Source organism: Streptomyces sp. 1-11 (genome assembly GCF_007176755.1).
Taxonomy (GTDB): Bacteria; Actinomycetota; Actinomycetes; order Streptomycetales; family Streptomycetaceae; genus Streptomyces.
On record NZ_BJTV01000008.1, the window covers coordinates 223747 to 334802 of the forward strand.

A 111056-nucleotide genomic window follows, 5' to 3' on the forward strand; every position below is an offset into this window, starting at 1 on the left:
GCTCAGACCGTGTTCGTCGAGCATCGTGCGCACGAGATCGCGGTGGAAGGACTCGCCCGAGTGGCTGCCGGCCGCCACGGCCAGCCGCTCACCCGTGAGCCGCAGCCCCGCCCGCAGCATGCCGGCCGCCTGCATCGGCTTGTTGGCGGAGCGCGGGAAGACGGGGGACGTCACGTCGCCGAGCGCCAGTTCCACCGTGCCGTCCGCCGCCAGCAGCACCAGGCTGCCGCGGTGCCGGCCCTCGACGAAACCGGACCGGACGACCTCGGCGAGGACGGGCGCGTCGCGGGTGCCGGCTGCCGCCGGGCAGTCGGTGCCGGTGACGGTCGTGGTCTCGGACATGGGCGGTGACCTCCCGGAGGCGGATCGGGACGGCCCCGGCGGCCGGCCGCCCGGGATCGCCGGGGCCGCCGGCCGGCCGGGCGGGTCGTCCGGCTGGCTTACGCGTCACCGTACCCGCGGGTGATCTCCGCACCGCACCCGGTGGTGCGGTGCGGACAGGCGCCCCACGAGCCCGCCTGCCGCGCGGGCCGGCCTGCCGCGCGGGCCGACCAGGCGCACCGGCTAGCCGTCCGTACGCCGTCCACCCGTCCGTACGCCGTCCACCCGTCCGTACGCCGTCCACCCGTCCGTACGCCGTCCACCCGTCCGTACGCCCTTCACCCGTCCGTACGCGCTTCACCGCCCCGTGTTCCGGGCGCTCCCGCGCGCAGGCCGTCCATGACGAGGTCGAGGAGCCGGGCGGCGCGCGTGCGCCAGTCGTCGTGCGGGTCGAGCTGCCACAGGCCCGCGATGGCCAGCATGAAGTCCTCCGCCGTGATGCCCGGGCGGATCGTGCCCGCCTCCTCGCCGGCGCGCAGCAGCACCTCGGCCGCGGAGGTCACCGGAGTGTGCGTGGGCTTGGCGGGGCTGCCCGGTGCGCCGGTGACCTGGCGGATCGCGTCCGCCAGGCCGGCCTTGGCCATGGCGAACTCGGCGAGCCGGTCCATCCAGGCGCGCAGGGCCTCGTCGGGCGGCCGGTTCCGCAGCAGCTGGGCCGCGCTGCCCGCGACCTGCTCGATCTCGTGCCGGTAGATCTCCAGGACCAGCGCCTCGCGGTTGGGGAAGTTCCGGTAGAACGTGCCCTGTCCGACGCCCGCCTTCTTGGCGATCACGCTCAGCGGGGCGTCGGCGCAGTGCGTCAGCTCCACGAGGGCCACCTCCAGAATGCGCTCGCGGTTGCGCTGCGCGTCCGAGCGCCGGGGTGGTTCGTCCATCGGGGGCACCCGTGTCCTCCTCGCAGGTCCGTGGCCGAACCTCGCCCTTGCTAACCGGACAGCTGTCCGTTACGTTTTCCAGGTAGCGGACAGCTGTCCGGTACGTCCACGATAGCCGGGTCCGCGAACCCGCGGCAGTCCGCGTCCGCCCTTCAGGTCCAAGCGCTCCCCATCCCGCTTCGCCCCCGCGGCAACAGCCCGCACCACGCACTCTCCACCCCGTCCGGCACCCGCTGCCGGGCCACCCCCCCATCTTCCTGGAAATGCGAAAGAAGCTGCTCATGGCCTCATCGACGTCCAGTGTCATCACCTTGAAGATCAACGGCGAGAAGCACACACTGCCCGTCGACCACCGCACCACCCTGCTCGACGCCCTGCGCGAGCGCCTCGATCTCACCGGCACCAAGAAGGGCTGCGACCAGGGTCAGTGCGGCGCCTGCACCGTCCTGGTGGACGGGCGCCGGAGCGTGGCCTGTCTGCAACTGGCCGTGGCGGCCGAGGGCCGCGAGATCACCACCGTCGAGGGACTCGCCGACGGCGACCGTCTGCACCCCGTGCAGCAGGCGTTCCTCGATCTGGACGGGTTCCAGTGCGGTTACTGCACGCCGGGTCAGATCTGCTCGGCGATCGGTGTGCTCCAGGAGCACGCGGCGGGCTGGCCCAGCGCCGTCACCGGCGACATCAGTCCCGAGGCGGGACCGCCACCGCTGACCGCCGACGAGATCCGGGAGCGGATGAGCGGCAACCTGTGCCGCTGCGGCGCCTACGTCTCGATCGTCCGGGCGGTGGCCCAAGCGGCCGGGGCCGGTGCGGACGGCGCCGCTTCCGCCGGCCTCGAGGCGGAGCCGAAGGAGGCCCTGGCATGAGGGAGTTCGCATACCAGCGGGCGTCCGACGTGGCCGGCGCCGTCGCCGTGCTCGGCGCCGATCCCGAGGCGCGTTTCCTGGGCGGCGGCACCAACCTGGTCGACCTGATGAAGACCGGTGTGGAGCGGCCGGCCCGGCTCGTCGACATCCGCGAACTGCCGCTCGACGAGATCGAGTCGACCGCGGACGGCGGCCTGCGCATCGGCGCGACCGTCACCAACGGCGACCTCGCCGCCCACCCCGCGGTCCGGCGCCACTACCCGGTGCTCGCGCAGGCGGTGCTGGCCGGCGCGTCCGGGCAGCTCCGCAACATGGCCACCGTCGGCGGGAACCTGCTGCAGCGCACCCGCTGCGGCTACTTCACCGACGTCACCAAACCCTGCAACAAGCGTGCTCCCGGCAGCGGTTGCCCCGCCATCCAGGGGGAGCACCACAATCACGCCGTCCTGGGGGCGTCCGACCACTGCGTGGCCGTGCACCCCTCGGACATGGGGGTCGCACTCACCGCGCTCGACGCCGTCGTCCACTTCGAGACCGCGGACGGTCCGGGGGAGTCGCCCCTGACCGAGTTCTACCTGCCCGTCGGCGACACCCCGCACCGCGAGACCGCCCTGCCGCCCGGCGCCCTGATCACCGGCGTCACGCTGCCGCCCGCGCCGGTCGCCGCCCACTCCCGCTACCGCAAGGTGCGCGAGCGGGCCTCGTACGCCTTCGCCATCGGCTCGGTCGCCGCCGCGCTCGACGTCCGGGACGGCGTCGTCAGGGACGCCCGCCTGGCCCTCGGCGCGGTCGCCTCCCGCCCCTGGCGGGCCCGCGCAGCCGAACGCGTCCTGAACGGTGCGCCCGCCGGCCCCGAGACCTTCGCCGCCGCCGCCGACGCCGAACTGGCGGCGGCCCGGCCGTTGCCCCACAACGGATACAAGGTGACCCTGATGCGCAACCTCATGGTGGCCGTGCTGACCGAACTCGCCGAGGAGGCCGCCCGATGACCACCGTCACCACCGGCGCCCAGGCGCGGGCGGCCTCCGTCGGCACCGCGCACACCCGCGTGGAGGGCAGGGACAAGGTCACCGGAGCCGCCCGCTACTCGGGGGAGATCCCCTTCGCGGACCTCGCGCACGGCTGGCTGGTGCTCTCCACCGTCGCCCGCGGCCGCGTCCGCGCCCTCGACACCGACGCCGTCCTGGCCATGCCGGGCGTCGTCGCGGTCCTGGACCACCGCAACGCCCCGCGCGTCAAGACCGACTACGTCGGCATGCTGGGCAGGCCGGACCCGACCTGCGCCGTCTTCCAGCACGACCGGGTACCGCACCTGGGCTGGCCGGTGGCCCTCGTCGTCGCCGAGACGTCCGAACAGGCGCGGGAAGCCGCCGAGTCGCTCGTCGTGCACTACGAACAGGAGCCGCACGACATCGACTTCCACGGCGGGCGCCCGGACGCCTACCCGGTGGAGGGCCACATGCCCGCGGTGACCGGGAAGGGTGACCTCGACGCCGAACTGGCCGCGTCCGACCATGTCGTGGACGCCGAGTACACCACCCCCGAAGAGCACCACAACATGATGGAGCCGCACGCGGCGACCGCCCGCTGGGACGGCGGCCGGCTCGAGGTGATCGACTCCAACCAGGGCGCCACCTGGGTCGTCGGCGAGCTGGCCAACCTCTTCTCGCTCGACCCGGCCTCGGTGCGGGTGCGCTCCGAGCACGTCGGCGGCGGCTTCGGCAGCAAGGGCGTGCGCGCCCACCAGGTGGCCGCGGTCATGGCCGCGACCACCCTGCGGCGCCCGGTGCGCGTGGTGCTGACCCGCCGTCAGATGTTCTCGCTGGCCGGCTACCGCAGCCCCACCACGCAGCACGTCAGGCTGGGCGCCGACGCCACTGGGCGGCTGCGCGCCCTGGAGCACACCTCGCTGAACGTCACCTCGACCGTGCACGAGTTCGTCGAGCCGAGCGCGGGCGTGGCGCGGGTGATGTACGACGCCGACGCCCACCACACCGCCAACCGCGTGGTGCGGCTCGACCTGCCGACCCCGACCTGGATGCGCGCCCCGGGCGAGGCGCCGGGCTCGTTCGCGCTGGAGGCGGCGCTGGACGAACTCGCCGAGAAGTGCGGGATCGACCCGATCGAACTGCGGCTGCGCAACGAGCCGGACCGCGGGCCGGTCTCCGGGCTGCCCTTCGCCGGCCGCAACCTGCCCGCCTGCTTCGCCGAGGGCGCCCGCAGGTTCGGCTGGGCCGACCGCGACCCGCGCCCCGGACGGCGCCGGGACGGCCGCTGGCTGCTCGGCACCGGCACCGCGGCGGCCTCCTTCGGCGCCGGCGCCGGGCCGTCCACCGCCACCGCGACCGCCCACCCCGACGGCACCTTCACCGTCCGTATCGCCGCGGCCGACATCGGCACCGGTGCCCGCACCGCGCTCACCCTGGTCGCCGCGGACGCGCTGGACGTCGACACCGGGCGCGTCCAGGTCCGCATCGGCGACAGCGACTTCGGCCCGGCGATGATCGCCGGCGGTTCGATGGGCACCCGCTCCTGGTCCTGGGCGGTCACCAAGGCCGCGGCCGAACTGCGCGAGCGGCTCGCCCTCAGCACCGACATCCCGGCGGAGGGCATCACCGTACGGTCCGACACGACCGCGGCCATCGGCGCCCTCCCGCCCGCCGAACGGCACTCCTTCGGCGCCCAGTTCGCCGAGGTCGCGGTGGACGTCGGCACCGGCGAGGTGCGCGTGCGCCGCATGCTCGGCATCTTCGCCGCGGGCCGGATCGTCAACCCTCTCACCGCGCGCGGCCAGTTCCTGGGCGGCATGATCTGGGGCATCTCCATGGCCCTGCACGAGGAGGCCGTCCGGGACCGCGCCAGCGGGGGTCACGTCGGCCCCGACCTCGCCGGCTACCACGTGGCCACGAACGCCGACGTGCCGCACATCGAGGCCGACTGGATCGAGGACACCGATCCGAACGACCCGGTGGGGATCAAGGGCATCGGCGAGATCGGCATCGTGGGCGCGGCGGCCGCCATCGCCAACGCGGTCTGGCACGCGACCGGCGTACGCCACCGCAGCCTGCCCATCCGGCCCGACCGCGTGCTGACGGCCGCCGGAGGAGCGCCGGATGCTTGACCTGGCGGAGGAACTGGACCGCTGGACGGCGGAGGGCCGGGAGTTCGCCGTGGCCACCGTGGTGGCCGTCGCCGGCAGCGCGCCCCGCGGGCCCGGCGCGGCCCTCGCCGTCGACCGCGCGGGCACCGTCATCGGCTCGGTCTCCGGCGGCTGCGTGGAGGGCGCGGTGTACGACCTGTGCCGGCAGGCGCTGGAGACCGGCGAGAGCGTCCTCGAGCGGTTCGGGTACAGCGACGAGGACGCCTTCGCCGTGGGTCTGACCTGCGGCGGCACCATCGACGTCCTGATCACGCCGGTGAGCGCCGCGGCGCCCGCCCGCCCGGCCCTGGCGTCGGCCCTGGCGACGGCCGCCCGTGGCGAGCCGGCCGCCCTGGCCCGGGTCGTCCGGGGGCCCGTCGAACTCCTCGGCCGCGCCCTGCTGGTACGGCCCGACGGCACGCGTGAGGGCGGTCTGGGGGGTCACCGGGAACTGGACCGCTCGGCGGCGGCCGAGGCCGGGGCGCTGCTGGAGGCGGGGCGCACCGGCACGGTGGAGATCGCCGAGGACGGCTCGCACTGCCCCGGCGGCCTGACCCTGCTGGTGGAGTCGAACGTGCCGCCCCCGCGCATGATCGTCTTCGGCGCGGTGGACTTCGCGGCCGCACTGGTCCGGGCCGGGAAGTTCCTCGGCCACCACGTGACCGTCTGCGACGCCCGGCCCGTCTTCGCCACCCGGGCCCGCTTCCCGGAGGCCGACGAGGTCGTCGTCGACTGGCCCCACCGCTATCTGCGGCGCACCCGGACCGACGCCCGCACGGTGCTGTGCGTCCTCACCCACGACGCGAAGTTCGACGTGCCCCTGCTGAAGGCGGCGCTCGCGCTGCCGGTGGCGTTCGTCGGCGCGCTCGGCTCGCGCCGCACCCACGAGGACCGTGAACGGCGGCTGCGGGAAGAGGGCGTGAGCCCGCGGGAGCTGGCCCGGCTGCGGTCCCCGATCGGCCTCGACCTCGGCGCCCGGACGCCGGAGGAGACGGCCCTGTCGATCGTCGCGGAGATCGTCGCCGTCCGGCGGGGCGGCACGGGCCTTCCCCTGACCGGCACGGACACGCCGATCCACCGCGACCGCGCGGAACACGGAGGGGCCTCGGCGGCCTGAACCGGCGCCCCGGTCCCGCCGGCGCCCCGGTCCCGCCCGGCGCCCCCGTCCCGCCCGGGGGCGCCGCCGGTCCCGGCAGCGCGCCGGGACCACGGCCGCCCTCCGGGCGGGACGGGCGCTCACGCTACGGCAGCTTCACGAACGGGGACAGGAACGACCGGGCGCCGGGTGTGTCGAGGCGGTAGGTGACGTTCGTGGCGTAGCACGGGCCGTCGCCGGTGATGGTCGTGGAGGTCAGGACCCGCTTGCCGCCGAGGACGGCGAAGTTCGGGCCGCCGGAGTCGCCGTAGCAGGCCCCGCCGTTGCCCTGGGGCGCCGTCATGGCGAGGCGGACCCATGCCTTGTTGAGGGCGTCGAAGCTCACCGGCGCCTTCATGCGGACCCCGCCGCCCGGATGGGTCTGGCCGCCGGGCCCCCGCGCCGCCTCCTGTGTGCCGTACCCGGCGACGACCCAGCCGGCGGAGTTCAGTTCCTTCGACGTGAGGCTGTCCAGCTGGTTCGCGCCCGGCAGGGCGGCCGGGGTGAAGGACCAGCGGGAGGCGACCTTCGCTGCGGGCAGCTCGATCACCGCGATGTCGTGCGGGTCGGAGGACGGCCCCGGGTAGCCGGGGTGCGTGTGCGCGACGCCTTCGACGGCGACGGCGTTCGCCTGGGCGGCCGGGTCGCCGTGGTACCGCTTGGCGGCGGCGTCGAGCCCCGCCTGGACGTCCTGGTCGAGCGAGACGTAGAACCTGACCCCGGCCGGCCAGTCGCTGGTGCAGTGCGCCGCGGTCAGGAAGGTGTTCGCGTCGACCATGGTGCCGGAGCACACCCAGTCGGTGCGGTCGGGGGTGGCCGGATCGCCGTCGTCGTCCCAGGTGGCCACCAGGGCGCCGACCTCGGTGCGTTCGGGCGCGGGTGTGGCGTTGTACGAGTTGATCGCGGAGGACGGCAGCGCGGCGGCGAGGACGAGGGCGCAGGTGGCCGCGGTGACGGCGGTGGCGCGTAGGGCGGTCAAGAAGAACCCCTTCACTGGGTCGGGACAGGTGTTCTCCTGTGGGGAGGTAGGGAGCATTGAAGTGGCTCGGACGGCTCGCCACAAGACGGCGCCGTACCCGGGGGGCGCCGTCGGCCGGGCCGCCCCCGCTCGTTGCCGTGACCCGGCAGGCCGGCCGGTGTGCGCGCTGCCGGTGGGAGGACTGGGCGGCGCACGGCGGACGTGCTCGAATACGCCTGCGGAACATCGTGGGCGGGGCGGGGAGGCGGCGTGGGCCGGGGGGAGCACAACGGGCTGCGGGGCGTGTGGTGGCTGCTGATCGCCGTGGTGGCCCTCGGCGGCGGGGTGGCGACGGCCTCCGAGATGGGCTCGGCGCTGCAGCGTGAGCGCGCCTACCGGGCCGCGCCGGTCTGCGCCTCGGTGCCGGTGAGGCCGTCGGCCTGCGTGTGGCGGCAGACGTTCACCGTCCGCACCGCCGACCTGCACCGGGGGAAGCGCAACGAGTCGCCGGAGGCACGTCTTTCGCTGCCCTCCGGCAAACCGTGGCGGGTGACGTTCCGTCAGACCGATCCGGTGGCCTCCGAGTTGGAGCCGGGCGACAGGGTGGTCGGCCTGATCTGGCACGGCCGGGTCGTCGAGGTGCGGGACGCCCGGGGACGGCGGCAGCAGACGTCCGACGGGCCCGTGGGGTGGCCGGAGGACCGCCTCGGCGGCGCGCTCGCCTGCGGCTCGTTCGGCCTGGCCGCGCTCGTCGGGGCGGTGTGGTCCCTGTTCGCGCGGGACGACCGGCGGCATGCCAGAGCCGCGTCCGTGGTGCGGTGGCACGGCGTCGGCATGGCCGTCCTCGCCCTCCCGACGCTGTGGGCGCAGTCGGCCAACGACTGGCCGATGTGGTCGATCCCGGCGATCTGGGGGCCGCTCGCCCTGCTCGTCCTTGCCTCCATGGTGGCCTTCGCCGTCGCGGCCGTCCGCGGCGACCTGGACGACGAGGCGGCCCCGCCGTCCGCCCGCCCGGTTCCCCCGCCGCCCGAGCCGGCGGGCGCGCCGGGCGGGACGCAGGGGCCGGGCGGCGGCCGCCCCTGACCGGCGAAGGGCCGCCGGGCGTCAGCCGCTGTGGACGCCGACCTCGTACAGCGAGTAACCCCACTGCGTTCCGCGCTCCGTGCCGGTGACGCGGACGTAGCGGGCCGGCTCCGGGGTGAAGCGCGCGGTGTCGAGGCCGCCGTCGCCGGCGGTGGTCGACCAGGCGGTACGCCAGTTCACCCCGTCCGTCGAGAGCTCGATCCGGTACGCCCTGCCGTACGCGCGCTCCCAGTCGAGCGTCACCCGTCCGACCGGGTGCGCGGAACCCAGGTCGATCCGCAGCCACTGGCCGTCGCTCCAGTCGCTGGCCCACCGGGTGTCCCGCCTGCCGTCCACCGCCCGGCCCGGCGCGTAGCTGGTGAACGGGTTCCACTCGGACGAACTGGCCGTGGCCGGCGCCCCGTCGGCGAGGTCGACCGCCGCCCGGTGGCGCTCCGCCGCTCCCCAGGTGCCGAGGTATGACTCGGCCCCGCGGAACAGGTCGTTCACGGTGTCCTGGCCGCCCACCCGCCGGATGTCCTCGATCCAGTCGGGCACCAGGCCGTAGTGCGCGGCCCCGTCGGTGTTGAGGTCCCAGGTGCGCTCGCCGGTGGTCTGCCGGTCGACGAGGGAGCCGCCGTCGACGCTGCGGAAGGGGTAGACGACCTTGTCGGGCGCGTCCGCGCCGCGGGGCCCCGGCCAGCCGCCCACGCCGTTCATGTCCGTGCCGAAGCCGTAGCCGACGCCGTACTTCTCCCGCAGTGCCTTCGTGCGGTCCGCCTCGGCGACGAACGCCTGCGAGCCGTTCATGTACTGGGCGACGAAACCGCCGAGGCCGTAGACCCGCTCGGTCCAGTTCATGTCCATCCAGCTGTGCGAGGAGACCACGCCGGGGTACGAGTCCGCCTCCAGGATGTCGAGCGCGCGGCCGGCGGCCTTGACGCCCATGTGGTCGATCTCCAGCAGCATCCCGCGCTTCATCATGCCGCGCACGGCGTACTCGCCGAGGCCGGTGAGGCCGCGGGCGTTGCACTGCGCGTCCGAGTCGTACGCGGGGACGCTCACGCCCGCCGGCAGCTTCGCCTCGGCCCCGGGCGCGGGCGCGGAGCCGATGGGGTTGTCGTGCTGCGGGCCGGCGCACTTCTCGGTCTTCCAGAAGGTGCCGGTCGACAGGAACTGCCCCACGTCGATGGCCGTTCCGAGCGCGCCGGAGTCGAAGCGCACCCCGCACAGCGCGTTGTCGAACTTGTGGCACAGGAACATGCTGCGCACCCCGAGCCCGTACAGCTCGTCCAGGCCCGCGTCGATGTCGTGCCGGTCGCACTGCGGGACGTCAAGGACCTGTTTGCAGCCGAACGGCTCGGAGGTCTCCACGCCCAGGACGACCGCCAGCTTGCCCTGCCGGACCACCTCGCGGGCCTGCGCGCTGTCGGTGACGATCCGGAACCAGCCCTTGCCGGGGCCGCCGTACATCCGGTCGACGTAGGCCTGCAGGTCGTACGTCAGCTTCGCCTGCAGCCGGATGGACGTCATCTCGTCGCAGCCGCGGTCCTTGAAGAAGTACACCGAGCAGATCACGCCGTTGGTGACCAGGTCGTTGACGAGGACCCGCTGGCCGCCGCGCCAGGCGCGCTCCACCCACGCGTAGTAGTTCTGCTGGTGGGTCAGCGAGTCGTGGGCCGGCCAGTCCCTGAACGTCGGCCAGCCGACCGGGTCGTGCCTGCCGTCGCCGCCCTTGGTGATGAAGTCGAAGACGGCGAGCGAGCCGTCGGGGTAGTGCTCGGGGCAGTCCTTGAGGGCGTCGGCGATCCCGGCCTCGGAGAACACCTTGCCGCAGATCAGCCGGCCGCCGAAGGCCTCGTTGGCGAACAGGTGGTCGTGGGCGTCGACGAACCCCCGCACCCGGCCCCGGTCGTCGGTGCCCCGGAACGGCTCGCCGGTGACACCGATCCGCGAGTCCGGGGCGGGCCGTGACACGGGGGTCCACCAGTCGTTCCCGTCCGCCGCCGCACTCGGCGCCGGACCCAGGACGGCCGCCAGCACGAGGAGCAGCACCGACAGGACGCCGGCGGGCCTGCGGTGGCGGTTCGGGCTACTGCGTACGGTCACGGCCCACGTCCCTCGGTCGGCGGGATGGCACGGCGCCTGATTGTCATGTACTACACAAGCTGTCCCGAGGATCGCCACCACGGCCCGGCACGTCAAGACGCGGGCCGCACCCGGCGAGCGCGGCACCCGCCATCCAGCCGGTGCGCGAGCGCGGGCGGGGGCGAATAATCGACCGCATGGGGCGCCGACTCACCGACGTGAGCGCTCCCGCCCGGCTGGCCGCGCCGGGTGAGGGCCTGGGACAGGACGAACTGGCGCTGGCCGCCCGCAACCACGGGCTGCCGCTCGAGGCCATGCGCCACGACCTGACACCGCCGGGCCTGCACTACGTCCTCACCCACTACGACATCCCCCACGTACCCGACGACACCGCCTGGCGGCTGACGCTGGGCGGACGCGTGCGGCACGCCCTCACCCTCTCCGTCGCGGAGCTGCGCGCCCTCCCGGCACTCACCACGCGCGTGACCATGGAGTGCGCCGGGAACGGCAGGGCGCTGCTGTCGCCGAGGCCGGTGAGCCAGCCCTGGCTGCTCGAAGCGGTGGGCACCGCGGAGTGGACAGGGGTGCCCCTGCGCCTCCTCCTCGCCGAGGCCGGGGCCGCGCCCGACGCGGTCGACGTCGTCTTCACCGGCGCCGACCACGGAGTGGAACGCGGCGTCGAACAGGACTACGAACGAGCCCTCCCGCTCGACGTGGCCACCGGCGAGGAGCCCGAGGTCCTGGTGGCCTACGCCATGGACGGCGCACCCCTGCCGCCCCAGCACGGCTGCCCCCTGCGCCTGGTGGTGCCCGGCTGGTACGGCATGGCCCAGGTGAAGTGGCTGCGCGCGATCACCGTCGTCGACCGGCCGTTCACCGGCTTCCAACAGGCAGTCGCCTACCGGATCGGGCAGGGGACCGAGGAGGCGGGACGGCCCGTCACACGGATCGCTCCCCGGGCGCTGCTGATACCGCCCGGCTTCCCCGACTTCATGTCCCGCACCCGCATCGTCGCGCCCGGCCCGGTCCGGCTGGAGGGACGGGCCTGGTCGGGACGGGCACCGGTGACCGGGGTGGAGGTCGGCACGGACGGCGGCCCGAGCCGGCGCCCGGCCGTCCTCGCGCCCGACGACGGACACCGCTGGGCCTGGCGCCGCTGGACCTGCGAGTGGTCCGCCGAGCCCGGCGACCACGTGCTGAGCGTCCGGGCCCACGACGCGGCCGGGAACACCCAGCCACTGGAACAGCCGTGGAACCGGGGCGGCTTCGCCAACAACCTGGTCCAGCGGGTACCGGTGTTCTGCCCGGATCCCGGCGGCACCGCCTGACGGCGCCGCCGCGGCCGGGGCCGTGCCGACGGCCAGGAAGGGTACCCGGACCCGGCCCGGCCACAGGAGGAGAAAGCGCCATGAGCATCATCCCGTTCCCGCCGCACGCGCTGCACGACTACGCGCTGCTGGCCGACGGGGAACGCGGCGCCCTGATCGGGCCGGACGGCGCCGTCAACTGGCTGTGCGCGCCCACCTGGCACGACGACGCCGTCTTCGCCTCCCTCATCGGCGGCGCGGGCGTCTACGCCGTGACCCCGCTCGGCCGCTGGGTGCCCGGCGGCTACTACGAGGAGGGCACCCTGATCTGGCGCAGCCGCTGGATCACCACCGACGGCGTCGTCGAGTGCCGCGAGACCCTCGCCTTCCCCGGCGAGGCCGGCCGCTTGGTGCTGCTGCGGCAGCTGCACGCCGTCGACGGCACCGCCCACGTCCGCCTGGTGCTCGACCCGCGCGCCGACTACGGCCGCGCCCCGCTGTCCACCACCCACCGCGACGACGACGGCGTCTGGCACCTGGGCACCGGCCACCACCGCCTGCGCTGGCAGGGCGCCCCGGCGGCCGTCGTCCGCGCCGGGGGCCTGACCGCCGACCTGGTGCTCGGCCCCGGCGCGAAGCACGACCTGGTCCTGGAGTGCTCCGACGCGCCGCTGCCGCGCACCCCGCCGAAGGCCGAGCAGGCGTGGGCGGCCACCGAACAGGCCTGGCGGCGGTCCGTGCCCGCACTCGGGCACACCGTCGCCACCGGGGACGCCCGGCGCTCCTACGCCCTGCTGCGCGGCCTGACCTGCCACGGCGGCGGCATGGTCGCCGCGGCCACCACCAGCCTGCCCGAACGCGCGGAGGCCGGCCGCAACTACGACTACCGGTTCGTGTGGATCCGCGACCAGAGCTACGCCGGGCAGGCGGCCGCCGCCGCGAACGCCCCGGAACTCCTGGACGCCGCCGTCCGCTTCGTCAGCGAGCGACTGCTCAGCGACGGCCCCGGTCTCGCCCCCGCCTACACCGTGCACGGAACACCCGTACCCGGGCAGCGCGAACTCGACCTGCCCGGCTACCCCGGCGGTTTCAGCCGCGTCGGAAACCACGTCGAGCGGCAGTTCCAGCTCGACTGCTTCGGCGAGGCGCTGCTGCTGTTCGCCGCCGCCGAACGCATGGACCGGCTGGGCCCGGACGGCTGGAAGGCCGCCGAGACCGCGGTACGGGCCGTCGCCGAGCGGCGGCGGGAACCGGACGCGGGCATCTGGGAACTGGACGACCGGCTCTGGACACACAGCCGGCTGAGCTGCGTCGCCGGGCTGCGCGCCCTCGCCGGCGCGGCCCCGCGCCTGCCGCTCGCCGGCACGTGCGCCGACCTCGCCGACAGCCTGCTCACCGAGACCGCGGCCGGCTGTGTGCACCCCGAGGGGCACTGGCAGCGCACCCCCGACGACCCCGCGGTCGACGCGGCCCTGCTGCTGCCCGCCGTGCGCGGCGCGCTGCCCCCGCACGACCCGCGCACCCGCGCCACCCTCGCCGCCTGCCGCGCCCAGCTCACCCAGGACCACTTCATCTACCGGTTCCGGCACGACGACCGGCCCCTGGAGGACGCCGAGGGCGCGTTCCTGCTGTGCGGCTTCCTCATGGCACTGACCGAGCACCAGCAGGGCGACGAGGTCGAGGCGCACCGCTGGTTCGAGCGCAACCGCGGCGCCTGCGGCGCGTCCGGCCTGTACGCGGAGGAGTTCGACATCGCCCAGCGCCAGTTGCGCGGCAACCTCCCGCAGGCCTTCGTGCACGCCCTGCTGCTGGAGACCACCGCCAGGCTCGCGGACGCCCCCTAGTCCCTGGTCCCTGGTCAGTCCCTGGTCCCTGGTCCCTGGTCGGCCATGCGCGGCGCGGGCCCGGCGGGAATCGGCGGACTGGGCCTGCCCGTGCGGGTTCCCGTCAGGACCGGTGCGCGAGGTGGTGGGGTGGCTCGGGCCGGCGCTCGCCGCTGGGCATGACAGGGTGCCGCCCGAGGACGAAGACACCGGTGAGCGCCGCCACCACACCGGCCGCCTGCCAGGCCAGCGCGCCCGGCGTCGTACGCAGCTCGTCGTACAGGAAGCCGATGCCGCAGGCGATGCCGCTCAGCGGCTCGGCGGCGGTCAGCGCGGGCAGCGACAGCCGCAGCGGTCCGGCCTCGAACGCGCTCTGCACCAGCAGCAGCCCCACCACCGCGAGCGACACCACGCCCCAGGGCTGCCAGGAGGTCAGCAGCCCGACGAGCCCCTCGGCCCCGAAGATGCCGCCGCACACCCGGGTGAGCGCGTCCTGCAGTCCGTAGAGCGTGCCGGCCGCCGCGGCCAGCAGGGGTGGCCGGTGCAGCAGCCGCAGCCGCTGGGAGGCGAACACGAGCATCCCGGCGACCCCCAGCACACAGCCGACCACGGCCCAGTGCCGCAACGCGCCGACCTCGCCCTGACCGCTGTGCGGGCGCCCCGCCAGGACGAAGGCCGCGACGCCGCCGCTGAGCGCGAGCGCCCCCAGCCACCCCGACCAGCCCAGCGGCTGGTCGCCCATCCACCGGGCCAGGGCCATCGCGAACAGCAGATTCATGGTGAGCAACGGCTCCACCTGGGCCAGGCTGCCCTGCGTCAGCGCGAGCGCGCCGAGGATCTGGCCCACGATCATGCAGCCCATGCCCGCCAGCCACAGCGGCACCCGCACCAGGTCCAGCAGCAACCGGAAGGACAGCATCAGGGACAGCGGTTCGCGTTCGGCCGCGTGCTGCTGGAGCACGAAGCCGAAGCCCAGCAGACAGGCGGCGGGAAGGCCGAAGAGGTACACCACGGCGTGCCATCCTCCTGCCCGGACCGGGCGAAGCCTCCGGACGGCGGGACCCCGGCCGGGACCGCCCCGCAAAGAGCACCCGCATGGCTCAGCGTCCCGCCGGCCGCCCGTCGGCGCCGGCACATCGAGGCGCCACCCGGCCTCCAGGGTGGTCACCTCACCGGTTCGGCGCGAAGGCGCCCGGCCGCGCGGCGCCGGACGGGCTCTCGCGCCCGCGGGCCGACGCCGGCGCACGTTTGAAAGCCGTGGGCTCCGGCTATCCCTCGATGGTCGCCGGCGCCGCCGGGCGCACGGCGCGCGGGAGCACGGGGACGGGCGGGGCCGGGACGGCGTGCCCGCCGGCGGACCCCGCGGCCGCGCCGGGGACCATCACTCGAGGAGGTTCAGCTTGGGACGCGCCACGGCGGATCCGTACCCCGCCCCGTCCACCCTCCTGCCGGGCACCGCGTCCATGACGGGCGTGGCGCTGGTGACGGGCGCGTCCTCCGGGATCGGCGCGGCGGTGGCGCGGACCCTGGCGGGGGAGCGGTGGACGCTGCTGCTCTCCGGACGCGACCGGGCCCGGCTGGACGCGGTGGCGCGCGAGACGTCCGGCGTCGCGATCCCCTGTGACCTGGCCGGCGCCGACGGAGCCCGGCAACTGGCCGACCGCGCGCTGCGCCGGGCGCCGGGCGTCGATCTCCTCGTCGCCGCGGCCGGCGTGGGCTGGGCCGGGCCGTTCACCTCGATGCCGGGCAGCGAGGTGGACCGCGTGCTCACCGTCGACCTGGCGTCGGTGGTGCACCTGGTCCGCGAGGTGCTGCCGCACATGGTGGCGCGCGGCCGGGGCCGGCTGGTGCTGATCGGCTCCGTCGCGGGCAGCGTCGGGGTGCGCGAGGAAGCGGTGTACTCCGCGGCCAAGGCGGGCCTCGGCACCTTCGCCGACGCGCTGCGCTACGAACTGAGCGGCACCGGCGTAGGGGTGACCCACGTCGTGCCGGGTGTGGTGAGCACCCCGTTCTTCGCCAGGAGAGGGGTGCCCTACTCCCGCCGCCGCCCGCGCCCGGTCCCGCCCGAGCGGGTGGCCGCGGCCGTCGTGGCGGCCGTGCGCGGCGGACGAGACGAGGTGTTCGTGCCCGGCTGGCTGCGCCTCCCGGTCGCGGTGCGCGCCCTGGCCCCCTCACCGTACCGGCGCCTGGCGGCCAGGTTCGGCTGACCACCGGACGGCGGCCTGTCCGGGTCCTGCGAACCACCGGGCCCGGCGACCACCGGGTCCTGCGAACCACCGGGCCCGGCGACCATCGGGCCCGGCGACCATCGGGCCCGGCGACCATCGGGTCCTGCGAACCACCGGGCCCGGCGACCGCCGGGTCCGGCGACCACCGGATTCGGACGTACCTCAAGGGAGACGCGCATGCGGGGCGGTGCCGACCGGGGCAGGCTGCTCACCACGGCCCTCGCCGCACTGCCCGTGCTGGCCGCCGCCGCCCACATCGCCCCGGCCGCCACCTGGCTCCCCGGCCCGCGTCGCGCCTGGCTGCCGTCGCTCGCCGGCACCGGCCGCGCGGACCACGTGGCGCTCACCTTCGACGACGGACCCGATCCTCGCTCCACCCCCGCCTTCCTCGCCACGCTGGACGAGCTGGCGGTCCACGCCACGTTCTTCGTACTGGGCGAGCGGGTGCTGGCCCACCGGCGGCTGAGCCACGAGATCGTCCGGCGCGGTCATGAGCTCGCGGTGCACGGCTGGACGCACGACGGCCCCTGGCGGCCCGCGCCCCTCCGGGAGACCCGGCGGCTGGCCCGGGCCGCGCGCGCCGTGGCGGAAGTGTCCGGTACGAGCCCCGTCTGGTACCGGCCCCCGTACGGCATCCTCACCGGCGACCGGCTGCTGGCCGCGCGCCGCGCCGGGCTGCGCCCGGTCCTGTGGACCGCCTGGGGCCGCGACTGGACGGCCGGCGCCACCGCCGGGTCCGTGACGGCGACCGTGCTGCCGGACCTGCGGGGCGGCGGCACGGTGCTGCTGCACGACTCCGACCGGCACGCCGCCCCGGACTGCTGGCGGGCGGCGCTGGCCGCGCTGCCCCGACTGGTGACCGCCTGCCGCGAGGCAGACCTGACCGTCGGCCCGCTCGGCGAACACGGGGTCGGGTGCCGGGCTGGTTCGGCTCGCATTGGTTGACCGGGCTGGTGGGGGTGAGGTGTCGAGTCGTTCCGGCGGGTCTGCGGGGTCAGTGCGCGTCGGGCTGGGGGTTGGGCGCCGGGTCGTTCGGCTCGCTTTGGTTGATCCGGCTGGTGGGGGTGAGGTGTGGAGCGGCTCCGGCGGGCGTGCGGGGTCGGCGTGCGTCGGGCTGGGGGTCGGGTGCCGGGCTGGTTCGGTTCGCGTCGGTTGACCCGGCGGCCTGGACGTCAGGTGCGGAGACGCTTCGGCTCGCGTGCGGCGTCGTCGCGCGCCCGGCTGTGGCGGTCGGGTGTGGGGCGGGCCCGTACAGTCCGCGCCGGTTGTCCCGCCCCCCCCGGGACGTCACGAGCAGAGACGTTCCAGCGGGCCCACGACGTCGCCCCGCGCCAGGCCGCGGCCGCCGGGTGCCGGAGCGGCCGAGGTGAGGCGGTCAAGGCACCGCAGGAGCTGCCACGGATCGGCGGCGTGCTCGGTCAGGCCGAGTGCCGCCATGCGGTGCACCCCCTCGGCGCCGTGGCCCGGGATCGGCCGGTACCCGACGACCGGCACACCGACGGCCAGCGCCTCCAGCGCCGTCTGCCCGGCCGCGTTGTCGACCAGCGCCGCGCACGCCGAGAGCAGGCCAGGCATGTCGTCCACCCAGGACAGGGCGAGCGTTCCCGGCGCCTTCGACACAAGGCGGCGCAGGCGCTCGTTGCGCCCGCACAGGACGACCGGCAGGTACCCGGCGGAGGCCAGCAGCCGGGCCGTCGCGCCGAGCCGGCTGCCCGCCCCCCACGCTCCGGCCGACAGCAGCACGGGCGGGCGGTCGCCGCCGGCCGCGAGTCGCCGCCGCCAGGACGCCTCACCGGACGGGTGCGGGCGGAACCGTTCCGGCAGCAGTGGACCGCAGGCGGTGGCGGGGCGCCCGAGGCGGTGCCGCACCTCCCCGGCGATCTGCGGGGTGAGGCACAGGTGCAGGTCGTTGCCCTGGTGCAGCCACTGCCGGTGTACGGCGAAGTCGGTGATGACCACCGCGCTGGGCACCGTAAGCCGGCCCCGCGTCCGCAGGCCGCCGGTGAGCTGGGCGGCGAGATGGAAGACCGATACGACCGCGTCGGCGCGCTCGCCCGCCACCTCCGCCCGCAACCGGTCGCCGGCGAGTGCGGCAAGCGGCGCGCTGCCCGGCCGCGGCCCCCCGCCGCCCCGGAAGAAGGCGGCGTAGATGCCCCCGTAGAGGGCGGGCGCGTGCCGGATCGTCGCGCGGTAGAAGCCGCGCAGCCCGGCTCCGGCACGGGCGGGCAGCAGCTCCAGCACGTCCCGGTGCACGGCCTCGTGCCCGGCCGCCCGTAGCCGCCGGGCAAGTTCGCGTGCCACCGCGTCGTGGCCCGAGCCCATGCTCGCGCTGACCACCAGCAGCCGGCTCACGGCAGGCGCCGCACCGGCGCGGCGTCCGGCACCCGTCCGGCCGGGCGGACGGGCGGAGCGGTCCGAGCGAACCGTGGGGCCGGGCGGTCCGGGCTCGGCGGGTGGCACGTACGCGGCATGGTCACCTCGTGGGGGCGGCGGACGGCGGGCACGACGGGTTCCGTGGCACCGGCCGCCAAGGGGTGCCGACCGGCGGCCGCCCGTGGTGGACGGGCGGTATGGACAGGTTTATCACCGCGCACGGCGGATACGTCTTTGTTCGCTTTGCCTATCTTTGTCCATCGATCGACCGAGCGTGCGGTGGCCGCCCGCCGGGTCCGCCCGCGAACGACAGGCAGTCGCATGAACGTGCTCACCGTCATCACGGCGCTGCTGTCGGCGCTGTCCAACGGGGCGGCGTCGGTCCTGCAGCGGCGGGCCGCGGTCGAACCCGACGAGGTCTCCGGCCGCGGCGTCCGCGCGGCGGCGGCCCGCCTGGGGGGACTGCTGCGCCGCCCCTTCTGGTGGGCGGGAGCACTGGCCATGTGCGCTTCCGCGGTCTTCCAGGTGATCGCCCTCGACTCCGGGCAGCTCTCGCTGGTGCAGCCCCTGCTGGCCAGCGAACTGCTGTTCACCCTCCTCATCGGCGCGATCGTGTTCCGCCGCCGGCCCAGGGCCGCCACCTGGGGTTCCTTCGCCGCGCTGGCCGGGGGACTGGCGCTCTTCCTGCTCAGCGCCTCGCCGGCGCCCGGCGGCGACCGGGCCTCCGACTGGGACTGGCTCGCCGTCGGAGGCGGGCTGGCGTGCGGCGTCGCCGTCCTGCTGGCGGTCGCGAGGCGCATGCGCGGCCCGCTGCAGGCCGCCACTCTCGGCTGTGCGACCGCCGCCTGCTTCGCGGTCACGGCGGCGCTGATCAAGGAGGTGACCGCGAGGTTCCCGGAGGGGGCCGTCGCGGTCCTCACCACCTGGCACACCTACGCCGTCGCCGTCACCGGCCTGCTGAGCGTCCTGCTGCTCCAGTGGGCGCTGCGGGCCGGCACCCTGGCCGCCTCCCAGCCGGCCCTGACCCTGGGCGACGCCCTGATCAGCGTCATCCTCGGCGGTTTTCTCTTCGGCGAGAGCATCGCCCTGGGCTGGCGGATCGTGCCCGAGATCGCCGGCATCCTCCTCATGGCGCTGGGCATCATCGGCCTGACCCGTTCGCCCGTGATGTCGACGGACCGGAGCTGGGACGCCGCGGAGCCCGAGTCCACGCGGGCCCGGCGGGACGCCTGACCGGGAGGCGGTGACCGGGAGGCGGTGCCACCCGTCGCTGCGTCGGCCGGCCGGCGGCGGGGCAGCGGACGGGCACTGCGCCGGGCGGGTGATCGGTGACGCGGGGCGACGGTGTCCGGCGGCCCGCCGCGCGACACCACGCGGGCCCCGGGCGGGCCCGGGGCGGGCCCAGGGCGGGTCGGTGGCGGCGGTCCGGGTGGTGGGCCAGGGGCGAGTCGCGGACGGCCGGCGGCGTCGCACGAGAGCCGATTGTCAGTGCCGTCTGATTAATTCCGGTGCAGTGAGATCGACATGGCCCGAAGTGGGTAATCGGTCGTCAGTTCCTGCCGTAGGAGGCCGTTCTTGATGCAGATGATGCTCCCGCGTCACCAGAGATCCCAGGGTGCTCCGCTCGGCCGCGGCGCCGCCGATCTCCTGCGCATCATCGCGGACCCGAGCACCACGGTCTTCCTGACGGTGCACGAGGGAGGCCGCCGCCGGTACGCGTACTGGAAGCCGTTCGACCCGGCCACCGGCAGGGGCGGCGGGTACATGGCGCTGCCGGTGGCCGAGTGCGACGCGCTGCACGCGGCCGGACGCATCGTCCTCGGCGACCCGCTCGTGGACCCGGGCAAGGTCACGTACCGCGTCAGGTCCGCCCCGGCGCGGTCCGTCCGCGGGAACACCGTGCGGCAGATGGCCCGGGCGGCCTGAGACCCGGGCGCGCGGCGCGTCCGCCGGCCCGCCGCTCGCGTCCCGTCCGGGCGTGTGACACGTGCGATGGGCGTGGTTCCCGAGTTCCGCACCGGGTGGTAGACACAGCGGGGTCACAGTTCCTGTCCGCCAGCAGGAAGGTTGCTGCCGCATGTCTGCAACACGCCGTCAGGTCCTGGCCCAGGCACGTGCCGTGGGGGCGGGTATCGCCTTCACCGGGGCCCTGTCCGAGCTCTTCGCGGGCACCGCCGCCGCGCGGAACCTGGGCGACACCGGCTACGGCCCGCTCGTCCCGGACCCCCATGGACTGCTCGACCTGCCGAAAGGTTTCCGCTACACCGTGCTCTCCCGCGAAGGCGAGCGCCTCCGCTCGGGAGAGGGCCCGGTGCCCTCCAACCACGACGGCATGGCCGCGTTCGCCGGTCCCGCGAACCGTACGCACCTCGTCCGCAACCACGAGAACCGGGTGACCGCGAAGATCCCCGTCCCGACGGTCGCCGGGCTCACCTACGACCCGGCGGGCAAGGGCGGCTGTACGGCGCTGACCCTCGACGCCGGACGGCGCGTACTGTCCGAGCGGGTCGCGATCGCCGGCACGGCCGTCAACTGCGCCGGCGGCCGCACCCCCTGGGGCACCTGGCTGACCTGCGAGGAGACCGAGGACCGGGCCGGCACCAACGGCTACACCAAGGACCACGGCTTCATCTTCGAGGTCCACCCCACCGACCCGCACCGCACCGGCGCCGTCCCGCTGACCGCGATGGGCCGCTTCCAGCACGAGGCGATCGCCGTCGACCCGCGCCACGGCGTCGTCTACGAGACCGAGGACGCCTTCGACAAGCCGTTCGGCCTCTTCTACCGCTTCCTGCCCGAGAAGCCGCTGGGCGGCGTGGGCTCGCTGCGGGCGGGTGGCCGGCTCCAGGCGATGCGCGTGCCCGGCGTGCCGGACCTCTCCACCGTCCAGGAGACCGGCGCGCACTTCGACGGCGTCGAGTGGGCCGACGTACCCGACCCGCTGGCCACCGGCACCCCCACCCGGCTGCAGGACTACGGCCCCGGCGGCATCACCCACGCCCAGAAGCTGGAGGGCTGCTACTGGGGAGGGAGCTGCGTGTACTTCGTGTCCTCCTTCGCCCGCGCCGCGAACGGCTCGGCGGCCGACCACTACGGGCAGATCTGGCGCTACGACCCGGCGCGCCGCCGGCTGACCCTGGTCGTCGTGTTCGGCCCGGACACCGATGTGCGGCTCCCCGGCGAGTCCCCGGACAACATCTGCCTGGCCCCCAGCGGCGGCCTGATGGTGTGCGAGGACGGCAACGGCGCCCAGCACGTCTTCGGCGTGACCCGCGCGGGCGAGGTGTACGCGATGGCGCGGAACCGGCAGAACACCGGGACCGCGCAGGAACCCGAGTGGGGTGAGTTCGCCGGGGTCACCTTCGCCCCGGACGGCCGCACGATGTACGTCAACTGCTACACGCCCGGCACCACCTTCGCGGTGACCGGGCCGTGGCGCAGGTAGACAGGTAAAGGGGCGCAACCGCCGTCATGGCGGGGCGGGGCACTCGCCCCGCCATGACGCGGAGGTCAAGGGGCGTCCGGCCGCTACCGTACGACGCGGTGCCTGCGGCCGCCCCGGTGCAGGCGCACGGCCGCGTACACGAGGTCGGCCAGCAGCACGACGGCACCGATGATCAGCAGGTAGAACAGCCCGTGGGCGGCGAACCCGATGATGCCCAGCACGAGGGCCACGAGGATCAGCAGCAGGAACAGGCTCATCGGCTCTCCCGGTGGCTTCGGCCGCTCCGCGGCGGCCGGTTCGACGTGGTGGTCGTGCTGTGCGCGGCGGCCGTCCGAGGACGGTCGCCCTGTGACGGCCGTCCGGGGACGGCCGTCCTGCGGTGCTCGGCCGGTGGCCGCCGTCCGGGGACGGCCCCCGGCGGCGGTCGCTTCACGGCGGCCCCCGGCGACGTTCGTTCAGCGGCGGGCCAGGCGGCGTTCGCCGCCGGCGCCCGGCGCGTAGTCCAGTTCGTAGTGCGCGAAGACCGCCGGCTCGTCCGACGCCGGCAACTCGCCGTCGGTGTCGATGGAGGGAGCCTTCTTCACCGCGTCCTTCGCGAACGCGACCCGCAGGTAGCCCGGTCCGACGGTCGCTCCGGTGAGCGGCACGAAGGCCAGCCGGCGGCGTGTGGGCAGCCCCACGGTCACCGTGGCGAAGGACGGTCTGTCGGTGGCGGTGTCGACGTAGACCGACTCCAGTGTGCCGATCTTGTGCCCGTCGGAGTCGACCACGTCGTGCCCACGCCACTCACGGATGTCGCCAGCCTCGAACATCATGAACCTCCGCAGACCAGGTACCCGCGTTCGGCCGCCTGATGTCCCCGGACGGGCCCGGCGCGCTGAGCGGGTCCGCGCCCTGGTCAGGGGCCGTCCACGAGCCGAACTGGTCCGGTGCGGGCAGAATCGGCCGTGATGGACGAGCACCGGCCACCGCGCACGACGCCCGACGGACACTACGTCGTCATCGGCGGGCGGCGCTGGCGGGCGACCGACCCGTCCCTTCCCGAGGAGGCCGCCGCCCGCCTGAGACGGCACCTCATGGCGGCTCGCCGCGCGGTGCGGTCCGCGACCTCCGAGGGGGACCAGCGGGCCGAACGGTCGGCACGCGCACGCGTGCACCGCGCCAAGGTCGCGCTGGGCGAGCGCGGCGCACCCTGGTGGGAGCAGTCCGGGGCCGAGCGCCGCCGGCGCTGGCAGGACGGACTCGCCCGGCTCGACGCGGACGGGCCGCGATGACCCGCTCAGGACATCAGGCGCTCCCGGTCCCCCATCACCACGACGGGCCGGGCGGCCGGGTCGAGGGTGCGCAGCAGGGTCCGCATGCCGGACTCCGGGATCGTGACGCAGGCGGACGTGCCGTCCCCGTGGTCCAGGTGCAGCCAGATGCCGCCGCCCCGGCCCACGCCCTCGGGCCGGGACCAGTCGTAGGGCGGGGCGCCCACGAGGCGGTTGTAGTTGATGGCGATGACGTAGTCGAAGTCGTGGGCGTGGGCCGCGTCGTCGGTGATCGTGGAGGCGAAGGCGTGGTCGTCGTGCCAGTACGGCAGCCGGCTGCCCGGGTTGCCGAGCGTGCCGCCCGCGTCGGTCAGGCCGAACACGCCCACGGGTGTGCGCTCGTCGTCCATGCGGTGGTCCGCGGTCCAGCCCAGCCTGCCGTTGTGGGCGGGCCAGGCGGCCCGGCGTTCCCATCCCGCGGCCCCCCGCTCGTAAAGCACGAGGAGGCTGTCGGGCGAGTCGCGGCTGTCGCCGTAGACGACCACGACCTGGCTGGAAGAGGCCGGCACCCGCTGCCACATCCGGTCACCGACCTCAGGCGGGCGCGAGCCAACGGACACCGGGGGAGGGGCCGACACGGCGGGATGGTTCCTACCCGGCGCGCCACTCGGGCCCTTCGGCTCGTCGGCGTCGCACGCGTCCGTCGCCGCCAGCAGGAGGCCGCAGGCCAGGGCCGCCCATATGGCGTGCCGCGCCCCACCGCGCCGCGGCCGCCGGGACGTGGACCCCGGGACGGACCCGGTGACTGTGGATTTCCGCATGATCAGGATCTTGGGGCGCGCGTCCCGGGCCCGCATCCAGACCCGGCATCCGGCCTAACCCGGTACGGACGCCGCGGGAACCGGTCCCTCGGGCACTCCCCGTATCGCCGCGCTCACCTGAGGCATTGGGGGTTCACATGTGCAAGTCGACGTGATTGGCCCGGGCTGATCAGGGAACCCGGACCCCGTCGACCGGCCGGTGCCGACCATTCTCACAGGCGCGCCGGCGGCTGTGGTCCATTCGCAGGGGAGAAGCCGTGACACCACGCCTCGGAGCGGAAGAAGAGTTCCATGTACTGGACGTGGAGAGCGGCCGACTCGTGCCACGCGCCGCGGAGCTGATAGGGCGTCTGGGCAGACCGGGCTTCACCACCGAGATGCAGCGTTCGGTGGTGGAGAGCAACAGCGCGGTGCACGACACCCTGGAGGAGCTGTATACCGACCTCGCCTCGGCCCGGTTGCGCCTGGACTCGGCGGCCGCCGGGGCCGGCCTCGCCGTGGTCGCCGCGGGTACCGTGCCGCTGGCCCGGGTCCGCCCCCTGGACGTCACCGCCGACGCCCGCTACCGCCACATGGCCGACGACTACCGCAGGGTCGCCGACGAACAGCTCATCTGCAGCGCGCAGGTCCACGTGGACGTCCCCGACCGGGACACCGCCGTGCGCGCCATGTGCCTGGTGTCGCCCTGGCTGCCGCCGCTGCTCGCCCTGACGGCCAGCTCGCCCTTCTGGCTGGGCTCCGACACTGGGTACGCGAGCTGGCGGACCATGCTGTGGCAGCGGTGGCCGACCGCCGGCCCGGCCGGCTGCCACCGGGACGCCGCCGACTACGACAGGGCCCTGGCGGAACTCATCGGCTCGGGCGTCATCAGCGACGCCGGTATGGTCTACCACGACGTCAGGCCCTCGGCCCACCAGCGCACGCTCGAACTGCGCATCTGCGACGCCTGCCCGCGGACGGAGACCGTGGTGCTGGTCGCGGGCCTCTTCCGGGCCCTGGTCCGCGAGGCCTGCGAGCGCCTGGCCCAAGCGGACGGCCCGCTGTGCGGCGGCCGGCACGACTGGCTGCGGGCCGCCTCCTGGCGGGCCGCGCGATCGGGCCTGGAAGGCCAGCTCGTCGACCCCGCGACCCGGCGCGCGGCGCCGGCCCGCACGGTGCTGACCGGCATGCTGGCCCGGCTGCGCCCGGCGCTCGAGGCGTCCGGCGACTGGAACACCGTGCACGCGCTCCTGGAGGAGGCACTGGCCCACGGGAGCCCCGCGCACCGGCTGCGCCGCGCCGTCCGGGCCGGAGGCCTGCTCGCCGGCGTCGACACGCTGATCGCCGAGACCCGCGGCGAGCGGCCCGGCGGCCGTCCGGCCGAGCGGCCGGCCCGGGCCACCGCGTGGCAGGGCCCCGTCCCGGCGCACGTCCCCGGCCACGACAGCGCCGCCCCGGCCCGGACCGCCTGAGCCGCACGTCCCGCGGCGCCGGGCCCTCGGCTCGCGCGAGCCGGACGGGAGCCACCCGGCCGGCCGGGACGCCCCATCCGTCGATCAAGGAGAGTCACGTCCTCATGCACACCTCGCAGCATCCCCCGGCCCCCGACCACCACAGCCCCGGACGCGCCGCCCGCACGCGCGCGCCCGGGGCCCGGCGCCGGCGCGGCAAACCCGCGCCGCGGCCGGCCCGGTCCGCAGGCAGGGGACGGAGGAGCAGCTGATGTGCGGAATCAGCGGAGAGATACGTCTCGACGGCGAGAAGCCGGACGTCGCGGCGGTGGAGCGGATGACCGACCGGCTCGCCGCCCGCGGCCCCGACGGCCGCGGGGTGTGGTCCCAGGGAGCCGTCGCGCTGGGCCACCGCCGGCTGAAGATCATCGACCTCTCCGACAGCGGCGCCCAGCCCATGACGGACCCGCGCGCCAGGATCGCCGGCGTCTTCAACGGCTGCGTCTACAACTACCGCGAGCTGCGCGACGAACTGCGGGCGCTGGGCCACGATTTCTTCTCCGACTCCGACACCGAGGTCGTGCTCAAGGCCTACCGGCAGTGGGGCGCCGACTGCGTCCGGCACTTCCACGGCATGTTCGCCTTCGCGATCGTCGAGCTGGACAGCGGACGGGTCGTGCTGGGCCGCGACCGGCTCGGCATCAAACCGCTGTACCTGACGCAGACCGCCGACCGGCTGCGGTTCGCCTCCTCGCTGCCCGCCCTCCTCGCGGCCGGCGGCGTGGACACCTCCCTCGACCCGGTGGCCCTGCACCAGTACTTCAGCTGGCACGCCACCGTGACCGCACCGCACACCGTGCTCAACGGCGTACGCAAGCTGCCCCCGGCCACGGTGCGCGTCATCGAGGCCGACGGGACCCAGCACGACCACCGTTACTGGCAGCCGTCCCACACCCGCCGGGCCGAGTTCGCCGCCCTCGGCGCCGAGGATTGGACGGACGCGGTGCTGGACGCGCTGCGCACCGCCGTACGCCGCCGGATGGTGGCCGACGTCCCGGTGGGCGTGCTGCTCTCGGGCGGGCTGGACTCCAGCCTCATCGTCGCCCTGCTCGCCGAGCAGGGACAGCGGGACCTCGCCACCTTCAGCGTCGGCTTCGAGGCCGAGGGCGGCGAGGAGGGCGACGAGTTCCACTACTCCGACCTGGTCGCACGCCACTTCGACACCAGCCACCGCCAGCTCCTGGTGCCGTCCGACCGCATCCCCGGGGCGCTGGAGTCGGCGGTGCTCGCGATGAGCGAGCCGATGATGAGCCACGACGTGGTCGCCTTCCACCTGCTGTCCGAGCAGGTCGCCAAGGAGGTCAAGGTCGTCCAGAGCGGCCAGGGCGCCGACGAGGTGTTCGCGGGCTACCACTGGTACCCGGCGATGTCCGGCGTGCCCCGGCACCAGGCAGCCGAGGCGTACATCGACACCTACTTCGACCGCTCCCACACCGAGCTGGCCCGCATCCTCCAGCCCGGGCTGCTCGCCGGGCGGGACGTCTCCGCCGAGTTCGTGCGCGCCCACATGGCGGCCGAGGGCGCCGAGACCGCGCTGGACGCCGACCTCCGGCTGGACACCCAGGTGATGATGGTCGACGACCCCGTCAAGCGCGTGGACAACATGACGATGGACTGGGGCCTGGAGGCCCGCGTCCCCTTCCTCGACCACGAACTGGTCGAACTGGCCGCCGCCTGCCCGCCCGAGCTGAAGCTCGCCGACGGCGGCAAGGGGATCCTCAAGGCCGCCGGACGCAGAGTCCTCCCGGCGGAGGTCGTCGACCGGCCCAAGGGCTACTTCCCGGTCCCGGCGATCAAGCACATGGCGGGTCCGGTGCTGCAACGGGTCCGCGAGGCCCTCACCGCCCCCGAGGCGAAGGAACGCGGCGTCTTCCGCCAGGAGTTCGTCGCGGAGCTGCTCGACGCACCCAACGCGCACCGCACCAGGCGAGGAGCGAACACACTGTGGCAGGTAGCGCTGCTGGAGATATGGCTGCAGACGCACGGAATCCGCTGACCGCGAAGGACCCGGACGCACGGGAACCGGGGCCGCCGGGCGCCCGCGCCGCCCCGGCGACGGAACCAAACGGCGGTGAGGCGCGACCCGCGGGGACGCTCCCCGCGGATTCCGCGGACCCGGCCGCCCGTCCCGCTCCCGGCGCGGCCGGGGGAGTCACGGCGACGGCGGCCCGTCCGGCGCCCGAACCGGTGCTCCTCGCCGACGCCGCCGCCGCGCACGACGTACCGCAGCGGCTGACCGCGCACGGCTGCTGGTACCCCTCCATGGACCCCGGCGGCCGCAACGTCGCCTTCATCTGCGACCGGACCGGCGTGCCGCAACTGTGGACCGGGCCCGTCGACGGCGAGGAGGCGCGACTGCTGGACGCCGACCCCGACCCGGTCACCGAGGTCTCCTGGTCGCCGGACGGCCGCTGGATCGCGTACACCACGGCCCCCGGCGGCGGTGAGCTCACCCGCGTGCTGTGCGTACGCCCCGACGGCACCGGCCGCCGCCTGCTGGCCGGCGGCGAGCCCGGCGCCTCCGCCTACCTGGGCTGCTGGACGCACGACGGCTCGGCGATCGCGGTGACGCTCACCGAGCCCGCGCCCGCCGGCCGGATCAGGACCGGCGCCGACGGACAGGCGGCGGACCTCCCGGAGCCCGCCCACACCGGCGGCTGGGCGGGGCGGGACGGCCGCGCGGTACTGCTGGGCGGATCACCGCTCGGCGCCCCGCCGGACCGGGACACCACCGTGATCCAGGAGGCCGGCACGGCCCCGTCGCGGGAACCGGGCCCGAGGGTGCTGGCGGCTTATCTCGTGGACCCCGAGGGTGCGACCGCGCCGGTGCTGGTGGCGAGCGAGGCGGGGGCCCCGACCCTGCGCGTCTGCGGGCTGAGCCGGGACGGCAGACTCGCCCTGCTGCGCCGGGGCCCGCGAGGCCGGCGCGAGGCGCTCGTCGTCCGCCGCCGGGACCGCGCCGTCACCTGCACCGTACGGGTGGCCGACGGCGATCCGTGGATCGGCGGCTTCGCCCCCGACGGCCGCACCGTGTGGCTGCGCAGCGACAGCGGCCGTGAATTCGCGGCACTCCTCGCGGTGCGGCTGGGCCCCCGGGGCGGGCGGCTGGCGCAGTGGCCGGTCGCCGCCCGCCCGGACTGCGACCTGGAGCTGCTGAGCCTGCACCGGGACGGGCAGCACGCCGTGCTGTCCTGGAACGTGCGCGGAGTCAGCGAGCTGGAGATCACGAAGCTGCCCGCCGCCGTCCCCGAGACGGACGGCCCGACGGCCCTGCGCGCCGCGGCCGGGCCGCCGGCCGGCGCCGCCCGCGGCCTCCCGCTGCCCCACGAGGTGGTAACCCGGCTCGCGCCCGGCCCCGACCCGGACGGCCCGGTCGTGGCCCTGTCAGGCTCGCGGCGGCGGCCCGGCGTGTGGTGGCTGCCGCACGCCTCAGCCCTGCGCACCCCCTGGTCCTCGCGCGACGAGGACGCCGTGCCCGACGCCGGGCACGCGCCCGTACAGCCCTTTCCCGTCCGTCCCGTCGCCAGGGACGGGCTCGCCCTCGGCGGCTGGTACTACAGGGCGCCGGGCCGCTCCCCGGGCGAGGCGGCGCCCTGCGTCGTGCACCTGCACGGCGGCCCCGAGGAACAGGAGCGCCCCGTGCTGCAGACGCTCTACCACGAACTCCTCGGCCGTGGACTGGACGTCTTCGCGCCCGACGTACGCGGCTCGTCGGGCTACGGCCGCTCGTTCGTGGACGCGGACCTCGGCACCAGGCGGTTCGCCGCGATCGAGGACGTCGCCGCCTGCGCGGCCCACGTCGTCGTCGCCGGCCTTGCCGACCCCCGGCGGCTCGCGGTGATGGGCCGCTCCTACGGCGGCTACCTGACGATGGCGTCCCTCGTCTGGCATCCGGAGCTGTTCCGCACCGGGGTGGCGGTCTGCGGGATGTCCGACCTCACCACGTTCTTCGCGGGCACCGAACCGTGGATCGCCGAGTCGGCCGCCCACAAGTACGGGCACCCCGAACACGACCGTGAACTGCTGCGGTCGCTGTCCCCGATGAGCCGTGTCGACGCCCTGCGCGTACCGGTGCTCGCCGTGCACGGGGAGCACGACACCAACGTGCCGGTGGGCGAGTCACGGCAGTTCGTCCGGGCGGCGCGCGAACGCGGCCTGGAGGCCGAACTTCTGATGCTCCGTCAGGAGGGGCACGACTTCCGCCGTGCCGACAACCGGCGTCTGTTCCGCAGGAGCGCCGCCGACTGGATCCAGCGGCACCTGACGAGCCGGCCCGCCTGACCCGCCGCACCGGCCCGCCTGACCCGCCGCACCGGCCCGTTTGACCGGCCCGCCGGGCGGGCCGGCGCGGCGCCGCCGGCTCACGCGATCGACGGGCCGGACTCCCCCTCGACGCTCCAGCTCACCCCCCGGCCGTCCTCGGCACCCCGGCGGGCTCAGGGGCGGGGTGCGGCGCCCTCGTCGACGGGCAGGGCGACCGGCTCGTCGGCCGGCGGTACGGCAGGGGCCCCGGTGCCGGGTCCCTTGCTCCGGTGGCCGCTTCGCGAGCGTGTGCGGTGCAGCGCCAGCAGCAGCACCGGCATCAGCACGCAGGTGACCCCGGCGCTCTGCCAGAGGAGCGCGTCGAGCCGCCCGGCGGCCAGGTAGGCGCCCGCGGCGACCGCGGCCAGCGCGCACACACCGCGGTCCACGATGCTCTCCACCGACAGCAGCGTGGCCCGCGGGGCGTTCGCCGGGATGGCGTCGTTGACGAGCTTGCGCTGCACCGGGTACACGAACCCGGTGATCGCGGCGAACGCGCACAACAGCGCCACCACGGCCCAGGGCCCGCCGACGGCGGTGCCCGCCAGCGTCCCGGCGAGCGCCACGCTCAGCAGGGACACCCACACCACCGGCGGCACCCGGCGGCCCAGCCACTGGGGACGGGCCGAGGTCACCGCCTCCGCGACCGTCATCGCCGCGAGCACCCCGCCGTGCGCGCCCTCCCCGATGCCGTGCTCCAGGAGCACCGGCTGGAACAGGTTCACCTGGCAGATCCGGGACAGCGTGAAGACGGCCACGCCCTGCACCATGAGCAGGGCCAGCCACGGTGACGACCTGAGGGTGCGCAGCGCCGTCCGGGTGTCGCGCAGGAGACCGCCGTCGCGCCCCGGCCGGGCGCCCGGACGGACGGGGCCGCCCCGGGGCCCGGCCAGCCGTGGCAGGGCGAGGACGCAGCCGAGGGAACCGGCCGCGCTCGCGGCGCTGAGCACGTACGGGGCCTGCGGGGCCAGCGTCATCAGGGGCCCGACCAGCGGCCAGCAGACCACCTTGGCGGCGAGCCCGAGGGCCCGGGCCGTGCCCTCGGCGCGCAGATAGTGTGTTTGCGCCCCCTCGGCCCGCAGCCCGTCGTACAGGTAGGCGCTCGCCGCCCCGGAGGTCAGCGAGCGCCCGGCGGCGATGGCGAGGAAGTGCACCAGGAAGCCCGTGTACGACGGGGACAGGACCGGGGCCAGGTTGGCCGCCGTCATCACCACCGCCCCGGCGCCCAGGCAGTTGCGGGCGCCGATGCGGTCGGCGATGGCCCCGGTCGGTATCTCGAAGAGGCAGAAGGCGATGTAGTAGATGCTCTGGATGCCGAAGATCTGGTCGTCGGACAGACCCGCGTCACGCTGGTATGCGTAGAAGACGGGCATCCACCACAGCAGGTTGAACAGCAGTTGGAAGCCGTTGTTCAGACGGATGACACGCCGCGCGGCCGGACTCGGGGCCGCCGCCGGAGCGGTGGGGCGCGGGGAGCGCATGCCGGGCCTCACCGCGAGTACGGGCGGACCTGGACCAGGCGGAACGCCCCCTCGGCGGTCATGAGCCACTCGATGTCCAGTGCGGCGTCCGGGTCGTCCGCGCCGAAGTGCGACTGCAGCAGCCGCCCGGCCAGGGCCAGCCGGGCCAGCGCGGCGCGGGTCGCGGCCGGCAGGTCCTCGCCCGACGACCCGATGTCGACCGTACGGCCGCCGCCCTCGACGGTGTTGTAGAGGTACTGCTGGGGCAGGACCGTGCCGTCGACCACCCGCTCGGGCGATCCCGGCGCGCAGTTGAGGTACACGTTGCGGAAGTCCTCGCGACGGGTCGGATTGCAGGTCACCAGCACCCCTCCGAGACCGGCCGGCACGTACTCCTGGACGATGACGCCCATGTAGGTGTCGTCCAGCGGGATACCGGCCTGGTGCCGCAGGCGCACACTGCGCGGCGACACCAGCGACGCCCACACCTGACGCACGGCGTCCATGAGCTGGTCCGTGCCGCGCACCGTGGTGACCGAGTCGTAGATGCCGGCGGCGGAGAAGCCCGGCAGGTCCTCGGCGTTGGAGGAGGAGCGCACCACCAGACGGCCCCCGCCGGCCGACAGTGGCGCCACCGACGCGAGGATCGCGCGTTCCACCTCGTCGGGCACCGGCGTGGCGCGCGTCAGCTGCTGGAGGCTGAGCGCGAGCGAGTCGACCACGTCGAACGCCTCCAGTTCGAGCGCCATCTTCAGCTTGCCGATGCCCTGTTGCAGCGCGGGCGACGAGGTGAGGAAGAGATGGTGCAGCCGGAACGGCAGCGCCACGCCCTCCGGCGCGCGGACCGTCTGCGCCACCTGGGCCGCGGCCGCGGCACGCAGCCGCTCCCGCGACGCGCCGGGCTCACCGAGCCGGGCCGCGAGATGGCCGAGCAGATCGGGCCGCGGCGGACGCGGACGCGCGTAGAACGCGGTCAGGTCCGCGGTGCGGCTGTCCAGGACGTGGTGCAGCTCCCCGAGGTTCGCCGCCTTGGTGCCGTAGCTGTCGCGGTCCGCGCCGCGCAGCCGGTGCAGCGCGAGCACCGGAGCGTCCTCGAGCAGCGGCGCCTCAAGACGGATCCGCTGCTGGTGCCAGGCGGGTTTGGTCAACGCCGGTGCGCGCGACAGCCGTTCCACGGTGACGGCGTCCTCCTGGGCGCTGTAGCGCACCCACGCGCCGTCCAGCGCCTCGCGCCGTACGACGTCGTCGAGGTCGCGGACGATCGCGTTGGGGATGCCCCAGCCCGAGGCGAGGACGTTGGTGTGGGAGAGCGGCGTGATGGGGGCCGTGTTGATGATCCCGGCGACGCGCGGCACGTCGTCGGGCGGGCAGGGCATCGCGACGATGTCCGACCAGCCCAGCTCCCGCGCCGCGCCCTCGTACTCCGCCAGGGTGCGGAAGTAGCGCAGCCGGCCCCGCGCCTCGCCCGGGTTGAGACAGGTGCGGGTCCGGTTGCCGAACAGCTCGTGGCTGAGGATCCGCGGCACCCGCGTCTCGCTGACGTGGGACAGCTCGTGCTCCTGCCCGTGGTTGGCGGGCTTCAGCAGCAGCGGCAGGCGCCCGTCCACCCGCCCGCGCACATAGCCGTAGAACTCCTCCAGCAGGGCCCCGTGCATGGTGTCGGCCTCGGTCGTCTCCAGCACCAGGAAGGGCCGCTCGTCGCCGTCGGCCTCCTCGTCGGTGTGCAGGGACAGCACGCCGAGCAGGAAACGGCGTTCGGGGTCCGTGTAGACGGAGGCGTTGAACGCGTCCAGGTCCGCGTCGAGTTCGTCCAGCGTCAGGCCGAGGATCCGGGTCGCGATGTAGTTGACGTGGAAGGGGTGCACCCGGGTGTCGAGCAGGTGCCAGGTGTCCTCCGCGCGGTCCACCACGACCTTCAGGTAGGGGTGCCCGGCCAGCACCCCGGACAGGGCGCGGAACAGCGGCAGCGAGAGATTGGCGCCCACGACCGTCCGTTCGCCGGCCGCGTCCGGTGCACCCGTCGCGTCCAGGGTGAGGGTCATGCCCGCACCCCCTCGCCGATGTGCGTGGGCAGGATGCGCGGCATGGCGTCCACCAGCGCGGTGAGGTCCCGGACCACGGACTGCGGCCGGTCGGCCGACAGCAGGCACAGCCCCGCCATGGTGTTGGCCCCGGCGGCCGGGTCGTAGACCGGCACCGGCGCGCCCTGCGGCAGCGAGTTCTCGTGCACCACGGACAGCGAACTGCCCGCGCCGATCGGGGCGCCGCGCAGCACGGCCGCCGGGTCCCACAGATGACGCCGGGCCCAGGGAGCGCCGTCGCCGTCCACCGCGAGGACCACCAGGGAACCTGCCGCACCCTCGGCGTCCTCGCCGGTCAGCGCCCGCGCGGGCCACTCGGGCGAACGGCCCAGGAGCTGATCGGTGAACAGGCCCACCAGGTCGAGCCCGAAGACCTCCTCGATCTGGGGCACCGTCATCGCGCCGCCGAACCGCGCGGCCGTCTCGATGACCCACATGCGGCCGTCCGCGCCCAGCTTGATCTCCGTGTGCGTCCCGCAGTCCTCCAGCCCCAGGGCCTCGACGGCCTGCCGGGCCAGCTCCACGATCCGGTCCTGGGCGTCGGCGCCGAGCGCGGCCGGGGTGATGCCGGCCCGCTCGGTGAACGGCGCCACCGTCGGCATCCGCCCGCTCACGCACACCGGGCGGAAGACGCCGTCCACGACCACGCCCTCGACGCTGACGTAGTCACCCCAGCCCGAGCCGTCGAACCAGTCGCCGGCGCAGCCGCTGACGATCTCCTCGACGATGAAGTCCTCGCCGGCGCCCGCCACATGGAGCTCAGCGAATCCCAGCCGCGCCGACTCCGTCATCACCGCCCGCGACCGCTGCCAGGCCGCCCGCGCCAGTTCGGGCGCCTCGATGATCTGGTGCGCCGTCGAACCGGCGCTCCAGGCCGCCTTCAACAGCAGGGGATAATTCAACTCGGCTGCGGCGCGGTCCAGTTCGGCGGCGCTGGTGACCGAGCGGAACCTGGGCTGGGGTATCCCGTGGCGCTCCCAGGCGCGGCGCATCAGCCGCTTGTCCCGGGCCAGCGCGGCGGCGGGCCCGGCACCGCGCAGCCCGAGCCGCCGGGACGCCTCGGCGACCGCGACCACCGCGTACTCCGAGAACGTGACGACCGCGTCCGCGCCGACCTCGCGCGCCCGCGCGGCGATCAGCCCGACCAGATCGGAACCGGGCGGGTCGCCGGCCATGACGACCGAGTCGCACAGCCCGGCGGCGTCCGCCGCCACCGCGGCGGGCAGCTCGCTGAGTGCCAGCAGGTGCACCGCGGACCTCGCGGCCACCCGCGTCAGGGCGTGCCCCACCGGGGGACCGCCCTTGGCATGCACGTACAGCACCCTGCTCACGAATACCCAACTCCTCTTGAATCGACGACGACCGAGGCGCGCACCGCGCCGTGTGCCGGCGGCGGGCCCGCGGCCGGGCCGGTACGACCCCGCCGTGCCACCGCCTCCTTCAAGCGAACCAGTCCCAACCCCCTTGCGAGGGGCCGCGATACGCGAACGGCTCAGGCAAATGCCCGACTGCCGGCGGTCTCGACGGTCCTGTGGGCGGCCGGTGGTGTGCTGCTGCCGCGGCCGCCCCCAGGCGCCGCGTCCGGCCGCCCCGCATGTCCGCCGCGCTACGGGATACGCATGAAGTGTTACGCAAAGTAACGTAGTAGACGGTTGAAGGAGTTGGGCCGTGGACGAGGCCGATTTCAAGGCGCTGCTCGAAACCCTTCCGGTGTCCTGGTGGGAGGCCGACGGCGGACTGACAGTCGTCGACAGCGGGGGCGGCGCGTTCGACGACGAGCGCACCGCCCGGCGCTTCCTGGAAGCCCTCTGCGCCGACCGCGGCGGCACGCCGCTCCCCGCCGGCGCCGGCCCGTACCAGGCGTCCTTCGAGGGCCGCACCTTCGACGTGAACTGGCCGGCCCGCGACGACGGCCCGGACCGGCACGGCAGCAGGGGAGTGGCGGTCGAGGTGGGCGGCGGCGCGGAGGGGAACCCGTACGCCTCGTTCGCCGACCTCACCCCGGCCGCGGCCTTCGTGCGCGACGCCGCCGGCCGCTACCTGTGGGCCAACCACGCCTACGCCCACCTGTACGGCACCACGCGCGACGCGCTGATCGGCCGTCACCTCGCCGACGTCGACGAGCCCGAGGACGTCGAACGGTTCCGCGCCCTGGACCGCGAGACCCTGTCCTGCGGCACCCCCGTCCGGCACACCCTCACCTACCGGCGCTCCGACGGCTCACCGGGGCACGCCGCCGGCTACCGCTTCCCGGTCCGCTGGGGCGCCGCGCGCTGCGTGGCCGGCATCTACGTCGACGTCACCGAGCACACCCGGGCGCTGGACCAACGGCACCGCGCCGAGGAGGACTTACGGGCGCTGCGCGACCGCAGCGGCCTGCCCTGCGTACGGCTGTCGGCGGACGGGCTCGTCGAGGAGGCCGGCACCGCGGTCGCCGAACTCCTGCGCGTGCGCCTCTCCGACCTCATCGGCCGGCCCGTGGACACCCTGCTGGCCGACACCCCCGAACGCACCGCCCTGCACCGCCTGTGGCAGGACCTCGTCGGCGGACGGCGCAGAAGCGCGCGCGCCGCCGCCGTACTCGTCGACGCGGACAGCCGGCAGCGCCGGGCCCTGGTCCAGTTGAGCGCGGTCTCCCGCGTCCCGGAGCGGGTGGCCGGCGTGTGGGCCGTCATGACGCACCTCGGCCTGCCGCACGAGGCGCGACCGCCCCTGACCGCGGCCCAGGTGCGCATACTCGCCCTGCTGGCCGCCGGGCGCAGCAACGCGGAGATCGCCGGAGCGCTGCACCTCTCCCGGCAGACCGTGGACTACCACCTGAGCCGGCTGCGCGACCTGCTGGACGCCGCCACCCGCCCGGCGCTGGTGGCCCGCGCCTATGTGCTCGGCATTCTCTCCCCGCAGGCCTGGCCGCCGAGGTCCGTCACGGCGGCGCATCCGCTGAGCCCGGTCTGAGACCGCGCGTCGCCGCTCTTCCCGCATGGCGACGGAGACTCCGTAACGGCCGGGTCCGGGTGCGCCGCAGCGGCCGACGGGCCGCCGTCGGGCAGGGCGCATCCGCGCCGCCGGACAGCGGTGCGCGGTGTACCCCGGCAGGCTCAAGTGCCCACCGGGAATGTGTATTTGGACCCCGCGCGGCCCGCCGTCCCGGGACCGGCGGGCCGACACCTCGATGGGCGCCGACGCGGGGTACTCGGAACCTACGCGCCCGCCGCTGCAAACGGAAGACCCAATTCCTCTTGACCTGGGGCGTGTGGCGCGACACCGGCGGCGACGGGGCGGGTGGGTGGCGGCTTCCTCGAGCCGGGCCGCATCCGCCCCGAGGTGAGCAAGCGCTTGGTAAGGTGCTCGGCGGGTCCACTGGGACAGGGAGGATGCGCCATGCCGTCGTCGCAAGCAGAGGCCTTCTACGAGCGGGAGGCCGCCGACCGGTTCCTGCCCACCGACTACACCCGGGGTCCCTGGGACGCCGGCTCCCAGCACGCCGGCCCGCCGGCCGCGCTGCTCGGGCTCGCCGTGGAGCAGCGCCCCGGCGGCCGGCCCGACATGCGCGTCGCCCGGCTCACCTACGAGATCACCCGGCCCGTGCCCATACGGCCGCTCACCGTCGCCACCCGTGTGCTGCGGGCCGGGCGTGGCGTCGAGCTCGTCGAGGCCTCCCTGACCCCGGACGGCGGGGCGGAGGTGATGCGGGCGACGGCCCTGCTGATGCGGACGGCGCCCGGATCGGTGCCGCAGGTCTCGCCGGGCCCGCAGGTGCCCGGCCCCGCGGCCGTGTCCCCGCGCGCGTTCTTCCCCGTCCCCTGGGACCAGGGTTACCACACCGCCATGGACGTGCGCTTCGCCGCGGGATCCTTCCTGGAGCCCGGCCCGGCCACGGCGTGGATGCGCATGAGGGTGCCCCTGGTGGCGGGCGAGGAGACCGCACCGCTCAGCCGTGTGCTGACGGCCGCCGACTCGGGCAACGGCGTCAGCTCGGCGCTCGACTACCACCGCTACGTCTTCGTCAACGCCGATCTCACCGTGAGCCTGCACCGCCACCCCGAGGGGGAGTGGGTCTGCCTGGACGCGCGGACGATGGTGGACGGCGCCGGCATCGGCCTCGCCGAGTCCGCGCTGCACGACGAGAAGGGCCCGCTGGGCCGCGGCACGCAGAGCCTCTACGTCACCGAGCGGGGCTGACCGGCCGCCCACGGCGACACGGGGCGGAGGGCGGCCGGACGGCGGAGCGGACGGCGGGGGGCCCGTCCCCGCCGGTCGTACCGGATGGGAGGATGCATGGTATGCGCATCCGCCGAAGGAACAATGTGACGGTCACCGGCCCGAGCGACGCGACGACCCTGGTGCTCGCGCACGGGTTCGGCTGCGACCAGAACATGTGGCGCCTGGTCGCGCCGGCGCTGGCGCAGCGGTACCGGGTCGTGCTCTTCGACTACGTCGGCTCCGGCGGCTCCGACCTGTCCGCCTGGAGCGAGGCGCGGTACTCCTCGCTCGACGGCTACGCGCAGGACGTGGTCGACGTCTGCGAGGAGCTGGAACTCGACCGGGCGGTGTTCGTCGGGCACTCGGTCAGCGCCATGGTCGGGGTGCTGGCGGCCCGGGCGGCGCCGGAGCGGATCGGCGCCCTGGTGATGGTGGCGCCCTCACCCCGGTACATCGACGACGAGGGCTACCGCGGCGGCTTCGACGCCGAGGACATCGACGAGCTGCTGGCCTCCCTGGAGTCGAACTACCTGGGCTGGTCGTCCGCCATGGCCCCGGTGATCATGGGCAACCCGGACCGGCCGGAGCTGGGGCAGGAGCTGACCAACAGTTTCTGCGCCACCGACCCCGACATCGCCCGCGTCTTCGCCCGCACCACGTTCCTCTCCGACAGCCGGGACGACCTCAAGACCGTGACCGTGCCCACCCTGGTCCTGGAGTGCGCCGAGGACGTCATCGCACCGCGCGAGGTCGGCGCCTACGTGCACGCGGCGATCCCCTCCTCACGCCTGGTCACCCTCGACGCCACCGGTCACTGCCCGCAGCTCAGCGCCCCCGAGGCCACGACCGCGGCGATCGTCGACTTCCTGGAGGCCCGGCCGTGATGTGCCGTACCGACAGCATGTCCGAGCCGCCCGAGGGCAACCAACGGCGGGGCGGGGATGACGTCGACCCGGCCTTCACCGCCCTGCTCGAGGACAGCGTCGAGGACCTCTACGAATCCGCGCCCTGCGGCTACCTCTCCACCCTGATGGACGGCACGGTCGCCAAGGTCAACGGCACTCTGCTGGACTGGCTGGGACTGCGGCGCGCGGACCTGGTGGGCCGCAGGCGCTTCGCCGACCTGCTGACCGTCGGCGGCAGGATGTACCACGAGACGCACTTCGCGCCGCTGCTGCGCATGCAGGGTGAACTGCGGGGCGTCGCCCTGGAGATGAAGACCGCCGAGGGGCGCCGGATCCCGGTGCTGGTCTCCTCCTCGGTCAAGCACGGCAGTGAGGGCGAGCCCCTGCTGATCCGTACCACCGTCGTCGACGCCTCCGACCGGCGCGCCTACGAGGAGGAGCTGCTGCGCCGCCGCCAGGACGCCGACCGCGCCCGCCAGGAGGCCGAGCGGACGCGCGCCGAGGCCGAGGAGGCCCGGCGGCAGGCCGAGGAGGCCCGGCGGCAGGCCGAGGCCGACCGGGAGCGGCTGGCCGACGCGCTCGCCGTGCTGCAGAAGTCCCTGCTGCCCGACACCCTGCCGGCCGTCCCCGGTCTGGAGACGGCCGTGCACTACCACGCGGCCTCTCCCGACCAGCTCGGCGGCGACTTCTACGACCTGTTCGCCATCGGCGGCGGCCGCTGGGCCTTCTTCCTCGGGGACGTGTGCGGCAAGGGCCCGCAGGCCGCCGCGCTCACCTCGCTGACCCGCTACACCCTGCGCGCCGCCGCCCAGCACGACCCCGAGCCCCGTGCCGCGCTGACCGCCCTGAACACCGCGCTGCACGAGCGGTACACGGCCGGCGGCGACCCCCGCTACTGCACCTGCGTCTTCGGCATACTCGAACCCGGCGGCGACGGGCGCACGACCGTGCGGCTGGCCTCGGGGGGACACCCTCCGGCGCTCGTCATGCGGGCCGACGGCCGTGCCGAGTTCCTGCACACCCCGGGCGGACTGCTCGTCGGCGCCCTGCCCACCGCGCCCTTCACCTCCGCCACGACGACCCTGGCTCCCGGCGACACGCTCCTGCTGTACACCGACGGCCTCACCGAGGCCCGCACCGGTCCCACCCGTCACACCCTGTTCGGTGAGGACGGCCTGCTCGCCTTCGCCGCCGAGCACACGTCGGCGGCGCCCCGGACGCTGATCGCCGCGCTGGCCGAGCTGCTCCGGGGACTCGGCGACGGCCTCGACGACGACACGGCCCTCTTCGCCATCGGTGCCCCCGCCTCGGAAGCCCCATCCTCGGGAGCCCCATCCTCAGAAGTCCCTGCCTCCCAGATCCCCGGCTCCCAGGCCCCCGCCTTCGAAGCCCGGCCCGGCGACCCGGCCCACCCGGCGACGAGGCACCCACGATGACACCACTGAACATCACGCACCGCGATGCCTCCGACGGCCCCGTCCTGCACGTGGCCGGCGAACTGGACCACGCCCAGGCCGCCCTCCTGCGGCGGGAGGTCGAATCCCTCGCCCTGCGGGCGGGCCAGTGCCTGGACCTGGACCTGTCGGACCTGGAGTTCTGCGACTCGACCGGCATCACCGTCCTGCTGGCGGCCCGCCAGTACGCCGGGGCGGCGGAGGCGGGCATCGTCCTGACCGGGGTTCAGCCGCACCTGCTGAGAGTCCTCACGATGGTCGGTCTCGACCGGGTCTTCACGCTCCGCCCGGCTCCGGACTCCCCGTCCGCCGGCACCGCGGCAGGCTGACCACGCCGTCCCGGCGCGGGCCCGGTCCGGGAGGGCGGTCAGCAGCGCGCGGCCCGGCCTGCGTCGCGGTAGCGCGGGGCCAGGGTGGCGCCCGAGCCGGCGCGCAGCGCTCGTTCCGCGTCGGCCAGCAGGGTCACCGCCGAGGCGTCGGACAGGCCGGGCACGCACACCACCTCGTCGCTCTCCAGCGCGGCGAGGGACGCCTCGACCACGTCGGCGGCGGGCATCCCGCCCTCGTCGTGCACCCGGGCTTCTCCTTCGACGGGGGCCTCGCCGGTGCCCAGGTGGAACTCGGTGGCGGTCAGCCCGGGGCAGACGACCTGGACCCGCACCGGGGTGCCGGCGAGTTCGGCGGCGAGGGTCCTGGTGAACGTCACCATGTAGCCCTTGGTGCCCCCGTACACGGCGCGGTGGGGCAGGGGATCGGGTGGCAGGGCGCCGGCGAACGCCAGCAGTGAGGCGACGTTGACGACGGCGCCCCGGCCGCGCGCCAGCATGTGCGGGAGGGCCGCGCGGGTCAGCACCGTCGGCGCCACCACGTTGACGTCGATCACCTTGGCGAGCAGGGCGGCGTCGACCTCGGCGAAGGGCCCGTACCCGTTGATCCCCGCATTGTTGACCAGCAGTGCCACGTCGTCGGCGGCCACTCGCGCCGCGACCCGGGAGAGGTCCGGGGAGTGGGCGAGGTCGGCCGCCATCGGCTCGACGGCGGCCCCGCTCTCCTCGCGCAGCCGCCCCGCCAGCGCGTCCAGCCGATCGGCGCGCCGGGCGACCAGCACCAGGTCCCAGCCCCGTGCGGCCAGCGCGGCCGCGTACTCGGTGCCGATCCCGGACGACGCCCCTGTCACCACGGCACGGCGGGCCGGTCCGTCGTCTGCCATGCGCTGCTCCTTCGCTCAATGACCACTCGATGACCGCCCGGCCCCGCCGTACGGCCCACGAGGACCCGGCGCGCCCGCGGGCCGTACGGCCCAGGGCGCGCCGGGTCCTCGCGGGCGGGCGGGAACACGCTACGGACCGCGGCCCGCGGGGGACCGGTGCCGCGTCAGCGGTGTGTGTAGGGGGCTGTCATGCCGCGGCCGGTCTGGCCGGCCTCGGCCTTGCGGGTCGCGGCGATCGCGGCGAGGGCGAGGAGCGTGGCGATGGCGCCGGCGACGACGTTGTTGACGATGGTCTTGGTCGTGGCGACACTACCGGCGACGACCCAGGGGGCGATGATCGTCCAGATACCCAGGATGCAGGCGCCCCAGGCCATGCTGTGGGTCCGCTCGTAGGCTCGGCCGAAGCCCCCGCTCATGAGCAGGGCGTAGGCGATGCCCACGACGAGATTGGTGACCGCGAGGGTGGACAGGGCGTTGAAGCCGGTGATCCAGGGCGAAGCGGCCATGTAGATGCCGGTGAGGAAGGCGAGGGTGCCAACGGCCTGCCCCTGGGGGGTGCTGGTGGCGCGCTCGGCCATCTCGTGGCGCATTCGCATGTCGACGATGTCGGGGTGCGTCTCCATGGACGGCCCGTGGGAAGTGGTCATTGCCTTCACCTCGGAACGAGTGGCGCTCATTTCGCCCGCCGGGTACCCAGCCACCACGGCGAAACCGGACTTAACGCCCAGCAATGTGTGGTCCATGTCACATCGGCGCCCGGCCGTCTCCTGAACGGAATGGCCGAGACCCCGCCCGTGACCTAATCTAGGTAGACCTACCTACCTAGTTTGGATGGTCATGGGCGAGACCGACATGAGTACGACGACCCGCGGCAGGCGGCGCCCGGCGCGGGAGCGGCTGCTGGAGGCGGCGGCCAGGCGCTTCTACGCCGACGGCGTGGCGGCGACCGGCATCGACACGATCACCGCCGAGGCAGGCGTCGCCAAGATGAGCCTGTACAACAACTTCTCCTCCAAGGCCGAGCTGGTCCGCGCCTACCTCGACGCCCGGCACGAGGAGTGGCTCGGCCTCTACCGGGCGCGGCTGGAGCCGTCCCGAGGGCCCAGGGACGGCGTCCTGGCGGTGTTCGACGCGTACGCGGACCACGCCGCGTACGCGTACGAACGGGGTTTCCGCGGCTGCGGCCTGCTCAACGCCGCCGCCGAGCTGCCCGCCGGGGACGAGGGCCGGGCCGTGGTCCGCGCCCACAAGGAGGAGGTCGAGCGCCTGATCGCCGGGCACCTGGACGAGCTGCTGCCCGGCCGCCCCGAAGAGGCCCGCGCGACGGCCGAGCACCTGTCCTTCCTCCTGGAGGGCGCGATGGCACGCGCCGGCCTCGAAGGGGACGGCGAGCGCCTGCGGCACGCCCGCGCGCTCGCGGCCGGCCTGCTGGACCGGTTGTGAGCGGCGCCGGTCGCGCCCGGTCCGCGGGCACGGGAGCGCTGTGCGTGCTGGCGGCGTCCGTGCTGTGGGGCACGACGGGAACGGCCGCCACCTTCGCGCCGGAAGCCGGCCCACTGGCCATCGGCGCCGTCGCCATGGGGATCGGCGGGCTCCTGCAAGCCCTCGCCGCCGCGCGGCCGACCCTTCGCAGCGTGCCGCGTCTGCGGGCGCAGCGCGGGACGGTGCTGCTCGGCGCCGTCTCGGTGGCCGTCTACCCGCTGGCCTTCTACAGCTCCATGCGCCTGGCCGGGGTCGCCGTGGGCACCGTGGTGTCGATCGGCACCGCGCCACTGGCCTCGGCGGTGATCGAGCGGGTCGCGGACCGGCGCCGCCTCACACGCCGCTGGACGCTCGCCGCCCTCCTCGGCCTGCTCGGCACGGCCTCGCTGTGCGTCGCGGAGACGTCCCACGCCTCCGACGGCGCCGGGCACCGGTCCGTGGCCGGCATGCTGCTCGGAATCGGCCTGGGACTCGTGGCGGCGGCCACGTACGCCCTGTACTCGTGGGCCGCGCATCGGCTGATCACCCGTGGGACACCCCCACGCGCGGCGACGGGCGCGGTGTTCGGACTCGGCGGGCTGCTCCTGGTCCCCGTCCTGCTGGCGACCGGAGCCCCGCTCGTGCACTCCTGGACCGGGGCGGCCGTCGGCCTCTACATGGCGCTGGTCCCGATGTTCACCGGCTACGTCTTGTTCGGCTGGGGGCTCGCGCACGTGCCGGCGAGCACGGCCACCACTCTGTCCCTGCTCGAACCGGCGGTCGCGGCCGTCCTCGCGGTCCTCGTCGTCGGCGAACGGCTCCCCGCGCTCGGCTGGACCGGCATCGCGCTCGTCATCCTGTGCCTCGCCGTCCTCACCGCACCGACACGCGCCGGCGCCGGGAAGCGGGACGCGGTGAGCCGCCCGGAGGAGGCACCCGCGCCGGCGCCGGCGCACACGGCCGGGAGCGGGCCCGGCTGAGGACGGGGGAAGCGCAGGGGCACGCGCCCGGAGGGCACCGCGGGTCGCGCCGCGCCGCCTCTTCCGGCTACGGCGCGAGCGGCTGCGCCCGGGCGACGAGCAGGGCGACGTCGTCGTGGCCGGTCGAGTGCCGCAGCCGCCCCAGGAGCCGGTCGCAGGTCTCCTCCACGGTGCTGCCCGCCTCCGCCAGCAGCCGCAGCAGGGCGTCGAGGCGGTCGTCGATGGGGTCGTCGCGGGTCTCGACCAGGCCGTCGGTGTAGAGGACGAGCTGGTCGCCGGGGCTCAGGGCGATGGTCGTGGTGTCGAAGGGCGCGCCGCCGACCCCCAGCGGCACCCCGGTGGGCAGGTCCAGCAGTTCGGGCGGCCGGCCGGCCCGGACCAGGACCGGGGGCAGGTGACCGGCGGACGCCAGGTGCAGCCGGGTGCGGCGGGGGTCGTAGACGGCGTACAGGCAGGTGGCGATGTAGGGGTCGAGGCCGAGCGTGATCCTGTCGAGGTGGGTCAGGACGCGCGCCGGGTCGAGGTCCAGATCGGCGAGGGTGGAGGTGGCGGTGCGCAGCCGGCCCATGGTGGTGGCCGCGTCGATGCCGCTGCCCATCACATCCCCGACCGTGAGCACGGTGCGTTCGCCGTCCAGCGGGATCACGTCGTACCAGTCGCCGCCCACCTGGCTGAACGCCTGGGCGGGCCGGTAGCGCGCGGCCACCTCCAGGCCGGGATGGCGGGCCGGCAGACGCGGGAGCAGGCTGCGCTGGAGGGTCTCGGCGGCGCTGCGGATGTGCTCGTGCAGGACGGCGTTGTCGATGCTCAGCGCGGCGGTCGCGGCGAGCTCGCAGGCGAGGGCGAGGTCGTCCTCGTCGAACGGCTGGGGGTTGCGGGCGCGGGCCAGGCCCATCACGCCGATGACGTTGTCCCGGGCGATGAGCGGGACGGCCATGTCGGTGTGCACACCGGCCCGGGCGAGCAGGCCGGCCTTGCCGGCGTCGGCGGCGATGCGGCCGTGGCCGCCGCTGCCCACATGGGTGATCAGCAGCGGCCTGCGGGTGCGGACGCAGTGGGCCGCCGGGTGGTCGGCGTGGTACGTGGTGAGGCAGCCGGGCGGGACGATCGCCTCGCCGGCCTCGCTCGGATAGGCCGTCTTGACCGCCATGGCACGGAACTGGGCGGGGCCCTCGTCCAGCTCCGCGCGGCCCGTCTGCAGGACGGAGTCCAGGAGGTCCACCGCGACCATGTCGGCCAGACCGGGCACGACGACGTCGGCCAGTTCCCGTGCCGTCCGCTCCACCTCCAGGGTCGTGCCGATATGGGCCGAACCGTTCGCCATCAGTCGCAGCCGCTGCTGCGCCCGGTCCGCTCGCCGGCCGGCCTCGTAGCGGTCGGTCACGTCCACCACCACGTTGGCGATGCCCAGCACGTGCCCGTGCGTGTCCTCCAGCCGGTACATCGACACCGCCCAGGCGCGGTCGTTGTCCGGGTCGGCCGCGGTGCGGCCCACCACCTGCCGGTCCACGACGGGCACGCCGGTCGCCAGGATCTCCCGCATCGCGGACTCCGCGCCCGAGAACGGCTCGCCGGGCAGGACCTCCCGGAAGGCGCGGCCCACGTGCTCCGCCTCGGGCAGTCCGTGCATCTTGGCCATCGCCGGGTTGACGGCCAGGTAGCGCAGTTCGCTGTCCAGGACGGACAGTCCGACCGGCGCCTGCGAGACCAGCCGGGTGGACAGCGCCACCTTGCGCTCCACCTGCCGCAGCGTGGCCCGGTCGGTGGCCAGGCCCAGGGCGTAGTGGTCGCCCAGATGGTCCGTGAGCCGCATGTTGCGGAACTCCACCATGCGGGTACTGCCGTCCTTGTGCCGGACGGGAAACGCCCCCGCCCAGCCCCGGCCGGACACCATCACCTCGGCGAAGAGGCTGATCGCCGCGTCGCGGTGCTCGGGGTGCAGCAGCAGCGGCGCCGCGTACTGCCCGACCGCCTCCTCCCCGGCGTAGCCGAACAGCTCCTCGGCCTGTGGGCTCCACATGTCGATACGGCCGTCGGCCTCCAGCAGCACCGCCGCGACACCCAGCAGGTCCAGCAACCCGCTCGGCTCGGCGACGGTGCTCTCCACGCGGTCCGCCGCCCACCGCGGGCGCTGCTCGGCTCGGCTCATCGGGCTCGCTCCCTTCCCTCGCCGCGGAGGAACCCCCTACAGCACAGCACGTGCGGAGGCGGCGCGCCGCCTCCGCCGCCCCGCCGGTGGGACGGGCGGCCCGCACCGGCCGCGGGCCGGTCCCCGCCGCCGGCGGAGTGAACGGGGCGTGTCCATCATGCTCACAGCCCGAACAACTTCGCCGCGTTGTCGTGGCAGACCGCCCGCAGCCACTCCCGTCCGAGACCGAGGCGCTCCAGGGCGTGCAACTGGTGCGCGTACGCGTAGGGAATGTTGGGGAAGTCGGAGCCGAGCAGGACGCGGTCGCCGAGCCGGGCGAGCCGGGACAGGGCCCGGGGCGGGAACGGCATGAGCTTCTCGGTGAAGTCGGTGAACACCATCGTCGTGTCCAGCCGCACCTGCTCGTACCGCTCGGCAAGTCCGAGGAAGTCCTCGTACTCGGGCATTCCGAGGTGCGCGACGACCAGCCGCAGCCCCGGATGGCGCGCCAGCACCCGGGCGACCGGCCCGGGACCGGTGTGTTCGCCCGGCGCGGGACCGGAACCGCAGTGGATCACCACCGGGACCCCTGCCTCCGCCAGCGCCGCCCAGGCCGGCCGGAGCAGTTCGTCGGCCGGGTCGTACGCCCCGACCTGCACGTGTGCCTTGAACACGCGGGCGCCCGCGTCGAGGGCCTCACGGACGTAGCTCTCGACGCCGGGCTCGGGGTAGAGGGTGGCGGTGTGCAGGCAGTCCGGGGTGCGGCGGGCGAAGTCGGCCGCCCAGCCGTTCAGCCACCGGGCCATGCCGGGCTTGTGCGGGTAGAGCATCGACGTGAAGGCCCGGACACCGAACCGGCGCAGCAGGGCCGTGCGTTCCTCCTCCGCCTGCCGGTAGGTGATCGGCCACTCGAGGCCGGCGGTCAGCGGTCCCTGTTCGTCGAAGTAGTCCCAGACCTTGTGCAGGACGCGTTCGGGCATGAAGTGCGTGTGGACGTCGATCAGTCCGGGAAGACCGAGCCGGCGCCAGAAACGACGGACCTCCCCGGCCTCCTCGTCGCCGGAGGCCACGTCACCGGCCGGACCTCGCGAACCGGTCGCCCCGGGTGGCATGCGGTGATCATTCATGCCCCCACGATCGGCTCCCGTGGCGTCGCGGGTCCACCCCCCCTGACGGCAGACCGGGACCACGGGACCTCCGCCGCGGGCCTGGTGGAGAACCCGGGATCTCACATCGTGGTACTTGCTTTTCAGAAAGCAAGACGAGTGAGATCGTTTACCTCGCCCGCACAGGTCGCACGGTCTTTCGGCGAGGGGACGCGTGCGTGATCCGGGCCTTCGGCAACCGATCTCCACCTCGCGCGCGAAAGACCGAGCAATGCCCGCACCAGCCACAGGCTCCGCCCAGACACCCGTCAATCCGCGGTCCCGCGTCCTCATCGCCAGTCTCATCGGCACGACGATCGAGTTCTACGACTTCTACGTCTACGCGACCGCCGCCGTCCTGGTCTTCCCCTCCCTCTTCTTCCCGGGCGGCGACCCCACCACGGCCCTGCTGTCGTCGTTCGCGGTGTTCGGCGCCGCGATGGTCGCCCGCCCGATCGGCGCCGTCGTCTTCGGGCACCTCGGCGACCGGCTCGGCCGCAAGCGGACCCTCGTGGTCTCCCTGCTCACGATGGGCCTCGCCACCCTGCTGATCGGCGTGCTCCCCACCTACGCGCAGGCCGGCTGGATCGCCACCGCGCTGCTCGTGCTCATGCGGCTCGCGCAGGGCTTCGCGCTCGGCGGCGAGTGGAGCGGCGCCGCGCTGGTCGCGACCGAGAACGCGCCCCGCGGCAAGCGCGCCCTGTACGGCACCTTTCCGCAGCTGGGAGCCCCGCTCGGCTTCATCATCGGCAACGGCCTCTTCCTGATCATCGGCGCCCTGCTCCCGTCCGCGGCCGGCGGCGACCCCACACAGCCCTCCGACGCCTTCGTCAGCTGGGGCTGGCGCATCCCGTTCCTGTTCTCCGCGGTGATGGTCGCCATCGGCCTGTGGGTGCGGTCGCGGCTCGTCGAGTCCGAGGTGTTCGCCAAGACCCGCGAGGCCGGCAAGGTGCGCAAGCTGCCGCTCGCCACCGTGGTCCGGGGCCACTGGAGGCAGCTGGTCCTCGGCACCTTCTTCATGCTGGCCACGTACGTGCTTTTCTACCTGATGACGACGTTCTCGCTGAGCTACGGCCGCACCCCGAAGGACGCCGCCGTGCCGGGCCTGGGCTACAGCTACACCACGTTCGTACTGATGATGATCTTCGGCGTGCTGTTCTTCGCCGTGTTCACCCTGGTCTCCGGCCCGCTCGCCGACAAGTACGGCCGACGGACCACCCTGCTGTGGGTCACCGCCGCGATCGTGGTCTTCGGGCTGGTCTGGGTGCCGCTGATCGGTCTGGGCACGCTCGGCGTCGTCCTGTGGCTCGTGCTCGGCTTCACGCTGATGGGCATGACGTTCGGCCCGATGGGCGCGCTGCTGCCCGAGCTCTTCCCGACGAGCGTGCGCTACACCGGATCCGGCATCTCGTACAACGTCAGCTCCATCCTCGGGGCGGCCGTCGCCCCGTTCATCGCGGTGGCGCTGTGGAAGGCCGGCGGCGGCTCCCCCTGGCTGGTCGGCGTCTACCTCTCCGCGATGGCGGTGCTGACGCTGGTCGCGCTCTTCCTCGGCGAGGAGACCAGGGACGTCTCCCTCGACGAGGGCGAGGCCGTGTCGGCGGGCGACGGCGCGCGCACCCCGGCGGCCTCCTCCGCCATCGCCCCGTAGCCCGGGACCCTCAGCGCCCGCCGCTCACCCGGCCCACACCCCCCTGGCCCCGGAGCCTCTGCTCCCGCCGCTCACCCGCCCGCACCTCGGCTTTCGGCTCCCGGCTCGCATTACGCCGCCGGGGGCCGTGGCGCGTCCGCCGACGCGGTGGGCGGTGGATTGAGCCACCACCGCGCGGGCAAGCGGACGTCACGGCGGCGGAGCCCGGACGGGCCCCACCGCGTCCGTCGGTTCGACCAGGGAGAGTGGACAGGGGATGACGCGGGAAACGATCGCGGCGCCGGGAGGACCGTCCCGGCCGGCCGGGCGGGACGACGCCCCGACGCCGCCGCTGCGGCCGGGCGGGTACGACCCGGGCGACTACGCCCCGCTCGTCGTGCACAGCGCCGAGGAGGCCGGGGTGTCGGCGCTGCTGCTGATGGGAGTGCTCCACAACGAGGCGTACAAGCCCCACCACCCGCTGCTGGAGCGGCTCTGGCACTGGTGGAAGCCCGAGGCCTCCTTCGGCATCGCCAACATGCACCGGGCGACGTTCGAGGAGGTGCGGCACGCGCACGGCCTGACGGGCCGGTGGGAGGACCTGCGCGACGACCCCGCGTTCGCCGTGCGGGCGGCGGCCCTGCACCTGAAGGACCTCGACCGGCGACTGCCCGAGCGGCACGTACGCCGGTACAGCCGGGACGAACTCCTCGCCCTCGGCTACAACGCCGGTGAGCGCAACATGCGGGCCTTCGCCCGCGGCGTGCCCCCGGGCCCCATGGCCCGGTCCTACCTCCGCCGCCTGCGGGCCAACCGCCGCCGTTCGGCCAGGGCGCTCGCGGCGGTCGCCGGCCCGGACACCCCCGTTTCCCGGGCCGTGACGACACGGCCGGCCAGCGGCGATCGGGCAAATGGGGCATAAAGAGCATCCTGGGTGGGGGTGCGGGTAACGGGATGTGAAAGTCACTCCGACAGGGAGGTGCATCCCATGACGCCGACTCAGGACGTCGTCGAGATGATCCTGGAGGATCACCGGACGATGGAGGACCTGCTCCGCCTGATGCGCAGCACGGAGGCCGATCGCCAGGGCGCGCTGCACGACTTCGCCCACCTGATGATCGCGCACGGTGAGGCCGGGAGAGCCTCGGTGCACCCCGTGCTGGTGTCGTTCGAGGACGCCGGCACCGTCGAGCACGTCGAGGCCGCGCACCGGGAAGCCGTCAAGGTTCTCTTCGCGCTGCTCCACGTGGAACGGATCGGCTCCGCCGAATGGGACTGGAGGCTCCAGCAGTTGGCCTCCGCCACCGCCCGGCACACGGACGCCGAGGAGCGCACCCTGGTCAACCGGGTGCGCGAGAGCCTCAGTCGGCGGTGCCGGGAGGAACTCGGCGCCGGCTTCGCCCGGACGGAGGCCGAGTTGCTGACGGCCCGGTGCGGCAGCGTCGCCAACGTGCACCGCATGGTCCACGACGCCGCACCCGTGTGATGTCCCGCCTGCTTCGTGAACACCCGGCGCCGGGGCCGTCCCGGCCGCCGCGGAGGACAGAGCCACGACAGGAGGCCGTCATGAACTGGACCCTGGACACCTTCCTCACCCAGGTCGCCGAACGCGCGGGCTACGACGGGCCGCGGCAGGGGGCCAGAGCCGTGCGCAACGTGCTGGAGGTCCTCGGCGCCCACCTGGTGGGCGACGACCGCACCGACCTGGCCGCGCTCCTGCCCGGCGGCTGCGGGGCACTGCTGACCGAGAGCGCGCCGGCCAGCGAGCCGCTGACACCGGCGTCGTTCGTCGAGGCCGTGGCCGACCGCAGCAACGAGGACCTCGACGAGGCGAGACGCGAGATCGACGCCGTGCTGCCCACCCTCGCCGAGGTGGCGGACCAGGCGCTGCTGCGCCGTCTGCTCACGCAGTTGCCGCCGGGCCACGCCGGTCTGTTCGGCCGCACCGAACCCGGCTGACCGGGCCGCTCGCCCGCCCGGCGCCGGGTTGCGGAGTGAGGCCGCCGATCAGTCGCCGACGGCCTGGACGATCTCCTGCGGATCCAGACCGGTGAGCTGCGCGATGCGCGGCGCGGGGATGCCGGCGGTCAGGGCGCGGTGGACCAGCGACTGCCAGTCCTGCGTGGTGTCCCGGAAGTTGACCAGCTCGGTCTCCAGGTCCGTCACGGACCTCGGCGCACAGGCGTGCTCCACCCGCAGGGTCTCCTCCTCGCCGAGGGGGACCGGCAGCCGCTCCGCCTCCTCGGGGATGAGCACCTCGGATCCGGCCGGGAGGATCCTGACGTGCTCGGAGGAGGCGGGGAGCCCGTGGGCGTGCAGCCAGCCCTGCACCGCGGGGCTGTCGGCGCACTCCAGCTCACCGACCGCGGACAATGCCGCACCCAGACGCGGATGACGTTCCGGGAGAACGAACAGCAGGGCCTCGTCGGCCATGGTCGGCACCTCTTTCACAACAGCTGGGCAGGGGTCCCATCACTATCCCCTCCCCACTCGCTCTGCCCGCATCGGCACCGCTCACTCACCCCGGAGGATGGCGCACCGTTCGCGTGTACGCATGGTCGACGGTCGCGGCGGGCGGGGCCCGGGGCCCGGGCCGGCTAGTCGCTCCGCACCGTTCGGTCGGCGTCGTCCTGGGCGAGCAGGGACAGCAGCGAGGCCACGGTCAGCCCGATCCCGGCCTCCGCGGGGTGGCGCAGGATCCGGCTGGGGTCGATCCGGTAGGTGTTGCTGCGCCCCTGGCGGGTGTGGGACAGGTATCCGTCCTGCTCCAGGTCGGTGATGATCTTCTGCACGGCGCGTTCGGTCAGCCTGCAGTGGGCGGCGATGTCGCGGATGCGGGCGTTGTGGTCGTCCGCGATGGCGGCCAGTACGCGGGCATGGTTCGTGAGGAACGTCCATCCGCTGTGTGGCTCGGGCACTCCATCCATGCTCCGAGTTTACTGGTTACGGCTTCACGCATCCAAAAACACGTACTTTGTTTCCGGCATCGAGTGGCGTACTTTGGTTGCCGAGCAACGCGTCGAACGGATGACGGAGGGAGCCATGCGCGAGCCGGCCCATCACGGAAAGTCCCTCTTGGCGCGCCCCTCGGCGGGTGCGGGCGCCGGCCGGGACGCGGCGCCGCCGGGCGGCGTGGTCGTCACCTCCGCGGCGAGCGGATGCCGCACCCGCGTCACGGTCCGCGGTGAGCTCGACCTCAACGCCGGCCGGCACCTGCGCCACCGGCTGCACACCGCGCTCGCCGACTCGGCCTGCGGCCTCGACCTGGACCTCAGCAGGCTCGGCTTCTGCGACTGCGCGGGCCTCAGCGTCCTGCTGGACCTGCGGCAGCAGGCCCTGCGCCAGGGCAAGACCGTCACCATCGGCACCGTCGGCCCGGCCGTCGAGCGGCTGCTCGAACTGGTCGGCGCCCGCGGACTGTTCGACGCCCCGCACGTGTGCCGCAGGCCGGCGCCGCGGCCGGGCGCGGGGGACCGCACCCCGGCCGCCGGTCACTCCCCGTCCGGTCCGCTCACCACCGTCAGCAACTGCTCCCGGCCGGCCAGGGCGTCCAGGGAGAGCGTCCGGTAGCCGACCTCGTCGAAGAGCACGGTGATGCGGTCCCCGTCCTCGCTCAGCACGGTGCCCCGGCCCCACCGGGCGTGCCGCACCGGGACCCCGGCCGGATACGAGCCCGCGTTCGCGGGCCGCTCCTCGCGCGCCTCGTCCGCGCCGGCGGCCTCCTGCTCGTCGCACACGTCGCAGTTGCCGCACGCCGTCTCGTACCGCTCGCCGAAGTAGCCGAGGAGGAAGCGCCGCCGGCAGCCGGTCGACTCGGCGTACGCCCGGGCCATGTCCACCCTGGACCGGTCCATCCGCTTGTGCGCCCGCGCGCTGTCCGCGGCCCGCCGCACCGCGCTCGACGGCTTCATGCCCGAGGCCGGCCGGATGGCGCCGGAGCCGTCCGTGACCACCGCGCCGGCCTCCTCCAGCAGGTTCACTGCCGTGGTGACCCGGGCCCGGGACATCCCCACGTCGCGCCGCAGCTCGTCCAGGTCGGGGGGATCGCCGGAACTGTCGTGGACCGCCCGCACGACCTCGTCCACGGACTCCGGCCGCACCGTGCGGCTGCTGAAGAACGCCTGCATCCCGGTGTCCTCGGCCCGGTAGTGCAGTACGGCGAGGGCGGGCCGCCCGTCGCGGCCGCAGCGCCCGATCTCCTGGTAGTAGGCGTCCAGGGAGCCCGGCAGCGAGGCGTGCAGCACGAACCGCACGTTCTCCTTGTCGATCCCCATGCCGAAGGCCGAGGTGGCCACGACGACGTCCGTGTCGCCCGCCAGGAACGCCTCGTGGACGCGCCGGCGCTCGGCGGCGCGCAGGCCCGCGTGGTAGGCCTCGGCGGCGAGCCCGAGGGACGCCAGTTCCGCGGCGTACGACTCGCTGTCCTTCCGCGTCGCCGCGTAGACGATGCCCGGCTTCGCGGCGGCGGCGGCCTCCTCGACGACCACGCGCCGCCGCTCGGCGTCCTCCAGGTGGAGGTGTGCCTCGAGTCTGATGTTGGGGCGGTCGAAACCGGTGACGAGCTGGCGTGGCCGCTCCATGTCCAGCCGCTCGACGATGTCCTGCCGCACCGGGGGCGCGGCGGTCGCGGTCAGCGCGAGCACGGGCGGCCTGCCCAGCCGCCCCACCGCCTGGCCGAGTCGCAGGTAGTCTGGCCGGAAGTCGTGGCCCCAGGACGACACGCACTGGGCCTCGTCCACCACGAAGAGACTGGGGCGCGCCTCGGCCAGCCGCCCCACGACCTCGTCGTTGGCCAGCTGCTCGGGAGACAGGTACACATAGCGCACCGCGCCGTCCCGGACCGCTTCCCACGCGGCCTCGGTCTCCGCCGCGCCGAGGTCGGAGTTCACGGCCACGGCGCCCGGACCGCGCTCGCCACCGGGCAGCCCGGCGATCTGGTCCCGCTGCAGCGCGAGCAGGGGCGAGACGACCACCACCGGCCGGGGCAGCAGCAGCGCGGGAACCTGGTACACGGCGGACTTGCCGGACCCGGTCGGCATGACGACCAGTGCGTCCCGTCCCTCCAGCACCCACCGCATGGCGGTGAGCTGCTCGGGACGCAGTTCGTCCCAGCCGAACACCTCGGCAGCGGTCTCGCGCAGCCGCCGGGTCGCCGACCGTCCGCCTGTCCGTCGTCCGTCCTCGGTCATGTGCGCGATCCATCCATCGGTGATCCACGGGGCGCCGCCGGAACGCGGCGCTGCCCGGGTCACCTGGTGCGTTCCCGGCAAACGCGGTGCGACGGGTGCGAAAGGACCGTCCGTGGTGTGCGGGTCCGGCGCGGGAGGACGGCCGGGGCCGCCTGTGCCGTGGCTCTACGGATGGTCGGGCGGTCGGCCCGCGGACCGGTAGGCGTCCCAGTCGGCGCGTCCGCCGGCACCCAGCACCGTGAGATCGGAGGCCAGCTCGGCGGGGGAGTGGTGCCGCAGTTCGCGGCGGGTGATCCGGGCCACAACAGACGGGAAGAGCGGCCGCAGCGGCTGGCACCAGCGCAGCCACGGCGGCGCGTAGACGGCCCGGGCGCGCCGGGCGATGCCGGAGGCGAGCCAGTCGGCGACCTGGTCGGCGCTGTGGACGCGGCGCGCGAACCGCGGCTGGTTGCGGCGCAGCGCGCTCAGCACGGGGTGGTCGTCGATGCCGGCGACCATGTCGGTGCCGGTCCAGTGCAGGTAGGCGACGCCCACGCCGATGTGATCGGGTTCGACCTCGCCGCGCAGAGCCAGCGCGAACGACTCCGCGCCGGCCTTGGAGGCGCAGTAGGCGCTCATCATCGGCGCGGAGCCGAAGGCGGCCGTGGAGGCGATCTGCAGGAAGTAGCCGCGTGTGCGGGCCAGTTGCGGAAGGAAGGCCCTGGCGGTGTTCGCGGCGCCGACGAGATTGACGTCGACGACCCGCTGCCACAGGTCCGCGGGCGTGTCCGCGAACGGGCCGCCGGCCGCGATGCCGGCGTTGGCCACGACCACGCTCGCCGGGCCAAGTTCCCGCTCCACCAGGCGGGCGGCGCTCTCCAGCGCGGCGCGGTCGGTGACGTCGGCCTCGACGCAGAGGGTCCGGTTCGGCAGGGCGGCGGCCGCCCGGCGCAGGGTCTCGTTCTCGCGTCCGAGCAGGACCACGCTCATGCCCGCCTCGGACAGACGCCGGGCCAGCGCCTCGCCCACCCCACGCGCGGCCCCGGTCACCACCGCGACCCGTCCGCGCAGCGGTGCGCCGGCGCCACGGCGGTGCCCGGCCGTGCCGGAGATCTCACGCACTTGGGGTCCTCGCTCCCGTCGAAGGCGGCTGACGGCGCCCTTCCGGCTCACCTACCCGGTCCGGGCGGTCCGGCCCGCGGTGCCTGGTCCGTTCGGCCGAACGGTGGTCCGTCGGTGGCGCGGGCGGCGGCCCCGGTGCGCGGGTCAACGGCCCGCCACCTCCTTCGGACGCAGGTCCGACCAGGCGCTGTCGGCCAGGCCGGGCTCCAGCAGCACGTCGGCCGCGGTGCACGCCAGAGCCTCGGCGGCGGCGAGCATCGTGGCCCGGCCCCGGGGACCGGCCGCCGCGGCGGCGAACTCGGGGGTGTGGTCCGAGGCGTCGGAGTCCAGGATGGCGACGAACGGATGGATGGCCGGGACCCTCGTGCTGACGTTCCCGATGTCGGACGAACCGAGGTGGACGCCGGGCACCGGATCGCCGACCGTCATGCCGGCCCGCTCCAGATGCCGGGCGAACGCACGGGACAGCACGTCGTTGTTGCGGAAGTGCTCGTAGCGCACGGACGCCTGCCCGACGTCCGTACGCGTATCGGTGGCCAGGGCGATCCCCTCGGCGCACCGGGTCAGCTCGGCGATCAGGGCGTCCAGGTCGTCCCCGGTGGAACCGCGCAGCCCGAAAAGCCCCTCGGCGTACTCGGGCACGATGTTCGTGGGCTTGCCGCCGTCGGTGACGATGCCCTGCACGTGGGAGCCCTCGGGGAGCCTGCGCTGCAGCCCGTCGAGCGCGGTGAACAGGCGGACGAGGGCGGCCAGCGCGTCCCGGCCCTCGGTCGGGTTGCCGGTGGGGTGCGCGGCCCGGCCGTGGAAGGCCACCCGGTACTGGACCTGGGCGGTGAGGGGCGCGGACGACCAGCTGTACACGCCCGGGTGGAACACCAGGGCCGCGTCCACTCCGTCGAAGACGCCCGCCTCCACCTCCCGGACCTTTCCGCCGCCGCCCTCCTCCGCGGGCGTGCCGACCACCAGCAGCGTGCCGTCGACCGGACCCAGTGCCCGGTTCAGCGCCAGTGCCGCGCCGAGCCCGGCACCCGCGATCAGGTTGTGTCCGCAGGCGTGCCCGAGGCCCGGCAGCGCGTCGTACTCCAGCAGCAGCGCGACCCTGGGGCCCGTGCCGGTGCCGGTCGTCGCGGTGAAGGCGGTGGGCATGCCTGCGACACCGCGCTCGACGGTGAAGCCGCCGGCCTCCAGTTCCCCGGTCAGCAGGGCCGCCGAACGGTGTTCCTCGAAGGCGGGCTCCGGATGCGCGTGCAGGTCTAGCGCGATCCGCCAGAGCCGTTCGGCGAGGGCACTGGTCTCCCGTGCGATGGCGGTGTGGACGGTGGCGAGGTCATGTGGCATGCGATGTCCAGGGCCGAGGTGGGACCGACACGAACCGGGCGACCGGCGGGTGTGCCCGGGCCCCGGACCGCGCGGGTACCACGCCCGCTCCCGGCTACGCCCGAGCGGGGCGTCGAGCGCCGGGCGCGTGCCGAGGCCCGCGGCGCGAGGCGCCGGGCGCCACCGCCGGCCGGGTCAGGGCCGCACCAGGCGGCGCAGGGCCAGCCGGGCGAGCGGGGCGTAGGCCGACAGGACCAGCCACGGGCCGTGCATCGTGAGGCTCGTCGTGCTGCCCCGCCCGTGTGCCCGCACGTCGTGACGCAGGCGGAGCCGGGCCGGGCCCAGCCGCACCCGCCAGGTCCAGGTGCGCCGGTCGTGGTCGACGGATTCGACGACGAAAGCGACGCGGAGACCCGCCACCGACTCGACCGTTCCGCGCATGCCGGCGGTCAGCCGGCGATCGGGCGTGTGCACGGCCCTGATCTGCGGGGACCAGGACGGCCAGCGATCGACGCACGCGTAGCGCCGCCAGACCGTGCCGGGAGCGGCCGGGCCGGTGGCGCGCAGGGTCAGGCGTCCCACGACGCACCCGCGGGACACCGTGCCCGGGAGGACGCCCGGGCGCCGCCGGCGCTCACCCGGTCTGGTCCCGCAGGTACTCGGTGAGAGCCTTGCCGGGACGGAACGCGGCCGTTCCGTCGGCGACGTGGAAGCTGCCGAAGCTGCCCAGGGTGACCGTCTCCTGGGCCTTGAGCACCTCGGCGATCGTCCCCGCGTGCTCCACCGTGCCGAAGAGGGTGTCGAGGACCCGTCCCACCTCGTCCGTGCCGAGCTGCTCGCCGGCAGCGCGTTCGGCCTGGCGGCGGGCGGTCATCTCGATGAGCTTGGACTTGTCCATGTGCACGTTCCTCATCGCGTCGCGGTGATGATGCTCAGCGCTTCCACCATCGCGGCACGCCGGACCGACCGCATCTCCCGGCGGGCACCCGAGTGGCCGAAACGGCCTCCACCGGGGCACCGGCCGAGCCGGACGGCGCGGTGCCGCGCCACCCGAACGAGTGGAGGCTCCTGGCGGACGCGGGTGCGCCGCTCGGGCCGGCCCTACGATCCCTGAGGAAGGCTGAGGCAAAGGGGGACCCATGTTTCTGACAAGGCTGGCGGCCGCGGGAGCGGGCGCCGTGCTCGCGGTGAGCCTGAGCGGTACGCCGGCGAACGCCGCGCCGGTGCTGTCCAACTTCGTGAACCAGGCCACGGACCGCCCGTGCCTGGACTTCCGGGCGGACTACGGCCCGTACGTCTTCAACTGCAACGGCACCTCGTACCAGAGGTGGTACTGGAACGACGATGTCGAGTACACCGCATTGCGGCAGCAGGCGACCAGGCTGTGCCTGACGCTGCGCAACGACCAGTTGAGCATGAAGCCCTGCTCCGCCGCCGACGACGCGGCACTGTGGCAGATCGACGAGACCAAGCCCGCGCTGATCAGGAACATGGTCAGCCGCAAGTGCCTCGCCCGGGCGGCGAACGACCGCGTCTCCACCGCGGCCTGCACCGGGGGCCCCTCACAGCGCTGGTCGCTCCGGTTCTCCTGAGCCGGTTCGGGGTGAACGAGGGGGCGGGGCCGGCGAAACTCGCCGGCCCCGCCCCCTCGTCGGCCGGTCAGCCCGGCCAGGTGCCGGTCAGCCGGCGAGTGGCGACCGCGCCCGCACGGTCCACGGCCGCCTTGACGCCCGCGAAGATCGCGCCCTGCAGGGTCGCCGCGAGCAGAACCTCGCTCCAGCCGCGGTCCTCGTCCGTGGCGTCGGGGGCGTCATCGTCGTGACCGGCGACTTTCCACGCCTGTTTGAACAGGCCGCCGGCCAGCATGCCGCTGACGGCGCCCAGGGCGAGACCGACCGGCTTGTAGGCGATCTTGGATGCCTTCACCGCGTCAGCCCTTCCGACGGCACATCAGCCACACCACCGCGACCGCTGAGGCGGCGGCGAGGACCAGGCCGCGGTTGTCCCGCGCCATCCGCGCGCCCTGGGCCGTCCTGGCCCGCACCGGCTCGGGCACCTTCTCCTCCCACACCTGGCCGGCCTGCCCGGCCACCTGCGCGGCCTGCTCCTTGACCGGGTCGGGCAGCTTTTCCTGCACACGCGAGACCGCCTGGGCGGCAGCGGCCCTGGCCTGCCCGGCCTTGAGCGCGGCCCGTTCCTTCAACTCACCCGCCTTGACGGCCGCCTGGTCCTTCACCTCGGCGGCCTTCTCCTTGGTACGGGCCTTGACGTCGGCCTTGGCCGCGAGCGCCTCCACCGTGTCTCCGAGTTCCCGGCGAGTGTGCTCGACCTGCTCGCGCAGCTCCTCGGGGCTCTCGGCGGTCGGCTCGTCATGAGGCGACTGGGTCATCGGTGCGCACTCTCCTTTATCTCGGCCACGTCGGCCTTCACGTTCTCGATCGTCGCCTCGGGCGCGGGCGGCGCGGCCTCGGCGAACTTCTTCTTCCCGGTCAACGCCATCACCCCGGCGACCACCGCGAGGACCACGGTCACGATGAGACCCGCGGCCCACACCGGCAGCGCCACCGCCAGTGCGGCGATCACCGTGCTCACCAGGGCCTGAAGCATCAGGAACCCGACCAGGCCGGCGCCGCCGAACAGCCCGCCGCCCTTGCCGTACTTCTTGCCCTTCTCCTTCATCTCCGCCTGCGCCAGGCGCAGTTCACCGCGCACCAGTTCCGTCAACTGCTGCGAGGCGCGCTGCACCAGCTCGCCCACGGGTTCCTGCCCCGCCGTCTCATGGCCGAGGCCCTGACGCGGCTGCGTACTGGACGACATGGGGATCACCTCCTCCGTACCGACTCCGTCCTGCGGGAAGCGCGCCTCGGCGCCCCCGGTGAACGCGCGGGTACCCCGAACAGACCAGTTCAGGACACCCAATTCGCCCGCTGCCTGCGTACGAGCCACGCGGCGGCCAGCCCGATCACGGCCCCGGCGGCGACGTCACTGGGGTAGTGGGCGCCGCTCTGCACGCGCTCCACCGACACCAGGGCGGCCGGCACCGCGCACAGCACGCCCGCCGCGGGCCACGCCGGCAGCACCGCGGCCGTGAACGCCGTGGCGGCCGCGGTGTGTCCGGAGGGGAACGAGGAGGAGTCGGGCCGGTCCTCCACCTCGTCGTGCGGTATCCATTCCTTCGGCGGCCGGGGCCGGTCCGCCAGTCGCTTGCACAACCCGTTGGCGGCCAACTGCGCCACGCCCAGCGCCACCAGGCCCGCCCCGGCGGCGCGACGCCCGCGCCGGCCTCCCGCCGCGGCCATGACCACCGCCGCGCCACACCACAGCTTGGTGCTCTGCGCGCACTCCTCCACCGCCGACAGCGTCCGGTGCACGCCCGGTGTGGCGCACGCCGCAATCCGCCGGGTCAGACGCCGATCCGTCTCACGCAACCCCGCAAACAGCATCATGAACAGCAGGTATCCCGGGCTCAGCCACTCCATGCGCACGCCGATCCGGGGACCGGTGGCGGACGATGCCGGGATGAGACGGATCCGACACCGGGGTATCCGGCGTCACCTATGACCGACGCGGGTATACGCGCGAAGGACGAACGGGGTGCAGAAGGTGGCCGCGATGGAACCATTGCCGGTGGGCGAGGACGGCACCACGCCGGGGAAGTGGACCGTGCAGACCACGGTCGCCCTGGACGGGGACGGCGCGGACATCGCGCAAGCCCGCCATCTGACCGCGGAGTTCCTCACCCGCGTGCAGACCGAGCACGGGCTGCCCGTCTCGCAGCGCGCCATGGACCTCACCCAACTGGTGGTCAGCGAACTAGTCACCAACGCCCGGAAGTACGCCCCCGGCCCGGTGCTGCTGGACCTGCGCATCACCGGTGACACGGTCGAGGTCATGGTGTGGGACTCCGATCCCGTGCTGCCCATGGCCAAAGCAGCGGACGCCGGCCGGGTGGGCCAGCACGGGCTGGAGATCGTCATGGCCGTCGCCCAGGGCTTCGAAGCGCAGCGGGAGCCGGTCGGCAAACGCGTCACCGCGCGCATCGCCCTGGCCGACGACCCCGGCGGCGCCGTGTCCGGGCGCCCGCCCCAGTAGCCCGGCTTCGGCGACCGGGGCGGGACTCGGGCGCGGCCCGGCGCCGACCGGCCGTCACAGCCAGCCGTTGCGGCGGAAGACCCGGTACAGCAGCCCTGCGCCGAGCACCATCACGGCGAGCGCGCACGGGTAGCCGTAGCGCCAGTCCAGCTCCGGCATGTCGGCGAAGTTCATGCCGTAGATGCCGGCGACCGTGGTGGGAACGGCGAAGACCGCCGCCCACGCGCTGATGCGGCGCATGTCGTCGTTCTGCCAGGTGCCGACCTTCGCGAGATGGGCGTCCAGGACGGAGCCGAGCAGGTCGTCGAGGGCGCGGACTTCGGCGTCGGTGCGGGTGAGGTGGTCGGCGACGTCACGGAAGTACGGCACGACCTGCGCCGGCCAGCCGTCGCGCGGCTTGGTGAAGGGCTGCACGACCGGAACGAGCGGCTGCACCGCGTCGCGGAACTCCACGACTTCGCGTTTGAGCGAGTAGATCTGCTCGGTCAGGTCGTCGCGGGCGGGTGAGAACACGCACCGCTCCAGTTCCGTGAGGTCCGTGCGGACCTGTACGGCGGCCTCGGCGTAGGCGTCGACGATTACATCGGTCACCGCGTGCAGTACGCAGACCGGTCCGAGCCGGGCCATCTGCGGCTGCTCCGCGAGCCGGCGCGCCGCCTCCGCCGTGGGATCGTCCGCACCGTGCCGGACCGTCAGCGCGAAGGACGGGCCGAGGAAGATCATCACCTCGCCGGTCTCCACGTCCGCCGTCCGCTCGACGAACCACAGCGTCTTCAGGGCGACCGCGAGCACGTCGCCGTAGCGCTCCTGCTTCGGCCGCTGCCGGGCCTGCACCGCGTCCTCGATCGCCAGCGGATGGAGCTTCAGGTGCTCGCCGAGCTTCTGCAGCTCCTCCTCGCGGGGTTCGTCCATGCGAATCCAGGCGAACTCGTCCGGCTTCAGTACGGCCAGACGCTCCAGGGCGCCCTCGCGGTCGCCGTCCGCCCGCCGGCAGTCGATGGTCTCGCTCGCACCGGTCTTCTCCTGGTAGATCACGCACTCCATGCCCACACGGGTGCTTCCGCCGGCGCGTTCCATGCCCCGCGACCTCAGGAAATCACCGCCGGAGGCCGGTTTCCGGCGCAAGATCCTGTTGTGGCCGGGGGCCGGAGTCGATCAGGCTCGCGGTCATGAGACCTCTTCGGCACACAGCATGGGGCGCCGTCCTCGCAGCGGCCGCGGTCATCGCGCCGGCCGCGCCCGCGTCCGCGGTCACGACCGACCTCGGCACCCTCCCGGGCGGCACGCAGAGCAGCGCGACCGGCGTCAACAGCGCGGGTCTGACGGTCGGCTGGGCCCGTCTTTCCGCCAACGCCACCTATGCCACACGCTGGAACACACAAGGCGCCATCAGCCGGTTGGCCGCCCCTCAGGGAAGCACCGGGAGCGAGGCTCTCGCCGTCAACGACGCCGGCGTGATCGTCGGCGACGCGACCGGCTCCAGCGGCCAGGAACCGGTGCGCTGGAACGCCGACGGCACGGTCACCCGCCTGGCTGCGCCACCGGGTGGCAAGGGCGGCGTGGCGCAGGCCGTCAGCGGCAACGGATTCGTCGCCGGTCTGACCTACGACGCGACCAGCGGCCTCAGACGGGCCGCGCGCTGGAATCCCGACGGCAGCGCCACGGCCCTGCCCTCGCTCCCCGGCGACAGACAGGCCTGGGCCCTGGGCGTCAACAGCTCCGGGGTGGCCGTCGGCGTCTCCCTCAGCTCCGGCCTCCGGCTGCGTCCGGTGCGGTGGAACCCGGACGGCACGGCGCAGGAACTGCCCGTGCTGCCCGGCGGCACCGCGGGCCGGGCCAACGGCCTCAACGACAACGGTGAGATCGTCGGCATGTCCGGTGTCAGCACCGCGATGGGGCCGAGGCAACTGGTCCCGGTCCGCTGGAAGGCCGACGGCACGGTCAGCGCGCTCCCGGCACTCGGCGGCGACGACGGTGGCGAGGCCACCGCCGTCAGCGGTCTCGGGGTCGTCGTCGGCGAGTCCACCAAGGGCGGACTCAACCCGCGTGCCGTGCGGTGGAGTTCGGACGGCGTCGCGACGGATCTCGGGGTGCCGGCCGGCGGCGGGAACGCGTGCGTTCCGGCCTCGGTCAACGTGAGCGGCACCACCGTCGGGGAGTGCGGCGTCAACGACCCAGCGGACGCCACGCTGTTCCACGCGGTGCGCTGGAACTGACGGCCGGTCGAGGCGCACCGCCCGGGCCGGGCCGACCCGAGCGGAGCACGGCCGCCGATGTCTCGCCGGGCGGTGCACCGGCCGCCGAGGCGGACGGGCCTGGTGTTGAATGTGGCTCCATGGACGGAAGCGGGCGTGCGGCGAGCCGGACGGCGGTACTGGTCTGCCAGGGGCGGGCGGCCGCTGACGGGAGGACGGCCACGGACCGGTTCGCGGATCCGGTCGCGGTCGGGCTGCTGCGCGCCGCGGAGCGCGCGCCCGTGGAGGAGGTACGCGCGAACACGCCACCGGAGGGCCGGCGGGAGCGCCTCGTGTACGAGAGCGTGCGGGCGTGCGCCGAGGTCGTCGTGCCGCGGACGGCCGCCATCGACGCGGCCCTGCGCGCCCACATGACCGGCCAGCTGGTCATCCTCGGCGCCGGCCTGGACACGCGCGCGTGGCGGCTGCCGGACCTCGCGCGCACGGATGTCTGGGAAGTCGACCATCCGGCTTCCCAGCAGGACAAGCGTGCCCGCCTCGCCGAGGCCGCCGCGGCGCTCGCCGGGCCGGCTGAGGACGGCCGGGTACCGGACTCCGGGCTCCCGGCCGTCGCCCGTTCCGTGCGGTTCACGCCGGTCGACCTCGCCGTCGACGACCTCGGCGCCGCGCTGGACGCCGCCGGACACGATCCGTCCGCGCCGACCACCTGGCTGTGGGAGGGGGTCGTCCCGTACCTGACGCGCGCAGAGGTGCGTGCCACGGTGGCCGCGCTCGCCGCCCGGACGGCCGCGGGCAGCTCACTCGTCGTCAACTACCAGGCGCCGTCGGCGAAGGCGGCCGCGGGGCGGCTGCTTGCGCGCGTGCTGGGTGCTTCCGTCACGGCGGGCGAGCCGTGGCGCTCGCTGTGGCGGCCGCGGCCGATGGCCGCGCTGCTCGCGGAGCACGGCCTGCGCGTGGTGTCGGACGACGACCTCCTGACCCTCGCACACGCCCTCGGCGGCCCGGTACGCGGGCGGGCGTCCCTGCGGTCGGGCCGCGTGGCCGTCGCGGAGAGCCGCTGACCGGGCCGCCGTCGCGGGAAGCCGCTGACCGGGCCCTCGGGTCCGACGTGCACGCGCGCGTGCGGGCGGGTCAGACGGCGAGCCCGTCCAGCAGGAGCCGGAGCCCGGCGAGGAACTCCTGGTCGGCGTCCACGTGCCGGGCGGTGCGGGCGGTCGCGCTCATGTGGGGGAAGTCGCCGGCCGGCAGCCGGGTGATCGCCGCGGTTCCCGGTCCGGCCAGCGGGCCGAGGTGTTCGAGCTGGATGGCCCCGATGAGGTAGGCGAGCAGGGCGCGCAGGGCGATCACGCGCCGCTCGCCGTCGATCCCGGCCGCCGTCAGGACGGCGAGCACGGTCTCCGCCCAGCGCAGCACGGCGGGGGAGTGGTGCCGGTGGACCACGGTGAGCGGGACGGCCTCCGGGTGGGCGCTCACGGTGTCGCGCATGCGTCGTGCCATGACCTCGACCTGGTCACGCCATGACGCGCCGGGGTCGGGCGGTCCGGTGTCCACCTCGCCCAGCACGCGTTCGACGACGAGCCGTTCGAGTTCCTCGCGGTCCCGCACGTACCGGTAGAGCCCCATCGTGCTCGTGCCGAGCTCCTGGGAGACGGCGCGCATGGACAGCGAGGCCAGCCCGTCGCGGTCGATGACGGCGAGGGCGGCCGAGGCGATCTGGTGTGCGGTGAGGGAACGCGGTCGTGGCATGACGGTTGACAGCGTACGGCATACGCCTACGCTGGTTGGCGTACGTCGTACGCCTACGGAGAAGAGGCATGCGCATGGTCCGGAGCCCGGGTAAGCCCCAAGTCGTCGTCGAGCGGCGCGAGCTCACCGCCGTCTCGGGCGAGCGGGTCACCCTTCCCGACCCCGATCGGCTGATCCACCTGCAGTTCCGGCGCTTCGCCGGCTGCCCGGTCTGCAACCTGCACCTGCGGACGGTGGTGCTGCGGCACCGGGAGATCGAGGCCGCCGGTGTGCGGGAAGTGGTGGTGTTCCACTCGCCGGCCGAAGAACTGGCGCCGCACGCGTCGGACCTGCCGTTCGCGGTGGTCGCCGACCCGGACCGGCGGCTCTACACGGAGTTCGGCGTGGAGCGGGCGCCGCGCGCGCTGCTGGACCCGCGGGTGTGGCTGCCCATCGTGCGGGCAGTCGTCAGCGGCGCCTGGAACGTCGTGCGCGGACGGGAGCGGCTGCCCTCCACCAGCCCGCACGGCGGCCGGCTCGGGCTCCCGGGCGACTTCCTCATCGCACCCGACGGCCGGGTGCTCGCGTCCAAGTACGGCGAGCACGCCTACGACCAGTGGCCGGTCGACGAACTGCTGCGACTGGCGGCCGGTGCGGACGCCCCGGCGGCCGCCGAGCGGCCGCCGGGGTCCGGCCGCTGACCACGGCGGGGATCACTCGTGGTGCGTGGTCACCGGGGTGCCACCCGCATCTGCTCGGCCCCGGCGGGCGCGTCCGGGCGGCGCAGCGCGAACCAGACGCTCTTGCCGGTGGCCGTCCGCACGCTGCCCCAGGCGTCCGCGAGCAGGTCCAGCAGCTCGGTTCCGCGCCCGCCCTCCGCGTCCGGGCCGGCGGCGTTGCGCACGGGGCCGGCCGGCTCGACGTCCTCCACCTCGCAGAGCAGCCGGGACTCGCCCAGTCGCAGGTTGAGCCTGAGCGGACCGCGCGTGTGCCGCAGGGCGTTGGTGACGAGTTCGCTGACCAGGAGCTCGGCGGTGTCGTCGAGACCGGTCACGGCCCAGTCGGCGAGCTGCGCCGTGACCAGCCGCCGGGCTCGGCGCACCGAGGGCGGTTCCTGTTCGAGGGGCCAGGAGGCGTCCCAGGCGGTGGCGCGTCCGCGGGGTGAGTCCAGCGGACGCACCGGCGCGAGAGCGCGCGACCACAGGGCCCACTGCCGGACGACCCATGCCCTCGTGACGCCGCGCGAGGAGCGGCTCGCGCGGCGAGCGGCCGCGGAGCGGCCGATGGCCAGGACGGCCATGGGGATCAGTCCTTCCGGAAGCAGGGGCCCACCGGTCCGCGCGCTGACGCGCCGGCCGAGCATGTAGCGGTCGCTACACCAAAAATATACATGTAATGGCTGCTACGGTAAAGATAGCTACAAAAGTAGCGTTCCGGGCATATCCGGAACCGCCCCCGCACTCCAGGAGCCGTCATGCCCCGCCCAGCGGATCCGGCGAAGCGACGCGAGCTTCTCGAGCGGGTCCGCGGCTATGTGCTGCGCAACGGTCTCCCGGGTCTCTCCCTGCGTCCCCTGGCCCAGGCGCTGGGCACCAGTGACCGCATGCTCCTCTACTACTTCGGCACCAAGGAGAGGATGCTCGCCGAGGCCCTCGCGGGCTACGAACGCCGCCCCCTCCTGCGCGCCCGCGAACTGCTGGAATCGGCCGGCTCGCCCACCGACCCCCCTGCCCTGCGCCGTTTCCTGGAAGAGGTGTGGCGGCAGTTCACCGCCCCGGACGTCCGTGCCACGCTGCCTCTCTACCTCGAGATCATGAGTGCCGGTCTGAGACACCCCGACCGCTACGGCTCCGTCATGCGCGACGTCGTCACCGGGTGGACCGCCCTGCTGACGTCCGTCTTCGAGGACCTGGGCATGACCGCGGACCGAGCGCGCACCCAGGCCACCCTCCTGGCCGACGCCTCCTTCGGCCTGCTGCTGGTGCCCCTGGCGGACGGGCACTGGGACCGTGCCGAGGAGGCCTTCCACGCCCTCCTCGACAGCCTGGAACCCGGCTGGCACGTGCCACGCGCGGGCGGGTAGGCGCTCATGCCGGGGGAGTGGGCGCGGCGGCCGCGGCGCCGGGTCCGGCCTGCGGGGCGGGCCGGGCTCCGGGTCCGGTCCGCTCGACCGGCGTCGGCCAGCCGTGGCCGAAGGCCGCCTCCACGAAGCACTGGCGGTACGCCTCCTCCGCGCCCCGCCGCAACGCGTCCCGCAGGGCCGCCGGGGCCGGTGCGACGCGCCGGGACCATCCGGCGCCCAGCAGCGACACGGCGAACCCGGTGAGGAAGGCGTCGCCGCAGCCCATCGTGTCGGAGAGGGACCCGGGGGCGGCGGTGCGGGCCGGTGCTACGGCCGTGGTCCGGCCGTCGTGGACGATCGCCCCGTGGAGGCCGCGGGTGGCCAGCGCCAGGCCGGCTCCCCGGCGCACCGCCTCGGCGAGCAGGGCGCGGGTGGCGGCCTCGTCCAGGTGCGAGCACGACAGCAGCGCCAGGTCCACGTGCGGGCAGACCTGGTCGAGATAGGCGGGCGTGCGGAACTCCTCCTCGTCGGAGAAGTCGAAGCTGACCAGCGGACCCGCCCCGGCCAGCCGCGGCAGGCCGGCCTCGGTGCCCGAGTAGACGCTGGAGTGCACCAGGCTGAAGGACGCGGCGTACGCGAGCAGCGAGGGGGTGAGGGGGAGAGGCCGGCGGACGGCTTCGCCGCCGGGCTCGTAGCCGAGGAAGACCCGGTCGCCGTCCCGCACGTGCAAGGTGGACACCGACGTCGCGCCGGGCCGCACGACGCTGTGGTCCGTGCCGACGCCCTGTGCCGCCACGGCCGCGCGCAGCCTGGTGCCGAGGTCGTCGTCGCCGAACACCCCCGCGTAGGCGGCGTCCAGGCCGAGCCGGCGGGCGTAGACGGCGACGTTGACGCAGTTGCCGCCGGGGTAGTCGGTGCCGCGGTCCACGAAGCGGTCGACGGTGTTGTCGCCGAGGCCGAGGACGTTCATCAGGGTCTCCCGAGGCGCGGGCGCGGTGCGCGGGGACACGGCGCCCGCCGAGGGCGCGCCGGTGCCGGGGCACCGGCGCGCGGGGCGGATGGACGAGGGGGAACCGGTCGGAGGGCTCAGTAGTCCATGACGCGGTAGTAGCGGCGCAGGTCGAGCGAGTGGTCGCGGACCCGCTCCAGGTGCTTGCTGACCCGGTCCATCACGGTGTCGAGCACCAGCGGGGCGAGCAGCCCGCGGAACTCCGGGCTGATGCCATCCAGCGGGTAGTCGCGGGTGTCGAAGACGGTGACGTCCTTGGAGACCCGCTTGGCGAACGCCTCGGCCCGGTCGGTCAGCGCCCGGGTCTCGTCCTCACCCTGGAACACGATGACGCTGGTGTCCTCCTCCAGCAGTTCCAGCGAGCCGTGGAAGAACTCCGCGCTGTGCACCCGGGTGGTGCGCAGCCACTGCATCTCCTCGAGGATGCACATGGAGTACAGGTAGGTGAACCCCCACAGGTTCCCGCCGCCGATGAGGAAGTGGTAGTCGGTGTCCTTGTGGGCCTCGGCGAAGTCCGCCGCCACCGGCTCGGCCCGCCGGGCGACGTCCACCAGGACGCGGGGCAGTTCCGCGAGTTCGTCGGCGAGCCGCTCGTAGCCCTCGAACTCGCCCCGGCGGGAGAGCAGCCGGCCCATGAACAGCAGCAGCTGGACGTCGAACGGCCAGGCCTTCGGCTCGGAGATCAGCGCGGTGTCGACGTTCCGGGCGACGGGGGACTCGGGGTGACCGGTGAAGCCGATGGTGTGGGCGCCCCGGGCCCTGCAGTACTCGATGGCCCGGAGACTGTCCTCGGTGGTGCCTGAGACGGAGGTGAAGACGGCGACGGTGCGCTCGCCGAGGCGGGCGTCGCCGGAGACGACGAGCTCGGCGGCGACGGCCGCCCTGACGGGCAGCAGCGACTGGCGCCGGGCGAGGTGCTCGTAGGGCCACATCTGCGCGTACGTGCCGCCGGCGCCCACGAGGAGGACGTTGTCGTAGCCCTCGTCGGCCAGACGGTCGACGGTCTTCTCTATCTCGGGACGCAGCGCCAGCAGGCTCTGCGTCTGGGAGACGAACTCGGCTTCGTTGAACTTGAGCACGGTGATGACTTCCTCAGGGGTTGTTCCGCACCGGCCGGCGTGTGCCGGTGAACCGGTGTTCCAGGGGGCGCGGGGACCGGATCGGGTCAGGCCGCGCGACGCCGGGAGAACAGCACGTTCGCCCCGGCGATGATCAGACCGCCGACGAAGATCAGCGTTCCCATGACGTTGACCTGCGGGGGCACGCCGGTACGGCTGGCGCTGTACACCCACAGCGGGAACGTGACCGTGCGGCCGGCGTTGAAGCTGGTGATGACGTAGTCGTCGACGGACAGGGCGAAGCAGAGCAGGGCGCCCGAGGCCACGCCGGGCAGCAGCATCGGCAGGGTGACCAGCCGGAACGCCGTCCACGGGCCCGCCCCCAGGTCGCGGGCGGCCTCCTCCAGCGTCGGGTCGTGCCCCGCCATGCGGGCCCGCACGGTGATGGCGACGTACGGGATGCAGAAGGCCACGTGCGCGATGACCACCGTCCAGTAGCCGCGGGGCACGCCCAGCACGATGAACAGCGACAGCAGGGCGGCGCCGAGGGCGATCTCGGGGGCCGCGATGGCGGCGAACATCAGCAGGTCCACCGAGCCCCGGCCGCGGAAGCGGTGCCGGCCGAGGGCCAGCCCGATCGGGGTGCCGAGGAGGGTGGCGACCACCGCGACGACCAGGGCGATGGTGAGGCTGTTGACGAGGGCGGAGGTCAGGTTGGGGATGGCGAACAGGTGCCGGTACCAGTCGAGCGTGAAGCCCTGCCAGGTGAAGTTCACCTTGCTGCCGGTGTCGTTGAACCCGAACAGGATCATGACCGCGATCGGCAGCAGCAGCCAGGCCAGCACCAGCACGGTGTACACGGTCAGGGTGGGGCGGCGTCGTGGGCGCCGGACGCGCGGCGCGGCGGGCGAGTCGGCCGTGGGGGCGGCGGTCGTGGTGGTCATCGCGCGGCCGCCTCCAGGACCTCGTCGGTGCCCAGGGCCCGGGCGTAGGTGAACACGGCCAGCAGCAACGCGCCCATGAGGACGAAGGACAGCGCGGAGGCGCCGGGGTAGTCGAGGTTGGTGAAGTACTCGGTCTGGATGATGTTGCCGATCATCGTCGTCGAAGGGCCGCCGAGGATGCCGGCGTTGACGTAGTCGGCACAGGCGGGCACGAACGTCAGCAGCACTCCGGCGAAGACGCCCGGCAGCGACAGCGGCAGCACCACGCGCAGGAAGGTCCCCGCCCGGGAGGCGTACAGGTCGGTGGAGGCCTCGATCACCTTGGGGTCCACCCGTTCCAGCGCCACGTACACGGGCAGCACCATGAACGGCAGGAAGTTGTAGGTCAGGCCGCCGATCACCGCGTAGGGCGTGGCCAGCAGGTGGAAGTCGGCCGGGAGCAGACCGATGTCCTTCAGCGGCCCGAGCAGGACGCCGTGGTCGGCGAGCACCACGTTCCACGACTGGGTGCGGATGACGAACGACACGAAGAACGGCAGCAGGAGCAGGAAGAGGAACACCGACTTGTGCCGGCCGGCCCGGAAGGCGATCCAGTAGGCCACCGGGTAGCCGACGACGGCGCAGGCGGCGGTCGCCGCGACTCCGTAGACCAGGGATCTGACCAGTTGCACGTGGTAGGTGCGGACCACGTCGGCGTAGGTGCCGAAATGGAAGGTCTGGCGGAAGCCGTCGATGAAGTCGCCGGTCTGCAGCGACAGCGACACCATCACGATCACGGGGGTGACGAAGAAGGCCGCCAGCCACAGCCAGCCCGGCAGGATCATCAGATACGGGGCCAGCGCCTGCCCGGGGCGACGGCGCCGCCGCCGGTTCAGGCCTGGTAGATCGGTTCGAACAGCGCGTTCCACTGCTTCTCCTCCTCTTGGTCGAGCACCCGCAGACGGCGCAGCTTCGACTGGTCGGCCTCGGTCGGGAAGACCAGGGGGCTGGTGCTCAGGGCGTCCAGCACGGTGCGCCGCCGGCCGGTCGCGGCGGCCGCGTCGCGGGCGACGACGCGCTGCGCGGCGGGGACGGGGCAGACGAACTGCACGGTCTCGCTGATCCGGGCGGCGACCTCGGGCCGGTAGGCGTAGTCCATGTAGGTCAGCGCGTCGACGGGGTGGGCGGCCGTCGACGGGATGCAGAGGTTGTCGGTCCACAGCAGACCGCCCTCGTCGGGGATGACGAACTCCAGCCGCGAGCCGCTCTGGTTGGCCTGGAAGACGTCGCCCGAGTACACGAGCGAGGCCGCCAGGTCGCCGCGCTGCAGGGAGGACTGGTAGGTCGAGGTCGAGTAGGAGCGGACCATGCCGGCGTCGCGCTGCCTGCGCAGCCAGGCCGCCGCCTTGCGCCAGTCGGCATGGGTGGAGGTCTCCGGGTCCACGCCCACGGCCAGCAGGGCGATGTTGCCCAGCACCGCGTCGTTCCACATGCCGACCCGGCCGCGCAGCCTGGGGTCGAGCAGGTCCTGCCAGCTGGTGATCCTGCGGCCGACCCGGGCCGGGTCGTAGCCGATGCCGGTCATGCCGGACTGCCAGGGGACGGTGTAGACGTTGCCGTGGTCGAACGAGGTGTTCTTGAACGCCGCTCCGCCGTACTTCGCGAAGTTGGGCAGGCGGCTGTGGTCGAGCGGGGCGAGGTAGCCGAGTTCGATGTACTTGCCGAGATAGCTGTCGCCGCCGACGACCATCAGGTCGTAGCCGATGCCCTGACCGGAGGCGAACTCGGGCTGGATCTTGCCGATCAGACCGGCCACCCGCTCGCGGGCCTCGGCCAGCGCCCGGCGGGGCGGGCCGGCGTAGGAGTGGCCGCTGGACGGGTTGCCGAAGAACTCGGTGAGGTACGGCGCCATCGCCTGCGCGACACGCGGGTCGACCGGGGTGGTCGCGTTGTGATCGAGGTAGACGGGCCCGCCGGCCAGACCCGGGTGCGTCGGGGGGCCGCCGCCCGCGCCGGTCACGCGTCCTGGAACGGGTCCGGGAACGGGTCCGGGAACGGGTCCGGCACCACGGTGTCGCCGTCCTCGACGACGGACCGGGCGGCCACGCGGGCGCACAGGGGCAGGGATTCGTCCATGACACGGAGGGTGCCCCTTCTCCGGCGTCGCTCCCGGCACCGCACCGTCCGACTCCTCCGGACGGCCCGCACGGTTCGGCCCGCTGGGGAACCGGGCGCGGTTGACCCGGCTCCGCCGGGGCCCGGGCCGCAACGCCTTCGCGGCGCCCCGGGCGGCTCGCGGTCGGGACCGCGGGCGCGCCCGAGGCGCCGTAGGCACTCGGCGGTGCGGGGACGTCAGCGCCGCGACGCGGGCGCGTCGGCGGGGGCGTGGCGTGCGGCGCTGCGGTGGACCGAGATGCCCAGGGCCAGCAGCCAGTAGCTGAGGACCGCGCCCATCAGTGCGGTCGTGCCCCAGCCGTTCGCCGCGTAGAAGTGCGCGGGGTCGTTGCCGAAGAACAGGGACGGCACGAACGCCAGGTTCACCCCTGCCAATACGAACGCGGAACGGCCGGTCCACCGTGGCAGCAGCCGTGTACGGGAGATCCCGAGGCCCAGGGCGGTCAGGAAGAGCGCGAGCACCACGCGGCCGATGGACCCGTAGAGGATGTAGGTGCCGCTGACCGTGACGGTCGGGTCGATCGGGTGGTCGGCGGCGATGACCGCGCCGGCCTCGAGCCCGCTGGAGACCAGGGTGATCGTCGCGTAGACGAGTCCGGCGGCGAAGGCCATCGTGCCGGCCCATTCACAGGCCGGGTCCGCCCGCTTGACCAGTTCGCGGAAGCTCGTGACGAACACGATCAGGAACGCCAGCGCGAGGATGCCGATCAGCAGCCTGGCCAGGACGTTCCAGTCCGGCGGTGGGCCGGAGTAGACGAAGTACAGCGGTACTTCGACGATGAGAGCGGCCGCGGTGGCGATGCCCGCGACACCCGTGAGGCGTCTGGCTGCGGTCTCGTTCATGGATGTCCCCCTGTGCCCGGATGCCGGGTCTTTCGTCGGTCGTTGCCGTAGGCGTCAATGCTGCCGCTCCCGGCGCCCCGCGTCGCTGGGCGTGGGTACCGGATACGGGGTGGTCCTGACGACACCGTCGGCTGACTCGACCACGCTGCGACACCCTGGGCGAGGCGGTCCGGAACATCCAGGACCGCCCGGGCCGGCCTTTCGCAGGCACCCCGAGAACGGCCGGCCGCTCCTCAGCCGGCCGGCGCGGAGATGTCCTGGTCGCCGACGACCGCGAGCAGGTCGAGCAGGCCGGCGCTGTCGGTGCCGACCGCGGGGGTGAACCAGAGCAGTCGCTGCCGGCCGTCCTCGCTGAACAGGTTGAGGCAGTTGACCTCGATCAGTCCGATGACGGGGTGGATGATGCGTTTGCGGTCGTTGCGCCGGAACGCCACGTCGTGCCGCGCCCACAGGGCCGCGAACTCGGGGCAGAGGTCGAGCAGTGAAGCGATCATCGAACTCGCCTCGGTGTCCTTCGCGTCCCGCCGGGCGGCGGCCGCCCGCAGGTCTGCGACGAAGGCGCGGGACTGGTGCTCGTGGTCGGCCTCGGGGTACAGCTGCCGGGCTTCCGCTTCGGTGAACCACCGGTAGACGAAGCTCGCCCGGGGCCCACGCAGACCGGACTGGTCCCCGAGCAGGGCCACCGCGAGCGGATTCTGCACGAGGGGGACGTGCAGGTCGGTGATGACCTGGGCGGGAGTCGACGGCATGCGCTGCAGCAGGTCGAGCATGCCGGGGTGGACGTGTGAGGCGGCCCCGTCGTGCGCGGGTACCGGACGGTCGGCCAGGTGGTACAGGTGGTCACGCTCGTCGGCGGTCAGGCGCAGCGCCCTCGCCAGCGCCGCGATCATCTGCTCGGAGGGCTGGGAGCCGGCTCCGCGTTCGAGCTCGTTGTAGTAGTCCACCGACGCTCCGGCGAGCTGGGCGACCTCGTCACGGCGCAGCCCGGGCACCCGGCGCCGTGGCCCGGTGGGCAGTCCGACGTCGGCCGGCCGGATGCGCTCACGCCGCGAGCGCAGGAAGGCGCCCAGTTCGGTGTACTTGGCAGAACCCATGTCCTCCATTGTGCGTCCGGTGGGGTGTGCGTCCGGTGGGGTCGCGGACACAGGGGATGACGTCCCCTGGTTGCGCTGATCGACCCCGCTCACCATGGAGGCATGAACACAACTTCCCCTCGAACCGGAGCCACACGGGTCGCCGTCGTCACCGGCGGGTCACGCGGTATCGGCCGGGCGGTCTCTCGGGAACTCGCCCGGGACGGCCTGGCCGTCGTGGTGAACTACGCGCAGGACGCGGCCGCCGCCGAGGAGACGGTGGCGGCCGTCACCGCCGACGGCGGGCGGGCGATCGCCGTGCGGGGTGACGTGGCGGACGAGGAGGCGATGGCCATGCTCTTCGACCGGGCGGAGCGGGAGTTCGGCGGCGTGGACGTCGTCGTCAGCTCAGCCGGCCGGCTCTCCCTGTCACCGATCGCCGACCTCGACCTGACCGTGCTCGACGCCGTGTACCGCACCAACATCCGAGGCACCTTCGTCGTCGCCCAGCAGGCCGCACGGCGATTGCGGGACGGCGGCTCCTTCGTGGGCTTCTCCACCTCCGTCGTCGGTACACAGTTCCCCGGCTACGGCGCGTACGCGGCCAGCAAGGGTGCTGTCGAGGCCATGACGTTGATCCTCGCCCGCGAGTTGCGCGGCCGGAACATCACCGTGAACACCGTCGCTCCCGGGCCCACCGCAACGGACCTGTTCCTCAAGGACAAGACGGACGACGAGGTCGACCGGCTCGCCAAGACGCCGCCGCTGCAACGGCTGGGCACACCCGAGGACATCGCCCGGGTCGTCGCCTTCCTGGCCGGCCCGCAGGGACACTGGGTGAACGGGCAGGTCCTGCGCGCCAACGGAGGCCTGGTGTGACCGGGGAAGCGGGCGTCGTGGTCGTCGACCCCGGCCGGGACGGCAGCGAGGCCGTGCCGGCCGTTTACGACCGGATCCGCGCCGAGTTCTTCCGCCGCATCGGCATCGGTGAGCTGCTCACCTCCCACGCCACCCGCTGAGCCACTGCCCCGCACCGATCCAGAACACCGAGGAGACATACCCATGCCGTTCGCGCACTTCAAGGTTCCCGCCGGCACCGTCACCGCAGAGGACAAGAAGAAGATCATCGAGCGCACCACCGACCTCTACGCGGAGATCTACGGTGAACGAGCTCGCCCCACCACCGTCGTCCTCGTCGACGAAGTCACCGACGGAGGCTGGGGTGTCGCGGGCAACGTCCTGACAGCCGCGATGCTCGACGACGGCGCCTGATCCGCACGAGGGGCCGGGGGCCGAGATCGCCGGCTCGTCCACTCTCGTGCCCGAGGACCAGCCCGAACGACTCGCTCACGTACTCACCGACTTCCTGATCCGAACCGGAGCGGAACCGGTGCGGCACGTCTCCTGAGCGCGGGAGTGACAGGCGGATCCGGCAGCCGGTACAGCCCGGGCCGGCCGCAGCCGGGCTGGTGCCCCTTGACGCCGGGTCGTCGATGACGAAGCGACGGGGTGGACGCCGTCGTCTCCCGGTGCGGCCGCGCGGGGCTGGGGCCGGACACCTGAAACCGTTCGGGACGGGCCCAGTCTCGCTGACGGTGGTCACGGAGCAGTCATGTCACGCCGGCGCGGTCGCTCGCTCGGTGGATGGCCCCGTGCGGTGGGCTTCGTCCTGCGCGAGCAGGGAGAGGAGTGAGGCCACCGTCACGCCGAGGTTGGCTTCGGCGGGATGGCGAAGGGTCCTCGTGGGGTCGATCCGGTAGGTGTTGCCGCGTCCCTCGCGGGTGTGGGAGAGGTAACCGTCCTGCTCCAGGTCGGCGATGATCTTCTGCACCGCCCGTTCGGTGAGGCGGCAGTACGCGGCGATGTCCCTGATCCGGGCGTTCTGGTTGTCCGCGATGGCCGCCAGTACGCGGGCGTGGTTCGTCAGGAAAGTCCATCCGTTGTGTGGCTCGGGCACTCCATCCATGCCGCGAGTTTACCGACCAGGTGTTCACGGACTCAAAAACACGTAATACAATTCATGCATCAGTTGACGTGTCTGGGCCCCGGAGGGCAAGGCTGCCCCATGCATGACCTTTCCGAGCAGGCCCGGTCCCTCAGAACGGGCCTGCCCTGCCAGGGCAGTGGAAAGAAGCCGCTGCCGGCGGGCCGGGCGGGCATGGCGTATGCCGTGTGTGGTGACCGGATACGGGTGACGGTCCGAGGGGAGCTCGACCTCGACTCGGGTGAGGGGCTCCGTGAGGATCTGGACGCGGTGCTGGCCGGTTCCACGAGTGGAGTGGATCTGGACCTGGGCGGGCTGGACTTCTGCGACTGTGCCGGCCTGAACGTCCTCCTCGACCTCCGGCGATGCGCCTTGGAGCAGGGCAAGACGGTCGTCATCCGCGCCAGCACCCCGGTGGTCGACAGACTGCTCACTCTTCTCGGGGCGCAAGGACTGTTCGCCCCGCCTTCTCCACACCGCGAAGTCGCCATGCGTCTCCCCTCCCCGTGCACGGGCAGCCGTGTCCTCGCGCCGACCGGGACCTGACAGCGCCACGTCCCCCACACGGTGTCCGCGCACATCGCCAAGGCCTGCGCAGGGTGACACAGTCAGCGCGGGCGCACGACGGGTACTCGGTGGGACTGTTGCATCATGAGGTTCTGACCGTCCCCGCAGTCGTGATCGCCCTGGCAGTGGTCGGCGTGGAGAGTCGGCCAGTGCCTGCTGTGCTCGCTGCCGACCCGCTGCGGCGCCGCAGCGCCCCTGGGAACCAGCCTGGAGTGAACTGCATGGACATGCGCAGAATTCGTCACGGCGCTGACCGCGGAAGCCGAGCAGCAGGTCCATGACCAGGTGGGGGAGCTGGCTCCGAGCGACCGGGCCCTTGCTCTTCAGCGCTCTCCAAGGCAAATGGCCGTCGCCTTATGGCATCAGGCCGATTCCTCGGCACGCGACTTCGTGCTCATCGCCTCGATCTCGACGTACCGTCGCGTCTGCCGCCCCGTCAACAAGCCGACGAGCGGTGCCAGGAATCCGGTTTGGCCGACTCCCAGGGTCAGGGCACTGCCGCCGTCTGCGGGGGCGACTGCGTGCGTGGCGGTTGTCGTCACACCGGCGGACGTCGACTGCCAGGTGAACGAGCGACCTGGTGTCCATTCGGTGATCCGCCACCTCAGCACCGGCATACGGGGCTGAGCGATGAGCACCAGAGAGCCCGGCCCCAGCTCCCTGTCATCCAGGGGCTCGACGCGTCTCATGGTGGCAATGAACTCCGGCCAGCGTTCAACCTCCGCAACGACCTTCCACAGCGCATCCGGCGACGCTGCGACACCGATCCGGGTCTTCCACTGCATCGACGAACACCTCCGCGCCCGCGCTGTTCGACGCTCTGCACGGTACCGCGTCATTCGAACTCCGGTCACGGTTCGGGTACCAGGCAGCTGAACGCCTCCCTGGGCACGGCCGTTTGAAACGACCTCAGGACGGTTACCGCACCGTCCAGCGTTTCGCCGATGCCGCCCGCGCCGACCGCGGCCGCGGTCCCATCCCGTCCTCGAACGCATCCGCGTCCCCCGCACTGGGCCCGGGCGGCCGCGCACCGGAGGACAGCCGGGCCGGGCGGCCGTCTGGGACAGGCCGCGCGGGCTGGCGACCTTGCCCGGGGCAGCCGCGGCAGGAGCCGGGCGGTGCCGGCATCCCCGTGGTACGACAGGCTCGCGGTTCGCTACGGGGCTACCGTTGGAGTGGTTGTGACGTACTGGCCGACGTCAACTCGAACACCCGGACTCGCCGGCCGCCGGTGGGATTGACGGTCTCACGGACCGGCTGCATCCCCAGTTTCGTCATGATCCGTTCGGAGGCGTGGTTGCCCACTTGAGCGATGCTGACGATCCGCTCCAGCCCGAGGTCTTCGAACCCGAACCGCACAGCAGCCCTCGCGGCTTCGGTAGCCAGGCCCTGCCCCCAGTGGGGACGTCCCAACCGCCAGCCGACCTCGACCGCCGGCAGTACCTCTGGCAAGTAGTCGGGCACCGAAAGGCCGGTGAACCCGGCCAACTCGCCGGTGGACCGGATCTCCATGGCGAACAGGCCGAGGCCCTGTGACTCCCACTCGCTCTCCCATGCCTGGATTCCGCCGCGAGTCTGTTGTTCGTCACGGACGCTGCCGTCACGGATCCACCGCATGACCTCGGGGTCGGCATTGATGGCGGCCATGGGCGCAACGTCTTCCTCGCGCCAGCGACGCAGGATCAAACGGGGAGTCTCAAGCACGACCATCCGATCATTCTGGATCACAAAAGCACTCTCCGTCACCCTCACCAGGCACTTTCGATACACACCCTTGGGCCGCTTCCGCGACACGCCCCAGGAGTCGGTGAGGGGAACATCCGCCCTCTCGTGGACCGGCGTGCCCGCGGAGGCGGGACGTGCCCACGGCCCACGTCCCGCATGCCGCCATGACCGCCGTCGCCGTGTCGGTCACCGACGGGCTTGCCCCTGAGACGGTGACAATGTTCCCCCTTGGGTCGTTCACCGCCGTCCGGCGATCGCGGTACCGGTCGGGGACGCTCTCACTGCCGTCGGCGTCCTCATCACGGCCGCGGTCGGCATCCTCCGGGCCGCCGTGTCCTGACCGACGCGCGGTACCGGGGTAAAGATCGTAGGGGCCCGGCCGGACCGGGCCGGCCGCACAGGGAGCTCCTGAGGGAAGCAGCCGGCGCTCGAAGCTTCCGGAATCACGGCGATGACCTGCGGTTTTGATGGGCCCCTCGACGACGTCCGACGCCACCCAGGAGCCGACTGGGACGCGATCCGGGATGCGACTCAGGGCGCGACCTGCGGGCGGGCCCGTCTGGCAGGTCCTCGACGCCGCTGACCTGTCGCAGCGAAGTGTGAATGTTGTCATCGAACATTGAGTGGTGCCGCCATCAACAGGACACGGTCAAGGCGAGCGAGGCGACGGCGGTGGCGAAGTAGACACCGGGAAACGCGAGGTTGTAGAGCACGCGGGCGCGCAGATGGAAGGTGAGCGCGCCCAGGTAGAGCAGGACGAGACCGCAGGCCGCGGCGGCACCGAGGGGGCGCAGTGCGGCGTCGAAGAGGCCGAGGAGGAGGCCCGCCGCACCGGCCAGCTTGAGGGTGGCCAGCCAGGGCAGCCAGGACCGGGGCACACCCACCTCCGCCGAGTTGGCCAACACGAAGCGTGCGGCGGCAAGGTCGGCGGCGCCGATACCGACGTTGACGGCGGCGGTGAGCAGGGTGACGACGAGGAGCGCGAGCTGGGTACCGGTCATGCCTTCAGCCTCCGCGGGCACCTCGGCACCGTCCAATACCTGCTTCTATAGCCTGGTGGCATGGACGTGGACACGCGCCTGCTTCGGTACTTCGCCGCAGTGGCGGAGGAGGGCAGCCTGACCGGGGCGGCGAAGCGGTTGTTCGTCTCGCAGCCTGTGCTGACCAAGCAGATCCGGCGCCTGGAAAACGATCTCGGGGTACGGCTCTTCACGCGCTCTCGGTCGGGCATGGCGCTGACCGAGGCCGGTCGTGAGCTCGCCTCGCGGGTGCCCGCACTGCTGGACGGCTGGGACGAGGCGGTGCAGGCAACCGGCCGGGCCGCGCGGGTGCTGCGCCTGGGCTTTCTGGACGCGGGCGCAGTGGGTGCCGTCCCCGAAGCCATCGCCGAGTTCCGCCAGGCGCATCCGGACTGGCGGGTGGAACTGCGGCAGTTCGACTGGTCGGAACCGAGCGCCGGCCTGGCCCGGGGCGAGGTGGACGCGGCCGTGGTGCGTTTGCCGTTTCCGGGGCAAGCCAGCTTCATTGTGCGGGAGCTGTCCGTTGAGGAGCGCGGAGTGCTGCTGCCGGCTGGGCATCGGCTGGCGAACAGCGAGACGGTGGAGTTCTGCGAACTGTGGGACGAGCCGTTCGTCGCGGCCGGAGCCGAGACCGGAGCCTGGAGGGAGCACTGGCTCGCGGCTGAGGAGCGGGACGGGCGCCCCGTCCGGGTCGGCGCCGTCACCAGCCGTCCCGACGAGTGGCTCGGAGCGGTGGCCGGCGGCTGCGTGGCGCTGGCCCCGGCGTCGGCGGCCCGCTTCTACTCCCACCCGAACGTGGTGTTCCGTCTGGTCCGCGGAGTCTCACCGAGCCGGGTGGGGCTGGCCCGGCCCCGGGGGCGGACACACGAGGCGGCGCTGGATGAGCTTCTCGCGGCCATCGCGCGGCGGCTGAGCCGGAGTTGATGACGGGGCAGACCGCCAGCACGCTGCCAGGCCGGGGTACTGCTCCCGGCGGCGACCACGCCGACCCGGTGGCGAACGCGGTCGGCGAGGCGGCGACAGATGCGACGCGGCCGCGCCTTGCGCAACCTGGCGCCCCGTACTACCTGGACCCCGCGCTTCACCCGCGTACCCGGGGCAAGGAGATCGCTCAGTTGACCACCGGCTAGGACGGCACCGCCGAGATCAACCACGATATGCCGGCAGTCCATCTCCAACAGCGTGGCTGAACGGGAGCCTTGTCCGCCATCGGGCCCACGCAGCGGCTGCCGGGCGCAAGGTGCATCGGCATTCCGAGGCGGTCGAACTCATCCGGTTGGGCGCTTCTATCCCTCAAGCCAGGTCATGAAGCGCGTGCGCTCTTCGCCGCACCGGCCGCTGCCGGAGGTGTGGGTGCTGTTCGGGGTGAAGGTGGAGCCATACGGTCCGGAGGTAAGCGTGCACGCTTCCCGTACGGGTTGCAGAGCGTAATAGCCGAATGCGGCCATTCCCACGACCAGCAGGGCGGTCAGCAAGGAGCGGCGGGCTATCGGGGAAGGCATGCCGGGATTCTATGGCGCCTCACATGTACAGGATGCCGATCTGTGCGACCGTTCTTGCCGGGGCAACGACTCTGGCGCCGAGTCGCATCACAGCCGAGCAGCACTCGCGCGTCCCATGACCGGCGCTGGGACCAAGAACACACCGAACGGGGCTGCGGCTAGGACGGCAGCCGTCGCCAAGGCCTGTCCCGTAACTGGCGGTGTCCCTCTGAAGAGCGAGCATGTGCTGGACGTCGAAACCAGGTCGGCGCAGGTCAGTGCGGTACCCGATCATGCGTCCATGCCTCTGAGCGAGCCCCTTGCCCAACCGGACCGCTCCGCCACCACCGCCCACCGACCCGCCGGCGGATCCGGCCGTCGCCGCGCTGCGCGCCGTCGGCGACGGCCTCGCCGTCAGGCGTCAGTAGTACAGCGTGGGACTGCAGCTGGTGCGGTGCAGGGCGCCCGTGCTGGTGTACACCTTCACGCAGGAGTAGGCGCTTCCGCTGGTCGCAGGGAGCGTGGCGACGTTGTAGTTGATCGGCCCGAACTGTCCGGTCCGGTTGAGGGCGTACGTCGCCGACTTCACCGCTGCCCCCTTGTTGTAGAGGGTAAGGACAGCCTTGGTGCTGCTGCTGTCCGGCGTGGCGTTCTGGTAGAAGTCCGCGTAGACGTAGTTCCCCGTCTTGCTGATGCAGGCATCGGTCGTTTCCTTGGCGCCGCATCCTCCTCCTGTCGCGGCGGTTGCGGGCGCGCTGGTGGCGATCATGAGGCCAAGGATTATCGCGGCCGGCACGAGCGTGGGTCGCAGTTTCGAGATCATTTTCGTCCTCCGGGCGAGAAGAAAGCATCGGTTTCGGTGCCTCACCACTCTGTGTCGATCCGTTCCGCCGCCGCGACGCTTCGGGGCAGCATTCGACCAGGTTCGAATGTTCGTCGCGGCGCGAGAGGGCAGGACGGGGATGATCGAGCTCACCGTGGACGCTGCCGGACGGGTTCCTCCGCCACGGCCATGGTGCGCCCGTCGCCGGCGCCGTCGTGCAACGGTTCGAGGGGGTGGGGCGCTCGCCCACACGCCGCCCCAGGATGGCCTGATCGTGTCCGCCGCTGAGGTGGGCTGTCGCAAGCCGGCCTGTCCATCTACCGTGTTCGTGCTGTGATCCATCGAGGCATGGAGGCAACACCGTGGTCGCGTCAGCCTTACGTCAGCAGTCCGAATCGACCCCGCGCGAGAGCCGTCGCCCCCGGCGGATGGCGCGACGCACCCTTCTCGGAGGCTCTCTCACCGCCGCACTCACGGCGCTGATGCTCGCCGCAACCCAGTCCGCTGCCTACGCCGGCGGCCCCTACCGGTGGGCGCAATACAGCGACGTCGGTAAGCGTCTGACCGTGTGCGCTCAGACGCTCGATGTCCGCAGCTCCTACGGTGGCACGCCGTTCGCCCAGCTCACCAGCGGACAGACCTTCACCGTGTACCAGAACTACGCGGAGTTCGGCAGCGAGTACGTGCGCGGCTTCGCCTGGGGCAACGTCAACGCGGAGGGCTACGTGCAGAACGGATGGTTCTGCTGGTAAGCCCCTTGCCAAGAGGGGACCGGTAGCCAGGTCGACCGAGAACGAAACTGCTGACCGTCAGCGCCATGCCCTGGGCGCGGTGGATGAGAGGACGTCGTCGAGGCGGTCGCCGCTCCAGGCGCCCAACGACGACCTCCTCCAGCGGATCAACATTCGACGTGGGAGCCGACAGGCGACGCGGGAGTCCCGGCGGGGCCCGCCGGCACGGGAGACGGTTCCTGCATCGCCTTCTCCCTCTTGCTCGGAGCCGGGGACCGGCGAGTACCCCGGATGCCGTGGAACCAGCGTCGCGGCGGGTACCCGGATGTCCGCTGTGGGAAGGAGTGATGGCTCATGGCAGGCGGCGGCGATTTCTAGTCGAGAGACCGCCCGGAGAACCCGCAGATGCCGGAGGACCGCCCGCGTGGCGGCGGACCGGCAGGCGGAACGGCCCCGGTCAGAGTCCTCGTCTGGTGGGTGGTAGCCGCGGTGATCATCGTGATCCTCTGGCCCGTGTTCTTCTTCTGATGACGTCGATGTCCGGTCGATGAGGAATCGCGCTGTCGATACGTGCACGGATGGGATGCATGCGGCGGTGGGGCATGGCCGACGGGCACCCGGCCCGGGAGCACGGCCATGTCCCACCGCCGCGTCCGCGGCCGGGCGCCGGGTGTCCGGCTCACGGGGTCCGGCGTATGTCCAGATGGCAGCGCAGCCGGATTCCGGGCTGCCCGGGGCCCCGGGTCATGCGTTCCACCGCGGTCGTCGCCCACATCGCCGCGAGGGCGGCGTGGAACGCGAAGGCGGTCCGGTCGTCGGCGGCCGTGATGTCGAGGACGACCAGACCCGGTTCGGACACGTGCACCTCGCTGATCACTTCCATGCCCGTCACGACGTCCGGCCGCCGTCAGCGGGTTCGCGTCCTTTCCGGAGTTCACCCGTGCGGCGCAAGGGCGGCGCTCGCCACCGGCGGTTTCCGCCGGGCCGGCGGGGCTACCCGTCCTACCCTCGTTTCCCTCAGCGCGTGGCCAAGGCTCCAGGAGGACCCCATGACGCGACAAGGCCCCGGACGGGCTCTGGCGATGCTCGACCGCCTGGAACGGTGGCCCGGCGCCGACGGTGTGATCGAGGCGGTCCAGCGCGCGGTGCGGTCGCTGCCGCTCGGAGCGGGCCGGGACGCGCTGCACGGACGCTGGCTCGGGCACCCGGTGCACCCGCTTCTGGTGCAGGTCCCGATCGGCACCTGGCTGTCGGCGAGCCTGCTGGACGCGCTGCCCGGGGTGCGGCGAGGCCAGCGCGCGCTCACGTTCACCGGCCTGGTGGTCGCCGTGCCCGCAGCGGTGACGGGCTGGGTGGACTGGGCCGAGCTGCACCGCCCGCAGCAGCGCGTCGGAGTCGTCCACGCCCTCGCCAACAGCGCCGCGCTCGCGCTGTTCACCGGTTCCCTGGTCGCCCGTCTCCGGGGCCGCGAGACGGCCGGCAAGGCGCTGGGGATCGCCGGGCTCAGTGTCACCGGGCTCGGCGGGGCCCTCGGCGGGCACATGGCCTACCGCCAGGCGGCCGGGGCCAACCACGCTGAGTACGTCGCGCACGCGGTGTCCCCCGGCTGGCACCGCGTGGGGGAGCTCGCCGAGTTCCCCCACGGGCAGGCCGTGCGCCGGCACGTGGACGACGTGCCCGTCATGGTCGTGCGCGAGAGCGACGACGTGGTGCGGGTCCTGGCCGACCGGTGCAGTCACATGGCGGGCCCGCTGTCGCAGGGGGACCTCGTCGACGGGTGCGTGCGGTGCCCATGGCACGGCAGCGTCTTCCGGCTGGCCGACGGCTGGAACGTGCGCGGACCGGCCACCGCGCCGCAGCCCTCGTTCGACACGCGTGTCACCGACGGCGCCGTGGAGGTCCGGCTCAGGGGCTGACGGCCCTCGTGCCGCCGGCGGTCCGGACACGGAGCCGGCCCGTCGGCGCACGGAGCCGCCCGCTCGTGCACGGCCCGCCACGACGCCTTGTACGCGGTGATCGACCGCCCGGGCCTAGTCCCTGGGCGGCTTGACGGCGATGTCGAGGTAGAAGGCGTCGATGCTGCGGACGGCCGCCTCGAACTCCTCGAGGTTGACCGGCTTGGTGACGTAGGCGTTGGCGTGGTGGTGGTAGGCGCCGGTGACGTCGTCCGGAGCGGCGGACGTGGTCAGCACCACCACCGGGATGGTCCTGAGCTCGGCGTCCTCCTTGACCACGGCGAGGAACTCGCGGCCGTTCATCCGCGGCATGTTGAGGTCCAGGACGATGAGGTCCGGGCGGTCGTTGCCCGGGTCGCGCAGGTATTCGAGGGCCGCGATCCCGTCGGAGACCTGGGTGAGGTTGCGGGTGCCGCGTTCGGCGAGGGCGTCCTGGATGAGCATGGCGTCGGCGACGTCGTCTTCGACCAGCAGGACGTCGTAAGGGCGGGTAGCGGCGGCAGCCATGGGTCACGAGCTCCGGGGTTCGGGGTGGGTCGGGTTGGGTGTGCTGTTGGTGATGAGCCCGGGCCAGCGGCGCCGGGCCCCTTGCCGGCTCATGCTCATGGCCCGGCCGATCTCGGGGTAGCCCGCCCCGCTCGCCGCCGCCGCGTGCGCCGCCTGGTCCTCCAGGCGTCTGACGGCCTGCTTGACACCGCTGAGCACACGCAGGCGCGCGAGGGCGTGCCGGCGGGCGTCCGGGGCCGTGTCCACGAGGTCCGCGAGTGAGTGGCGCACGTCCTGGGTGAGTCGCCGGGTGAGTTCGTCCACCACCTGGGTGACCAGTGCGGCCGTCTCCCCGGGCGAAGGCGGAGTGGAAGCGGGACCAGGCATGGCGCCACTCTACGGTGACGTTCCCGACAGGGACAACACAGGTTGTCGAGCCACGGGTACAGTGTGTTTGCCATATGGCAACAGCGTTCCACTCGCCGAGGAAGAGATGCAGACCGCCACACGAACCGAGTCGTCCGACAAGGGTGCGCTCTCCGACTGGACGACCCGGCGCTGGCTGCGCACCGGGGTCGCCACTACACTGGCGGTCCTGGCGGTCCTGGGGTCGCTGGGCGGCTGGGCGATGTGGCGCACGTCGCAGATCACCTCCGAGCTGGTCGACCGGCGCTCGCCCGCGCTGATCGAGGCCATGCGGGTGGAACAGGCCCTGGTCAACCAGGAGACCGGGATCCGCGGATACGGCCTCTCCGGCCGGTCCGACTTCCTCCAGCCCTACGCCCGCGGACTGGCCGACGAGAAGGCCGCCCTGCGCCGGCTGCGGCCGCTGGCCGAGGACGACCGGGCGCGCGCCGACCTGGCCGAGGTCGAGAGGCTCGCCGGCACCTGGCAGCGCCGGGTGGCCCGCCCCGTCTCGCAGGCCCCGGCCCAGGAGGCGGTGAAGCTCACCGCCGAGCGGGCCGCGGAGGGCAAGGCCGAGTTCGACGCGCTGCGACGCGCCATGACCCGCCAGCAGGACCACCTGCGCATCGAGCGGGCGGCGTCCACGAGGACGCTGAAGCGGGCGGAGACGCTGCGGAACTGGATGTTCGCGGTCATCGCCGTCCTCATCGTCCTGGTGGCGGTGCTGATCTCCGAGGGGCTGCGCCGGGGTGTGACCGGACCGCTCACCCGGCTCGGCTCGGCCGCCCGCGACGTGGCGCAGGGCCGGTTCGACCGCTCCCTCGCCGGCACCGGGCCCGCCGACCTGCGGCAGCTCGCCCACGACGTGGAGGCGATGCGGCAACGGCTGGTGGCGGAACTGGAGTTCAGCGAGCGGACGCGCACACTGCTGGACGAGCAGGCCGAGGACCTCAAGCGCTCCAACACGGAACTGGAGCAGTTCGCCTACGTCGCCTCGCACGACCTGCAGGAGCCGCTGCGCAAGGTCTCCAGCTTCACCCAGCTCCTGCAGCGCCGCTACGGCGGCCAACTGGACGCCAAGGCCGACCAGTACATCGCCTTCGCCGTCGACGGCGCCAACCGCATGCAGACGCTCATCAACGACCTGCTGGCCTTCTCCCGGGTCGGCCGTGTCCACAACGACCACCAGACCGTCGACCTCGAGTCGGTGATGAACAAGGCCCTGGACAACCTCAGCGTGTCCATCGAGGAGACCGGGGCCGAGATCACCCACGACCCGCTGCCCACCGTCGTCGGGGACGCCACACAGCTCGGCATGCTGTGGCAGAACCTGCTCTCGAACGCCATCAAGTTCCGCAGCCCCGACCGGCCGCCCCGCGTCCACGTCGGTGCGGTGTCCGACGCGGGCGTGTGGACGTTCTCGGTGACCGACAACGGCATCGGCATCGCGCCCGAGTTCCACGAGAAGGTCTTCGTCCTCTTCCAGCGCCTGCACACCAAGGACGCCTATCCGGGCACCGGCATCGGCCTGGCGATGTGCAAGAAGGTGGTGGAGTTCCACGACGGCACGATCGGGATCGACCCCGACCGCACGACGGGCACCCGTGTCGTCTTCACCCTGCCCGCCGCCGGATCCTCCTCAGAGGCCCCGCCGAGGGAGACCCAGCCGTGACCGGCCCGGCCGCTGCGCATGACGAGCAGTACGCCATCCTGCTCGTGGAGGACGACGACGGAGACGCCCTCCTGGTCGAGGAACTGCTCCACGACACCGACCTGCCGCACACCCTGACGCGCTGCCGCACGGCCGCCGAGGCCCGCGTGGCCCTGGCCTCGGACGCCGTCGACTGCGTCCTGCTCGACCTGCACCTGCCCGACGCGTCCGGACTGGACTCCGTCCAGGCGGTCCAGTCGGACACCCACGCCGCGATCATCGTCCTCACGGGCCTCGACGAACCGCGTGCGGGCGTCGACGCCCTCGCCGCCGGCGCCCAGGACTACCTGATCAAGGGCAAGGTCGAACCCGACCTGATGCAGCGCGCCCTGCGCTACGCCGTCCAGCGCAAGCAGGCCGAACGCGCCAACGCCGCGCTGCAGATCGGCCGTCTGCGCGCCGAGGAGAACGCGCGCCTGGAACGCGGCCTGCTGCCCGAGCCCCTCCTGTCGTCCGCCACCGTCACCGCCTCCAGCCGCTACTACCCCGGCCGGGCGCAGGCCCTGCTGGGAGGGGACTTCCTCGACGTCGTCCAGACCGGCGACGGGCGCATCCACGCCGTCATCGGCGACGTCAGCGGCCACGGCCCCGACGCGGCGGCGCTGGGCGTCTGCCTGCGCATCGCCTGGCGTGCGCTCATCCTCGGCGGGCACCGCGACCAGCAGCTGCTGCACCTGCTGGAGCAGATCCACATCGCCGAACGCGCCGGCAGCGACCTGTTCACCACCTGCACCCTCATCACCGTGGAGCCGGACGCGGCCACAGCCACCCTCCATCTGGCCGGCCATCACGAACCCCTCCTCCTCACCGCCGAGGGGGCCCAAGTCGTCACCGCGGCCCACGGGGTGGCCCTGGGCATCGTCCCCGGACTGGGCAAGTGGCCGTCCACCACCGTCGCCCTGCCCGCCCGCGGTGCGCTCGTCGCCTACACCGACGGTCTCATCGAGGGCTTCGCCGCCGGCGACTCCACCCGGCTCGGCGTCGAGGGCCTGCTGGACATCATCGGCACCATCGACACCGCGGACCCCGGCGCCCACCTGGACCAGCTCATCGCCCGCAGTCGCACGCTCAACGCCGACCGGCACACCGACGACCTCGCCGTCCTGCGCCTCGACTGGAACAACAGCCACACCGGCCGCGCCCTGAGCGCCTGGCGCACGGTGCCGTAGCCCGCGCCGCCCGGGCCCTCGGCGCTCACCCGCACGGGAGCCCGTCGGCCCCCTCCGGGATCGACGCACGTCAGGCCATATCCGCCAAGTCGCCGTGCGGCATGCCCGTTTTGATGGTGTGTGCCGTCTCACGCACCCAAAGGCTGCCCAAGTTGCGTGCATCACAGCGGAAATGTCCCTTTAGCGTCCATGCTCGAAGCGGTCGCCGACGCCCGAAGTAGGGCGCATCGGCATCAATTTGGGTGCGCTGTGTCGAAGTGACCCCTGCCACGGCACTCATGACCTCCCCCACGCTTCCCCCGGAAAGGTGCCCACCATGGCCGCTTACCTCTGTCCTCCTGCCGTGATACACGGCGAGCACGCAGTGAAGACCAGCCAGATCGTGGCGGAGGTGCGCGACCGGCACCCGCATGCCGCGTGGGCGCCGCGGATCGACGGCATCGCGGCCAGCACGGGCATCGAGACCCGCGGGTGGATGCTGCCGCTGGAGACCGCCGTCGCCCCGGGAGCGAGCGGGGCCCTGGGAGCCCTCGGCGCCGGGCGGGCCCAAGAGGCGCTGGCACGCGGCGGGTTCACCGAGCAGGACGTGGAGCGCGCGATCGCCGCCCTGGAGGCGGTGCCCGCGCCGCAGACCGTCCAGGAGCGCACCGCGCCGGCCTGGGAGGCCGTGCAGTCCTACGGCGAGCGCGCGGCGCGCGGCGCCCTGCAGATCGCCGGGCTGGACACCGCCGACGTCGACTGCCTGATCACCAGCAACTCCACCACTCCGGCGCTGCCGGGGCTGGACATCGCCCTGGCCAACAGGCTGCCGCTCCGCCCCGACACGATGCTGCTGCCCGCCACGCAGTGGGCGTGCGTCGCGGGCACCCGCTCACTGGCGCTGGCGGCGGAACTCGTCGCCGCGGACCCCGACCGGGTGGTCCTGGTCGTGATCTCGGAGGCGCTGAGCACGACCTACCAGCCGGCCGACGACACCCTGGAATCCCTGATCGTCCGGCTGCTGTTCGCGGACACCGCGGTCGCCGCGGTGGTCACGGGCCGCCCGCGACGCGAGTCGGTGCTGCGGCTCGACGGCGCCTGGCACCACACCCTGCCCGGCACCCAGGACCTGCACCGCCTGGAGACGCGGGCGGACGGCACCCACTTCGTGATGGACCGCCGCGGACCGCGCGCCGTGCAGGAGACGGTCACCGCGATGTGGGAGTGGCTGCGCACCCGCTACCAGGACGACCCCGACTCCTGGCACCCCGACACGCTGCTCGCGCACCCCGGCGGGACCCGGGTGCTGGAGTACATGGAGCAGACGATGCCCGACGCGTGGCCGTCGGGGCTGCTGGACCACAGCCGCGCCAGCTACACCAGCGGCAACCGCGGCGGCGCCGCCGTGTTCGACATCCTGCGGCGGGCGCACGACGCCGGGCAGAAGGCGGGAAGCCGCGCCGTCCTGTACGCGGCGGCCCCGGGCCTCACCGCCACCGCCCTGGACGGGGAGTGGCTGTGACCCCCGGAAGCTGCTGACAGGGGTGCCGTGAGGGCCGGCCGCGCCCCACTGTCCGTCCGTGACCTATTGGTCGTCCGCGCCCCACTGCCCGGCCGTACGCCGTACGGGCTGTCCAGATAGCGGGCAATCCGGCAGGGCTCTTGGTATCGCGTTAACACAGGAGTAACACTGGGAGAGTCGGCCGACCTGGCACGTTCCGCCGGGGCGGCCGCTGTCCCGCGCGCGGCAACGGCGCCGAGCGCCCCTCACCGGTCACCACCGGTGTCAGCCGTGCCTGAAAGGGACCCTGTGACCTCACGACCCGATCCCAAGACCTCGCTCGACCAGCTCCGTGCCGAGATCGAGCGCCGCAACCCGGCGGAGCCCGAGTTCCACCAGGCCGCGCGCGAGGTGCTGGAGACCCTCGCCCCGGTCCTCACGGCGCGCCCCGAGTACGCCGAGCCGGGGCTGATCGCGCGGCTGGTCGAACCGGAGCGGCAGATCATGTTCCGGGTGCCGTGGCAGGACGACCAGGGGCGGGTCCACGTCAACCGCGGCTTCCGGATCGAATACAACAGCGCCCTCGGCCCCTACAAGGGCGGCCTGCGCTTCCACCCGTCGGTGAACCTCGGGATCATCAAGTTCCTCGGCTTCGAGCAGATCTTCAAGAACGCGCTGACCGGGCTCGGCATCGGCGGCGGCAAGGGCGGCAGCGACTTCGACCCGCAGGGCCGCAGCGACGCCGAGGTCATGCGCTTCTGCCAGTCCTTCATGACCGAGCTGTACCGGCACATCGGCGAGTACACCGACATCCCGGCGGGTGACATCGGCGTCGGCGCCCGCGAGATCGGCTACCTCTTCGGCCAGTACCGGCGGATCACCAACCGCTGGGAGGGCGGCGTCCTCACCGGCAAGAGCGCCGGCTGGGGCGGCTCGCTGATCCGCCCGGAGGCGACCGGCTACGGCAACGTGCTGTTCGCGGAGGCCATGCTGCGCGCCCGCGGCGAGGACCTGGAGGGGCAGACGGCGGTCGTCTCCGGCTCCGGCAACGTCGCCATCTACACCGTCCAGAAGCTGACCGCCCTCGGCGCCAACCCGGTGACCTGCTCCGACTCCAGCGGCTACGTCGTGGACGAGAAGGGCATCGACCTGGAGCTGCTGCGCCAGATCAAGGAGGTCGAGCGCGGCCGGGTGAGCGCCTACGCCGAACGCCGGGGCGCCTCCGCGCGGTTCGTGCCCGGCGGCCGGGTATGGGAGGTCCCGGCGGACGTCGCCCTGCCGTCGGTGACCCAGAACGAACTGAACGCCGTGGACGCCGACGCCCTCATCCGCAACGGCGTGAAGGCGGTCTCCGAGGGCGCGAACATGCCGACGACACCGGAGGCCGTGCAGCTCTTCCAGCGGGCCGGCGTCGCCTTCGGCCCCGGCAAGGCGGCCAACGCCGGCGGGGTCGCGGTCAGCGCGCTGGAGATGACGCAGAACGCGTCGCGCACCTCGTGGAAGGCCGGCCAGGTCGAGGACGAGCTGGCCCGCATCATGACCGACATCCACACCACCTGCGCCGAGACCGCCGAGCGCTACGGCGCCCCCGGCGACTACGTGACCGGCGCGAACATCGCCGGCTTCGAGCGGGTGGCGGACGCGATGCTCGCCCAGGGCGTCATCTGACGCACCCGGCGGCACGGGCACGGCGTCCCGGACCCGGGACGCCGTGCCGGCCGCAGCGGGCCGCGCGCCAGGGGCCTGCGGCACGCGCACGTCACCTCGCGACCTCCGCCCAGATCACCTTGCCGGTGTCCGTCCAGCGCACCCCCCACCGGCTGGTGAGACCGTGTACGACGTGCAGGCCGCGACCGCCGTCGGCGAGCGGACCGCCCCGCCTCAGGCGAGGCCTGCCGTTGCCGGTGTCGCCCACCTCGCACAGCAGGCCGTTGCCGGACCTGATCAGCCGTACCGTGACCGGGCCGGTGGCGAACCGCACCGCGTTCGTGACCAGCTCGCTGACCAGCAGCAGCGCGTTGTCCCGGGTGTCGTCCCTGGTGCGCCACCGCCGCAGCAGCGCGGAGACCTGGGCGCGGGCCCGGGCGGGCGCGTCGTCGCGGGCGGGCAGCCGCCAGGTCGCGGTGTCCTCCTTGCGGTAGCCGATCATGCGCGCGAGCAGCAGGGTCACGTCGTCGCGCTGGCGCCCGGGCGCCAGGGTGGAGACGACGCGCCGCGCGGCCTGCTGCAGGGTGTCCCAGGGGTGCACGGCGGCCACCGCCTCCGCCAGCCTGCCGATGCCCTCGTCGATCGGCACGGCCGGATCCTCCACCAGGCCGTCGGTGTAGAGGGCGAGCAGCGAGCCCGGGGGAGCGTCGAAGGTGTGCACGTGGAACGGCTCCCGCAGCGCGAACTCGGCGCCCAGCCCGGGATGCGGGCGGACCGCGAGCGGGGCCGCGTGCCCGTCCCTGGACACCAGGACCGGGGGGAGGTGGCCGGCGCTGGACAGGGACACCCGGTGGCTGACCGGGTCGTAGAGGGCGATGCAGCAGGTCGACCCGAGGGCGCTGTAGCCGGCCGCCAGTCCGGACTCCGAGTCGTCCAGCAGCGTCACGGTCTCGTCCAGGTGCTCCAGCACCTCGTCGGGCGCCAGCCCCGCGGACAGCAGCGCGCGGGCCTCCATGCTGAGCTGGCCCATGGTCGCCGCCGCTCCCAGGCCGTGCCCGACCACGTCGCCCACCACCAGCGCGGTACGGCCGTCCGGCAGCGGAAAGCTGTTCACCCAGTCGCCGCCGACGCCCGCGCTGTCGGGCGTGGCGGGCTGGTAGACGCTGGCGATCTCGACGGTGTCACCGCCGGTCCGGGGCAGCAGCCTGCGCTGCAGCGCCAGCACCTGCGTGTGCTCGCGCTGGTGCTGACGGGCCAGGTCGACGTGGTGGGCGGTCCGGGCCACCAGCTCCTGCAGGTCGAAGAGCTCACTGTCGCGGAACGGGCAGTCCGCCCGCCGCCAGACCTCCGCCACGCCCAGCACGACGGGCGGCGAGCCGTCCAGGACCAGCGGTATGCACGCCACACCCGCCGACCGGTCCCCGGGCACCAGGGCGCGCATCACCCGCGGAGTGCCGAGCACCCGCTCGACCGCCTCCCGGTCGGGCATGACGATGGCCTGCGGGGCGTCGTCCCGCCGCACCGCCTGCGCCAGCAGCCTGCTGGCGTCGCTGGGCAGATCCTTGCCCGGCGTCACATAGCCCTCCGGCCAGGCCCGGTCCGGTACGAGGGCCGCCCGCCGCAGCCGGATGCGCCCCCGCGCCTGCTCGGTGACCCCCTCACCCGTCCACACCGCGAAGTCCAGGTCGACGGCGGCGACGTCGCCCCAGGCCAGCAGGGACTCCGCCAGCGACTGCGCGGTCTCGCCGATGTCCAGCGAGGTGCCGATCGCGGTCTCGGCGGCGTACAGGTGCAGCCTCGTGGCCATGGCGATCACGGAGACGGTCAGGCCTTCCTGCGGCACCGCGGCGGGCAGGATGCTCAGCGAGACCACCAGCTCCGAACCGTCGGCGCGCCGCAGCCGCTGGATCCGGGCGACGTGGGCCTCACCGGTCTCCAGCACCTGCCGCAACCGCCTGGTGACCGTGGGCACGTCGCCCGCCGGGAGCAGGTCCACGAAGGGGCTTCCCGGTCTCGCTTCGAGACCCGCGAACACGGGGGCGTCCAGATTGCAGCGGGTGATCAGCAGGTCCCGGTCCAGGTTGATCGCGCCGAGGATCTGGTCCTGCGGCCCGGCCGCCGCGTCGTCGGTCACGTGCCTGTCGCCGGCCCGGTCGTCCCGCGTGCCGACGGGCCCGGCCGGCGCCGCGCGTCCACCGCGCGGGATGTAACGCCCCAGGGCGCTGCTGACCAGGTCGAACGGCGAAGAGGACGAAGGGGACGGTGTGGAGTCCATGCGGCTCTCTCAGCAATCCCCGGCACGGCGCCGGGGCCGTACGCGGACCCGTGCGTCGGGGCCCCGAGATCCCTGACCGCACACCTCATTGAATAACACCGGGGGTCGCTTCGCCCACATAAGCCGATCAGCCGTCGGGCGGATCGCGTGGTGAAGGGCTGCGCGCGCCTTGGAATCGAGGCGTGTGGCGGAGGTGCGGCTGGGTAATCGAACTAACCGGAGCCAATGATTCCGTTTTGGCTCCGCCGTAGAAAGATGCTGGAGGAAGACCGTGAGCAAGCTGATTCGGCGTTGTGCCGTCACGGGCGTTTCCGCCGCTGCCGCCGTGGGCGCACTCATCACCATGGGCGGCCCCGCGAGCGCGGCCACGAACCCGCAGGCCTCGCCTGCGTCCGCCCCGGCGGCGGCCACCGCCCACCACCCGTCGGGGCAGGCCGCCGGACACCGGCAGCCCGACGCCTGGGTCGCGGGTCAACTGGCACAGTTCTGCCCCGCTGCCGCCCACTCGCTCGCGATCTACGACCCGTGGGTCAAGGACCAGATCGCGCAGTTCAGCACCCCCGCCGGTAACTGACCGGCGCCGCGGCGCCGAGGCCATGCCGGGGGTGTGACCGCCCCGCGCGCGTCGCGGCCCGACCGACGGGACCGCCGGTTCGCCCCCGCCCCGGGCCGGCGCCACCGTATGGGTTCCCGGCGGCCGGGCACACGGCCAGGAAGCGGAACTCGCCGCGGTGTCGCACGGGGAGGGTGACGGTGACCCATGCGCGTGGGTCGATGGAGAACGCCTCTGACTGGGCCTGGCTGCTGGGCATCCTCGCCGCCTACTTCGCCGTGAGCTACCTCCTGGAGTACCGGGCTCGACGCCGACGCGGCTCTCCGGACGCCGCCCCTCAGGCGCTGCACGATCTCGGCGACAGGCAGCGGGCGCAGCCGCCCCGGCAGCACCTCGCGAGCCGATTGGTCATGCTGGGCGGGGCCCTGGCGGTCGCGGGGGCCGCGATTGTCACGCCGGAGCCGTTCCGCATGGTCGTCACGGTGCTCACGGGACTGCTCGCCGTGGGCGCCTGGGCCTTCTTCGACCACCGCACCGAGGTCCGCGCGTCACGGCGGACGTCCTCCTGAACGACCGGCACGGCGGCCGGCGGGCCGGGGAACGTACCCCGCGCGGACCGACGGCCGGGCCTCGCCGGGACACCGCGCGGGCCGCCCGCGGACCCCGTCGGGCTCTCAGACCCCGGGGTCGTTTTCCACGGGGCCCGGGCGACGGCCGCGCGCCGCTTCCAGTTGCGCGGCGAAGGAGAGCCCGAGGAACAGGGCGATGGAGGTCAGGTACGCCCACAGCAGCAGGGACATGAACGCGCTCAGCGGGCCGTAGACGGTGTCGAAGGAGCCGCTGAGGTTCAGATACAGACTCAGCAGCCAGGTCAGTGTCATCCACAGCACCAGGTAGACGGCGGCGCCGAAGGCCAGCCAGGTGTAGCCGGGCTGGCGGCGGCGCGGCGAGCGGCGGAAGACGGTGCTCGCGGAGATGAGCGCGAGCAGCAGCCCGAACGGCCAGCGCAGTACGGCCCAGGCCGTCCGCACGCTGGAGTCGAGGTGGTAGACGGTCACCGCCGCCGAGGCGAGATCGTCCCCGGCGACCATCACGACGAACCCGAGACCGAGCGGCAGCCCCGCGCCGACCGCCATCAGCAGCCCGCGCAGGTACTTCTGGTGGAAGGGCCGGTCCCGTTCGTTGCCGTAGATCCGGTTGGCGCCCCGCTCGATCTGGCACATCGCGGTCGTGACGTTGACCAGGGAGAAGGCAGCGCAGAGCCACAGGGCGACGGCGGCGCCGTCACCCGCGGTGCGCCGGCCGCGGGTGAGCGCGTCGTCGACGACGCCGGCGCTCGGCCCGCGGGCGATCCGGTGGACCGTCAGTTCCGCCAGCCGTCCCACGCTCTCCGTGTGCAGGACGCTGGAGAGCCCCACGAAGGCGATGGTCAGGGGAACGAGGGCCAGCACCGTCTGCAGGGCGAGGGCCCGCGAGTGGCTGAAGCCGTCGGCGTACCGGAAGCGCACGAAGGCGTCCCGCAGCAGCGACCAGCCGCCGTAGCGCCGCAGCGCCGCCCATGCCTCGTCACCGGACAGTTCCTCCCCGCTCATGTCCCGCGTCTCGGGAACCTTCGTGGCGGTGCCCATTCACCTCTCCTCGCGGCCCGGCCGGGCGGTGAGCGCCCGGGCTGCGACGCGCGGGTGACCGGCTGCGCCGGCGCCCGCCTCGCACGCGGCGCCCGCCACTGTCTCAGGCATGTGCTGTCCCCATTCCTCGTCGGCCGCCGACGGCGGCCCTGTCCGTCTACCCGCAACCGGGGCCGCCCCAGCCCGACTTCGCGAGGCGGTCCCGAGCGCCGCCGCGGACCTGATCCGGCGGGCGGGCGTGCGTGCACCCGGCCCGGTCCGGCGGGCATGCGTGCACCGCCCCGATCCGGCGGGCATGCGTGCACCGGGACGATCCGGCGGGCACGCGGGCACCGACCCTGATCCGGCGGGCACGCGGCCACCGGACCCGGGCCGGCGGCCACGCGTGCACCAGGCCCGATCGGGCGGGCGCGCGTCCACCGGACCCGGGCCGGGCGCCGCCCAACTACCGTGCTCCGCATGACAGTCACCGGCATGGACATCACGGCGGACCTGATCCGCGACCTGCTGCGCGAGCAGCACCCCGACCTGGCGGACCGCCCCCTGAAGCTCGGCGCGCTCGGCTGGGACAACCAGGTGTGGCGGCTCGGCGACGACCTGGCCGTCCGGATGCCCTGGGCGACCCGGTCGGCGGACGCCCTGCTGCGCAAGGAACACGCCTGGCTGCCCGGCCTCGCCCCGCACCTGCCGCTGCCGATCCCCGTCCCGCAGCGCCTCGGCGAGCCCTCCGAACGGTTCCCGCGGCCCTGGCTCGTCACCACCTGGGTGCCGGGCGAACCCGCCGACCGCGCCCCCGCGACGCGCCCCGCGCAGGCGGCCGTCGCCCTCGCCGCCTTTCTGACCGCGCTGCATCGTCCCGCCCCCGAAGCGGCGCCCGTGGGCCGGGACCGCGGCGGCCCGCTGGCCGGCACCGCCGGGCACTTCACCCGAGCGCTCGACTCGGCCGCCGAGTCCGGCCTGGTCCGCGATCCGGAGGCCGTCCGCGCGGTCTGGGCGGACGCGGCCGCCGCGCCCGGCTGGACGGGCCCGCGCCTGTGGCTGCACGGGGACCTGCATCCGGCCAACATCGTCACCACGAACGGCGACCTCTCCGGCGTGATCGACTTCGGAGACCTCTTCGCCGGCGACCCGGCCTGCGATCTCGCCGCCGCCTGGATCCTGCTGCCGGACGGCGCCACCGACCTCTTCCACGCGACCTACCGTCCGCGCCCGGACGCCGCGACCCTGCGCCGCGCCCGCGGCTGGGCGGTGCTGCGCGCCCTCGCCGGCATCCACATCGCGGACGCCGGCGTCCACGGCCGCCCCGGCGGCAAGCCCACCTGGGGCCCACCGGCGCACGCGGCACTCCGGCGCCTCATCGCGTCCGCGGACGGTTGAGCGGCCGCCGGGCCGCAGTGCTTGCCCGACTCGGGCGGGATGCCGACCGGTTCGGGCACCCCGCCTTGTCAATGCTTTGACAACTCGTTCCCTGGGTGTTCAACCGGCCGTCCCCGTCCGAGCCGTGTGCCGTCCGTAAGGTCCCTGAGCGTTGCGGAAGAAGGGACTCATGGACGCACTCCTCGCAGTCCGGGCTCGCGGGATCACCAAGTGTTTCGGCGACGTCGTCGCTCTCGACGGCGTCGACCTGGACGTGACACAAGGTCAGATCCATGGTCTGGTCGGACCGAACGGCGCCGGGAAGACGACCCTACTCGGCCTCCTGCTCGGTCTGGCCGCCGCCGACAGCGGCCGCCTGGAGATCCTCGGCACACCGGTCGGACGGGCGCTCACCGCCCCGGACGGGGTCGCGGGCTTCGTGGACGGACCCGGCCTCTACCCCTCGCTCACCGCCAGGCGGAACCTCGCCGCGCTGGCCGCTCTGCGCGGAACCGGCGCACGGGCGGCGGGAATCGACGACTCGCTCGACCAGGTCGGGCTCACCGACGTCGCCGACGACCGGGTGCGCGGGTTCTCCCTCGGCATGCGCCAGCGGCTCGGGCTCGCCGCCGCCCTGCTCACCCGGCCCCGCCTGCTCGTGCTCGACGAACCCGCCAACGGCCTCGACCCTGCGGGCAAGAGGCACGTCCACGGCGTCCTCACCCGCCTCGTGGCGGACGGGACCAGCGTGGTGCTCTCCAGCCACCGCATGGACGACCTCGAAGCGCTGTGCTCCGAGGTGACGATCATCGCCACCGGACGGGTCGTCTTCTCCGGCCCGCTGGACAAGCTGGCCGCCGAGAAGCGCGAACTCGACTACCGGCTGCTGACCTCCGACCCCGCTGCCGCCCGCCGCCTGGCCGCCGGCACCCGGGGGATCCACGTCGTCGACGACACCACGACGCGGTACGGCGCCGAAGTCCTCGTCGTACGCGCGCTGGTGCCCGCCCTCGACGCACTGGTGGCGGGACTCGTGCGGGCGGGTGTCGCCCCGCGCGAGATCACCCCCGTGGTCTCGCCGCTGGAAGCCGCGTTCCTCGCCCTGACCGAGCAGCACGCGCGGGAGGCGGCCCGATGACCGCGACCCTCGCACCCGGCGCCGACGTGCGGCCCAGCCCGGTGCCGCTGCTGCGCGGCTACCGCTTCGAACTGGTGAAACTGGTCTCCCAGTGGCGGATGCGCCTGCTGGTCGCCGCCTGCTGGATCGCGCCGGCGCTCTTCGTGGCGGCGGTGAGCCGGCAGAGCACGCTGCCTGTCGACACCCTCTTCGGCCGCTGGATGCACGCCACGGGCTGGGCCGGACCGCTGGTGGTGCTCGGCTTCGCGGGCACCTGGGCGCTGCCGCTGCTCACCTCGGTCGTGGCCGGAGACGTGTTCGCGGCCGAGGACCGCCTGGGCACCTGGCGCCATCTGCTGGTGGCGGTGCGCTCCCCTCGGCGGATCTTCGCGGCCAAGGCACTGGCCACCCTCACCGTCATCCTGCTGCTGGTGACCGGCCTGGCCTGTTCCAGCGCGGCCGGCGGGGCCGCGGCGGTCGGCAACCAGCCGCTGGTCGGCCTCGACGGCCATCCGCTGTCACCGGCGGACGCCGCCGGCCGGGTCCTGCTCGCCTGGCTGTGCGTGCTCGCCCCGACACTGGCGCTCGCCGCGATCGGACTGCTGGGCTCCGTCACACTGGGGCGCTCCCCGATGGGACTGCTGCTGCCCGCGCTGTTCGCGCTCACCATGCAGCTCGCCCAGATGCTGCCGCTCCCCGTCGCCGTGCGGCTCGCCCTGCCCGGCTACGCCTTCATCGCCTGGAACGGCCTGTTCACCAGCCCGGCGCAGCTCGAACCGCTGCTGACCGCGATCGCGGTCAGCCTGGTCTGGGCCGTGGTCGCGACGGCGCTGGCCTTCCTGCTGTTCGTACGCCGCGACTTCACCAACGCCGCCTACGACGGCTCGGGACGCCGTGCCCTGACCGCGGGCGTGCTGCCGCTGGCCGGTCTTGCCGCCGCGACCGTCGCGGTCGTCGCCACCACGACCACGGTCACCGGCTCCGGGATCGAACGTGACAAGGTGCAGCGCTCCCTCGCCACGGAATTCGCCCACCTCTACCGGTTGCAGACCGGGCAACTGCACCGTCCCGACGTCACCGAGGCGCAGTTGCGGACGGCCGCGACGTGCGACAAGGGGAGCGTCCGGGTCGCCGCCGAGGGCCCGGGCAACGACTGGCGCTGCGTCGTCTCGTGGCACCTGCCCGGCGTCGAGGCCACCGGCTCGGCCGTCTACCAGCTCGACATCACCGCGGACGGGCGGTTCGTCGCCGACGGCGACGGGCCGAAGGAAGTGAACGGCTACTTCCTGGTGCGGACCCCGAACGGAGACGCACCGAACCCGCTCTGGCAGTTCGACGGCAGCGTCGATCTGCTCTCCACCTCGAAGGGATGAACCCATGCAGGTAACACGCCACCGCAGGCGTGTCCAGAAGAACGGTGTCGCTCTCCTCGGCAGACGCGTCGGCCGCCGGACCCTGCTGACCGCCGGCATCACCGCCGTCGCCGTCACCGCCGCGGGCACCGCCTTCGCCCAGACGCACCAGTTCGGCACCGACCAGGTCGGCCAGGTCACCGACCGGGGCCAGGTCGTCTCCAGCGACCAGTACATCGCGCCGTACGGCGAGCGCCTCGTCATCGACAACGGCAAGATCATGTCGTCCTCGGTCAGCCCGGACGGCACCCACCTCGCCGCCTCGGTCACCGACGGCGGCTCCGCACTGTCCATCGTGGACCTGAAGAAGTGGACGGTGCAGCAACTCGTCGGCAGCGCCGCCTCGTCCACCCCGCGCCTCGGCAGCAACGAGGTGGGCCAGGAAGGCCCCACCTACTCGCCCGACGGCTCGCAGCTCTGGCTCGGCCAGACCGACGGCTACACCAGGTTCACCGTCGGTCCGGACGGCAGCGTCGGCGACCCGGTGACGGTGAAGATCCCGGCGGACGGGACCAGGCACGCGCTGGTCGGCGAGGCGGTGTTCTCGGCCGACGGCTCCACCGTGTACTCCGCGGTCAACGGCCAGAACCGGGTCGTCGCCCTGGACGCGGCGACCGGGGCCGTCCGTCGCAGCTGGGCCGTCGGCAACGCCCCGCGCGACCTGGTCCGGGTCGGCGACAAGCTGTACGTGAGCAACGAGGGCGGGCGGCCGGCGAAGCCCGGCGACACCACGCTCAACTCCTACGACACCCAGGTGCCCGCGGACCCCAGGACGGGTGCCACCACCACCGGCACGGTCGGCGTCATCGACCTGGCGCACCCGGACGCCGCCCCGACGAGCATCGACGTCGGCCTGCACCCGACCGCCCTGTACGCCAAGCGCGGGGCGCTGTTCGTCACCAACACCGCCACCAACGACGTGTCGGTCATCGACACCCGCCGCGACAAGGTCGTGCAGACCATCGCGACCCAGCCCTGGCCCGAGGCCTCCGTGGGCTACGAGCCCGACGCGGTGACGCTCACCGACGACGGCCACCTGCTGGTGACGCTCGGCCGCGCCAACGCGGTCGCCGTCTACCGGTACACCACCCCCCAGGAGCCGGTCAGTTACGTCGGTCTCCTGCCCACGGACTACTTCCCGGCGGAGATCGCCACCGTCGGGGACCAGGTGCTGGTGTCCAACACGCGCGGTGTCGACGCCCGCCGGCCCACCAGCGGCGCCGGGCACGCCACCCACGACACGACGTCGAGCCTCACGCGGTTCGCGCTGCCCGACGACAGCGTCATCAGGTCCCAGACCTCCAAGGTCTTCCAGCAGAACGGCTGGAGCCGCGGCTCGGTGCAGCTCGCCAAGGGCAAGGGCCACCGGAAGCCGGTGCCGGTCCCGCAGCGGCTCGGCGACCCCTCGACGATCAAGCACGTGTTCCTGATAGTCAAGGAGAACCGGACCTACGACCAGCTCTTCGGCGACCTTCCGCAGGGCAACGGCGACCCGTCGCTGGCCCAGTTCGGCGAGAACGTCACCCCCAACCAGCACGCGCTGGCACGGCAGTTCGGGCTGTACGACAACGCGTACGACATCGGCACCAACTCCGCCGAGGGCCACAACTGGCTGATGCAGGCCGACAATCCGGAGTACACCGAGTCCTCGGCCGGTGAGTACAAGCGCAGTTACGACACCGAGGACGACGCCCTCGGCCACCAGCGGACCGGGTTCATCTGGTCCGGCGCGCAGGCGGCGGGCAGGAGCGTGCGGGACTTCGGCGAGTTCCAGCAGTTCCTGTCGAAGCCGGCGGACGCGAGCTGGCAGAACCTGTACTGCGACGCCAGGAACATGGACGCGACCGGGCAGGACACCGCGTACACCCTGAACTCGTCCTCGCCGATCCCGTCGCTCAACGACGTGTCCGTGCACGGTTTCGCGAAGTTCGACACCAGCGTCCCGGACATCTACCGGCAGCAGATCTGGAAGCGGGACTTCGAGCGGAACGGGCCCGCGGACCTCAACATGTTCTGGCTCTCCAGCGACCACACCGGTGGCCCGGCGAACGCGGCCGCCCAGGTCGCCGACAACGACCTCGCCACCGGCCGGATCGTCGACGAGATCTCGCACAGCCGGTACTGGAAGGACTCGGCGATCTTCGTCGTCGAGGACGACTCCCAGGCCGGCCTCGACCACGTCGACGGCCACCGTGCCCCGATCCAGATCATCAGCCCCTGGGCCCGGCACGGCGCGGTCGACAGCCGCTACTACTCCCAGATCACGGTGATCCGGACCATCGAGCAGATCCTCGGGATCCACCCGATGAACCAGAAGGACAGCGCGGCCACCCCGATGCGGGGCGCCTTCACCCAGAAGGCGGACCTCACGCCGTTCACCGCGCTGCCCAACCGGACCTCCCTGACCGGCGGCCTGAAGACCCCGCCCGCCTGCGGCACCGACACACCGGCGCCGCAGAACCCGGCCGCGGCCCCCGCGCCGACGGCGAAGGTCCCCGCGGACAAGCGGTCGCTCGCCGCGCAGTGGGACCGCTGGAAGTCCAAGCAGCGCCTGACCGGACCCCACGCGGTGCCGGACTACGCCAACCCCGCCCAGATGAACCACTTCACCTGGTACGAGACGCACAACTGGAAGAAGCCGTACCCCGGCGAGAGCAAGATCTTCGCGCCGGACGACGTGCCGGGCGCCTACATCCCGTCGGCGGAGTCCGACGGCTGACGCCCACTCCCGGCACGAAGGGGCCCCCGTCCGGCTGCGCGCCGGTCGGGGGCTCCGCCGTCCCGCGGACCGTACGGAGCCCGGGGCCGGGAGCGACGCCCGGGCGAACGGCGGGGGAGAGGCCGCGCTCGCGCTGGTCCGCTGCCGGCCGGAAGAACCCCGGGGGAATGTCATGAGGCGGAGCGGGCGGGACGTGCCCCGGGCAGTGCCGGCGATCCGCCGGGTTCAGCGCGCCGACCGGCGGTTGCGCAGCTTGCCGATGAGCTGCTGGGCCTGCGCCCGGCGACGCGGATCGGCCGCGGTGCGCCGCACCTGCTCGATCGTGCGCTGACCCTGCGGACTCCGCGCGAACTGCTTGAGCCGTTGGAGAACTCCCGACATGGCACTCCCTTCGCAAGGGGGCCTCGTCCTCGGCGGGCCCCGTGCGATTACGGCTACCCGGCGACCGGCCATCCAGTACCGCTCGGCGAGGGTCGGCGCGAGCAGCCCGGCACGCCGACGCACGGGGGAAAACCCCCGGTCGCACAGGGGGGACACCTCGCGCGCGGAGGGTGGCTGGCAGGCTTCTTCAGGCCGTGCCGCCGCCGGGAGACTTCCGGACATGACGACTTCTCCCGCTGTCTCCCTGACGTCCCGGTCCGATCCCGCCGCCCCGGAGCGCACCGGTGCCGGCGGCGGCAGCGACTTCGCACGGCTCTCCCAGCGGATAGCGGCCGCCGGCCTGATGCGCCGCCGCCCCGGCTACTACGCCGCACGCATCGGCCTGGTGACCGCCTCGTACGCGGCCGGCTGGGGGTGCTTCCTCGTCCTGGGCGACACCTGGTGGCAGCTGGCCGTCGCCGCGTTCCTGGCCTTCGTGTTCGGGCAGGTGGCCCTGCTCGCGCACGACCTGGCACACCGGCAGGTCTTCCGGCGGCGCGGGCCCAGCGAGACCATGGGCAGGCTGTTCGGGAACCTGGGCGTGGGCATGAGCTACGGCTGGTGGATGAACAAGCACACCCGCCACCACGCCAACCCCAACCACGAGGACCTCGACCCCGACGTCGCCCCCGACATCCTGGTCTGGTCCACCGAACAGGCGCGCGCCAGCCGGGGCGTGGCCCGTCTGATCGGTGGCCACCAGGCGCTGCTCTTCTTCCCGCTGCTGACCCTCGAGGGCTTCAACCTGCACGTCGCGAGCCTGCGGGCGCTGCGCTCGCCGTACATGAGGCAGCGAGCCCTGGAGGGCGCCCTGCTCCTGCTGCACATCGCGGGCGTGCTGTCCGCCCTGTTCCTGGTCCTCTCGCCGGGCAAGGCGGTGGCGTTCCTGGCGCTGAACCAGTGCCTGTTCGGCGTCTACCTCGGCTGCACCTTCGCCCCGAACCACAAGGGCATGCCCACCTTCACCGGTGACGAACGGCCCGACTTCCTGCGGCGCCAGGTCCTCACCTCCCGCAACGTGCGCGGCGGCCGGTTCACCGACGTGCTGCTCGGCGGCCTCAACTACCAGATCGAGCACCACCTGTTCCCGAGCATGCCCACGCCCCACCTGCGCCGCGCCCAGGCCGTCGTGCGGGAGTACTGCGCCGAGATCGGGGTGCCCTACCACGAGACCGGCCTGATCCGCTCCTACCGCGAGGCCCTGACCCACCTGCACCGGGTGGGAGAGCCGATCAGGCGGCAGCGAGCAGCGCACTGACCCTCGCTGCCGCGGCCGGCGTGCTCGCCGGCCGCGGCCCCCGCCGGCCGGTCAGGACAGGATCTCGACGTAACCGCCGGCCCCGTGCACACGGATCCGCTGCCCGTCGCTGATCAGCCGGGTGGCCCGCTCCACACCCACCACGGCGGGCAGGCCGTACTCCCGGGCGATGACCGCGCCGTGCGTCATCAGGCCGCCCACCTCCGTCACCAGGGCCGCGATGCCGACGAACAGGGGCGACCAGCTGGGGTCCGTGTAGGCCGTGACCAGGATGTCACCCGCTTCGAGGTCGGCGTCGGCGATGTCGAGGACGACGCGGGCCCTGCCCTCCACGGTCCCGGCGGACACCGGCAGGCCGATGAGGGCACCGGCCGGCGCGTCGTCGCGGTGGTAGGCCCCGCTGAGGCACTCGCCGTCCGACGTCAGCACCCGGGGCGGCGTCAGCGCCAGGTACGACCGGAACTCGTCCTTGCGCCGCTGGATGAGCCGGTGATCCACCCGGTTCGAGCGCACGACGTCGTGGAACTCCTGGAACGTCAGGTGGAAGACGTCCTCCCGCTCGCGGAGCACACCGGCCCGCATCAGGCGCCCGGCCTCCTCGAGCAAGGCCTGCTTGTAGACGAAGTAGCGGCTGACGATGCCGTACTTCGGGTACTCCCGGTACCCGATGAAGGTCCGCACCCGGTCGATCATCCGCCTGGTCTCGTCGGCCTTCCGCTCCCCGTCCGGCAGGTCCCGCAGGCGGGACAGCACCTCCTGCTCCTTCTTCAGCGCCTCCAGCCGCCCCTGCTCGAAGCGCCGTGCCGCGGCGCCCGGCTCGAAGTTCCTGACGTTGTCCAGGATCACGGGCACCAGCGCGGAGGGGTGCTCGCGCCAGCGCGGCCTCGTGATGTCGATCTCGCCGACGCAGCGCATGCCGTACCGGTCGAGGTAGCCCTCGATGGCGTCGCGTGCCTCGGTTCCGCCCGGGAGCCGCGGCAGCTCCTCCAGGAAGCCGTCGTCGCCGACGCCCCGTAGGAAGGCGACCACCTGCGCATGCGGGCGGATGGCGTCCGCCACGTCGAGCAGTGCCAGACCCATCTCCGAAGTGACGTTGCCGGGGGCCGACAGCGTGAGCGTGTCGGCCGCGTTCTTCTCGCCGAGCCACTCGTGAAGCTTGTCGTTCAGCCACCACGTGGCCTCCATCCCGGCCATGATCGCCTGGATGTTCAGCGGATCACCGAGGATCCGCTTGTGCTCCTCGAAGGCCTCCAGCAGGAAGTCGAACAGCGCCGGCCCGCTCTTGCCCTCGATGCCGCGCCGCAGGGCGGCGACGGACTCCTCGCTGCGCTCGATCAGCTTGGTCACGACGGCCGGATCGGTGTCGACCGGGGCCGGGGCGGCGCCGGCCGGCGTCCGGCCGGGAACCGCGTCCGGGAGCGAGGGGACGAAGCCGTCGCGGGCCAGCAGCGTCTCCAACGCGTCCCTGGTCAGCGGATCGGACCTGCCCACGATGTCCAGAAGTGCGGCGCGGCCGGCGGGCGAGGCCAGACGCCGGGTGGCGTCGACGAACAGCCTCCCGCCGGCCGCCGGCATCTCCGCCATGGCCGTGAGCTGCCACATGGACAGCCCCAGCGGCTTCATGGGGTCGGTCATCATCTGCTGGTGACCGACGGAGAGGTACACGTGGTTCTCCTGGTCAGCCGCCTCCGGGACGGGGAACAGCGTGGTGATCGGCCGGCTCTGCACGATGTGGAAGCCGTCGTCGTCCAGGCACCACTCGATGTCCTGCGGCCGCCCGAAGTGCGCCTCGATCCGCCGCCCGAGCCGCACGAGCCGGAGGACCTGAGCATGCGTCAGCGCCGGCCGCTCCTGCCGCCGCGGGTCGACCACCACGTCCCGCGTACCGCCGCCCGGCAGGGCCTCGACGGCGCGCCGCTTGGCGGAGACCGTCTCGGCGACGACCTCGCCGTCCCGCACCTTGAAGACGTCCGGGTTCACCAGGCCGGAGACCAGCGCCTCGCCGAGCCCGAAACCGCCGTCCACGGTGGCGGTCCTCCGGTCGCCCGAGACCGGGTCGGCGGTGAACAGGACGCCGGACACCTGCGGGAAGACCATGCGCTGCACCACCACGGCCATGTGCACCGCGCGGTCGTCGATGCCGTTGCGGCGGCGGTAGCCGACGGCCCGTTCGGTGAACAGCGAGGCCCAGCACCGGCTGACGTGCCGAAGGACCGCCGCGGGCCCCACGACGTTCAGATAGGTGTCCTGCTGGCCGGCGAAGGAGGCCGTCGGCAGGTCCTCCGCCGTCGCGCTGGACCGGACGGCGTAGGCGGCCTGTTCGCCGTGGCGCACGAGCGCCCCGGTGATCTCCGCCGCGAGATCGCCGGGAACGGTGACCTCCTCGACGGCCCGGCGGATCCGCGCGCTGAGCGTCCGGATCCCCTCCCGGTCGTCCGGGTCGAGGCGCGACAGCCGTTCGAGGTGGGCCTCGACGTCCGGCGCCTGCGCCATGACGCGCCGGAAGGCGTCCGTCGTCACACAGAAGCCGGCCGGCACGCGGAGGCCGGTGATGCGCGACAGTCCGCCCAGGTTCGCGGCCTTGCCGCCGACCGCGCCGGCCTGCCCCTCGTCGACCTCTCGAAGATCCAGCACGTACTGCCCGGTCATCGCATCTCCCACTACCGCCTCGACGTCACCTCACCCCCGTGCGGCGGCCACGACACACGTCGCGTCCCGTTTTCGCAGGTAGTGGGCTCGGCCGACGATTGTGCGCCAGACCCGGGGCCTTGCCGCAAGCCCCCCGGTGCGCTATAAGTTGAGAGTGGCAAGGAGAGACGACTCCTTGCCTTCTTCTTTTGCCGAACCGCCTGGGGCCAAGGCTGCTTCAGCGGACGCCGCCGAACTGAACTTGGCGGACGTGACCGACCCGTTCCGTCCAAGGGCAGTGAGCATCGCCGTCAGGGCGTCAGGCTGAAGTAGTTCTCCTCCTCCTGGATGAAATGCAGGCGGAGCACGCTGTGCAGGCCGTAGAGACAGGCCCGCAGGTCGTCGAGTTGCCCGGGCTGCAAGCCGCCTTCGGCGTCGGCGAGTTGCAGGTGGGTGCCGATACGACGGGCGAGACGGTGGATCTCCGTGTGGGCGCGGCTCATCGTGGCGGTGGTCTCCGGGCCACCCAAGGCGGCGGCCAAGGCCGGGTAGAGATCGTTTTCCTCGGCCTGTTCATGGGGCAGAAGGCGTTCCTCCAGCAGGCGGTCGACGTGGCGCACTGTCCGCAGGGCGTCCGGGCCCGTGGTGTCGCTGAGCAGGTCAGCGGCTTGGCGGACGGCTTCGACGACGTCGCGCAGGTCGTCGTGTTCGCCGGCGAAGCGATGGAGGAGCTGTTGTGTGGCTGGTTCGACGCACACCCGGGCGCTGCGGTCCAGGCGCAGGGCGCGCAGGGCGTTGAGGATGACGGTGACGTCGATGCCCTCCTGGAGCAGGGCGCCGGCGGCGGGTGGGAGCAGGCCGAAGGCGGCGGCGACCATGGCGGCCAGCGACATGGTCATGCCGGCCAGGGCGCTCTGCACAGCGATGTGCCGGGCTCGGACGGCGATGACGGAGGCGTCGGCGAGGTGGTCGACGCGGTCGGTGGTCAGAATGACGTCGGCGGCTTCGGAGGAAGCGCTGGAGCCGCGGGCTCCCATGGCCACGCCGACGTCGGCGGCGGCGAGGGCGGGCGCGTCGTTGACGCCGTCGCCGACCATGACGGTGACCGCACGTTCGCGTTCGGCCCGGACGGCGGCGACCTTGTCGGCGGGGGACTGGCGGGCGTGAAGGTCGTCCAGGCCGAGGACGGCGGCGATCTCCTGGGCCGGCTCGGCGCGGTCACCGGTGAGCATCAGCACGCGCCGGATTCCGGCTTGGCGCAGGCGCCTGATGGTGCGCGGCGCGTCGGTGCGCAGCGGGTCACGCAGCAGCACCGCGCCGGTGAGCCGCCCGTCGACCGTCACCCAGGCGACGGCCGCGCCGTCGAGGGCGGCGCGGTTGTCGGCGGTGCGGGCCCAGCCGGGCAGAGGATGCACGTCGTGTCTGCCGACGCCGACCGTCGTGGTGCCCACACGGCCGGTGGCTCCGCGGCCTGGTTCCTCGGTGACGTCGTGTGCCGGCAGCAGCGGCAGGCGGCGGGCGTGGGCCTCGTCGGTCAGGGCCTGGGCCAGGACGTGGGGCGAGTACTGGTCGACGGAAGCGGCCAGCGTGAGCACCTCGTCGGGGGTTCTGCCGGGTGCGGCGGCGATGTCCAGGACCCGGGGGCGGCCGGTGGTGAGGGTGCCGGTCTTGTCGAGGACCAGAGTGCGGGCGCGGCCGAGGGTCTCCAGGGCGGCGCCGTCCCGGACCACCACGCCCTGGCGGGCCGCGCGGGACAGACCGGAGACGATCGCGACAGGCGCGGCCAGCAGCAGTGGGCAGGGGGTGGCGACGACCAGCACGGCCACCGCCCGCACCGCCGACCCGCTGATGAGCCAGGCCAGACCCGCCACGGCCAGCGACAGGGGGAGGAACCAGGCCGCGTAGCGGTCCGCCAGGCGGACGACCGGTGCGTTCTGGGCGCCCGCCTGGCGCGCGAGGCGCACGATCTCGGCGTAGGTGCTGTCCTGCTCGGTGGCGGTGGCGCGCAGGTCGAAAGCGCTGCCGGCGTTGACGCCGCCGCTGCGCACACTGTCCCCCGCGATGCGTTCGACGTGCAGGGACTCGCCGGTCAGCACGGACTCGTCGAGCAGCGCGCTGCCACTGTCGACGCGCCCGTCGACCGGCACCACCTCGCCGGGGCCGACGACCAGCAGGTCTCCGATGCCGACTTCCGCCAGGGACACCGTGTCGATCCGGTCGCCGGTGCGACGGCGGGCCGAGCGGGGGGCGTGCTCCAGAAGATGGCGCAGATCGTGCGAGGCGCGGCGTTCGGCGGCCGCGTCCAGCCAGCGGCCCGTGGACAGCATCAGCGCGATCAGCGCCCCGGCCAGGTACTCCCTCGTCGCCAGGGTCCCTGCCAGCGCGAGGACCGCGATCAAGTCGACTCCGGCCCGGCCGCGCCGCAACGCGTCGACCATCCAGGCCGTCGCCGGCACGATCGCGATCACCGTGCCAGCCGCCCAGAATCCGCCGGCCGACGCCCTCGCCCCGGCCAGCCACGCGATGCCGCCTGCGATCAAGGCGGCGGCTGTGAGGGCGAGCAGTACCGGCTCCACCCACCGCCGGGTGACTCCGGGAGTTTGCCCCGGCCCGGGCTCACCGTTCGACCTGTCCACCTTTCAGCCCCGTCCCGCATGTCGGGTGCCATTCGTTCCTTCACCATGACAGCGGCCCGTCCGGTGAGCACGCCAGGGCCCTTCGGCCTCAGCCGTCGGCCCTTCGCGCCGGGCAGACGGCGGTCGCCGACGACAGTCGTACGGCGCCGGGCTGCGCGCGCACCCCCTGTCCGGAGCTCGTAGCCTCGGTCCACGGCGAAAGCCACGGCGCCGTCTTCATCGCACTGCCCGCACTGGTCATCGTGCTGGTGGGCGTGCTCCGACCCTGCACCGCCGTAGCGGCGCGGGGCTGCTGGCGCACGATTGGGTCACATGACCGGGTGGAACATACTGACCTGTCGGCACGGTCCGGTCGGGCAGTGGGGGAGACGTGGTGAAGTGGCTGCGCGGACGGCGCGAGGAGACGGCACAAGCGAGCGAGCGGGAGACCGCACGGCTGCGGGAGGACAGCAAAGCGGCTGAGCTGGCCGGACGCCGGGGCCGTGCGAGCGAGGCCGCCGAACGCTACACGACCCTGGTCGCGGAAGGCGAACGCCTCCTGGGGCCCCAGGACACCGACACGCTGGCGCTGCGTCACCAACTGGCACACTGGACCGGCGAGGCCGGGCAACCGGAGACCGCGGTGCGGCTGTTCGCCGCTCTGATGGCCGACCGGGAGCGGATCCAGGGACCGCACCACCCCGACACCGAACTGGCCCGGCACCAACTCGCCCACTGGCACGGCCGGGCCGGCCGGCCCGAGGAGGCCGTACGCCGCTACGAGAGCATGCGCCGGTCCGCCGAACGGGCCGGCCGTACCGAGACGGCGCTCACCCTGCTGTGCGAGATCGGGTACTGGCAGCAGAAGAGCGGTGACAACGCCGCCGCGCTGCGCTCGTTCTCCGAGGTGCTCCAGACCGCGCAGCAGGAGCTGGGTCCCGGTCACCAGCTCGTCACCGTCGCCCGCCAGCGGTACGCCGAGGTCGCCGGCCGGCTGCCGTTCGGCAGCGAGGGCGGCGACGACGGGCTGCGGGACCTGCTCGCGACGGCTGCCGCGGTCGAGGCAGCCGGGGACTCACCGCGCGCATGCCGGATGTACGCGGAGGTGGCCACCCGGTCCGAGCAGCTCTACGGGGCAGGCAGTGCCCAGGCCCTGTCCGCGTACGTCGCGCAAGCGAGGGCGGCGGCGCGGGCGGAGGACCACACGACGGCCGCCGACTGCTTCGGCAAGGTGCTCGCATGCATGGAGAGCCAGGGCCGGGGGCCGGGGACACCTGAGTACGACACCCTGCGGGCTCACCGTGACCAGCTGGTGCGCACGACCCGCCGCACGGTGGTCCGCGTCGCACGGCGGGTGGCGGAGCTGCTGGGCGACCAGACGCAGGCCGCACCCGATGCGGCGTGCGTGATCCTGGCCCGCGAGAACGGCGCCCCCTACGCGAATTGCCTCGCCGTCGTGAACGACGTCCCGGACGACGTGAGCTGGCGCGAGGGGACGCCGGAGCAATGGGCGGAGGTGCTGGCGGACCTGGCCGGTCAGGACTGGGAGGCGACGGCCCTGTGCTTCGCCCGCGACGACCCCCGTCCGGCCCCCGAAGAGGCGGCCCTGTGCGAACGGTTCGGCCTGCCGGGCGTCGTCATGTCCCGGCTCGACGAAGAGCGCGTCCAGATGCAGGCATACGTCTTCCATGACGGCGAGGCGCAGGCGGCTGCGTTCGTGGTGGTGGACGAGGGGGAGGGAACGAGGGAGGACGGGCGGAACCCGGCCGGGACGGTGGACGAGCGGGCAGGTGGGAGGGACGAACCTGAGCCGGCCGTTCAGACGGACGAACCGGAACCGGCCGGGATGACGGAGGAGTCGCGGCTGCCCGGTGCCGCCACGGCACCGACCCCTCCCGGGGACCGGATCGCGCTGCATCCGCAGGCGGAGGCGATCGGGAGCTGGCGTCGGCCGGAGCGGGCACGCCCCGCCGACGGGCCGGAGCGGCCCGGGGCCTTCGGCCCGTACGAGGTGCTCGAACGCGTCGGCGAGGGCGGCTTCGGGCGGGTGTACCTCTGCCAGGATCCCGATGGACTGATGGTGGCGGTCAAGACGCTGCACGCGCACCTCGCCGCGGCACCCACGATCAGGCGCGGCTTCGCACACGAGGTGAGGGCGGCCCAGCGGGTCGGCGGACGGTTCACCGTGCCGGTGATCGCCGCGGACCCGGACGGCCCGGTCCCGTGGATGGCGGTCCCGTACGTGGCGGCGCCCTCGTTGCAGGAGCTCACCGACCGCTGCGGGCCGTTGGACGACGGCCTGGTGCGCGTGCTGGGGGCGGGCATCGCCGTCGCCCTGAGCGCCATCCACGCCGAGGGGATCGTCCACCTCGACCTCAAACCGGCCAACGTGCTGCTCACCGAGGACGGCCCACGCGTCATCGACTTCGGCATCGCGCAGATCGAGCGGATCACCGAGCCCCGGCGCGGCTTCACCGGCACATACGCCTACGCCTCCCCGGAGCAGTTGCGTGAGCAGCGTTCCTTCACCCCGGCCAGCGACATCTTCTCCCTGGGCACCCTCATCGCCCGGCTGATGCTGGGCCGCAGTCCCTGGGGTGGGGACACGCCGACCGTGGTCGCGGCCATCCGCTCCGGCACACCGGATCTCGTCGGGCTCCCCGAAGACCTCGCGGCGGTGGTCCGCTCATGCCTCCACCCCGACCCGGACCGGCGCCCCGCGGCCGGTGACGTGGCCGAGGCGCTGGTACCGGGCGCCGGCCACGGAAAGATCAAGGCGCCGGCCCTCTCGGAAGAGGCACGCACCCTGGTGACGGAACGCGCGACACGCGCCCACGCGACACTTCCCTACACCCGGGCCCGCAGCTCGTCAGCCGACAGCACACATCACCCGACGACCGGATGATCCGTGGTGAGCAGCCCCGCTG

At 73.5% G+C, this 111056-nt stretch carries 104 protein-coding genes (1 of these 104 running past the window's edge); 53 read left to right on the forward strand and 51 right to left on the reverse strand.

The window, feature by feature from the left end; translation table 11 throughout:
* On the reverse strand, positions 1–342 hold the beginning of the coding sequence (locus TNCT1_RS19365) for an asparaginase (RefSeq protein ID WP_143633739.1). Its footprint begins 654 nt before the window's first position; the window shows 342 of its 996 coding nt (coding positions 1–342); its start codon is at positions 340–342; the stop codon falls past the left edge of the window.
* 317 nt (positions 343–659) lie between these two features.
* The gene (locus TNCT1_RS19370) at positions 660–1256 is read right to left on the reverse strand and encodes a TetR/AcrR family transcriptional regulator (RefSeq protein WP_143633741.1); all 597 of its coding nucleotides are present in this window, start codon (positions 1254–1256) and stop codon (positions 660–662) included.
* A 281-nt stretch (positions 1257–1537) separates the two neighbouring features.
* On the opposite strand from TNCT1_RS19370, the gene TNCT1_RS19375 reads away from it, so the two are divergent.
* From TNCT1_RS19375 to TNCT1_RS19390, 4 genes are read left to right on the forward strand one after another with little or no spacing between them, the layout of a single operon-like run.
* The gene (locus TNCT1_RS19375) at positions 1538–2122 is read left to right on the forward strand and encodes a 2Fe-2S iron-sulfur cluster-binding protein (protein WP_143634007.1); all 585 of its coding nucleotides are present in this window, start codon (positions 1538–1540) and stop codon (positions 2120–2122) included.
* A complete protein-coding gene (locus TNCT1_RS19380) occupies positions 2119–3111 on the forward strand; it encodes a xanthine dehydrogenase family protein subunit M (RefSeq protein ID WP_143633743.1) in 993 nt (330 codons plus the stop codon). Before TNCT1_RS19375 ends, TNCT1_RS19380 begins: the two co-directional genes overlap by 4 nt.
* On the forward strand, positions 3108–5243 hold the full coding sequence (locus tag TNCT1_RS19385) for a xanthine dehydrogenase family protein molybdopterin-binding subunit (RefSeq protein WP_143633745.1): 2136 nt from the start codon (positions 3108–3110) through the stop codon (positions 5241–5243). Before TNCT1_RS19380 ends, TNCT1_RS19385 begins: the two co-directional genes overlap by 4 nt.
* Complete coding sequence (locus TNCT1_RS19390) at positions 5236–6378, forward strand: XdhC family protein (protein WP_143633747.1); 1143 nt, start codon at positions 5236–5238, stop codon at positions 6376–6378. The genes TNCT1_RS19385 and TNCT1_RS19390 overlap by 8 nt, the downstream gene beginning before the upstream one ends.
* A 124-nt stretch (positions 6379–6502) precedes the next feature.
* On the opposite strand, the gene TNCT1_RS19395 is transcribed toward TNCT1_RS19390, so the two are convergent.
* Complete coding sequence (locus TNCT1_RS19395) at positions 6503–7375, reverse strand: trypsin-like serine protease (RefSeq protein ID WP_216856655.1); 873 nt, start codon at positions 7373–7375, stop codon at positions 6503–6505.
* Positions 7376–7624: 249 nt separating this feature from the next.
* On the opposite strand from TNCT1_RS19395, the gene TNCT1_RS19400 reads away from it, so the two are divergent.
* Positions 7625–8437 carry a hypothetical protein gene (locus TNCT1_RS19400; protein ID WP_216856657.1) on the forward strand — a complete coding sequence of 271 codons (813 nt, stop codon included), beginning with the start codon at positions 7625–7627 and terminating at the stop codon, positions 8435–8437.
* 21 nt (positions 8438–8458) lie between these two features.
* Here the strand turns inward: TNCT1_RS19400 and TNCT1_RS19405 are convergent, their stop codons facing one another.
* A complete protein-coding gene (locus tag TNCT1_RS19405; RefSeq protein ID WP_143633751.1) occupies positions 8459–10525 on the reverse strand; it encodes a discoidin domain-containing protein in 2067 nt (688 codons plus the stop codon).
* Positions 10526–10701: 176 nt separating this feature from the next.
* Here TNCT1_RS19405 and TNCT1_RS19410 point away from each other — a divergent pair, with 176 nt between their 5' ends.
* Together TNCT1_RS19410 and TNCT1_RS19415 are read left to right on the forward strand one after the other, a co-directional pair.
* The gene (locus TNCT1_RS19410) at positions 10702–11832 is read left to right on the forward strand and encodes a sulfite oxidase (protein ID WP_143633753.1); all 1131 of its coding nucleotides are present in this window, start codon (positions 10702–10704) and stop codon (positions 11830–11832) included.
* Between the two features lie 80 nt (positions 11833–11912).
* The gene (locus TNCT1_RS19415; RefSeq protein ID WP_143633755.1) at positions 11913–13655 is read left to right on the forward strand and encodes a glycoside hydrolase family 15 protein; all 1743 of its coding nucleotides are present in this window, start codon (positions 11913–11915) and stop codon (positions 13653–13655) included.
* A gap of 103 nt (positions 13656–13758) precedes the next feature.
* On the opposite strand, the gene TNCT1_RS19420 is transcribed toward TNCT1_RS19415, so the two are convergent.
* Complete coding sequence (locus TNCT1_RS19420; protein WP_143633757.1) at positions 13759–14646, reverse strand: DMT family transporter; 888 nt, start codon at positions 14644–14646, stop codon at positions 13759–13761.
* A gap of 451 nt (positions 14647–15097) precedes the next feature.
* Here TNCT1_RS19420 and TNCT1_RS19425 point away from each other — a divergent pair, with 451 nt between their 5' ends.
* Positions 15098–15841: an SDR family oxidoreductase gene (locus TNCT1_RS19425; RefSeq protein WP_143634009.1), complete on the forward strand. Its 744-nt coding sequence runs from the start codon at positions 15098–15100 to the stop codon at positions 15839–15841.
* 198 nt (positions 15842–16039) lie between these two features.
* On the forward strand, positions 16040–16807 hold the full coding sequence (locus TNCT1_RS19430; protein WP_143633760.1) for a polysaccharide deacetylase family protein: 768 nt from the start codon (positions 16040–16042) through the stop codon (positions 16805–16807).
* Between the two features lie 342 nt (positions 16808–17149).
* Here TNCT1_RS19430 and TNCT1_RS19435 read toward each other — a convergent pair whose 3' ends face one another.
* Positions 17150–18184, reverse strand: a complete 1035-nt coding sequence (locus TNCT1_RS19435) for a galactosyldiacylglycerol synthase (RefSeq protein ID WP_143634011.1) — start codon at positions 18182–18184, stop codon at positions 17150–17152.
* A 372-nt stretch (positions 18185–18556) separates the two neighbouring features.
* Here TNCT1_RS19435 and TNCT1_RS19440 point away from each other — a divergent pair, with 372 nt between their 5' ends.
* The 3 genes from TNCT1_RS19440 to TNCT1_RS19450 all read left to right on the forward strand — a co-directional run bounded on the left by TNCT1_RS19440 (position 18557) and on the right by TNCT1_RS19450 (position 21680).
* Complete coding sequence (locus TNCT1_RS19440) at positions 18557–19468, forward strand: DMT family transporter (protein ID WP_143633762.1); 912 nt, start codon at positions 18557–18559, stop codon at positions 19466–19468.
* A gap of 345 nt (positions 19469–19813) precedes the next feature.
* Positions 19814–20161 carry a hypothetical protein gene (locus TNCT1_RS19445; RefSeq protein ID WP_143633764.1) on the forward strand — a complete coding sequence of 116 codons (348 nt, stop codon included), beginning with the start codon at positions 19814–19816 and terminating at the stop codon, positions 20159–20161.
* Between the two features lie 151 nt (positions 20162–20312).
* Entirely contained in the window at positions 20313–21680 is a 1368-nt protein-coding gene (locus TNCT1_RS19450; RefSeq protein ID WP_143633766.1) for a PhoX family protein, read from the forward strand.
* Between the two features lie 83 nt (positions 21681–21763).
* Here TNCT1_RS19450 and TNCT1_RS35860 read toward each other — a convergent pair whose 3' ends face one another.
* Positions 21764–21937 carry a hypothetical protein gene (locus TNCT1_RS35860; RefSeq protein ID WP_174266353.1) on the reverse strand — a complete coding sequence of 58 codons (174 nt, stop codon included), beginning with the start codon at positions 21935–21937 and terminating at the stop codon, positions 21764–21766.
* A 198-nt stretch (positions 21938–22135) separates the two neighbouring features.
* Positions 22136–22492, reverse strand: coding sequence for a PRC-barrel domain-containing protein (locus tag TNCT1_RS19455; RefSeq protein WP_143634013.1), 357 nt, complete (start codon positions 22490–22492; stop codon positions 22136–22138).
* Positions 22493–22630: 138 nt separating this feature from the next.
* On the opposite strand from TNCT1_RS19455, the gene TNCT1_RS19460 reads away from it, so the two are divergent.
* Positions 22631–22954, forward strand: a complete 324-nt coding sequence (locus tag TNCT1_RS19460) for a hypothetical protein (protein WP_143633768.1) — start codon at positions 22631–22633, stop codon at positions 22952–22954.
* Between the two features lie 5 nt (positions 22955–22959).
* Here the strand turns inward: TNCT1_RS19460 and TNCT1_RS19465 are convergent, their stop codons facing one another.
* A complete protein-coding gene (locus TNCT1_RS19465; protein ID WP_308789287.1) occupies positions 22960–23502 on the reverse strand; it encodes a L,D-transpeptidase family protein in 543 nt (180 codons plus the stop codon).
* 509 nt (positions 23503–24011) lie between these two features.
* Here TNCT1_RS19465 and TNCT1_RS19470 point away from each other — a divergent pair.
* The 3 genes from TNCT1_RS19470 (at position 24012) to TNCT1_RS19480 (ending at position 29525) form a co-directional block, all read left to right on the forward strand.
* Positions 24012–25205, forward strand: coding sequence for a YbdK family carboxylate-amine ligase (locus TNCT1_RS19470; protein ID WP_143633772.1), 1194 nt, complete (start codon positions 24012–24014; stop codon positions 25203–25205).
* A gap of 250 nt (positions 25206–25455) precedes the next feature.
* Positions 25456–27240 (forward strand): N-acetylglutaminylglutamine amidotransferase, encoded by a 1785-nt coding sequence (locus tag TNCT1_RS19475; RefSeq protein WP_143633775.1) that lies wholly within the window; start codon positions 25456–25458, stop codon positions 27238–27240.
* Complete coding sequence (locus tag TNCT1_RS19480; protein WP_143633777.1) at positions 27213–29525, forward strand: prolyl oligopeptidase family serine peptidase; 2313 nt, start codon at positions 27213–27215, stop codon at positions 29523–29525. Before TNCT1_RS19475 ends, TNCT1_RS19480 begins: the two co-directional genes overlap by 28 nt.
* Before the next feature lie 155 nt (positions 29526–29680).
* On the opposite strand, the gene TNCT1_RS19485 is transcribed toward TNCT1_RS19480, so the two are convergent.
* Genes TNCT1_RS19485 through TNCT1_RS19495 form a run of 3 tightly spaced genes read right to left on the reverse strand, consistent with a single transcriptional unit; the run spans position 29681 to position 34418 of the window.
* Entirely contained in the window at positions 29681–31027 is a 1347-nt protein-coding gene (locus TNCT1_RS19485; protein ID WP_143633779.1) for an MFS transporter, read from the reverse strand.
* Positions 31028–31035: 8 nt separating this feature from the next.
* The gene (locus tag TNCT1_RS19490) at positions 31036–33048 is read right to left on the reverse strand and encodes a PEP/pyruvate-binding domain-containing protein (RefSeq protein ID WP_143633781.1); all 2013 of its coding nucleotides are present in this window, start codon (positions 33046–33048) and stop codon (positions 31036–31038) included.
* Positions 33045–34418 (reverse strand): acetyl-CoA carboxylase biotin carboxylase subunit family protein, encoded by a 1374-nt coding sequence (locus tag TNCT1_RS19495; protein WP_143633783.1) that lies wholly within the window; start codon positions 34416–34418, stop codon positions 33045–33047. The genes TNCT1_RS19490 and TNCT1_RS19495 overlap by 4 nt, the downstream gene beginning before the upstream one ends.
* 337 nt (positions 34419–34755) lie before the next feature.
* Here TNCT1_RS19495 and TNCT1_RS19500 point away from each other — a divergent pair, with 337 nt between their 5' ends.
* From TNCT1_RS19500 to TNCT1_RS19520, 5 genes are all read left to right on the forward strand, one after another.
* Positions 34756–36042 carry a PAS domain-containing protein gene (locus TNCT1_RS19500; protein WP_143633785.1) on the forward strand — a complete coding sequence of 429 codons (1287 nt, stop codon included), beginning with the start codon at positions 34756–34758 and terminating at the stop codon, positions 36040–36042.
* Positions 36043–36468: 426 nt separating this feature from the next.
* The gene (locus tag TNCT1_RS19505; RefSeq protein WP_143633787.1) at positions 36469–37269 is read left to right on the forward strand and encodes a thioesterase family protein; all 801 of its coding nucleotides are present in this window, start codon (positions 36469–36471) and stop codon (positions 37267–37269) included.
* Between the two features lie 101 nt (positions 37270–37370).
* Complete coding sequence (locus TNCT1_RS19510; protein ID WP_143633790.1) at positions 37371–38174, forward strand: alpha/beta fold hydrolase; 804 nt, start codon at positions 37371–37373, stop codon at positions 38172–38174.
* Positions 38174–39631, forward strand: coding sequence for a PP2C family protein-serine/threonine phosphatase (locus tag TNCT1_RS19515; RefSeq protein WP_143633792.1), 1458 nt, complete (start codon positions 38174–38176; stop codon positions 39629–39631). Before TNCT1_RS19510 ends, TNCT1_RS19515 begins: the two co-directional genes overlap by 1 nt.
* Positions 39628–39978, forward strand: coding sequence for an STAS domain-containing protein (locus TNCT1_RS19520; RefSeq protein WP_143633794.1), 351 nt, complete (start codon positions 39628–39630; stop codon positions 39976–39978). The genes TNCT1_RS19515 and TNCT1_RS19520 overlap by 4 nt, the downstream gene beginning before the upstream one ends.
* Before the next feature lie 38 nt (positions 39979–40016).
* Here TNCT1_RS19520 and TNCT1_RS19525 read toward each other — a convergent pair whose 3' ends face one another.
* Together TNCT1_RS19525 and TNCT1_RS19530 are read right to left on the reverse strand one after the other, a co-directional pair.
* Entirely contained in the window at positions 40017–40859 is an 843-nt protein-coding gene (locus TNCT1_RS19525) for an SDR family oxidoreductase (protein WP_143633796.1), read from the reverse strand.
* A 164-nt stretch (positions 40860–41023) separates the two neighbouring features.
* Positions 41024–41506 (reverse strand): SPW repeat protein, encoded by a 483-nt coding sequence (locus TNCT1_RS19530; RefSeq protein ID WP_235902729.1) that lies wholly within the window; start codon positions 41504–41506, stop codon positions 41024–41026.
* A gap of 190 nt (positions 41507–41696) precedes the next feature.
* Between TNCT1_RS19530 and TNCT1_RS19535 the strand changes: the two genes are divergently transcribed.
* Positions 41697–42302: a TetR/AcrR family transcriptional regulator gene (locus tag TNCT1_RS19535; RefSeq protein ID WP_143633798.1), complete on the forward strand. Its 606-nt coding sequence runs from the start codon at positions 41697–41699 to the stop codon at positions 42300–42302.
* Positions 42303–42346: 44 nt separating this feature from the next.
* On the forward strand, positions 42347–43300 hold the full coding sequence (locus TNCT1_RS19540; RefSeq protein ID WP_143634017.1) for a DMT family transporter: 954 nt from the start codon (positions 42347–42349) through the stop codon (positions 43298–43300).
* A gap of 67 nt (positions 43301–43367) precedes the next feature.
* On the opposite strand, the gene TNCT1_RS19545 is transcribed toward TNCT1_RS19540, so the two are convergent.
* On the reverse strand, positions 43368–45449 hold the full coding sequence (locus TNCT1_RS19545) for a SpoIIE family protein phosphatase (protein WP_143633800.1): 2082 nt from the start codon (positions 45447–45449) through the stop codon (positions 43368–43370).
* 161 nt (positions 45450–45610) lie between these two features.
* A complete protein-coding gene (locus TNCT1_RS19550; protein WP_235902755.1) occupies positions 45611–46540 on the reverse strand; it encodes an amidohydrolase family protein in 930 nt (309 codons plus the stop codon).
* A 265-nt stretch (positions 46541–46805) separates the two neighbouring features.
* On the opposite strand from TNCT1_RS19550, the gene TNCT1_RS19555 reads away from it, so the two are divergent.
* The 4 genes from TNCT1_RS19555 (at position 46806) to TNCT1_RS19570 (ending at position 50162) form a co-directional block, all read left to right on the forward strand.
* On the forward strand, positions 46806–48224 hold the full coding sequence (locus TNCT1_RS19555) for an MFS transporter (protein WP_143633804.1): 1419 nt from the start codon (positions 46806–46808) through the stop codon (positions 48222–48224).
* A 256-nt stretch (positions 48225–48480) separates the two neighbouring features.
* Entirely contained in the window at positions 48481–49125 is a 645-nt protein-coding gene (locus TNCT1_RS19560; protein WP_235902731.1) for a lytic transglycosylase domain-containing protein, read from the forward strand.
* A gap of 66 nt (positions 49126–49191) precedes the next feature.
* On the forward strand, positions 49192–49689 hold the full coding sequence (locus TNCT1_RS19565; RefSeq protein WP_143633806.1) for a hemerythrin domain-containing protein: 498 nt from the start codon (positions 49192–49194) through the stop codon (positions 49687–49689).
* 80 nt (positions 49690–49769) lie between these two features.
* Positions 49770–50162 carry a DUF2267 domain-containing protein gene (locus TNCT1_RS19570; RefSeq protein WP_143633808.1) on the forward strand — a complete coding sequence of 131 codons (393 nt, stop codon included), beginning with the start codon at positions 49770–49772 and terminating at the stop codon, positions 50160–50162.
* Between the two features lie 48 nt (positions 50163–50210).
* Here TNCT1_RS19570 and TNCT1_RS19575 read toward each other — a convergent pair whose 3' ends face one another.
* Both TNCT1_RS19575 and TNCT1_RS19580 read right to left on the reverse strand, forming a co-directional pair.
* Complete coding sequence (locus TNCT1_RS19575; protein ID WP_143633810.1) at positions 50211–50636, reverse strand: DUF6003 family protein; 426 nt, start codon at positions 50634–50636, stop codon at positions 50211–50213.
* 164 nt (positions 50637–50800) lie between these two features.
* Positions 50801–51130 carry a helix-turn-helix domain-containing protein gene (locus tag TNCT1_RS19580; RefSeq protein ID WP_143633812.1) on the reverse strand — a complete coding sequence of 110 codons (330 nt, stop codon included), beginning with the start codon at positions 51128–51130 and terminating at the stop codon, positions 50801–50803.
* A gap of 115 nt (positions 51131–51245) precedes the next feature.
* Between TNCT1_RS19580 and TNCT1_RS19585 the strand changes: the two genes are divergently transcribed.
* On the forward strand, positions 51246–51773 hold the full coding sequence (locus TNCT1_RS19585) for an STAS domain-containing protein (RefSeq protein WP_143633814.1): 528 nt from the start codon (positions 51246–51248) through the stop codon (positions 51771–51773).
* Here the strand turns inward: TNCT1_RS19585 and TNCT1_RS19590 are convergent.
* The 5 genes from TNCT1_RS19590 to TNCT1_RS19610 form a co-directional block, all read right to left on the reverse strand.
* Positions 51695–53392 (reverse strand): RecQ family ATP-dependent DNA helicase, encoded by a 1698-nt coding sequence (locus TNCT1_RS19590; protein ID WP_143633816.1) that lies wholly within the window; start codon positions 53390–53392, stop codon positions 51695–51697. The genes TNCT1_RS19585 and TNCT1_RS19590 overlap by 79 nt on opposite strands.
* Positions 53393–53557: 165 nt before the next feature.
* Entirely contained in the window at positions 53558–54493 is a 936-nt protein-coding gene (locus tag TNCT1_RS19595; protein ID WP_143633818.1) for an SDR family oxidoreductase, read from the reverse strand.
* A 144-nt stretch (positions 54494–54637) separates the two neighbouring features.
* Positions 54638–55831 (reverse strand): amidohydrolase, encoded by a 1194-nt coding sequence (locus tag TNCT1_RS19600; RefSeq protein ID WP_143633820.1) that lies wholly within the window; start codon positions 55829–55831, stop codon positions 54638–54640.
* Positions 55832–56005: 174 nt separating this feature from the next.
* The gene (locus TNCT1_RS19605) at positions 56006–56392 is read right to left on the reverse strand and encodes an SRPBCC family protein (RefSeq protein ID WP_373920485.1); all 387 of its coding nucleotides are present in this window, start codon (positions 56390–56392) and stop codon (positions 56006–56008) included.
* A 52-nt stretch (positions 56393–56444) separates the two neighbouring features.
* Positions 56445–56708 (reverse strand): hypothetical protein, encoded by a 264-nt coding sequence (locus tag TNCT1_RS19610; protein ID WP_143633822.1) that lies wholly within the window; start codon positions 56706–56708, stop codon positions 56445–56447.
* A gap of 241 nt (positions 56709–56949) precedes the next feature.
* Between TNCT1_RS19610 and TNCT1_RS19615 the strand changes: the two genes are divergently transcribed.
* Positions 56950–57402, forward strand: a complete 453-nt coding sequence (locus TNCT1_RS19615) for an RICIN domain-containing protein (RefSeq protein WP_143633824.1) — start codon at positions 56950–56952, stop codon at positions 57400–57402.
* Between the two features lie 67 nt (positions 57403–57469).
* Here the strand turns inward: TNCT1_RS19615 and TNCT1_RS19620 are convergent, their stop codons facing one another.
* The 4 genes from TNCT1_RS19620 to TNCT1_RS19635 all read right to left on the reverse strand — a co-directional run bounded on the left by TNCT1_RS19620 (position 57470) and on the right by TNCT1_RS19635 (position 59181).
* A complete protein-coding gene (locus tag TNCT1_RS19620) occupies positions 57470–57736 on the reverse strand; it encodes a DUF4235 domain-containing protein (RefSeq protein WP_143633827.1) in 267 nt (88 codons plus the stop codon).
* Positions 57737–57740: 4 nt separating this feature from the next.
* Positions 57741–58199 carry a DUF3618 domain-containing protein gene (locus TNCT1_RS19625; RefSeq protein ID WP_143633829.1) on the reverse strand — a complete coding sequence of 153 codons (459 nt, stop codon included), beginning with the start codon at positions 58197–58199 and terminating at the stop codon, positions 57741–57743.
* Entirely contained in the window at positions 58196–58627 is a 432-nt protein-coding gene (locus TNCT1_RS19630; protein ID WP_174266354.1) for a phage holin family protein, read from the reverse strand. Before TNCT1_RS19630 ends, TNCT1_RS19625 begins: the two co-directional genes overlap by 4 nt.
* A gap of 89 nt (positions 58628–58716) precedes the next feature.
* Complete coding sequence (locus TNCT1_RS19635) at positions 58717–59181, reverse strand: phosphatase PAP2 family protein (protein WP_235902733.1); 465 nt, start codon at positions 59179–59181, stop codon at positions 58717–58719.
* 241 nt (positions 59182–59422) lie between these two features.
* On the opposite strand from TNCT1_RS19635, the gene TNCT1_RS19640 reads away from it, so the two are divergent.
* On the forward strand, positions 59423–59902 hold the full coding sequence (locus tag TNCT1_RS19640; protein WP_143633831.1) for an ATP-binding protein: 480 nt from the start codon (positions 59423–59425) through the stop codon (positions 59900–59902).
* 54 nt (positions 59903–59956) lie between these two features.
* On the opposite strand, the gene TNCT1_RS19645 is transcribed toward TNCT1_RS19640, so the two are convergent.
* Positions 59957–60979 (reverse strand): magnesium and cobalt transport protein CorA, encoded by a 1023-nt coding sequence (locus TNCT1_RS19645; protein WP_235902734.1) that lies wholly within the window; start codon positions 60977–60979, stop codon positions 59957–59959.
* A 92-nt stretch (positions 60980–61071) separates the two neighbouring features.
* On the opposite strand from TNCT1_RS19645, the gene TNCT1_RS19650 reads away from it, so the two are divergent.
* Positions 61072–62118 carry a hypothetical protein gene (locus TNCT1_RS19650; RefSeq protein WP_143633833.1) on the forward strand — a complete coding sequence of 349 codons (1047 nt, stop codon included), beginning with the start codon at positions 61072–61074 and terminating at the stop codon, positions 62116–62118.
* Between the two features lie 119 nt (positions 62119–62237).
* Positions 62238–63158 carry a class I SAM-dependent methyltransferase gene (locus TNCT1_RS19655; RefSeq protein WP_143633835.1) on the forward strand — a complete coding sequence of 307 codons (921 nt, stop codon included), beginning with the start codon at positions 62238–62240 and terminating at the stop codon, positions 63156–63158.
* A gap of 70 nt (positions 63159–63228) precedes the next feature.
* Here TNCT1_RS19655 and TNCT1_RS19660 read toward each other — a convergent pair whose 3' ends face one another.
* A complete protein-coding gene (locus TNCT1_RS19660; protein WP_143633837.1) occupies positions 63229–63843 on the reverse strand; it encodes a TetR/AcrR family transcriptional regulator C-terminal domain-containing protein in 615 nt (204 codons plus the stop codon).
* A gap of 68 nt (positions 63844–63911) precedes the next feature.
* Between TNCT1_RS19660 and TNCT1_RS19665 the strand changes: the two genes are divergently transcribed.
* Entirely contained in the window at positions 63912–64523 is a 612-nt protein-coding gene (locus TNCT1_RS19665; RefSeq protein ID WP_174266355.1) for a peroxiredoxin-like family protein, read from the forward strand.
* A 29-nt stretch (positions 64524–64552) separates the two neighbouring features.
* Here the strand turns inward: TNCT1_RS19665 and TNCT1_RS19670 are convergent, their stop codons facing one another.
* Positions 64553–65122: an ATP-binding protein gene (locus tag TNCT1_RS19670; RefSeq protein ID WP_143633840.1), complete on the reverse strand. Its 570-nt coding sequence runs from the start codon at positions 65120–65122 to the stop codon at positions 64553–64555.
* 174 nt (positions 65123–65296) lie between these two features.
* On the opposite strand from TNCT1_RS19670, the gene TNCT1_RS19675 reads away from it, so the two are divergent.
* The gene (locus TNCT1_RS19675) at positions 65297–65905 is read left to right on the forward strand and encodes a TetR/AcrR family transcriptional regulator (RefSeq protein ID WP_143633842.1); all 609 of its coding nucleotides are present in this window, start codon (positions 65297–65299) and stop codon (positions 65903–65905) included.
* A 4-nt stretch (positions 65906–65909) separates the two neighbouring features.
* Here the strand turns inward: TNCT1_RS19675 and TNCT1_RS19680 are convergent, their stop codons facing one another.
* The 7 genes from TNCT1_RS19680 to TNCT1_RS19710 form a co-directional block, all read right to left on the reverse strand.
* Positions 65910–66854 (reverse strand): PfkB family carbohydrate kinase, encoded by a 945-nt coding sequence (locus tag TNCT1_RS19680; protein WP_143633844.1) that lies wholly within the window; start codon positions 66852–66854, stop codon positions 65910–65912.
* A gap of 116 nt (positions 66855–66970) precedes the next feature.
* Entirely contained in the window at positions 66971–67972 is a 1002-nt protein-coding gene (locus TNCT1_RS19685) for an SIS domain-containing protein (RefSeq protein WP_143633846.1), read from the reverse strand.
* An 86-nt stretch (positions 67973–68058) separates the two neighbouring features.
* Entirely contained in the window at positions 68059–68895 is an 837-nt protein-coding gene (locus TNCT1_RS19690; protein WP_143633848.1) for an ABC transporter permease, read from the reverse strand.
* Positions 68892–69719, reverse strand: coding sequence for an ABC transporter permease (locus TNCT1_RS19695; RefSeq protein WP_143634030.1), 828 nt, complete (start codon positions 69717–69719; stop codon positions 68892–68894). The genes TNCT1_RS19690 and TNCT1_RS19695 overlap by 4 nt, the downstream gene beginning before the upstream one ends.
* Before the next feature lie 47 nt (positions 69720–69766).
* Positions 69767–70894 (reverse strand): spermidine/putrescine ABC transporter substrate-binding protein, encoded by a 1128-nt coding sequence (locus tag TNCT1_RS19700; protein ID WP_216856659.1) that lies wholly within the window; start codon positions 70892–70894, stop codon positions 69767–69769.
* Positions 70895–71226: 332 nt separating this feature from the next.
* Positions 71227–71892 (reverse strand): hypothetical protein, encoded by a 666-nt coding sequence (locus tag TNCT1_RS19705; protein ID WP_143633850.1) that lies wholly within the window; start codon positions 71890–71892, stop codon positions 71227–71229.
* A gap of 233 nt (positions 71893–72125) precedes the next feature.
* Positions 72126–72995 carry a helix-turn-helix transcriptional regulator gene (locus TNCT1_RS19710; protein ID WP_174266356.1) on the reverse strand — a complete coding sequence of 290 codons (870 nt, stop codon included), beginning with the start codon at positions 72993–72995 and terminating at the stop codon, positions 72126–72128.
* Between the two features lie 93 nt (positions 72996–73088).
* On the opposite strand from TNCT1_RS19710, the gene TNCT1_RS19715 reads away from it, so the two are divergent.
* Genes TNCT1_RS19715 through TNCT1_RS19720 form a run of 3 tightly spaced genes read left to right on the forward strand, consistent with a single transcriptional unit; the run spans position 73089 to position 74237 of the window.
* Positions 73089–73844 carry an SDR family oxidoreductase gene (locus TNCT1_RS19715; RefSeq protein ID WP_143633855.1) on the forward strand — a complete coding sequence of 252 codons (756 nt, stop codon included), beginning with the start codon at positions 73089–73091 and terminating at the stop codon, positions 73842–73844.
* Entirely contained in the window at positions 73841–73984 is a 144-nt protein-coding gene (locus TNCT1_RS35865) for a hypothetical protein (protein WP_174266357.1), read from the forward strand. The genes TNCT1_RS19715 and TNCT1_RS35865 overlap by 4 nt, the downstream gene beginning before the upstream one ends.
* A 43-nt stretch (positions 73985–74027) precedes the next feature.
* Positions 74028–74237 (forward strand): 4-oxalocrotonate tautomerase family protein, encoded by a 210-nt coding sequence (locus tag TNCT1_RS19720; protein ID WP_143633858.1) that lies wholly within the window; start codon positions 74028–74030, stop codon positions 74235–74237.
* A 343-nt stretch (positions 74238–74580) separates the two neighbouring features.
* On the opposite strand, the gene TNCT1_RS19730 is transcribed toward TNCT1_RS19720, so the two are convergent.
* Positions 74581–74931 carry a helix-turn-helix domain-containing protein gene (locus tag TNCT1_RS19730; RefSeq protein ID WP_143633860.1) on the reverse strand — a complete coding sequence of 117 codons (351 nt, stop codon included), beginning with the start codon at positions 74929–74931 and terminating at the stop codon, positions 74581–74583.
* Between the two features lie 99 nt (positions 74932–75030).
* Here TNCT1_RS19730 and TNCT1_RS19735 point away from each other — a divergent pair, with 99 nt between their 5' ends.
* Positions 75031–75495, forward strand: coding sequence for an STAS domain-containing protein (locus tag TNCT1_RS19735; RefSeq protein ID WP_143633862.1), 465 nt, complete (start codon positions 75031–75033; stop codon positions 75493–75495).
* Positions 75496–75878: 383 nt separating this feature from the next.
* On the opposite strand, the gene TNCT1_RS19740 is transcribed toward TNCT1_RS19735, so the two are convergent.
* The 3 genes from TNCT1_RS19740 to TNCT1_RS19750 form a co-directional block, all read right to left on the reverse strand.
* The gene (locus TNCT1_RS19740) at positions 75879–76301 is read right to left on the reverse strand and encodes an SRPBCC family protein (RefSeq protein WP_143633864.1); all 423 of its coding nucleotides are present in this window, start codon (positions 76299–76301) and stop codon (positions 75879–75881) included.
* A 379-nt stretch (positions 76302–76680) separates the two neighbouring features.
* Positions 76681–77226, reverse strand: a complete 546-nt coding sequence (locus tag TNCT1_RS19745) for a GNAT family N-acetyltransferase (protein ID WP_143633865.1) — start codon at positions 77224–77226, stop codon at positions 76681–76683.
* Between the two features lie 650 nt (positions 77227–77876).
* Positions 77877–78242: a DoxX family protein gene (locus TNCT1_RS19750; protein ID WP_143633867.1), complete on the reverse strand. Its 366-nt coding sequence runs from the start codon at positions 78240–78242 to the stop codon at positions 77877–77879.
* 60 nt (positions 78243–78302) lie between these two features.
* Here TNCT1_RS19750 and TNCT1_RS19755 point away from each other — a divergent pair, with 60 nt between their 5' ends.
* On the forward strand, positions 78303–79184 hold the full coding sequence (locus TNCT1_RS19755; RefSeq protein WP_143633870.1) for a LysR family transcriptional regulator: 882 nt from the start codon (positions 78303–78305) through the stop codon (positions 79182–79184).
* 362 nt (positions 79185–79546) lie between these two features.
* Here TNCT1_RS19755 and TNCT1_RS19760 read toward each other — a convergent pair whose 3' ends face one another.
* Both TNCT1_RS19760 and TNCT1_RS19765 read right to left on the reverse strand, forming a co-directional pair.
* Positions 79547–79762 (reverse strand): hypothetical protein, encoded by a 216-nt coding sequence (locus TNCT1_RS19760; protein WP_143633872.1) that lies wholly within the window; start codon positions 79760–79762, stop codon positions 79547–79549.
* A 400-nt stretch (positions 79763–80162) separates the two neighbouring features.
* Positions 80163–80510 (reverse strand): hypothetical protein, encoded by a 348-nt coding sequence (locus TNCT1_RS19765; RefSeq protein WP_143633874.1) that lies wholly within the window; start codon positions 80508–80510, stop codon positions 80163–80165.
* Between the two features lie 536 nt (positions 80511–81046).
* Between TNCT1_RS19765 and TNCT1_RS19770 the strand changes: the two genes are divergently transcribed.
* A complete protein-coding gene (locus TNCT1_RS19770) occupies positions 81047–81316 on the forward strand; it encodes a hypothetical protein (protein ID WP_143633876.1) in 270 nt (89 codons plus the stop codon).
* A 658-nt stretch (positions 81317–81974) separates the two neighbouring features.
* Here TNCT1_RS19770 and TNCT1_RS19775 read toward each other — a convergent pair.
* The gene (locus TNCT1_RS19775) at positions 81975–82178 is read right to left on the reverse strand and encodes a DUF6207 family protein (protein ID WP_235902738.1); all 204 of its coding nucleotides are present in this window, start codon (positions 82176–82178) and stop codon (positions 81975–81977) included.
* A 166-nt stretch (positions 82179–82344) separates the two neighbouring features.
* On the opposite strand from TNCT1_RS19775, the gene TNCT1_RS19780 reads away from it, so the two are divergent.
* Complete coding sequence (locus tag TNCT1_RS19780) at positions 82345–83211, forward strand: Rieske 2Fe-2S domain-containing protein (protein WP_143633880.1); 867 nt, start codon at positions 82345–82347, stop codon at positions 83209–83211.
* A gap of 114 nt (positions 83212–83325) precedes the next feature.
* On the opposite strand, the gene TNCT1_RS19785 is transcribed toward TNCT1_RS19780, so the two are convergent.
* Both TNCT1_RS19785 and TNCT1_RS19790 read right to left on the reverse strand, forming a co-directional pair.
* The gene (locus tag TNCT1_RS19785; protein WP_143633882.1) at positions 83326–83757 is read right to left on the reverse strand and encodes a response regulator; all 432 of its coding nucleotides are present in this window, start codon (positions 83755–83757) and stop codon (positions 83326–83328) included.
* Positions 83758–83760: 3 nt separating this feature from the next.
* Positions 83761–84123 carry a hypothetical protein gene (locus TNCT1_RS19790; protein WP_143633884.1) on the reverse strand — a complete coding sequence of 121 codons (363 nt, stop codon included), beginning with the start codon at positions 84121–84123 and terminating at the stop codon, positions 83761–83763.
* Between the two features lie 106 nt (positions 84124–84229).
* On the opposite strand from TNCT1_RS19790, the gene TNCT1_RS19795 reads away from it, so the two are divergent.
* The 4 genes from TNCT1_RS19795 (at position 84230) to gdhA (ending at position 90169) form a co-directional block, all read left to right on the forward strand.
* The gene (locus TNCT1_RS19795) at positions 84230–85813 is read left to right on the forward strand and encodes an ATP-binding protein (RefSeq protein WP_143633886.1); all 1584 of its coding nucleotides are present in this window, start codon (positions 84230–84232) and stop codon (positions 85811–85813) included.
* Entirely contained in the window at positions 85810–87021 is a 1212-nt protein-coding gene (locus TNCT1_RS19800; RefSeq protein ID WP_143633888.1) for a PP2C family protein-serine/threonine phosphatase, read from the forward strand. Before TNCT1_RS19795 ends, TNCT1_RS19800 begins: the two co-directional genes overlap by 4 nt.
* A 316-nt stretch (positions 87022–87337) precedes the next feature.
* On the forward strand, positions 87338–88522 hold the full coding sequence (locus tag TNCT1_RS19805; protein WP_143633890.1) for a type III polyketide synthase: 1185 nt from the start codon (positions 87338–87340) through the stop codon (positions 88520–88522).
* Positions 88523–88810: 288 nt separating this feature from the next.
* Entirely contained in the window at positions 88811–90169 is a 1359-nt protein-coding gene (gdhA, locus tag TNCT1_RS19810) for an NADP-specific glutamate dehydrogenase (protein WP_174266358.1), read from the forward strand.
* A gap of 91 nt (positions 90170–90260) precedes the next feature.
* Here the strand turns inward: gdhA and TNCT1_RS19815 are convergent, their stop codons facing one another.
* A complete protein-coding gene (locus tag TNCT1_RS19815) occupies positions 90261–92423 on the reverse strand; it encodes a SpoIIE family protein phosphatase (protein WP_143633894.1) in 2163 nt (720 codons plus the stop codon).
* A 325-nt stretch (positions 92424–92748) separates the two neighbouring features.
* Here TNCT1_RS19815 and TNCT1_RS19820 point away from each other — a divergent pair, with 325 nt between their 5' ends.
* Together TNCT1_RS19820 and TNCT1_RS19825 are read left to right on the forward strand one after the other, a co-directional pair.
* Positions 92749–92997, forward strand: a complete 249-nt coding sequence (locus TNCT1_RS19820) for a hypothetical protein (RefSeq protein WP_160160410.1) — start codon at positions 92749–92751, stop codon at positions 92995–92997.
* 179 nt (positions 92998–93176) lie between these two features.
* Complete coding sequence (locus TNCT1_RS19825; RefSeq protein ID WP_143633898.1) at positions 93177–93545, forward strand: hypothetical protein; 369 nt, start codon at positions 93177–93179, stop codon at positions 93543–93545.
* A gap of 105 nt (positions 93546–93650) precedes the next feature.
* Here TNCT1_RS19825 and TNCT1_RS19830 read toward each other — a convergent pair whose 3' ends face one another.
* Positions 93651–94604, reverse strand: coding sequence for a YihY/virulence factor BrkB family protein (locus tag TNCT1_RS19830; protein WP_143633900.1), 954 nt, complete (start codon positions 94602–94604; stop codon positions 93651–93653).
* Positions 94605–95063: 459 nt separating this feature from the next.
* On the opposite strand from TNCT1_RS19830, the gene TNCT1_RS19835 reads away from it, so the two are divergent.
* The 4 genes from TNCT1_RS19835 to TNCT1_RS19850 all read left to right on the forward strand — a co-directional run bounded on the left by TNCT1_RS19835 (position 95064) and on the right by TNCT1_RS19850 (position 101208).
* Positions 95064–95981 (forward strand): aminoglycoside phosphotransferase family protein, encoded by a 918-nt coding sequence (locus tag TNCT1_RS19835; RefSeq protein WP_143633901.1) that lies wholly within the window; start codon positions 95064–95066, stop codon positions 95979–95981.
* 169 nt (positions 95982–96150) lie between these two features.
* On the forward strand, positions 96151–97098 hold the full coding sequence (locus TNCT1_RS19840; RefSeq protein WP_143633904.1) for an ABC transporter ATP-binding protein: 948 nt from the start codon (positions 96151–96153) through the stop codon (positions 97096–97098).
* Positions 97095–98450, forward strand: a complete 1356-nt coding sequence (locus tag TNCT1_RS19845) for an ABC transporter permease (RefSeq protein ID WP_143633906.1) — start codon at positions 97095–97097, stop codon at positions 98448–98450. The genes TNCT1_RS19840 and TNCT1_RS19845 overlap by 4 nt, the downstream gene beginning before the upstream one ends.
* Positions 98451–98454: 4 nt before the next feature.
* The gene (locus TNCT1_RS19850) at positions 98455–101208 is read left to right on the forward strand and encodes an alkaline phosphatase family protein (protein WP_143633908.1); all 2754 of its coding nucleotides are present in this window, start codon (positions 98455–98457) and stop codon (positions 101206–101208) included.
* A gap of 225 nt (positions 101209–101433) precedes the next feature.
* On the opposite strand, the gene TNCT1_RS35870 is transcribed toward TNCT1_RS19850, so the two are convergent.
* Complete coding sequence (locus TNCT1_RS35870; RefSeq protein WP_174266359.1) at positions 101434–101589, reverse strand: hypothetical protein; 156 nt, start codon at positions 101587–101589, stop codon at positions 101434–101436.
* A 220-nt stretch (positions 101590–101809) separates the two neighbouring features.
* Between TNCT1_RS35870 and TNCT1_RS19855 the strand changes: the two genes are divergently transcribed.
* Complete coding sequence (locus TNCT1_RS19855; protein WP_143633910.1) at positions 101810–102886, forward strand: acyl-CoA desaturase; 1077 nt, start codon at positions 101810–101812, stop codon at positions 102884–102886.
* Positions 102887–102937: 51 nt separating this feature from the next.
* On the opposite strand, the gene rph is transcribed toward TNCT1_RS19855, so the two are convergent.
* On the reverse strand, positions 102938–105535 hold the full coding sequence (gene rph / locus TNCT1_RS19860) for a rifamycin-inactivating phosphotransferase (RefSeq protein WP_143633912.1): 2598 nt from the start codon (positions 105533–105535) through the stop codon (positions 102938–102940).
* A 290-nt stretch (positions 105536–105825) separates the two neighbouring features.
* Positions 105826–108090 carry a heavy metal translocating P-type ATPase gene (locus tag TNCT1_RS19865; RefSeq protein ID WP_373920486.1) on the reverse strand — a complete coding sequence of 755 codons (2265 nt, stop codon included), beginning with the start codon at positions 108088–108090 and terminating at the stop codon, positions 105826–105828.
* A 433-nt stretch (positions 108091–108523) separates the two neighbouring features.
* On the opposite strand from TNCT1_RS19865, the gene TNCT1_RS19870 reads away from it, so the two are divergent.
* Positions 108524–111034 (forward strand): tetratricopeptide repeat protein, encoded by a 2511-nt coding sequence (locus tag TNCT1_RS19870; RefSeq protein ID WP_160160411.1) that lies wholly within the window; start codon positions 108524–108526, stop codon positions 111032–111034.
* The last annotated feature ends 22 nt before the right edge of the window (positions 111035–111056 follow it).

Bases quoted from the DNA above. Each gene is read 5' to 3' on its own strand.
- TNCT1_RS19370 (WP_143633741.1), bottom strand. From the start codon at position 1,256: ATGGACGAACCACCCCGGCGCTCGGACGCGCAGCGCAACCGCGAGCGC.
- TNCT1_RS19375 (WP_143634007.1), top strand. From the start codon at position 1,538: ATGGCCTCATCGACGTCCAGTGTCATCACCTTGAAGATCAACGGCGAG.
- TNCT1_RS19380 (WP_143633743.1), top strand. From the start codon at position 2,119: ATGAGGGAGTTCGCATACCAGCGGGCGTCCGACGTGGCCGGCGCCGTC.
- TNCT1_RS19385 (WP_143633745.1), top strand. From the start codon at position 3,108: ATGACCACCGTCACCACCGGCGCCCAGGCGCGGGCGGCCTCCGTCGGC.
- TNCT1_RS19390 (WP_143633747.1), top strand. From the start codon at position 5,236: ATGCTTGACCTGGCGGAGGAACTGGACCGCTGGACGGCGGAGGGCCGG.
- TNCT1_RS19410 (WP_143633753.1), top strand. From the start codon at position 10,702: ATGGGGCGCCGACTCACCGACGTGAGCGCTCCCGCCCGGCTGGCCGCG.
- TNCT1_RS19415 (WP_143633755.1), top strand. From the start codon at position 11,913: ATGAGCATCATCCCGTTCCCGCCGCACGCGCTGCACGACTACGCGCTG.
- TNCT1_RS19425 (WP_143634009.1), top strand. From the start codon at position 15,098: ATGACGGGCGTGGCGCTGGTGACGGGCGCGTCCTCCGGGATCGGCGCG.
- TNCT1_RS19430 (WP_143633760.1), top strand. From the start codon at position 16,040: ATGCGGGGCGGTGCCGACCGGGGCAGGCTGCTCACCACGGCCCTCGCC.
- TNCT1_RS19435 (WP_143634011.1), bottom strand. From the start codon at position 18,184: ATGGGCTCGGGCCACGACGCGGTGGCACGCGAACTTGCCCGGCGGCTA.
- TNCT1_RS19440 (WP_143633762.1), top strand. From the start codon at position 18,557: ATGAACGTGCTCACCGTCATCACGGCGCTGCTGTCGGCGCTGTCCAAC.
- TNCT1_RS19445 (WP_143633764.1), top strand. From the start codon at position 19,814: ATGCAGATGATGCTCCCGCGTCACCAGAGATCCCAGGGTGCTCCGCTC.
- TNCT1_RS19450 (WP_143633766.1), top strand. From the start codon at position 20,313: ATGTCTGCAACACGCCGTCAGGTCCTGGCCCAGGCACGTGCCGTGGGG.
- TNCT1_RS35860 (WP_174266353.1), bottom strand. From the start codon at position 21,937: ATGAGCCTGTTCCTGCTGCTGATCCTCGTGGCCCTCGTGCTGGGCATC.
- TNCT1_RS19455 (WP_143634013.1), bottom strand. From the start codon at position 22,492: ATGTTCGAGGCTGGCGACATCCGTGAGTGGCGTGGGCACGACGTGGTC.
- TNCT1_RS19460 (WP_143633768.1), top strand. From the start codon at position 22,631: ATGGACGAGCACCGGCCACCGCGCACGACGCCCGACGGACACTACGTC.
- TNCT1_RS19475 (WP_143633775.1), top strand. From the start codon at position 25,456: ATGTGCGGAATCAGCGGAGAGATACGTCTCGACGGCGAGAAGCCGGAC.
- TNCT1_RS19480 (WP_143633777.1), top strand. From the start codon at position 27,213: ATGGCTGCAGACGCACGGAATCCGCTGACCGCGAAGGACCCGGACGCA.
- TNCT1_RS19485 (WP_143633779.1), bottom strand. From the start codon at position 31,027: ATGCGCTCCCCGCGCCCCACCGCTCCGGCGGCGGCCCCGAGTCCGGCC.
- TNCT1_RS19490 (WP_143633781.1), bottom strand. From the start codon at position 33,048: ATGACCCTCACCCTGGACGCGACGGGTGCACCGGACGCGGCCGGCGAA.
- TNCT1_RS19505 (WP_143633787.1), top strand. From the start codon at position 36,469: ATGCCGTCGTCGCAAGCAGAGGCCTTCTACGAGCGGGAGGCCGCCGAC.
- TNCT1_RS19510 (WP_143633790.1), top strand. From the start codon at position 37,371: ATGCGCATCCGCCGAAGGAACAATGTGACGGTCACCGGCCCGAGCGAC.
- TNCT1_RS19515 (WP_143633792.1), top strand. From the start codon at position 38,174: ATGTGCCGTACCGACAGCATGTCCGAGCCGCCCGAGGGCAACCAACGG.
- TNCT1_RS19520 (WP_143633794.1), top strand. From the start codon at position 39,628: ATGACACCACTGAACATCACGCACCGCGATGCCTCCGACGGCCCCGTC.
- TNCT1_RS19525 (WP_143633796.1), bottom strand. From the start codon at position 40,859: ATGGCAGACGACGGACCGGCCCGCCGTGCCGTGGTGACAGGGGCGTCG.
- TNCT1_RS19530 (WP_235902729.1), bottom strand. From the start codon at position 41,506: ATGACCACTTCCCACGGGCCGTCCATGGAGACGCACCCCGACATCGTC.
- TNCT1_RS19535 (WP_143633798.1), top strand. From the start codon at position 41,697: ATGGGCGAGACCGACATGAGTACGACGACCCGCGGCAGGCGGCGCCCG.
- TNCT1_RS19545 (WP_143633800.1), bottom strand. From the start codon at position 45,449: ATGAGCCGAGCCGAGCAGCGCCCGCGGTGGGCGGCGGACCGCGTGGAG.
- TNCT1_RS19550 (WP_235902755.1), bottom strand. From the start codon at position 46,540: ATGCCACCCGGGGCGACCGGTTCGCGAGGTCCGGCCGGTGACGTGGCC.
- TNCT1_RS19555 (WP_143633804.1), top strand. From the start codon at position 46,806: ATGCCCGCACCAGCCACAGGCTCCGCCCAGACACCCGTCAATCCGCGG.
- TNCT1_RS19560 (WP_235902731.1), top strand. From the start codon at position 48,481: ATGACGCGGGAAACGATCGCGGCGCCGGGAGGACCGTCCCGGCCGGCC.
- TNCT1_RS19565 (WP_143633806.1), top strand. From the start codon at position 49,192: ATGACGCCGACTCAGGACGTCGTCGAGATGATCCTGGAGGATCACCGG.
- TNCT1_RS19570 (WP_143633808.1), top strand. From the start codon at position 49,770: ATGAACTGGACCCTGGACACCTTCCTCACCCAGGTCGCCGAACGCGCG.
- TNCT1_RS19575 (WP_143633810.1), bottom strand. From the start codon at position 50,636: ATGGCCGACGAGGCCCTGCTGTTCGTTCTCCCGGAACGTCATCCGCGT.
- TNCT1_RS19580 (WP_143633812.1), bottom strand. From the start codon at position 51,130: ATGGATGGAGTGCCCGAGCCACACAGCGGATGGACGTTCCTCACGAAC.
- TNCT1_RS19585 (WP_143633814.1), top strand. From the start codon at position 51,246: ATGCGCGAGCCGGCCCATCACGGAAAGTCCCTCTTGGCGCGCCCCTCG.
- TNCT1_RS19590 (WP_143633816.1), bottom strand. From the start codon at position 53,392: ATGACCGAGGACGGACGACGGACAGGCGGACGGTCGGCGACCCGGCGG.
- TNCT1_RS19600 (WP_143633820.1), bottom strand. From the start codon at position 55,831: ATGCCACATGACCTCGCCACCGTCCACACCGCCATCGCACGGGAGACC.
- TNCT1_RS19610 (WP_143633822.1), bottom strand. From the start codon at position 56,708: ATGGACAAGTCCAAGCTCATCGAGATGACCGCCCGCCGCCAGGCCGAA.
- TNCT1_RS19615 (WP_143633824.1), top strand. From the start codon at position 56,950: ATGTTTCTGACAAGGCTGGCGGCCGCGGGAGCGGGCGCCGTGCTCGCG.
- TNCT1_RS19625 (WP_143633829.1), bottom strand. From the start codon at position 58,199: ATGACCCAGTCGCCTCATGACGAGCCGACCGCCGAGAGCCCCGAGGAG.
- TNCT1_RS19630 (WP_174266354.1), bottom strand. From the start codon at position 58,627: ATGTCGTCCAGTACGCAGCCGCGTCAGGGCCTCGGCCATGAGACGGCG.
- TNCT1_RS19640 (WP_143633831.1), top strand. From the start codon at position 59,423: ATGGAACCATTGCCGGTGGGCGAGGACGGCACCACGCCGGGGAAGTGG.
- TNCT1_RS19645 (WP_235902734.1), bottom strand. From the start codon at position 60,979: ATGGAACGCGCCGGCGGAAGCACCCGTGTGGGCATGGAGTGCGTGATC.
- TNCT1_RS19650 (WP_143633833.1), top strand. From the start codon at position 61,072: ATGAGACCTCTTCGGCACACAGCATGGGGCGCCGTCCTCGCAGCGGCC.
- TNCT1_RS19655 (WP_143633835.1), top strand. From the start codon at position 62,238: ATGGACGGAAGCGGGCGTGCGGCGAGCCGGACGGCGGTACTGGTCTGC.
- TNCT1_RS19660 (WP_143633837.1), bottom strand. From the start codon at position 63,843: ATGCCACGACCGCGTTCCCTCACCGCACACCAGATCGCCTCGGCCGCC.
- TNCT1_RS19665 (WP_174266355.1), top strand. From the start codon at position 63,912: ATGCGCATGGTCCGGAGCCCGGGTAAGCCCCAAGTCGTCGTCGAGCGG.
- TNCT1_RS19670 (WP_143633840.1), bottom strand. From the start codon at position 65,122: ATGGCCGTCCTGGCCATCGGCCGCTCCGCGGCCGCTCGCCGCGCGAGC.
- TNCT1_RS19675 (WP_143633842.1), top strand. From the start codon at position 65,297: ATGCCCCGCCCAGCGGATCCGGCGAAGCGACGCGAGCTTCTCGAGCGG.
- TNCT1_RS19680 (WP_143633844.1), bottom strand. From the start codon at position 66,854: ATGAACGTCCTCGGCCTCGGCGACAACACCGTCGACCGCTTCGTGGAC.
- TNCT1_RS19690 (WP_143633848.1), bottom strand. From the start codon at position 68,895: ATGACCACCACGACCGCCGCCCCCACGGCCGACTCGCCCGCCGCGCCG.
- TNCT1_RS19695 (WP_143634030.1), bottom strand. From the start codon at position 69,719: ATGATCCTGCCGGGCTGGCTGTGGCTGGCGGCCTTCTTCGTCACCCCC.
- TNCT1_RS19705 (WP_143633850.1), bottom strand. From the start codon at position 71,892: ATGAACGAGACCGCAGCCAGACGCCTCACGGGTGTCGCGGGCATCGCC.
- TNCT1_RS19710 (WP_174266356.1), bottom strand. From the start codon at position 72,995: ATGGAGGACATGGGTTCTGCCAAGTACACCGAACTGGGCGCCTTCCTG.
- TNCT1_RS19715 (WP_143633855.1), top strand. From the start codon at position 73,089: ATGAACACAACTTCCCCTCGAACCGGAGCCACACGGGTCGCCGTCGTC.
- TNCT1_RS19720 (WP_143633858.1), top strand. From the start codon at position 74,028: ATGCCGTTCGCGCACTTCAAGGTTCCCGCCGGCACCGTCACCGCAGAG.
- TNCT1_RS19730 (WP_143633860.1), bottom strand. From the start codon at position 74,931: ATGGATGGAGTGCCCGAGCCACACAACGGATGGACTTTCCTGACGAAC.
- TNCT1_RS19735 (WP_143633862.1), top strand. From the start codon at position 75,031: ATGCATGACCTTTCCGAGCAGGCCCGGTCCCTCAGAACGGGCCTGCCC.
- TNCT1_RS19740 (WP_143633864.1), bottom strand. From the start codon at position 76,301: ATGCAGTGGAAGACCCGGATCGGTGTCGCAGCGTCGCCGGATGCGCTG.
- TNCT1_RS19745 (WP_143633865.1), bottom strand. From the start codon at position 77,226: ATGGTCGTGCTTGAGACTCCCCGTTTGATCCTGCGTCGCTGGCGCGAG.
- TNCT1_RS19750 (WP_143633867.1), bottom strand. From the start codon at position 78,242: ATGACCGGTACCCAGCTCGCGCTCCTCGTCGTCACCCTGCTCACCGCC.
- TNCT1_RS19755 (WP_143633870.1), top strand. From the start codon at position 78,303: ATGGACGTGGACACGCGCCTGCTTCGGTACTTCGCCGCAGTGGCGGAG.
- TNCT1_RS19760 (WP_143633872.1), bottom strand. From the start codon at position 79,762: ATGCCTTCCCCGATAGCCCGCCGCTCCTTGCTGACCGCCCTGCTGGTC.
- TNCT1_RS19765 (WP_143633874.1), bottom strand. From the start codon at position 80,510: ATGATCGCCACCAGCGCGCCCGCAACCGCCGCGACAGGAGGAGGATGC.
- TNCT1_RS19770 (WP_143633876.1), top strand. From the start codon at position 81,047: ATGCTCGCCGCAACCCAGTCCGCTGCCTACGCCGGCGGCCCCTACCGG.
- TNCT1_RS19775 (WP_235902738.1), bottom strand. From the start codon at position 82,178: ATGGAAGTGATCAGCGAGGTGCACGTGTCCGAACCGGGTCTGGTCGTC.
- TNCT1_RS19780 (WP_143633880.1), top strand. From the start codon at position 82,345: ATGACGCGACAAGGCCCCGGACGGGCTCTGGCGATGCTCGACCGCCTG.
- TNCT1_RS19785 (WP_143633882.1), bottom strand. From the start codon at position 83,757: ATGGCTGCCGCCGCTACCCGCCCTTACGACGTCCTGCTGGTCGAAGAC.
- TNCT1_RS19790 (WP_143633884.1), bottom strand. From the start codon at position 84,123: ATGCCTGGTCCCGCTTCCACTCCGCCTTCGCCCGGGGAGACGGCCGCA.
- TNCT1_RS19795 (WP_143633886.1), top strand. From the start codon at position 84,230: ATGCAGACCGCCACACGAACCGAGTCGTCCGACAAGGGTGCGCTCTCC.
- TNCT1_RS19805 (WP_143633890.1), top strand. From the start codon at position 87,338: ATGGCCGCTTACCTCTGTCCTCCTGCCGTGATACACGGCGAGCACGCA.
- TNCT1_RS19815 (WP_143633894.1), bottom strand. From the start codon at position 92,423: ATGGACTCCACACCGTCCCCTTCGTCCTCTTCGCCGTTCGACCTGGTC.
- TNCT1_RS19830 (WP_143633900.1), bottom strand. From the start codon at position 94,604: ATGGGCACCGCCACGAAGGTTCCCGAGACGCGGGACATGAGCGGGGAG.
- TNCT1_RS19835 (WP_143633901.1), top strand. From the start codon at position 95,064: ATGACAGTCACCGGCATGGACATCACGGCGGACCTGATCCGCGACCTG.
- TNCT1_RS19840 (WP_143633904.1), top strand. From the start codon at position 96,151: ATGGACGCACTCCTCGCAGTCCGGGCTCGCGGGATCACCAAGTGTTTC.
- TNCT1_RS19845 (WP_143633906.1), top strand. From the start codon at position 97,095: ATGACCGCGACCCTCGCACCCGGCGCCGACGTGCGGCCCAGCCCGGTG.
- TNCT1_RS19850 (WP_143633908.1), top strand. From the start codon at position 98,455: ATGCAGGTAACACGCCACCGCAGGCGTGTCCAGAAGAACGGTGTCGCT.
- TNCT1_RS35870 (WP_174266359.1), bottom strand. From the start codon at position 101,589: ATGTCGGGAGTTCTCCAACGGCTCAAGCAGTTCGCGCGGAGTCCGCAG.
- TNCT1_RS19855 (WP_143633910.1), top strand. From the start codon at position 101,810: ATGACGACTTCTCCCGCTGTCTCCCTGACGTCCCGGTCCGATCCCGCC.
- rph (WP_143633912.1), bottom strand. From the start codon at position 105,535: ATGACCGGGCAGTACGTGCTGGATCTTCGAGAGGTCGACGAGGGGCAG.